The organism is Kangsaoukella pontilimi (assembly GCF_009830125.1).
GTDB classification, from domain to species: Bacteria; Pseudomonadota; Alphaproteobacteria; order Rhodobacterales; family Rhodobacteraceae; genus Kangsaoukella; species Kangsaoukella pontilimi.
In genome coordinates this window covers 164,816-275,222 of record NZ_WUPT01000001.1, presented here as the reverse complement: position 1 = coordinate 275,222, position 110,407 = coordinate 164,816, and the positions used below count along the sequence as shown (strand labels likewise).

Below are 110,407 nucleotides of genomic sequence, written 5' to 3'. Positions count from 1 at the left end.
GCGACGCCGTCGACCAGAAGGTTCGTCGATGTGCCGAGAAGGGTCAGCGTGCCCCCCAGGATTGCGCCGTAGCTGAGCGGGATCAGCAGTTTTGACGCGGCAAGGCCCAGCTTTTTCGCCAGTTGCACGAAGACCGGGATCATCACGACGACGACCGGCGTATTCGACACCACTGCCGAGGAGAGGACGACGAAGGCCATCAGTCCGCCAAGCGCCATGGCCGGGCGCACGCCGGCCTCGGCCTCGATCCGCCTCGTGAACCAGCTGAGCGCACCGGTCCTGACCAGCGCGCCCATGACGATGAACATGGCCGCGATGGTCCATGGCGCGGGGTTCGACAGCACGGCCAGCCCGGCGTCATAGGGCAGAAGCCCGAGCGCCAGCAAAAGCGCCACGCCGCCGATGGCCACAACCTCGGTCGGCCAGCGTTCCCAGAGAAACATCGCGAACATCGCCGCGACCACGCCCAGTGTCAGAAGCGCGGCAGTCTGGCTGGCGGGGTCCACAAGCTCGATCATGGGGTCGATGGTTGTCCGGTTTCGCCCGCGCGTTCAAGCGCTGTCCGTTGGCGCGGCTGCACCAGCAGGACGCCCGCGAGGATCACAGCCATCGCCGCCCAGACCCAGAGCGAATAGCGCTCGCCCAGGATCAGCAGGGCCCAGAACACACCGAAGCCGGTCACGAGGTAGCTGACCTGAACCGCGAAGACCGGCCCTGCCCGGCCCACCATCCAGACATAGGTGGTGTAGACGGCGGCGTGGATCAGCGAGGACGCCACCAGCGCCCATTCGGGGGCCCCGAAGCTCTCCATCGGGTCGATGAAGCTGTTGGTGCCCACCGCAATCGGCAGGGCGACGATCGCGCCCACGACGGAACCGCCGAAAAGCACTTCGATCGGGTCCAGCCCCGCCGTGCCCCAGCGGGCCACGACATTGCCTTCAAGCGCGTAGAAAAGGGGCGCGATCAGGGCCAGTGGCACGAAGACGATCATGGCGCGGTCGGGCAGGCTTGTCCCCGGCGCGACGATGATCAGGACGCCCGCAAGGCCGATGAGAAGCCCCATCAGGCGGACCGGCTGGAACTTTTCGTTCCGCAGGATAAGCGCGATGGGAAAGGCGAAGACCGGGACAAGCGACAGAAGAATCGAGATCAGGCCGGACGGCAGGTGGCGGATCGCCTCGAAACTGGCCGAGTTGGGGAGAACCGTGCCGATGAGCGCGATCAGGAGGTAGACGCGCATCGCCGGGCCGTCCCAGCGGATGCGCCGCCGCCTGAGCGCCATCACAAGGCCCAGCACCACAGCGCCGATGGCCAGTTGCCAGAACACGAGGCCGGGGGCCCGGTGCCCCTCGCTCACCGCGATCTTGCCGAGGGGCTGGGTGATGCCCCACCCCGCCCCCATGACCACGAGGGCCGCGAAAAGCGCGGCGCGGCTGGCAAGGTCTGAAGGCGCGGGCGCGGTCATTGGGGCAGATGAACGCGGACGCATCGCCGGGGCAAGCGAATTTGCGCAGCGTCAAAGACGACGGAGCGCGGAATGTCCAGAATCCGGGCATTACGCATGAGGAGGATGAGAAAATGAAAACCGGACTGACCCTGATACTGGCCGTTTTGGTGCTGTCGGCCTGTACGGCGGACGACACCTATCCGCTCTCGGGCGAGGAGTGCACGGCGGCCGATCCGGTCCAGACGCTCGACGCATCGGATTGCGCTTCGCTGCCGGCAGCGAGCGGCGGGACCTTCTGAACCGGGACTTGCAGAGCCGCGCGGGCGGGGTCGGGCGTCAGCCGTCCTCGCCCGCGTCGAGCATTCCGCCGTCCTTCACGATCCGGATGGATTTTGCCTTGCCAGTGCGGTCGTCGGTCTCGATCAGCGCGCCGCTCAGCGTCGCCTCGCCCAAGGCAGGCTGGAAGCGGCCCTTGCTCATGCCCGTGATGAAGCGTCGGAGCGGCTCTTCCTTGTCCATGCCGATGACCGAGTTGTAGTCGCCGCACATGCCGGCGTCGGTCTGGTACGCCGTGCCGCCGGGCAGGATCATCATGTCGGCGGTCGGAACGTGGGTATGAGTGCCCACGACCGCGCTGGCCCGACCGTCGCAGAAGTGACCCATCGCCATCTTCTCGGACGTCGCCTCGCAATGGATTTCGATGAGGCTCGCCTGAACGAGACCGCCCATCGGATGCGCGCGCAGGACGGCGTCCACCGCAGAGAACGGATCGTCGAAAGGCCGCTTCATAAAGACCTGCCCCAGCACCTGCGCCACCAGCACCTTGCGCCCGCCCGGCGCGTCGAAGACCCGCGCGCCCTTGCCCGGCGCGGCCTTCGAGAAGTTGAGCGGCCGGATGATGCGGGGCTCCCGCTCGATATGGGTCAGCATGTCCTTCTGGTCGAAGGCATGATCGCCCAGCGTGATGACGTCCGCGCCCGCGTCCAGAAGCGTCTTGGCGTGCTCGGTGTTCAGCCCGACGCCGGAGGTCGCGTTCTCGGCATTGACGATGGCGAAATCGACGCGCAGGCGCTCGCGCAGGCCCGCCAGTCGGTCACGGACCGCGTTCCGGCCTGCACGGCCCATGACATCGCCAAGAAAGAGAATGCGCATGGCCCTGCCCCTAGTGCGCGCGGGCCGATGACGCAAGCGGAAGCGGCGCGTTCGTCATGCGCCGAACCGCCTGATCCGCGCCTCGGTCACGATGGCGTCGAGCGGCTGATCTGTCGGCTCGGCCGGAAGGCGCTCGGTCCATTGCGCTTCGTAGGCAAGACCGATGGCCGTGACGGGACCGCTTGGTCTGAGCTTGGCGAGCGTTCTGTCGTAATGCCCCGCGCCATAGCCCAGCCGGTGGCCGGCATCGTCGAAGGCGAGCATCGGGACCACCAGCACCTCCGGCGTGACCGGGTCATCCACTGCGGGAATAGCGACGCCGAAGCCGTCGACCTCCATTGCCGCGCCGGGTTGCCAGCGTCGGAAGGCGAGCGGAGCGTATCCCGTGGTCACGGGAAGGCAGACGTCGCGCCGCCGGGCGAGGCCCTCCATCACGGGGCGGGGGTCGATCTCGGTCCGGATCGGCCAGAAGAAAGACACCGGCCCCGTCGTGGCGTCGATCTCGGCCAGAAGCTGCGCCAAGGCGGGCGCCGGATCGACCGTGCCATGGGCCGCCGCCCGCCGGGCGCGGGCCTCGGCCCGGAGCGCTGTTTTGTCGGTCACAGCAGGACCATGCTGGCAAGGCCGAGGAAGGCGAAGAAGCCGACTACGTCGGTGACCGTCGTGACGAAGGTGCCCGAGGCCAGCGCCGGGTCGATCTTGAACCGGTCGAGCACGATGGGGATCAAGACGCCGGCCAGCCCTGCGGCCAGAAGGTTGATGACCATGGCGACCGCGATGACGACGCCGATCATCGGCTGACCGAACCAGACAAGACCCACGATGCCCATGACCACGGCGAATATGAACCCGTTCAGAAGCCCCGCGCCCGCTTCCCGGCGGATAACGCGAAAAGCGTTGGCGGCGGTCAGGTCGCGGGTGGCGATGGAACGGACCGCGACGGTCATCGACTGCGTGCCCGCGTTCCCGCCCATCGACGCGACGATGGGCATGAGCACCGCCAGCGCAACGACGGCGGCGAGCACATCCTCGAAGATCGAGATCACGAGCGAGGCGAGGATCGCCGTGGCGAGGTTGACCGCCAGCCAGGGGAAGCGGCGCTTGACGATCTCGAGGGTCGAATTCGACAGGCTCTCGTCGCCGACGCCGCCGAGGCGCAGCACGTCCTCCTCGTGCTCTTCGTCGAGAATCGCCATGGCGTCGTCGATGGTGATGATGCCGACGAGGCGGCCTTCTTCATCCACGACCGGGGCCGAAATCAGGTGATACTGGTTGAAGGCGTAGGCCACGTCGCCCTCGTCCTCGGTCACGTCAAACGTGCGGAAACTTTCCTCGGTGATATCCGAGAGCTTCACCTCTCGGCGGGACGACATCAGCCGGCCAAGCGTCACGTAGGAGGTCGGGCGGTGGCGCGGGTCGACCAGGATGATGTGGTAGAATTGCTCGGGCAGGTCGTCCTGCGCGCGCATGTGATCGATGGCGTCGCCCACGTTCCAGTGCTCGGGCGCGATGACGACCTCGCGCTGCATGAGACGGCCGGCGGAGTATTCGGGATAGGACAGCGCCTGCTCGACCGCGATCCGGTCGACCACGTCCAGAACCTCGATGATCGCGCCCTGCTGCTCGGTATCGAGACCCTCGATCAGGTCGACGACGTCATCCGATTCGAGTTCGCGAACGGCGCCCGCGAGAACCTCCGGCTCCAGCGCTTCAATGACCGAATCGCGGATGTCCTCGTCGATTTCCGACAGGATCTCGCCGTCGATATAGTCGCCGGCGAGCTTCAGGATCGCGTTTCGGTCATCGATCTCGACCTGTTCGAGAAGGTCGGCGATGTCGGCGGGGTGGAGCGGCTCGAACACCTCTTCGAGCTGGGCGCGTTCGCCCGCGCGGGCCGCCTCGACGGCGGCGTTCACCACCCGGTCGCGAAGCGCGTAATCGTCCTCGGTTTCGTCCTCGGGCTTTTCCTCGAGTGCGGTCTGGTCGCTCATTCGCGGTACTCCCCCGTTAGTTGATGCGCACCCTAGTGCATTCAACGGGATGGACAACAGTAACAGGAGAGTCTTTAGACAGGCTATGAACACACGCGCGTCATCTGGCGAAATTCTGGTCGGTCAGACCATCGGCTTCTCGGGCAATCCCCTGACCGAGGGGCCGGGTACGGCGCGGCATGACGCGCGGGGCGCGGTTCTGATAAAGGACGGCAAGATCGCGGAGGTGGGCAACGCTGACGACCTGCGGCGCGCGCATCCCGAGGCCGATGTCACCGATTACGGGGACAGGCTGATCCTGCCCGGTTTCGTGGACGCGCATCTGCACTATCCGCAGACCGCCATCATCGCCAGTTGGGGCAAGCGGCTGATCGACTGGCTGAACAGCTATACGTTTCCGGAGGAAATCCGGCTGTCCGACCCCGCCTATGCGCGGCAGATCGCGGGCCGCTTCTTTGACCTGTCGCTCGGCCATGGCACGACCACGGTGGCGAGTTTCTGCACCGTCAGCCCGGTGAGCGTCACCGCCTTCTTCGAAGAGGCTGAGGCGCGCGGGCTTTGCGCGATCGGCGGGAAGACCTGCATGGACCGGAACGCCCCCGAGGCGCTCACCGACACGGCGCAATCGGCCTATGACGACAGCAAGGCGCTCTTGGAGACGTGGCACGGTCGCGGTCGGCTCAGCTATGCCGTCACGCCCCGCTTCGCGCCCACCTCGACCCGCGAGCAGCTGGAGGCGTTGGGCGCGCTCTGGGCCGAATTTCCCGACTGTCCGATGCAGACGCACCTGTCCGAGCAGACCGACGAGGTCACCTGGGTGGCGGAGCTGTTCCCCGAGGCACGCGACTATCTGGACGTCTACGAGCAGACGGGGCTTTTGGGCCGGGGCGGGCTTTACGGCCACGCGATCCACCTGACCGAGCGGGAACGGCGGCGGCTTCTGGAGGAAGGCGGCGCGCTGATCCACTGCCCGACGTCCAACACGTTTATCGGGTCGGGCCTGTTCGACATGGGCGGGCTCGCGGCGGAAGGCCAGATCATCGGACTGGCGACCGACACAGGCGGCGGCTCGTCCTTCTCGATGCTCAGGACCATGGCGGCGGCCTATGAGATCGGGCAGTTGCGGGGCACTCCGCTCCACCCCTCGGCGCTTCTCTGGCTGGCGACGGAGGGCTCGGCGCGGGCGCTGAGGCTGGAGCATCGGGTGGGTACGCTGGCCCCCGGGACGGACGCGGATATCGTCGTGTTGGATCTCGCCTCGACGCCTGCCATCGCGCAGCGCGCGGCAGAGGCGAACGACATCTGGGAAGCGGTCTTCCCGACCATCATGATGGGCGACGACCGGGCGGTGCATGACGTGCGCATCGCCGGCAAGCGGTGGCAGGCCGGCGCATGATCGCCTTCGCCGCCGCCGTCTTTTTTCTAATCGTCACGCCGGGACCGGGTGTTCTGTCCCTTGCCGGGGTCGGCGCGGCCTTCGGACGGCGGCCGGGGCTGGCCTATCTGGCGGGGCTGTTCGTCGGCACGAACCTTGTGGCGCTTCTGGTAGTCAGCGGTCTGGCCGCCGCAATGCTGGCCGACCCGCGGCTGAGGGTCGTGCTGATGGCCCTGTCGACGCTCTATCTGGCCTCGATCGCGCTTCGGGTCGGGCTGGCGGGGGCCAAGGTCGCGTTTATCGAGCGCGCCCGCCCGCCGGGGTTCACGGGCGGCCTTCTGCTGCAGCTCATCAACCCCAAGGCCTATGCCGTGAATACGGCCTTTTTCTCGGGCTTCGCCTTCATGCCCGAGGCACCGACGACCGAGATCGTCCTCAAGTTCCTGATCATGAATGCGATCTGGCTGCCCATCCACCTGGCGTGGCTGGAGGCCGGTCTGGCGCTGAAGCGGCTGGAGCTTCAGCCGCATGTCCAGCGGCGGATCAATATCGCCATGGCAGCGGCGATGCTGGCCGCCGTGGCGCTGGCGGCCTGGGCGGCGTTCTAGGCCATCAGCCGCGCGAGAGACGTGCGGCCGTCGCTCAACGCGCGGTCTGCGTCGATGGTGACGAGGTGCCTGTCACGGACCACCGCGCGGCCGTCCACGAAGAGATCCCGCACCGCGGACGGTCCGGCAAGGACCAGCGCTGCGGGGTCCCAGCTTCCGGCGCTTTCGATGCCGCTTACGTCCCAGATCGCAATATCCGCACGGAAGCCCTGCGCGATCACGCCGATATCGTCGCGGCCCAGCACCTCGGCCCCGCCCCGCGTGGCGAGCATCAACGCCTCGCCCGCGCTCATGGCGTCGGCTCCGTTCGCCACCCGCTGCAGCAGCATCGCCTGCCGCGCCTCGGCGATGAGGGACGCCTGATCGTTGGACGCCGAGCCATCCACACCCAGCCCCACCGGCACGCCCGCATCCCGCATGGCGCGGACCGGCGCGATGCCCGAGCCAAGGCGGCAGTTCGAACAGGGGCAATGCGCGACGCCGGTGCCGGTGCGGGCGAAGAGCGCGATCTCGGACGGGTCGAGTTTCACTGAATGGGCGTGCCAGACATCCGGCCCGACCCAGCCCAGATCCTCGGCATACTGACCGGGACGGCAGCCGAAGCGTTCGAGGCTGAAGCGCACGTCCTCGTCATTCTCGGCCAAATGGGTATGAAGCCGCACGCCTTTCTCGCGGGCGAGGATCGCGGCATCCCGCATCAGCTCGCGGCTGACCGAAAAGGGCGAACAGGGCGCGACACCGACCCGGACCATCGCGCCGGGGCCGGGATCGTGGAAGGCGTCGATGACGTCGGCGCAATCCTTCAGGATCGCGGCCTCATCCTCTACCAGACTATCGGGCGGCAGTCCGCCGTCCTTTTCCCCGATGGACATGGAGCCGCGGGTGGGATGAAACCTCAGCCCCACTTCGCGCGCCGCCTCGATCGTATCGGACAGGCGGACGCCGTTCGGGAACAGGTACAGGTGATCGGACGAGGTCGTGCAGCCCGAAAGCGCCAGTTCGGCGAGGCCGAGCGTGGTTGCCACGCGCACGTCCTTGGGCGTGAACCGCTCCCAGATAGGGTAAAGCGTTTTGAGCCACCCGAAAAGAAGCGCGTCCTGCCCCGCCGGCACCGCGCGGGTGAGCGTCTGATAGAAATGGTGATGCGTGTTGATGAGGCCCGGCGTGACCACCGTGCCGGTGGCGTTCACAACCTCGGCCCCGGGCGCGTCGAGCGCGTGACCCACCGCCACGATGACACCATGCGATACGTGGATATCCGCCCCGGTCAGCGCGCTCCCGTCCATTGTCAGGACGTGGTCCGCGCCACGGATCAGAAGCTCGGTCACAGGGCGCCCTGCAGGATGGCGAGCGCCGCGGCATGGAGTTCCGGCGTTGCGGCGGCAAGCGCCGTGCCGCCCCGATGCGCCGGTCCGCCCGCCCAGTCTGTGACGATGCCGCCCGCCGCCTCGATCACCGCGATGGGCGCCTGAATGTCGTAGGCCTGAAGCCCGGCCTCGATCACGAGGTCGATCTGGCCCGCCGCCAGGAGCGCGTAAGCGTAGCAGTCGCAGCCATAGCGGGTCAGGCGGGCCTTGGCTGCCACACGGGCGAATGCCGCGCCCTCGTCCGGCGTGCCGACCTCGGGGAAGGTGGTGAAGACCGTCGCTTCGCTGAGGGCCGTCGTCTCTCGGACGGCCAGCGCCCCGCTGCCATGGGGGCCGTCGAACGTGGCGCCGTCCGGGCCACCGTAGAACCGCTCGCCGATATAGGGCTGGTCGATGATGCCGAGACGCGGGCCGCCCTCGTCGGACAGGGCGATGAGTACGCCCCATGTGGGCGTCCCAGAGATATAGCCGCGCGTTCCGTCGATAGGGTCGAGCACCCAGGTCAGACCGCTGGTCCCGGCGCGCGAGCCATGCTCTTCGCCAAGGATCGCATCCTCGGGGCGGCGTTCGGCCAGAATGGCACGCATCGCGGCCTCGGCGGCGCGATCGGCCTCGGTCACCGGATCGAAAGCCTCGGACTTGGACCGCGTGACCAAATCGGCGCGCCGGAAAGACTTCAGCGTCTCGACGCGCGCGGCATCGGCCACCGCATGAGCGACGGCCTTAAGTTCGTCGAGATCATTTTGGGCGAGGGTCAATCAACGGCTCCGGTCCAGCGACGGCTTGGACCGGCGTACGCAGCGTGGACGAAGCGGTCAACCCGCCTCAGGCAACGTCGCTCAGCACGCGGGCCAGTTCGAAGAGGCGCCGTCTCTGCGTCTCAGGAATGGCGTAGTAGGACCTGACAAGCTCCAACGCTTCCTTGTCCGCGAGGATATCGGACGGAAGGGCCTGATCCGAGGTTTCGGCCTCGTTCGAAATTCCTTCGAAGAAAAAGGAGACGGGGACGCTCAGCGTCTCCGCAATATCCCAGAGGCGGGATGCGGAAACGCGGTTCATACCAGTTTCGTATTTCTGAATTTGCTGGAACTTGATGCCGACCTTCTCGGCCAGTTGCTGCTGGGTCATACCAACCATCCAGCGACGGTGCCTGATCCGCTTTCCCACGTGGACATCAACCGGATGTGTCATAGCGGCTCCTTTTACAACCTGCGCCTTACATGCGCCGAAAACATACAACTTGAAAAGCTGTCTTTTTGGTTAGGACCACGACATTTTCTGTCGCCAGCACGGAAGCCGCGCAATATCGTGGACCCTTCATAGCACTTCAGGTTGTATACTATCGTATTTTTGACCACTTGTGGTGGATTGATTTCACTTGTGGCGGAAAATGGCCCTCACCAAACATGGATGACCGAAAATTGAGCGAGAAAGCGGGTACTCGAAGCTGGGTCGTAGAGGCACCGAGCGGGGCAGCGCGGCTGGTCGACGGCCAGATGCCTGCGCCGGGAGAGGGTGAGATTCTCATCGAGGTCGCCGCGACGGGCCTGAATTTCGCCGATCTTCTGATCATGAAAGGCACGTACCAGGACACGCCTCCGTTTCCGCTGACACCCGGACTGGAAGTCGCCGGCCGAGTGATCGAGGTTGGCGGAGGCGTCGACCGGTTCACGCCCGGCACACGTGTTCTGGCCTATACCGGCAAGGACGGGCTTGGCACGCATCTGGTGACGGACGCACGGCGCGTGCTCGCCCTGCCCGATGAGATGGACGATGTGACCGCCGCCGGATTCCAAATTGCCTATGGAACGTCGCACCTTGCGTTGACCCGGCGGGCACGTCTCCAGCCCGGTGAAAGGCTTCTTGTTCTGGGCGCGGCCGGCGGCGTTGGCCTGACCGCAGTCGAGCTGGGGAAGGCCTTGGGCGCAAGGGTTGCCGCCGTTGCACGGGGCGCCGAGCGGCTAGAGGTTGCGCGGCGCGCTGGCGCTGATGAATTGATCGACCCGGACAACGAAGTCGATCTTGTTGACCGCTTCCGCGCCGCCGGTCCTTTCGATGTCGTCTACGACGCGGTCGGCGGCGCCATGGGGGAAGCCGCGCTTCGGGCGGTTGCGCCGGAGGCACGCTTCCTGCTGATCGGCTTTGCAGGCGGCGAGGTGACCCGGCTCAAGGCGAACCACATTCTGGTCAAGAACACCGACGTGATCGGCGTGCATTGGGGCGCCTATCTGAATTTCGCGCCCGAGGCGTTCCGGCAAAGCCTTTCCGAACTGCTCGGATTGTATACAGAAGGCCGGATTTCTCCGCATGTCAGCCATGTCCTTCCGCTCGAAAAGGCGGACGACGCGCTGGCGCTTCTGCGCGAGCGGAAGAGCACCGGCAAGATCGTGGTCACCGTCAGCCAGTAAGCGCGAGGCGCGGCGCCCCGTAGGCTCCGCGCACGATGTCGGCAAGGCTGTCGCGCACCGGATCGGACCCGACATTCGACACGTAAAGGTTGATTAGCTTCAGACCCATCTGCGGAAGCGCGCCGCCGTGAGGAACCTCCTCCAACTGGGGCGAAGCGGTGCCTTCGATTTGTGCGATAATCGCGAAATCGGCTGCGACGGTGGCCTCGACGGTGCGGGTCGAATCGGAATCGACCGCCATCTCCCACGCGATGCCGGCCGCATCGAGCGACTTGTGCATCGTCTTGCGGAACTGGCAATGCGGCTCGGACGCCAGAGGCAGGGGCCGCTTCTGCCAAGCCGTACCCGCCGGCGCACCGTACCAGAGCATCCGTTTTTCGCAGAGCGTCTCACCGCCGGGATCGACATGGTCTTCCGTTGTCAGGATCATGTCGCAGCGCCCCTCGTCGAACAGCTCTTTCAGCCTCAGCGTCCATGAGGACAGAAGCTGAACACGCATCCGCGGGAAATCGGCTGCGAAGGATTTCAGCACGCGCGGGATTGCCGGGTAGACGATGTCATGGGGAACGCCGATGGTCAGCACACCTTCGAACCCGCTGTCGGTCATCTCGGCGAAGACATCGTCATTCAGCTTCAGCATCCGCCGCGCATATCCCAGCAAACGCTCGCCCGAGGGTGTCAGACCGATGGTGCGCCCGCTTCGGTCGAGAAGCGGAAGGGCCAGCGATTCCTCCAGCCGCTTGAGCTGCATCGAGACCGCCGACTGCGTGAGGTTCAGCATCGTCGCGGCGCGGGTCACACCGCCCATATCGGCCACCGCGACGAAAGCACGAAGGGCGGTCAGGTCCAGATTTCTGGGCATATCACAATCCTTGATGGATCAATTCAAAAACATTCGTTTTCAAAATGTACAGCGATAGGGCAAATACATCAAGCGAGATGATGAAAGGACATCAAAGCATCACGCATTGGAAAGGATACGTTATGACCGTCAACACTTGCAATACCGCCCTCCCAGCCCCCCTCCGGCGCCGCCGCACGGGTGTGCTTCACATGATCGAAGCGATGATCGCGCTGTATCGACAGCGCGTGGCCCTGGCGAAGCTGGATGCACGCATGCTCGACGATATCGGCGTATCCGCTTCCGAGGCGCGCGTCGAAAGCCGGCGCGCGCCCTGGGATCCCCCCAGCTATTGGCACCTGTGACAATATTCCCGAGCGAAACACTTCGTTTTTGAGCGGCTTTACTTGAAAAGACGGCCATTCCTGCCAATATCGAACAGGAATGGCCGGTTTTTCGCCGGTCATCGATAGTTCAACCTTGGGAGATAGCTTTAATGGCTGAATATCAGACCGTCCGCACCGCACCCGGTGTCCGCACGGCCGAGATAGACGCGGGCCTTCGCGCGCACATGAACAAGGTCTACGGCACGATGTCCGTGGGCATGCTCATCACGGCGCTCGCCGCCTGGGCGATTTCGGGCCTTGCCGTCACTTCCGATCCTTCCGCCACCGGCATCATGATCCGGGAAGGCGAATATCTGTCCGGCCTCGGCGCCGCGATCTACACGTCGCCGCTCCGCTGGGTGGTCATGCTGGCGCCGTTGGCCTTCGTGTTCTTCGGCTGGGGCGCCATGATGCGCCGCGCGTCGTCGGGCGCCGTGCAGCTTGCGTTCTTCGCGTTCGCTGCCCTGATCGGCCTGTCGCTCAGCTCGATCTTCCTGGTCTTCACCGACTACTCGATCGTGCAGACCTTCCTCGTCACCGCAATCGCCTTCTCGGGCCTCAGCCTCTGGGGATACACCACGAAGAAGGACATTTCGGGCTGGGGTTCGTTCCTGATCATGGGCGTGATCGGCCTCTTGGTCGCGATGGTGATCAACATGTTCCTGGGTTCGCCCGCCATGATGTTCGCGATCTCCGCCATCGGCGTTCTGATTTTCGCGGGCCTGACGGCCTTCTACACGCAGGACATCAAGAACACTTACGTGGCCCACGCGGCCCATGGCGATCAGGAATGGCTGGACAAGGCCGCCTATGACGGCGCGCTGAGCCTCTACATCAGCTTCCTGAACATGTTCCAGTTCCTGCTGATGTTCATGGGCAACCAGGAATAACGGGACCTGATATCTCGACACAGAAGGCCGGTGGGAACACCGGCCTTTTTCATTTCAGTCGATACGAAGCCCGGCCGTCATTCGGTGAAGCCATGCGCGGTAGGCGTCGTATCCGATCTTGTTGGCCTTGGCCCTGAGCGACGGCTTCATACCTTCGTAGCGCTCGAGCGTGACGCCGTGCAGGAAGGACAGTTTGATCTTCAGGTAGGCCAGCGAACAGGCATCGAACTCGTCTTTCGAGAGGACCTTCTGCTCGGCAAGCCCCGCGCAACTTCTGTACCGGACGTAAAGCCTTGAGCGGTAGTCTTCGAGCGCCGCAGCATCCCGGAAGTCAGGTTTCAGCATCTCGCGCACCTCAATTACAGGAGATGCAGTAGCGAGTACCGGACCGGTCGTAACAAGCACCATACCAAGGAAAAGAGAGCGAAGCATGAGGCGGCTCCAGTTCTGGCGAAGGGACTTTGAAGTCTTCAGCCTGCGCGAAGACCACCCCCTGACGCAAGGGAAACCCAATCTCCGAAAATGCCGCCCGCGTTGCGCGGAACGGGGCTCAGACCTCGGTGCCGCCCATTTCGTCCCGCCAGCGGTAGACCGGCTCGTAGCCCAGAAGGCGTCGCGCCTTGGTGATGTCGTAGACCGTCTCGTGTTCACCAAGCTCGCGCTTCATCGGCACGCCATCGTAGTAGCGTGACACGATCTCAGACGTCGACAGCGCCACCGACGGATCGGCGTTCGCCACGTTGAACACCTCGTATCCCAGCCCGTCTGTGACCAGGCAACGCTGCACCATCAACCCCAGATCGCGCGCGTCGATATAGGCGAAGATGTTCCGGCGCCGAAGCGACGGGTCAGCAACATAGGCCGGGAAATTCTGAGCATATTCATGGGGCTCGATCACATTGTTGATCCGAAGCCCATAGATATCTGCCCCGCTCCGAAGCTGGAACGACCGTGCCGTCACCTCGTTCACGACCTTGGACATGGCATAGCTGTCCTCGGGGATCGTCGGATGCTCTTCGTCCACCGGCAGGTACTCGGGAAGGCGCTCGCCCCGGTTGAAGCAGATGCCGTAAGTGGTTTCGGAGGAAGCGAAAATGATCTTCTTCACGCCCGTCTTCAGCGCCGCGTCGATGACGTTGTAAGTGCCGAGCGTGTTGACCCGGTAACATTCCGCATCGCTGTTCAGAAGGATGCGGGGCACGGCGGCGAAATGGACGACCGCGTCAAAGCCCATGCGCCCCTCGTCCAGATCGTCGAAGTCGCGATAGCCGGACATGACATCGACCATCTGGCCAAGGTCGGTGATGTCCGCCAGCCGGTTGGCGACGCCATCAAGCTCGAGCGGCTTCAGATCGATGTTCAGGACGCTGTGGCCCTGATCCATGAGATAGGGGATGACATGGCGGCCAGCCTTGCCGGTGCCGCCGGTGAAGAGAATGCGCATGGGGCTCTCCCTTTTTCAGTTCGAGTGGTCTTTGGGCGTGTTCTGCCGTCAGCTAGCGCGACGAGGCGGACTAGCCAGCCGCGCGCGCCTTTTCCTCGGCCGCCTCGGCCAGCGCCTCGGCCCGTGCGGCCAGTTCCGCCAGGGTCTCGGACACCTCGTTCGGGATGACCGCCACCTCGACGCGTTGCGGCTCGGGCTGCGGACGGGTCTGAAGCTCTTCGATCCACGCCTCCTGCTGGGCGATCTTGTCCTCCAGCGCCTTGACCTTGTCGTCCACGCCGGCGGTCTTGTCGGCAAGCATGAGGCCCGCCATCAGCAGCATCCGCGCCTCGGGAAGGCGGCCGATCTGGTCCATCAGCGTCGAGGCCTCTTCGTCGAGAAGCCCGGCTGCGGCGCGCAGGTAATGCTCTTCGCCCTCCTGACAGGCCACGGTGAAAGGGCGTCCGCCAATGGTGATCTGAACTTCGGGCATTCTCAGGCCTCCTTCAGCGCGGGTTCGAGGGCGGCGAGGATCTCGTCGATTTCGGCACGGTCGGACGCACGCCGTTCGCGGAGCGCCTCAAGCTCGCTCATCATCGCGGAATTCACGAGATGCGGCTCGGCCAGACCTTCGGCATTCGCCTCGCGCAGCGCCTTGTTCGAAGCGCGGAGTTCGTCATTGACCGAGCGCATCCGCTGAACCTCGCCGTCGCGGGCGGCCAGCGCCTCGCGCAGCTTGGCCACCTCGGCTTCCAGCCCGGCGACATGGGTTTCCTGTTTCTCCTTGATGGCGCGCACCCGCTCTTCAAGCTGCGCGTTGGCCATCCGTTCGGCTTCCAGTTCCGCCGCAAGTGCCGCGCTGTCGCCGGTATCGGGCGCCGTCGCCCCCAGCCGGTCGAGCGCCTGCCCTGCCCGGTCCAATGCGCCGACGATGCGCCGCTGAAGCTCTTCGAGATCGCTCATCTGCCTGTTCACCCTTCTGACGGTCCGCCACGCGTGACCCGAATCGGGGCCGCATGACCCTGTTTCCCATGTCATACGAAGCCCGGACGGGGTTTTCACCCCTTTTCCGCGCCCAGAACGCCCGGCCAGCGCTTGAACTCAGCCCCCCGCCTGCTATCAACCGGGCGACCGAGCACCTTGACAGCAGAGGGACTGCCCAAGTGGACATCGCCACCCTGAAAGAGCTTCACCCCGACCATTTCGCCCGCGCAACAGCCGTCCGCACCCTTGCGATGGACGCTGTCGAGGCCGCGAATTCCGGACACCCGGGCATGCCGATGGGCATGGCCGACGTGGCAACGGTTCTTTTCGAAAAGCACCTCAAGTTCGACGCGGCTGCGCCGAACTGGCCGGACCGGGACCGTTTTATCCTGTCCGCAGGCCATGGCTCGATGCTGATCTACGCTCTGCTCTACCTGACCGGGTACGAGGACATGACGCTGGATCAGATCAAGAACTTCCGTCAGTTGGGCTCAATCACGGCGGGGCACCCCGAATACGGCCACGCAAGCGGCATCGAGACGACGACCGGCCCGCTGGGTCAGGGCATCACCAACGCCGTCGGTTTCGCGATGGCCGAGGAATCGCTCCGTGCGCGTTACGGCAAGAAGGTCGTCGACCACTACACCTATGTGATCGCGGGCGACGGCTGCCTGATGGAGGGCATCAGCCACGAGGCGATCGGCCTCGCGGGGATGCAGAAGCTGTCCAAGCTGATCGTCCTCTGGGACGACAACAACATCTCGATCGACGGCAAGATCTCGCTGTCCGACGTGACCGATCAGCGGATGCGCTTCAAGGCGGCGGGCTGGCATGTGCTGGAATGCGACGGCCATGACCCCGAGGATATCGACCGCGCGCTGACGCAGGCGAAATCGTCGAAGAAGCCGACCATGATCGCCTGCAAGACCCATATCGGCTTCGGCTCTCCCAACCGTCAGGACACGGCAAAGGCCCACGGCTCGCCTCTTGGCGCGGACGAGATGCAGGCCACCAAGGACGCCTATGGCTGGGCCCACGGCCCGTTCGAAGTGCCAGGCGACGTCCTGGACCAGTGGCGCGCCATCGGCACGCAGGGCCGTGCCGCCCGTGACGAGTGGTCCGAGCGCTTCGCGTCGCTGTCGCAGTCGCGCCAGAACGAGCTTGAGCGGATGTGGTCGGCCACGCCGCCGAAGAAACTCGCCAGCACGATCCGCGCGCTGAAAAAGCAGATTTCCGAAAGCGCCCCCAAGGTCGCCACGCGGAAGTCGTCGGAGATGGTGCTCGAGGTCGTGAACCCCGTCATGCCCGAGAATATCGGGGGATCGGCTGACCTGACCGGCTCGAACAATACGCTGACCGCTGATCTGGGCGTCTTTTCGCCCGACAACCGCAAGGGCCGTTACGTCCATTTCGGCATTCGCGAGCACGGCATGTCGGCGGCGATGAACGGGATGTATCTGCATGGCAGCGTCCGGCCCTATGGCGGCACCTTCCTGACCTTCACCGACTACGCCAAGGGCGCTATCCGCCTGTCCGCTCTCATGGGCATTCCGGTCACCTATGTCATGACCCATGACTCGATCGGCCTTGGCGAAGACGGCCCCACCCACCAGCCGGTGGAGCATCTGGCGGGTCTCCGCGCCACGCCCAACATCAACGTGTTCCGCCCCGCCGACACGGTCGAAACCGCCGAGGCCTGGGAAATCGCTCTGTCGTCGGAGAAGACGCCGTCGGTGCTGGCACTGTCGCGTCAGAACCTGCCGACCGTCCGCACCGAGCACAAGACCAAGAACCTGACGGCTCAGGGCGCTTATGTCCTTCGCGATGCCGAAGGCAAACGTCAGGCGATCCTGATGGCCACCGGCTCGGAGGTCGAGATCGCCATGGCGGCCCGCGACCTGCTTCAGGCCGAGGGGATCGGCACGCGCGTCGTCTCGATGCCGTGCTGGGAACTGTTCGAGGAACAGGACGAAGCCTATCGCCGCAAGGTTCTGCCCGCCGGGCCGGTCCGCGTCGCCATCGAGGCGGCGATCCGGTTCGGCTGGGACCGCTGGCTCTTTGGCGAGCGGGGCAAGCGCGAAAAGTCCGGCTTCATCGGGATGCACGGTTTCGGCGCCTCGGCCCCTGCCCCTGAGCTTTACAAGGATTTCGGCATCACCGCCGAGGCGACGGCCGCGAAGGTAAAAGACTTGTTGGAAGGCCGCTGGTCGCCCGACGCCCGCACCTGACCGCTGCGACAATTCTGGACAGGGGTCCCGGCTTGCCGGGGCCCTTTTTCGTTCCATGTTCACCGGTCAGACAAAGACTAGCGAACAGGAGAGGACGACATGAAAAAACTGTCAGTATTCAGCGCGATTGCGCTTGCCGCCGCTACGCCCGCACTGGCCGATGACGTGGCCTATACCGTGGATGGCGAGGCGTTCACCGGCTACTATGCGCAGGCCGAAAATCCCAAGGGTCTGGTCCTGATCATCCACGACTGGGACGGCATGACCGATTACGAGCGCCAGCGCGCCGACATGCTGGCCGAGATGGGCTATAATGCCTTCGCGCTCGACATGTTCGGGGACGAGACCCCGACCGAGACCATGGACCATCGCATGGCCGCCACCGGCGCGCTCTATCAGGACCGCGAGCGGATGCGCGCGCTGATCCAAGCCGGGATCGCACAGGCGACCGAAGCGTCGGACGTCGATACGATGGTCGTGCAGGGCTACTGCTTTGGCGGGGCCGTCGCGCTGGAGATGGCGCGGAGCGACATGGCCGACATGGCCGAGGGCTATGCCACATTCCACGGCGGCCTCGGCACGCCCGAGGGTCAGGGCTGGGACGGTGACGAGCCGCCGGTTCTGGTGCTGCATGGCGGCGCGGACACGTCGATCACCATGCACGACGTCGCCGGTTTCGCCGAGGAAATGGAAGCGGCCGGCAACGTCTACACGATCGAGGTCTACTCGAACGCGCCCCACGCCTTCACCGTCTTCGGCTCGAACCGCTATCAGGAGCGGGCCGACACCGAAAGCTGGGAAGCCTATTCCGAGTTCCTGGGCGAGCTGCTCGACAGCTAAGCCGCCGAACGAGGTTCCAGCGCCCGCCACCGGAGCCCCCGGTGGCGGGCGTTTCCTTGCCTAGCTCAGATGCTCGCCGAAAAAGGCCAGCGTCCGGTCCCAGGCCAGCGTCGCCGCCTCTTCGTCGTAGCGTGGCGTCGTGTCGTTGTGGAACCCGTGGTTCACATCCGGGTAGAAATGGACGCTGAACTCTTTCTGGTTCGCCCGGAGCGCCTCGGAATAGGCGGGCCAGCCCGCGTTGATCCGGTCGTCCAGCCCCGCGTAGTGGATCAGAAGTGGCGCCTCAATCGACGGCACGTCCTCGGCCGCCGCCTGACGCCCGTAAAACGGCACCGACGCCGCAAGGTCTGGATAGGCCACCGCCAGCGCGTTACAGACCCCGCCGCCATAGCAGAAGCCCACAGCCCCAACCTTGCCGGTGCTGTCCGGGTGGTCGCGGAGGTATTCGAACGCGGCGAAGAAATCGCTCATCAGCTTGCCGCCATCCACCGTGCGCTGCATCTCGCGGCCTTCCTCATCCGTGCCGGGATAGCCGCCGAGCGGCGTCAGCCCATCCGGCCCGAAGGCGAGATAGCCCGCCTTGGCGGCGCGGCGGACGACGTCCTCGATGTAGGGGTTCAGGCCCCGGTTCTCGTGCACGACAAGCACGGCGGGCAGAGGGCCGCTGGCATCGGCGGGACGCGCCATCAGGCCGCGGATGGTGCCGTGACCCTCGGGGCTGTCATATTCCGCGATCTCGGTCACGATGCCGGGGTCGTCCGGCGCGACCTGCTGCGCCCAGGCGTAATTCGGCTGAAGCTGTTCAAGGATCATCGCACCGGTCACGCCGGCGGCGGCATATTTCCCGGCGCGCGCGATGAAATCACGCTTGGTCATCTTGCCGTGCACGTAGCCGTCGAAGATTTCCAGAATGCGGGGATCGAAATCGCTGGCCTTGCGGCGCGGGGGCTGGGCGTTGGACATGAATGCTTCTCCTGAAAACGATGCTTCAGGATACGTCCCGCCCCCGATTCCTCCTAACGGAGTCTGAGCGCCCTAGCTGCAATCGAGCGTATAGACCGACGCATCCGACGACCTGAGCGGGTTCGACGCGACGAGGCATCCTGTCCGCGCCCGGATGACCGTAGGAAGCGACGCCACCGGCGAAGCGCCTTCGGCAATCGCGTAATTCTGCCCGTTCAACTCGATCTGGCGCATGCCATAGGTGCGGCTTTCGACCGTCACGGCCAGATTTGCCTCCGGCACGCGAAGTTCCGAATTGCGGTAGCTCAGCGCCTCGGCGGGCGACGGAGCTCCGGCGATGGCACCGCGGTAGATCGGCAGCGGCTCCAGCCCGTCCATCGAAAATTCGGCGCTGGTGGCCTGCGGCAGCACGCCCGGCTCGCCCCCCATGGGGCCGAAGCCTACGCCTTCCCGGTCGGAACATGCCGCTAGCACCAGACAAAATGCGCCCAGAAGACCTGTCTTGAAATACATGAGATCCCTCACTTTCGGCTTTCTCCGGCCAAGCGTTGCATACGGACCGCCGGAAAGTCGATACCCGGGCGGAGCGGCACCGTCACGGGGCCGAGCGACTGAAACCCCATTGCCGCATAGAACGGCACCGCGGTCAGCGTCGAGAGGCAGTCCAGACGTTCGATCCCGGCGTCTTCGGCCGACCGGAAGACATGGCTTATCAGCCGCCGCCCGATGCCTTCGCGGGTGCGGGCCGCGTCGGTGACCACGTGCCGGATGTGGCCGACGCCAGACGCGCCGGAAAATCCCGGCGGCGCGGCTCGGGTCCAGCCGCCTGCGCCGACGAGGACGCCCGCACCCTCCTGAACAACGTAGTAAGTCCCGCTCGCCAGCAAAGCGGGATTGGCGCGCGAAATCACCGGCACCGCGGTCACAAGGACCGAGGCCGGATAGTCCGCTTTCAGGAGGGCCGGATAGCTTCGTGCGAAGAGCGCGTCGAGCGCGGCCAGATCATCGGGCCGGGCGGTCCTGACGGTGAGCGTGTCGGCGGACATGAGAGGTCTCCAAAACGAAAAAGGCCGCAACCTTTCGGCGCGGCCCATTCGAGTGTCTGAAGCGGCGAAGATTACTTGATCTTGCCTTCCTTGTACTCGACGTGCTTCCGCGCAACCGGATCGTACTTACGTACGGTCATCTTCTCGGTCATCGTGCGCGCGTTCTTCTTGGTCACGTAGAAGTGGCCGGTGTCCGCGGTCGAGTTCAGACGAATCTTGATAGTCGTCGGCTTCGCCATGTCTCGTCTCCTGATAGGGGTCGCGATGGGCCACCCCGTGAAATCCTTGAAGCCCGCCTTCTAGCGACTGGACAGGGCCTGTCAACCGGAAATGCGGGGTTCCGCACCGCTTGGAAACAACACCGCCAGCAGCGATTCCACCTGACCGTCCTTGTTCATGATCGGGCTCATCAGCATGTCGAACTTGCCGCTTTTGGCCTGAAGCCCCGCGAGTCTGACGGCATCGCCTGACAGAACCCGCCTCATGCCCTCCGTAAGGGGTTCTTCGGCCTCTTCAGGCCAGAGCTCGGTCCATCGTCTTTGGACGACATCACCAAGGCCCTTGAGGCCGAGAGAAGAACAGGCCGCATCGTTGATGAACCCAACGCGGCCATCGGAATTCAGGATCACCGCACCATCGAGGCACCGCCTGAAAAAGGCGAGCGAGAACGTCGGTTCCAGCTTCGTCGGCATATTGCCCTCGCCGTCAGTCGGATCGAGGACCTCCATGTGTCTTGATTGATCACCCACAGCAATGACCTTCCTGTTCGCAAGTTGACACTACGCCTGACATGTCAGGTTTACAACACAGAAGACCCACCCAGCAGAACGCAACCATTTGAAACGGTTGAGTTTATCTTATGTTTAATTGCGCGGAAGGTGCATAAGCCGGATTCTGTACCGGCGCGGATGCGCCGGCGATGACCATTCATCTGGGCCCGCCGTCACCGGCGCGCTCTAGCTGCCAACCCGGACCCCGGAGCCGAAGCGCGCCCGTGTGAGGTCCCTATTTGGCATTGCTCCCGGTGGGGCTTGCCGTGCCGGTCCGGTTGCCCGTCCCGCGGTGGGCTCTTACCCCACCGTTTCACCCTTGCTCCGCGCGGACGCGGGGCGGTCTGTTCTCTGTGGCGCTTTCCCTCGGGTTTCCCCGGCCGGGCGTTACCCGGCACCGTTGCTTCGTGGAGTCCGGACTTTCCTCTCACCGCCCCCGAAAGAGCGGCAAGCGGCCATCCGACCTTCCGCGCAAGCGCGATCTAGGCGCTCGCCGCGCCTGGGTCAACGTGTCATGACATCGGGCGCAAGGGGCGCGACGGCACGCGGCGCGACATGCGCTCGCCCACGTCTGCCGGGAAATGACGGGCGAGGCCTGCCATCATGGCGTCGTCTGCGGGGCCGCGCGGCCCCGAGGCATCGGGCCTGAAGCGCTGCCGGAACGCGTCGAGGATCAGCGCCTCGCCCAGTTCCACCGGATAGCCGAACGAGGCGGCATTCCGCATGAAATCGCCCGGAAGGGAAGGCTCGGGCCAGATGGACAGCCCCTTCTCCGCCAGTCGCTTCCAGTCGAACTTCCGGCCCGGATCGGCCTTTCGGTCAGGCGCGAAATCGGAATGGCCGATGACGGCCTTGGGGTGCATGTCGTGGCGGCCAAGGATATCGGCCAGCAGCGTTTCGAGCGACCGCATGAGCGGTTCTGCGAACGGCGCCTGGCCGTCATTGTCCAGTTCGATCCCGACCGAGCGCGAGTTGACGTCCTCGCGCCCTGCCCAGCGCCCCTCGCCCGCGTGCCAGGCCCTTTTCGCCTCGTCCACCAGCCGAAAGACCTGGCCAGACCGGCAGATCAGGTAGTGGCTCGACACCTCGCAGTCGGGATCGCAGAGGCGGTCAAGCGCTGCCTCGGTGCTTTCCATGCCGGTGAAATGCAGGACGACGAGCGTCGGCCCGGCCTCGCCCCGCCGTGGACCGAAATTCGGGGACGGGCGGTCGAGGATGGTCATGGCGCTCAGCCTCCGCGCGCCGCGCGGAACGGGCTTGGGTCCCAGAAACAGGCGAAACCGTCACCGTCGGGGTCCAGCCCGCGCCGGTCACGCTCGGGTCCGCCAGCGGCAAGGAAATCCTCCTGCGCCTGATCGGCGGTCGAATAGCGCGCACAGTTCCGCTGGAAGCGCGATGCGCTGACGGTGCCCGAGCGACGGTAGACCTGCTCGCCAACGCGGTTCTGCGACGACAGAGCGAAGGCCACGACATTCGGGCGACCGCTCTCGGTTCGTTCGGGAACCGGGACCGGGGCGACTTCCTGTCGTTGTGCGCGGAGGCGCTCGAGACGCTCGGCATCGCTTTCGATGGTCTCCCGGCCGGCGACGGCATCGAAGCTCTGTTCGTCCGAGATGGTCGGGTTGTCGGTCCCCGCCACGACCGTGCCGCCTACAGGCGGCAGGGTGGACGTGAGCGGCGCCGTCCCTGCGGTTGGCGCGACATTGGGGCCGGTCGCCGTTGTGACGGGCGCGGTACCTGCAACGCTGCCGGGGCGCGTGGCCTCAAGCACCGCGAGCGTCTCCTGCCCGATCACCGCCTCGGACGGCACAGGGCGCGGGCGCATCGCCTGCAGTTCGGCGTCGCGTCGGGCGCGCTCGGTGGCGTAATAGTCGTAATCCGAGAAGCCGACACCGGGATTGCTGTCGGGAACGGGGGTCGAGCACGCCGCCAGAAGGCACAGCGCGCCGCCGATAAGAATGCGTGAGGTCATTGAACTGCCCGGCTTGTTTTGCTCGTTGCCGGGCAGTTTACCACCATTTGGCGGGCTTGGAAACAAAGCCCGCGCGGTCCTCGATCGCTTGCGCGACGTTCATCAGCGCACCCTCTTCCCAAGGCTTGCCGATAAGCTGAAGGCCGAGAGGCAGACCGTTCTGGTCGAGCCCCGCCGGCACAGCAATGCCCGGCAGCCCGGCAAGGTTGACGGTCACCGTGAAAACGTCGTTCAGGTACATCTGCACCGGATCGTCGAACTCCTGCCCCAGCGGAAAGGCTGCGGACGGCGTGGCGGGCGTCAGGATAGCGTCGACGCCTGCGGCGAAGGCATCGTCGAAGTCCTTCTTGATCAGCGCCCGCACCTTCCGCGCGCGGTTGTAATAGGCGTCGTAGAAACCGGCGGACAGCACATAGGTGCCAACCATCACGCGGCGCTTGACCTCGGCCCCAAAGCCCTCGGCGCGGGTTTTCTCGTACATCTCGGTCACACCGTCGCCTTGGCCCAGCTTGGCGCGGTGGCCGTAGCGCACCCCGTCGTAGCGGGCGAGGTTCGACGAAGCCTCAGCAGGAGCGATGACGTAATAGGCAGGCAGCGCGTATTTAGTGTGAGGCAGGCTGATATCGACGATCTTCGCGCCCGCATCTTCCAGCATGGCACGCCCCTCGGCCCAGAGCGCCTCGATCTCATCGGGCATCCCGTCCATGCGGTATTCGCGGGGGATCCCGATGGTCTGGCCCTTGATATCGCCGGTCAGCATGGCCTCGAAATCCGGCACGGGGATGTCGGCGCTGGTCGAGTCCATCGGGTCGTGCCCGGCCATGGCCTTGAGCATGATGGCGCTGTCGCGCACCGTCTTGGTCATCGGCCCGGCCTGATCCAGCGACGACGCGAAAGCGATGATGCCCCAGCGGCTGACGCGGCCATAGGTCGGCTTCAGCCCGGTGATGCCGACAAAAGCCGCAGGCTGGCGGATCGAGCCGCCGGTATCTGTGCCGGTCGCGGCAAGGCAGAGGTCCGCCGCCACGGCCGAGGCCGACCCGCCCGACGACCCGCCAGGGGTCAGAGGCGTGTCATCGGCGCCTCGCCACGGGTTCACGACATTGCCGTAGACGCTGGTCTCATTACTGCTGCCCATGGCGAATTCGTCCATGTTCAGCTTGCCGACCATGACCGCGCCCGCGTCAAAAAGCTGCCGTGTGACGGTCGATTCGTATTCCGGCTTGAACCCGTTCAGGATGCCCGACGCGGCCTGGCTGGCGACGCCTTCGGTGCAGAAGAGATCCTTGATGCCCAGAGGGATGCCGCACATGTCCGGCGCATCGCCCGCTTTCAGGCGCTGATCGGCTGCATCGGCCTGAGCCCGCGCGATCTCGGCGGTGGAATGCACAACGGCGTTCAGAGCTCCGGAGCCCTCGACAGCGGTCAGGCAGGCCTCGGTCAGATCGACGGAGGTGATGTCACCCGCGCGCAGCTTGTCGCGCGCCTCGGCGATGGTGAGTGCGTTCAGGTCGGTCATCGGCGTCACTCCACGACCTTGGGCACGGCGAAGAAGCCTTCGCGCGCGTCGGGCGCATTCGACAGGATCTTGTCCTGCATGCCCCCGGCGGTAACCCCGTCCTGACGCCGCTTCAGGCGCATCGGCGTGACGCTGGTCATCGGCTCGACGCCATCGACATCGACCTCGTTCAACTGCTCGACGAACCCGAGAATGCGGTTGAAATCCTGCGCGAGCGCGGGAAGGTCGGCATCTTCGACCTTGATCCGGGCAAGTTTCGCGACACGGCGGGCGGTTTCGACGTCGATCGACATGGGGCTGAGTGTCTCCATCACTATCGGGCACGCATCTAACCCGCACGCGCCCCCCTCGCAAGCACCCGTGGCCCGGCTTTGGCGCGCAAGGCGCTCCCCTGCCCATTATCGGCGCGAAAATATTCCGGCGGAAGCTCCGGAAGAAGCCGACTCGCCTTTCGATCACAATCGGAAGCGCCGATCGTTGCCTCGTGTCGATGGCACCAACGCGATTGGTACAACATTGTTCGCCGGGATATCGAAACGCTTCACGGAGCAGAGCCCCCTCTGCCCTCTGGTCTTTCCCCGCATTTGCGGAAACAGTCCCGAGCATGAGCGTTGCCCTCGTCATCCTGCCCATCGCGCTTGTCATCCTGACGGGCTGGGCCGCGCGCCGGTCGGGTTTCGTCCCGCGCGATGCGTGGCCGGGGATCGAGACGCTCAGCTTCCGCCTTCTTATTCCCGCAATCCTGATCGACGCCATCGGCGCCGCCGACCTCGATCCGGCGCGTATCGGGCCGCTTGCGATATCGCTCATCGGGACCGTTGCAATATTGGGCGGCATCGCGCTTGCCATGCGCGCCGTGCTGCCAAGATCGAAAGTTTCGAATGCGTCGCTGTCGAGCCTCGTTCAGACCTCGACCCGGTGGAACGCCTTCATCTCGCTGGCCGCAGCCGATCTTCTCTACGGCCCCGAGGGCGTTCTGCTGATCGCCGTGGCCATGGCCGTGCTGATCCCCTTCATCAACGTGGGCAACATCCTCATCATCGCATCGCTGGTGCGGGCCGAGGCCGGATGGCGCGGTGTTCTCAAAGCGGTCGCGACCAACCCGATCATCATCGGCTGCGCCATCGGCCTTGTGCTAAACCCGCTCGGCGGCCTGCCCGAGCCGCTTTCCAACGGCTTTCAGATCGTGGGCCGTGCCGCACTTGGCGTGGGCCTTCTGGCGGTGGGCGCAGGGATCGAGGTGAAGCGTTTTCTGGCTGTCTCGCGCACGGTGGTCCTCGCGGTGCTGATCCGGCCCGGCCTTGCGCCGCTCGTCTTCCTCGGCCTCGGCAGCCTCGCTGGCCTCGCCGGACCCGAGCTTGTGGCGGGTGTGCTGGCCACGGCGATCCCCGCGGCCTCGAACGGCTATATCGTGGCCCGGAAGATGGGCGGCGATGCCGAGCTCTTCGCCGATATCCTCGCCTGGCAGACGCTTGCGTCCCTTCTTGCCCTGCCCGCCTACCTTGCCCTTGCCGCCAGTCTCTGACGGCGCCAGGTCTCGATCATCCAGCCCAACATCACCGCGTTCAGACAATGCCAGACGAAATGGGTGCCGATCCGCGTGGTCTCGCAAAACATCTCATCGACCGACCGGAACGTGAGCGACACGCAGAGGATCGATGCCCCAAGCGCAAGGTTCCCGCCCAGCCGCCGGTCGCGCGTCGCCAGAAGCCCCGCGTAAAAGAAGATGATCAGCGGCAAGGGCCAGTAGCCCGACGAGATACGGAAGAAGGGCAGCGCGTCGAAGACCTGATTGGCCGCTGCGGAGAACGGGATGTAAAGCGCCGCGCCCAGTATCGCCGCCGGCACCGGCCAGCCCCAGAAGTCGCGATTGGCGAGGAAGATGTAGAAGAGCGAAAAGAGGATGATCGGAATCACATCGAGCGTCACCGCCCAGACCGTGGCATGAGTGTGAAACAGCCACGACCCGATCCCGATGGCGAAAAGGATCGCCGACAGAATGCGCCCGTCCCTCAGCCCGCCCGTCCGCCGCCACATCACCACGGCGGCGACGAGGAAGGCGATATTGGTCAGCGCATTCAGCGGCTCGGACCAATAGGTCAGGTCGGTCCGCTCGCAATAATTGTCGAAGGCTCTTGTCCAATCCATCCCGCCACCTGTTATGCTCACGCTCTGACCACCTAGGGAGGACCGCATGAAAATCACGTGGCTCGGACATGCCAGCTTTCGCATCGAAATCGAAGACCAGATCCTGCTTGTCGATCCCTGGTTCTCCGGGAACCCGGTCTTCCCCGAAGGCCGCGAGGCCGAGGCGACCGAAGGCGCGACCGCGATTCTTCTGACCCATGGCCACGGCGATCATACGACGAATGCCGTTGGTATCGCCAAAGCCAAGGACATTCCCATCGCCTGCATCCACGAATTGTCCAACATTCTCTCGGGTGACGGGGTCGAGACCATCGGCTTCGGCAAAGGCGGCACGATCAGCTTCAACTCGGTGCTGGTGAGTATGGTGAACGCGGTCCATTCCTCGTCCATCGATACAGGTGGCACAGCCGCCACCTATGCAGGCGGCGAGGCCGGGTTCATGATCCGGGGCGAAGGTCGCACGATCTATGTCTCGGGCGACACCGACATCATGGCCGACATGGCGTGGATGGGCGAGTATTACGCCCCCGATATCGGCATCCTCTGTGCGGGCGGACACTATACGATGGACATGAAGGCTGCTGCCTGGGCCGCGAAGAAATACTTCGACTTCAAGACGGTGATCCCCTGCCATTACAAGACCTTCCCGCTCTTGGCTCAGACGGCAGATGACCTTATCGCGGGCCTTCCGGGCGTCGACGTGAAAACGCCCGATGTCATGGAGACCATCGAGATTTGAGCCTCTTCCGGAAGCCCGGCGCCAGACGGCGCGGCGCCGGGAATTTCTATCAGCTCTGGATCACGGATTTCGGTCCGGACAAGACCGCCGTTGCCCGTGTCATCGCCGGGGAATGGGACAGCGAAACGGATGAGGGCTTCATGGCGGTTCTCGATAGAACCCCCTGGCTCTACCAGTCGCTCGATGCAGGCCCGGACACGTTCAGCCTGCTGAACATCCTCGCCCACCCCCTTGAGAATGCCGGCGCACGCACCGAGATCACGGCGGCGGACAGCCCGGACACGCCCTATCGCGGCTCCTGATCCCGGCGCGCGGCAAAGAACGCGCGCAACAGATCGGCGGCCTCTTCGGCCGCGATACCGTCATAGACCTCTGGCCGATGATGCGCCTGAGGGTGGGATAACACCCGCGCCCCATGGGCGACACCGCCCGACTTCGGGTCCGCCGCACCGTAGTAAAGCCGCGCGACCCGCGCCGCCGCTATGGCCGCCGCGCACATGGCGCAGGGTTCCAGAGTGACGTAAAGGTCCGCGCCCGTCACACGCTCACTGCCGAGCGCCGCTGCCGCCGCGCGAATGGCGAGAATCTCCGCATGTGCAGTCGGATCGGACAACTCCCGCGTACGGTTGCCCGCGGCCGCCAGAACCTCCCCGGTGGCACTCACCACAACGGCCCCCACCGGCACCTCGCCACGCGCGCCGGCCGCTCGCGCCTCCTCCAGCGCCCTGTCCATATGACTGCGGAAAACCATGCCCGGTGATCGCCCAAGGCCGTCCCTTCCGCAACTCCCTTCTTCTTGGTGCCAATACTCCGGGGTGCGCGAGGGGCAGCGCCCCTCGCAGAACGCGATCGCGGGGCAATCGCTGACCGCAATTGCCCCGCAATTGCGCCCACCGCGACGTGGCGAAGCCGCGGCGCAATCCCTTTCCGCCACCACGCGGATAGGGTAGAGGCGTCTCATGACGAAAACCCCACCAGACGGACAGCGCATCGCCAAGGTTCTTGCCCGGCGGGGCGTCGGCTCACGCCGCGCGGTCGAGGCGATGATCGAGGCGGGCCGCATCACAATGAACGGCAAGCCCGTGACCAGCCCTGCGCTGAACGTCACCGGCACCGAGACCTTCACGCTTGACGGCAAGCCCATCTCCGAGCCCGATCCGCCGCGCCTCTGGCTCTATCACAAACCCGCCGGCCTCGTGACGACCGAGCGCGACGAGAAGGGTCGTCCCACCGTCTTCGACAATCTGCCCGACGACATGCCGCGCGTGGTGTCGGTCGGTCGGCTCGACCTGACCTCCGAGGGGCTTCTGCTTCTGACCAATGACGGCGAGATCAAGCGGCGGCTGGAGCTTCCCTCCACCGGCTGGCTTCGGAAATACCGCGTCCGCGTCAACGGCACTCCCGAGGACGCCACATTCGAGCCGCTTCGGAAAGGCGTGACCGTCGACGGAGAGCGGTTCCAGCCGATGACGGTCACGCTCGACCGGCAGCAGGGGCGCAACGCGTGGGCCACGGTCGCGCTCCGCGAGGGGCGGAACCGGGAGATCCGGCGCGCGATGGAATCCATCGGCCTGACAGTGAACCGTCTGATCCGTGTCAGCTATGGTCCGTTCCGGCTGGGCGATCTCAAGCCGGGCGCGGCGGAAGAGGTCAAGGCGCGCGTGATGCGCGATCAGCTTGGCCTAGAGGCGCCGGAAAAGGACACCCGCGTCACCCGCACGCCTCGCAAGCCCCGCCGCCGCTAGAACGGACCGCATCCCGGAGTGTCCCTGCGGAAACAGCCCGATTTTCCGGCGGCCTATAGCGTCCCCCCAAGGCATCGCCTATGTTAAGCCCAGTAACGAAGGGACCACCCGCCCTGATGCAAAGGTTAGTGCTTGCTGCTTTGTTCGTCGTGGCCGTTGTCGCGATCGGTGCCGTTCTGGCCAGAGGCGCCGCGCGCCTGTTCGAGGCATCCGGTGACGACACCGCCAGGGCGACGGGCAATGCCATGCAGAGAACCGCCTTTTTCCTGCTCCTCGTCGTGATGATCTACGCCGTGATGACAGGAGCATCCTGATGGCCGAACGCTACGGCGGCAAATACAGCCCCGGTGCGGCCAAGGCCCCGCGCCGCCGCTCGAAAACGGGCGCGCGGGTGAATTTCCTGCACATCGTCCCTTTCGTGCTGGTGCTGACCGCGTTTCAGCAACCCCCGGTCGGCATGGCCATCGACCTTGTGGCGTTCGCCGTACTGCAGCTTGCGGCCTGGCTGACGCGTGAAGGGCTGCGGGCCGAAGAGGCCTATGAGGCGCGGAACGTCGCCAAGCGTCCGGCCATCCCGCGAAAGCTCTTCGGCAGTGCCATGATCGGCCTCGGCCTTGCCCTCGCCGGCCTGGACCCCGAGACCATGTCGCCCCTGAACCCCGCCATCTTCGCGATCCTTGGGGCCATCCTGCACGCCGTCTCCTTCGGCGCCGACCCGATGCGGGACAAGGGCGCCCCCGGCAGCGACAGTTTCCAGAACGAGCGTGTCGCGCGCGCCGTGGACGAGGCCGAGCGCCACCTCGCCGCCATGCGCGAGGCGATCGGTCGGGCCGGGGTGCCTGCGCTGTCCCGCCGGGTCGACGCGTTTGCCCGCACCGCGCAGGCCATGTTCCGCGCGGTCGAGGACGACCCCCGCGACCTGACGGGCGCGCGCCGCTATCTCGGCGTCTACCTTCTGGGGGCGCGCGACGCGACGATACAGTTCGCAGACCTCTACGCGAAATCGCGCAACGACGAGGCGCGACGCGATTACGAGGCCCTGCTCGATGATCTGGAGACCTCGTTTTCGGCGCGGACCGAGAAGATGATGCTCGACGACAAATCCAGCCTGGACGTTGAAATCGAAGTCCTTCGCGAACGGCTTGCCCGCGAAGGCGTCAGAACCAGATAACATGCAAAATCAATAACTCAGGGAACTTTACTCATGTCCGATACAGTTCGCCAGAAGGCCCAGGAAAGCGAGACGCTGGTCCGCGAGGTCAGCGAGGTTCATTTGCCCGTCCCCACCGAAGAGATCGTTTCCTACGAGGCCGCAGACCCCGGTGTCAGTGCCGAGATCGAAAAGCGCATCGGCGAGCTGGACATGACGAATACCGGCTCAATCGTCAGCTTCGGCTCGTCCGCACAGGTCGAACTGCAGGAGATCAGCCAGGCCATGCTGGCCGATGTCCGGAACAAGGATGTGGGACCGGCGGGCGACTCGCTCCGTGAAATCGTATCGACGATCCGGGGCTTTTCGGTGAGCGAACTTGACGTGCGCCGCAAGCGGTCATGGTGGGAACGGCTTCTCGGCCGCGCCGCGCCGATCTCGAATTTCGTGGCCCGCTTCGAAGAGGTGCAGGGCCAGATCGATAAGATCACCGACAACCTCCTGAACCACGAGCACAAGCTCCTGAAGGACATCAAGTCCCTCGATCAACTCTATGACAAGACGCTGAATTTCTACGACGAGCTTGCCCTCTACATCGCCGCTGGCGAGGAAAAGCTGAACCGTCTCGACACCACCGACATCCCTGCGAAGGAAGCCGAGGTTCAGGCCGCGCCGGAGGAAGAAGGCGTGATGAAGGCACAGGAGCTGCGCGATCTTCGCGCCGCGCGCGACGATCTGGAACGGCGGGTCCACGACCTCAAGCTGACCCGACAGGTCACCATGCAGTCGCTGCCGTCGATCCGGCTGGTGCAGGAAAATGACAAGAGCCTCGTCACCAAGATCAACTCGACCCTCGTAAACACTGTACCGCTCTGGGAAACCCAGCTTGCTCAGGCGGTTACGATCCAGCGCTCATCCGAGGCCGCCGAGGCCGTGCGGGACGCCAACGACCTGACCAACGAGCTCCTGACCGCCAATGCCAAGAACCTGCGCGAGGCCAACAAGACCATCCGCGAAGAGATGGAGCGGGGCGTCTTCGACATCGAGGCCGTCAAGGCCGCCAATGCCGACCTGATCGCCACCATTCAGGAAAGCCTGCAGATCGCCGACGAGGGCAAGGCCAAGCGCGCCGCCGCCGAGGAAGAGCTGCGGAAGATGGAAGCGGAGCTGAAGGATACGCTCGCCGCCGCGAAGGCTCGTGCCGATGGCACCGGCACCTCGACCGGCCAGAGCGTTCCCTCCGCCTGACCGACGGGCATGCGGCGCGCGGCACTAGCCTTTGCGATGGCGGCCCTGCTGGCGGGCTGCGTGGAACCGGGCGCGCTTCGGAACAGCCCCGTCCCTGACGCGCGCCCGTCGCAGCCGCCCCCGCAGGAACGGAGCAGTGAGAGCGCGGATATCGAGACGTTCTATTCCCGCGTCGAGCGCCGGCTTCTGACACAGGGGCTTTTGCGCACCGATGGCGGCGGGCCGGACGTGCCCTTCACGGACGAAATGCTGGCGCGAAACTTCCTCGCACTGGCCTTCACCGAAGAATATTCGGATATCGGCGGCCGCGTCACGGCCCGGCCCCGCGCCTCGACCCTGCACCGGTGGGACGGTCCGGTGCGCATCACGCCGGTTTTCGGCGCAACGGTTCCGGACGAGGTCGTCGCCGCCGACAGCGTCTTCGTCGACGGCTATGCGCGGCGTCTGTCACGGGCGACCGGGCATCCCGTGACGACAGCCAGCAGCGGCGGAAACTTCACCCTCTTCGTTCTTCACGATCAGGACCTGCGCCGGATCGGCCCGCGTCTCAAGGCGCGGCTTCCGGAAATCTCCCAGTCCGAGATCGCATTTGTCGAGGCCCTGCCGCTCGACGCTTATTGCATCGTTTTCACGTCGGATCCCGACAATTCCGGGCGGATCGCCGCCGCCGTCGCCATCGTGCGGGCCGAACTCCCCGACCCGCTTCGCCAGTCCTGCTATCACGAGGAACTGGCCCAGGGCCTTGGCATCGCCAATGACAGCGACCTCGCGCGACCGTCTATCTTCAAGGACGATGACGAATTCGGCCGCCTGACCACCCATGACGAATATGTCCTCAGGCTTCTCTACGACCCGCGCCTCACCCCCGGCATGTCCGAGGCCGAGGCAGCCCCCCTTGTGCGCGAGGCCGCACGCGCCATGATGGCCCCGGCCATCTAGCCAAGACAGGAGACCCCGATATGGGCATTTTCGACTTTCTCTCCGGCGAATTCATCGACGTCATTCACTGGACCGACGACACTCGCGACACGATGGTCTGGCGTTTCGAACGCGAGGGCCACGCGATCAAGTACGGCGCGAAACTGACCGTCCGCGAGGGTCAGGCCGCGGTCTTTGTCCACGAGGGGCAACTGGCCGATACGTTCATGCCGGGCCTCTACATGCTCGAGACGAACAACCTGCCCATCCTGACGACGCTTCAGCACTGGGACCACGGGTTCCGGTCGCCCTTCAAGTCAGAGGTCTATTTTATCTCGACCCGGCGCTTCACCGACCTCAAATGGGGCACGAAGAACCCGGTCATCCTGCGCGATCCCGAGTTCGGCCCGACCCGCGTGCGCGCCTTCGGTACATATACGGTAAAGGTCAGCGATCCGGGCCGGTTCCTCGTCGAGATCGTGGGAACCGATGGCGAATTCACGATGGATGAGATCAGCTTCCAGATCCGCAACATCATCGTGCAGGAGTTCAGCCGCGTGATCGCGACGGCGGGAATCCCGGTCCTCGATATGGCGGCCAATACAAAAGACCTCGGACGGATCCTGGCAGAAGCGATCTCGGGGACGATCTCGGCCTACGGGCTCGAGCTTCCCGAACTCTATATCGAGAACATCTCGCTGCCGCCGGCAGTGGAAAAGGCGCTCGACGAGCGCACGTCCCGTGGCGTCGTGGGGAGCCTTGACGAGCACCTCCGGTACAAGGCGGCAGAGTCGCTTTCAGAAGGCGGCGCGGCGGGCGCGGCCATGGGAACCGGCCTCGGCGCCGGAATGGGCATGCAGATGGGCGGGATGATGATGGGCGGACAGGGCCCCTGGGGCGCGCGCCCGGCTGCACCCGCTGCCCCGCCGCCACCCCCGGTCGAGCATATCTGGCACGTCGCGAAGGACGGTCAGACATCCGGTCCCTTCTCGAAGGCGGAGCTGGGGCAGATGGCTGCCAAAGGTGACCTCGCACGCGACAGCTGGGTCTGGACACAGGGACAGGATGGTTGGGAACGGGCCGAGGATACCGAGCTTGCCCAGCTCTTCACCGTCGCGCCGCCTCCACCTCCAGGGCCGGAGTGACCGGATGCGACGCACCTCCATTTTCTTCTTGGATGAAATACTCCGGGGGAGCGCGAGGGGGCAGCGCCCCCTCGCCTGCCGCGTTTCGTCCCGAAACGCGGAGCGCGATTTGCCTCAAATCGCGGTCGTCGCATGACCCGCAGGCGCCTCGTCATCTTCTGTCACTGGAGCACCGCCTTTCTTCTGGCGGTGCTCCTGATTGAAGGGCGTGGCGCTTCGTCGGGTCTGATCTGGGCCTTCTCTGCCCTCTGCCTTGTCTGGGCAGCCAGTTACGCCATCGGGCGTGGCCCGCTCGGGCGACCGGGACCGAAGCTCACCGGCTGGCTGCGCCCGGCCCACCGGATTCAGCACCACCTGCTCTACCTTGCCATGACGGCAGCCGCCGTGCTCGTGGTCTGGCAACTCGACGCCACCGCCACGGGCCGTGCGCTCAAGGTTCTGCTCTTCGCGGGCCTTCTCCACGGTGCTTTCCACCTCTGGCGCCACACGTCCCTCTTCGACGGCGCGCTCCGGACCATCACGCCCCGCGCGTTCCATCACCTGCTATGACGCCCGAAGACCACAGATTTCCCTGCGACAATTGCGGCTCGGACATGCGCTTCGATCCGGGGCGGTTCGAGCTTCATTGCGACCATTGCGGAAATACCGCTCCGATCTATTCCGATCCCGCCGCGCGCTCGGATGCCGTTCGCGAACACGACTTCCTGACCGCGCTCGACGCCACGACCGGCGCGACCGAGATGACCGAGTCGCGGGTCTCGCGCTGTCCCAACTGCGGCGCGGAGGTCGAGTTCGACCCGGATATCCACGCCACCGAATGCCCCTATTGCGCCACCCCCGTCGTCACCGGCACCGGCGCCGAGCGCCGGATCAAGCCTGCCGCCGTCCTGCCCTTCGTCCTCGACGAGGAGAGCGCGCGCGACCGGATGACCGACTGGCTGGGCTCGCTCTGGTTCGCGCCGAACGGGTTGACGCAATATGCCCGGAAGGGGCGTCGGCTGTCGGGCGTCTACACCCCCTGCTGGACCTTCGACGCGGACACGAAGACGGCCTATCGCGGACAGCGCGGCACGGTTCATACCAAAACCCGTACCGTCACCCGGAACGGCAAGCCCACCCGCGTCACCACGAGCCACGTCACCTGGCGCCCGGTCTCGGGCCGCGTCGCGCGGTTCTTCGACGATGTGCTTGTCCTCGCGTCCACCGCGCTGCCCGAGCGGTTCCGGGCCGGAATGACGCATTGGGATCTGACGCGGCTGGAGCCCTACATGCCCGAATATCTCGCGGGCTTCCGCGCCGAGGCCTATACCATCGCGCTCGATGAGGCCTGGCCGATGGCACGCGGCATCATGGACCGCCAGATCGCGCGCGACATCAAGTTCGACATCGGCGGCGACCGGCAGAAGATCGACGCGATGGACACCGCGATCAGCGACGTGACCTACAAGCATATCCTCGTGCCGCTCTGGCTGGCCGCGTACAAGTATCGAGGCAAAAGCTTCCGTTTCGTGGTGAACGGCCAGACCGGCGAGGTGCAGGGCGAGAGGCCATGGTCAGCGTGGAAACTGTTCTTTGCCTTCCTTCTGGCGGCCATCGTCGCAGGCGGGATCGGATATCTCTGGGCCAAGAGCGAAGGGCAAATCTGACCGCGTGGTGCTTGCGTCCCGCCGCCCGCCTTCCTAAACCCTGTCGTGACCTATCAGGAGACCACCCGCATGATCCTTTGTTCCGGTGAAGCGCTGATCGACATGCTGCCCCGCGAAACCACGGCGGGCGAAAACGCCTTCGCGCCCCACGCGGGCGGCTCGGTGTTCAACACGGCAATCGCGCTCGGACGGCTTGGTACGCCGGTGAGCTTCTTTTCCGGCCTCTCGACCGACCTGTTCGGCCAGGTTCTGGTCGACGCGCTCGCGGCGTCCGGGGTCTCGGCCGAGCTTGCGCACCGCGCGGACCGTCCGACCACGCTCGCCTTCGTCACCCTGACGAACGGTCAGGCAAGCTATGCCTTCTATGATGAGAACACGGCGGGGCGGATGCTGAGCGAGGACGAGCTGCCTGCCGTCCCGGACGACGTCACAGCGATGTTCTTCGGCGGCATCTCCCTTGCGGTCGAGCCCTGCGCCAGCACGTATGAGGCGCTCTGCCTGCGCGAAGCGCCCCGCCGGGTGACAATGGTCGATCCGAACATCCGGCCGAGGTTCATCCGCGACGAGGCCACCTATCGTGCCCGGATCGAGCGGATTGTCGGCGCGGCGGATGTCGTGAAGCTGTCGGACGAGGACCTCGCCTGGCTGACCGGCAACGACGACACCCATGACGGGGCCCGGCAGCTCTTGTCCAAGGGTCCGGCGGTGATCTGCGTGACGCGCGGCAGTGAGGGTGTGGAAGGTCATACGCCGGATGGGATCGTGACAGTGCCCGCCCGAAAGGTGCAGGTCGTCGACACCGTGGGTGCGGGCGATACCTTCAACGCCGGCTTTCTCGCGGCGCTCCACGACGCAGGGGCGCTGACCAAAACGAGCGTCCGGCAGCTGGACGAAGACACCCTTGAAGCCGCGCTGACCCTCGGTGTCCGCGCCGCCGCCGTCACCGTCAGCCGTGCGGGTGCCAACCCGCCTCGCCGGGACGAGTTGTGAGGGCGCTGGTTCAGCGGGTCACCGAGGCTCGGGTCACGGTCGAAGGCGCGGTCATCGGGGAAATCGGACCCGGTCTGGTGGTGCTGGTCTGTGCGATGGAGGGCGATGCGCCCGATGCTCCGGAAAAGCTTGCCGGCAAGGTCGCGAAGCTGCGTATCTTCCGCGACGACGAAGGCCGCATGAACCGCGCGCTGGCCGACACGGGCGGCGCGGCGCTGGTCGTCAGTCAGTTCACGCTGGCCGCCGACACGCGGCGCGGCAACCGGCCCGGCTTTTCCACCGCCATGGCGCCCGAGGCGGGCGAAGCGGCCTATCTGGCATTTGCGCGCGCATTGAGCGATCTGGGCATCCCCGTCGCCACGGGCCGGTTCGGCGCGGATATGCAGGTTTCGTTGATCAATGACGGGCCGGTGACGATCTGGCTGGACACCGAGGCCTGAGACTTACCGCGCGGCGTCGATGACCTGCCACGTCCGGTCCAGAACGGCGCGGCGCTCCTCGACGACCCGTTCGGCGGCGGCGAGGTACGGCGCGCGGACCTCCGGCGCGAACAGCCGCATGACTTCTGCCGCAAGCCCGCCCGCGCTCTCGACCAACAGGCTCGCGCCCGCCTCTTGCAGCGCGGCGTAGCTTTCCTCGAAATCGCCAAGACCCGGCCCGTGCAGCATGACCGAGCCGAGCGCCGCCGCCTCGTAGGGGTTCTTGCCGCCAAGTGCGACCCCCGCAGGCGGCAGGGAGTGGCCCACAAAGCTGATCGGGGCCAGCCGATACCAGAGGCCCATTTCACCGATCGTGTCCGCGACATAGACCTGCGTGTCAGGAAAAATCGCATCTCCTGCCCCGCGCCGCGCGACAGCCAGTCCAGTTGCGGCGATGGCCTCGGCCAGGGGCGGGCCGTCCGCGACGTGCCTTGGTGCGAGGATGGCCAGCGCTTCCCCGTGGTTGCGTGCAATCTCCTGCGCGGCCGCGACGATGGACGGATGCTCCGACCTTTCCGTAGCCGCCGCCAGCCAGACTGGACGCGTGCCGATGGCCGCGCGCAGTTCCGCAAGTTCCACTTCATCGGCAGGCAAAGGCCGCGCCGCCGCCTTGAGCGCGCCGACGACGCTGATCCGCTCCGGCGGAGCGCCGAGGGCGCGGAAGCGCGGGACGCTGGCGTCGTCCTGCAGGAGCAGCGCGTCGAACAGGCTCAGAATATCCCGCGTCATGCCCGCCATCCGCGACCGGCTTTCGACGTTCCGCTCGGACATGCGGCTGTTGACGAGGATCATCGGGATGCCGCGCCGGTGCGTGTCGGTCATCAGTCGCGGCCAGAAGTCGAGCTCGGCGAAGACCGCGACCGAGGGCCGCCAGTGATCGAGAAATCGCCGGACGGCCTGCGCCGTGTCCATGGGCAAGAGCACGTGATGCGCGCGATCCGGCAGCCCGGCCCGGTCGAGCGCGGCGACGGAAGTGGCCGTCGATGTGGTGAGAACGACCGAGAGACCGGGAACCGCCGCCAACGCCTTTTCGATGAGCGGGATCAGCGCGAGGCTTTCTCCGACACTCAGCGCATGAAACCAGAGCACCTCTCCTTCGGGGCGCGGGGTGGTGTACTCGCCGTATTTCTCGCCCACCCGCTCGGGCAGTTCCTTGCCCTTTTGCAACCTTCTCCGCAGCGCCAGCCGCCAAAGGGGGCCGGATACTTGTGAAAATGCAAGATATGCCCGTGTCGCGGGCGACATCGGCTCAGGCGGTCCCGCGATTGAGCAGCCGCAGCATCGTGACCAGCCCGACGGGGCGACCGTCGCTCAGGACGAAGGCCGCAGAGATGCGCTTCGATTGCAGGATACTCAGCGCCTCGCCCGCCATCATGTCGGGTCGGAGCGTCACCGAGCCCTCGGTCATGATCTCACCGGCTTCTGTCTCGTGGAGCGCGGCCTGCATCGTCGATGTCGCGTTCCGCTCGAGATAGCGCCGGATGTCGCCGTCAGTGATGACACCGGCCAGCGCACCGTCGCGGGTCAGCCCCACGATGCCGTGGCCCTTTGCCGACAGAACGCCAATCGCTTCGAGGACCGAAGCCGAGGCGGCGATCACGGGCAGCGCATCGCTCTCATGCATGATTTCGCGCACGTGCTTCAGCGCGGCGCCAAGTGACCCTCCCGGATGAAAGCGGTGGAAGCTCTCTTCGGTGAAACCGCGCGCTTCGAGAAGCGCGATGGCAAGAGCATCGCCCATCGCCATCTGCAAAAGGGTCGAGGTTGTAGGGGCAAGGTTGTGCGGGCAGGCTTCTCGCACGCGGGGCAGAACAAGGGCCACATCCGCTGCTGTTGCCAGCGTGCTGTCCTCTCGCGCGGTCACAGCGATCATCGGCACCGTGCGCCGCTTGGCGTAGCCGAGAACGTCGGAGAGCTCCCGCGTCTCACCCGACCACGAGAGCGCGAGGATCACGTCCGTGGGTTGCACCATCCCGAGATCGCCGTGGCTCGCCTCGGAAGGGTGGAGGAAATAGGCGGGCGTGCCGGTGGATGAGAAGGTGGCAGCCAGCTTGGCCCCGATGTGGCCGGATTTTCCAAGGCCGGTTATGATCAGGCGGCCCTCCATACCGAGCAGCAGACCGACGGCCTTTTCGATCCGGTCTTCCAGCCCGTCGAGCGCCGCGACAAGTGTCGCAACGCCTTCGGCGTCGATGTCGAGCGCGCGCCTGACGGCGCCGAGCGCCGAGATCGTTTTCCCATCACTCACCGTAACTCTCCCAATAGTCATCGAGCCAAGTCACCGGGCAACGCACCGAGTGGGGCGGTTCCGACCACAACCGCTTGCGCCCGACCAGATCGATGGGCCGCGGATTGCCGTGAAATGCCACGATTTTGGCCCCCGGAGGCGGGTCGTAGACCGGTTTGATCAGATCGGCACCGATGCTCCGCCTCAGGTGATATTTGAAGCTCAGCACCCATCCGTCGGGCCAAGGCTCCCATGAACTGATCGTCTGCTCGATGAAGTGCTGCTCATTCTCGGCGCGGTCGTATGCAGCCTCCTTGTCGGCCATGAAGGCATCGAGAACGTCGGGATGCGCGCCGAAGTCCATCGAGAAGACGCCCGACAAGAGACGCGGCGGATCGGTCCAGGCGGCCCCACGCCGCCAGCCGCTGCCGCCACCGATGGCCCTGAATGCGCCGCCGGCTTCGAAAAACGGATCGAGCCTGTCGACGATCACGCTGTCGAGGTCGATGAACAGAAGCCTGCCCTGAAGCCCGAAGAGATCGCGAGCGAAGACGGCCAGCTTGGGCCAGGCACCGTGGTTCCAGCGCTCCTGCGGCAGGCCGAGATCGGGGATCGGGTGGGTCTCGATTCCAGAGGCCAGTCCATCTGGCTCATCCGTCAGACAGACGAAGCGAAAGGGACCGTCGATATGATCGCGTACGGCGTTGTAGAGCACATTCACGTATCGGGCGTTGTAGAGCGTGCCCCATTTCATCGACAGGACGACACGCTCGCTCATGCTTTCACCACCCGGTCGAGCGCCTGAAGTTGGTCAAGAAGCGCGGCCATGTCGTCGAGACGGACCATGTTCGGCCCGTCCGAGGGCGAGCGGGATGGTTCCTCGTGGGTCTCGATGAAGACCGCCGAACACCCCGTTGCAATGGCGGCGCGGGCCAAGGGCGGCACGAATTCGGACTGCCCTCCGGAGGACGTCCCCTGCCCGCCCGGCAACTGCACGGAATGGGTCGCATCGAAGACGACGGGAAAGCCCGTCCGCGCCATGATCGGCAGGGACCGCATGTCCGAGACCAGCATGTTGTAGCCGAAGGACGCGCCACGCTCGGTCAGCAGGATGCGCTCGTTTCCGGTGGACGCGATCTTGTCGACGATGTTCTGGACATCCCATGGCGCAAGGAACTGCCCCTTCTTCACGTTGATTGCCGCGCCGGTTTCGCCGGCAGCGAGCAAGAGGTCCGTCTGACGGCAGAGGAAGGCCGGGATCTGGATGATGTCCACCTTGTCGGCGGCAATGGCGCATTGCTCGGCCGTGTGCACATCGGTCAGGACAGGGCAGCCGAGTTCGTCCCGGATCGCGGCAAGGATGTCCAGACCCGCCTCGATCCCGACGCCACGCTTGCCGACAAGGGACGAGCGGTTGGCCTTGTCGAAACTGGCCTTGAAAACGTAGGGGATTCCGCGTTCGGAGGTGACCTCGACCAGACGGCCCGCAAGCATCCGGGCGTGATCGAGGCTTTCCAACTGGCAGGGTCCCGAGATCAGCGCGAAGGGCAGATCGTTGCCGAAGCTGACGTTCCCGACGGTGACGGTTTTCATGCGATGCCCTCGCGCTTCATGATGTCTTCGATCAGTGGCACGTCCGAGGGGTTGTTCAACTCCCAGAAGGACCGCCCGCGCGCCTCGACCTCGACGCAGCGCACCGGCACGCCATGCTCCAGAAAACGCAGTTGCTCCAGTCCCTCGCGCCGTTCAAGCCGGCCTTCCGGAAGGGCCGCGTATTGCCGAAGCGCCGAGGGACGATAGGCGTAGCAGCCCACATGGTGGAACACCGGAACGGCATCGTCTGGCGCATTGTCGTAGAAGGGCAGAACCTCCTTCGAGAAATAGAGCGCATCGCGCGAGGCCGCGAAAACGGCCGTTGTACCACCGACGCGATTGGCCTTCCGGTCAGCGCGGAGTTTTTCCAGGTGATCCCGGTCTGTCCGCAGAACCGGCGTTGCCATGACGATATCGGGATCCGCCGTCATCGCGGCGACAAGCGCCTCGACATAATGCGGCGGGGTGAGCGGCGCGTCGCCCTGAAGGTTGACGACGATGTCGGGTTCTTCGTCCAGAAGCGGCACGGCTGCGGCACAGCGCTCGGTCCCGTTCCGGCATGTGTCGGGCGTCATCAGAACCTCGGCACCGAAGGCCCGGCACGGTTCCGCGATGCGCTCGTCATCGGTCAGGACATAGACACCATCCACACCCGAGACCGCACGCGCGGCCAGCCAGCTGCGTTCGATCAGGCTTTTGGTCACGCCGGTGGCGCCGGTCAGTGCCTGTAGCGGCTTGCCCGGAAAGCGCTGCGAGGCATAGCGCGCGGGAATGAAAATCACGTGGCTCATGGGGATCGCCCCTTTCGTCTTCCTGAGCCATACGCATAATTGAGAGCGACGGCAAATATCCACACAAACCGGACGACCGCCACGCGATGAGACAGCCACGCATCCGCGACCATGCGATCCTGATTGCCGGGACGCTTCTGATGACGGCGCCTCTGGTGATCGTCTTTCTGGGCGCGGGCAACCGGGGCGGGCTGAACGGCGACTGGCGGCCCACGGCGGATTACATGGACGGTATCGTCGGCAACACCGAGGCGCTGGCCCGCCTGACCGGCGGCGAGACGACGCTGACGGGGATGGTGGGCGTGTCGCTCGCCATCGCCGTGGGTGTCGCGCTGATTACGACCCTGATATCGATGCTCGCCGCGTTCGTTCTGGTCTTCATGGAAAACCGGCTGGCCAGATGGGTCTTCGCGGCGACGATCCTGACACTCTATTTTCCGATCGAAGCGCGGATGCTGCCAACGTTCGACACGGTGCTGGCGCTCGGGCTGATCAACTCGCTGCCGGGGCTGATCCTGCCGATCCTGCCGATCGCGGTCGCCACCTTTCTTTTTCGTCAGCATTTCCGGGGCCTGCCGCCCGAGATCATGGAGGCCGCACGGCTCGACGGGACGGGGCCTGTCAAATACCTGTTCCATTTTGTCGTGCCGCTTTCGTGGCCGCCCATTCTGGCGGTTTTCCTCGTCACCTTCATGGTGGGCTGGAACCAGTATCTCTGGCCTCTGATGATCTCGACCGACAACAGCCTTTTCCCGATCATGCGGGGGTTGAACCTGGCCGGAACCGGCTCGGGGCCGAGTCTGATCCTGGGTGCGGTGTCCCTGTTGCCGCCTCTGGTGCTGGTCCTGCTGTTCACCCGCGCACTGAGCCGGGTGGCGGGGCTACGCGTCTGAGCGGGCGAGATAGGCGGCCAGATCGCGCGGACGGTCCGTCATCAGGATCGTCGCACCTGCGTGCAACAGCCTGCCCCAGACCGCATCAGGGTCCTGGAGTGCCTTGGCGTCGGACAGGCCACAGCAATGAACCGGGTCGAGCGTGTAGGTCGAAAGCGCAAGCCTATCGCCTGAAGCATCCGCAGCATCTCGAAGCTGTGCCAGATCGTCGAAATAGACCTCGGCGGCCGCGACGCCCGCCTCGACCAGAGCGGGAACAATTGCGCCCTGCCCTTTGGCGAGGTTGAGCTTGGCCATGACCATCAAACCATCGCGCTCTTCCAGAGATCTAAGCGCATCGATATCGGCCGCGTTCGCCACGTCGACCTTGACCGACCCGCGACCGGCCAGTCCCTCGGCGGCGAGAAATGCAGCGACCCGGTCGATTTCGGCGGGGAATTTCACGTCGAAGTCGAAGAACGCGTCAGCAGGTGCGCCCGTGACCGCCTCTTTCAGAAGGGGGACGGTCTCGTCCGACAGCCCCACCCCGTCACCGCCGCCGCCCGACCTCAGGGTCAGTGCCGCGATGTCGACCGACGGGACCGTTCCGACCTTGCGGGGATCGCCCGTCATGCGCGCAAGGCTCTCGTCATGCATCACCACCGGCACACCGTCGGCGGCCAGTTGCACGTCGATCTCTACGATCCCGATGGCCGCGCCGTCCGAGATGGCCCGGCGCGAGTTCTCGGGCGCCGGGCCCCAGGCGCCCCGGTGAACCGAGATCAGAGCAGGCGCAGGGCGCGCCTGCCAGCGCTGGCGGAACGCGTCGCGCGGGTGCATGGGCGTCAGATCCGGCGACCGGAAGAGGCGTCGAAGAAATGCGCGTCGTCGTGGCGGAAGGTGATAAGAGCCTCGGACGACGGCTCGGGCAGTTCGGAATCCTGAGCGATGGTCAGGTCCTGATCACCGAGGCGCGCATGGATGAGACGGGTCGCGCCGAGGTCTTCCAGCACGCCCACCTCGACGCGGAAGCCCTCGCCGCCCGACGCCACCTGAAGCCGTTCGGGGCGGAGGCCCAGCTTGATCGGTCCCGCCTTCTGGGTCTGCTGCACGGCAAAGCTCTGGCCGCCGATCTCGATCCGGCCATCCGAGAGCGTCGCATCGAGAAGATTCATCGGCGGCGCGCCGATAAAGCTCGCCACGAAGGTCGACGCGGGCTGCGAATAGACCTCGTGGGGCTTGCCCACCTGTTCGATCAGACCGTTGTTCAGAACGACGATCCGGTCGGCCAGTGTCATCGCCTCGACCTGGTCATGGGTGACGTAGATGGCCGCCGTGCCCAGCGAGCGCTGGAGCTTCTTGATTTCCAGTCGCATCTGGTTCCGGAGCTTGGCGTCTAGGTTCGATAGCGGCTCATCGAAAAGGAAGATCGCCGGATCACGCACGATGGCGCGGCCCATGGCGACGCGCTGGCGCTGACCGCCGGACAACTGGCTGGGCTTGCGGTCGAGAAACTCGCCGATTTGCAGGAGCTTCGCCGCCTCATCCACCTTGCGGTCGATCTCGGCCTGGGGGGTCCCGCGGTTCTTCAGACCGTAGGCCAGGTTCTTGCGGACCGACATATGCGGGTAAAGCGCGTAGTTCTGGAAGACCATGGCGATGTTGCGCTCGGCCGGCTCCAGATCGTTGACGACGCGACCGGCAAGTTCGATTTCGCCCTCCGTAACGCTTTCCAGCCCTGCCACCATCCGCAGCATGGTGGATTTGCCGCAGCCCGAAGGTCCGACGAAGACGACAAGCTCGCCATCCTCGACATCGACCGACACGCCTTTCACGGCCTCGGCTCCGTTGGGATAGCGCTTGAAGACGTCCTTGATGCGTAGTGTTGTCATTTTTCTTGTTCCACCAGACCTTTGATAAACATGCGCTGGAAGATCATGATGACCAGCGCCGGCGGCAGCATGGCCAGAACGGCCATGGCAAGCGCCTCGTTATACTCGGGGATATCCGCGCCGATCATCTGCTGCATGATGTTGCGGATACCGCGCACGAGCGTGAAGTAGCCTTCCTCGGTCGTCATCAGGGTGGGCCAGAGATACTGGTTCCAGCCGACGACGAACATGATGATGAAGATGGCCGCGATCATGGTTTTCGACAGCGGCACAAGGATGTCCCAGAAGAACTGGACCGGCCCCGCGCCATCGATCCGCGCCGCCTCGATCATCTCGTTGGGGATCGACTTGAAGAACTGCCGGAAGAAGAACGTCCCCGTCGCAGAAGCGATCAGCGGGATGATCAGGCCGGAGTAACTGTTCAGCATCCCCAGTTGCTGCACGACCTCGTAAGACGGCAGGATGCGCACTTCGAGCGGCAGAAGCAGCGTCGTGAAGATGATCCAGAAGGACAGCGTGGCGAAGGGAAAGCGGAAGTAGACGATGGCGTAGGCGGCCAGCATGGACACAACGATCTTGCCCACCGCGAAACCGATGCCAAGGATCAGGCTGTTCTGCGTCATCAGAAGGCCCGTCACCTCGCCGGTGAAGCCGCCTTTCTGGTAAAGCACGTTCTTGTAGGTCTCCAGGAAGTTTCCGCCCCAGGTGATCTGCATCCCCTCACGGTGGATCGTGACGTAGTCATGGGTCGAGGTCAGGAAAGCCACGACAAGCGGGCCCATCATGATGAAGACCCCGATGGCGAGCACGATGTGGTCGTAAAGCCGGATATTCGATCTCGGCTTCTGCGGTTTGGTCTTCGTTTTTGCCTTGTCGCTCGTGGCGGGCGGAAGGCGGTCGGTATCGGCGATGGCCATGGCGTCTTCCTCCTCAGGTATAATGGATCCGGCGTTCGATCAGCCGGAATTGCACGATTGTCAGCAACAGCACGAAGATCATCAGGATGACCGATTGTGCCGAAGACCCGCCGATATCGTTGCCGCGGAAGCCGTCGCGGAAGACCTTGTAGACCAGCGTGACGGGGCTGTTGCCCGGCTGGTCCTTTACGATCTGGTCGATGGTGCCGAAGGTCTCGAACATCGCGTAGGTGATGTTCAGGATCAGCAGGAAGAAAGTCGTGGGCGCCAGAAGCGGGAAGGTGATCGTCCAGAAGCGGCGCGTCTCGGACTGGCAGTCGATGGCCGAGGCCTCTTTCACCGAGGTCGGGATCGACTGGAGGCCCGAGAGGAAGAAGATGAAGCAATACGGCACCTGCTTCCATGTCGAGACGACGATCATGGCAAAGCCGGTATCCCAGTAGTCCACGCCGATCTGCAGGTGCCAGCCGAACATGGCGGCGAAATCGACGAGCGGGCCGATATGCTGGTCGAAGAGCATGACGCCGATCAGGCCAGCCACCGGCGGGGCGATGGCGTAGACCCACATCAGCAGCGTCTTGTACGTGGACTGCCCGCGAAGCACCCGGTCGGCGGAGACGGCCAGCATCATGCCCAATGCCAGCGACAGCAGCGACACGAGGACGGTGAACACGACCGTGAACCATGCCGTCCGCTTGTAGTCGGACGCCGAAAGCGCGTCGGTGTAATTTTGAAGCCCGACGAAGGTGGAGTTCCCGAAAAACGGGTCTTCCAGAAAGAACGAAGCGCGGATCGCCTCTGCGGCGGGCCAGATGAAGAAGATTGCGATGATGACCATCTGCGGCGCAAGCAGCAGGTACGGCATCCATCGGCTTTGGAATTGCGCTTTCTCCACGAAGCCCCTCCCCTTTCGGAATTATTGGTGGTCAGGGGCGCGTGGGGCGCCCCTGACGGTGGTCACGAGGACCTATCAGTTATTCGTCTGCGCGAAGCGGTCGAGAAGGCGGTTGCCCTCTTCCTCGATCACGGCAAAGGCGCTGTCGACATCCGTCTCGCCCGCGAAGATGCGGCCGTATTCACGGTTCATGACGTCGCGGATCTGGACGTAGAAGCCCATCCGGTAGCCCTTGGAGTTGTCGCCCGACGCCAGCGAGAGCTGCTGGATACCGACTTCGGCCTGCGGCGATTCCTCATAGTAGCCTTCCGCCTTGGCAGCCTCGTAGGCGGCCTCCGTGATCGGCACGTAACCGGTTTCCTGGTGCCAGAACTTCTGGATGTCGGTCGAGGACAGAAACTTGAAGAATTCCGCCGATGCGCGGTTTTCTTCGTCCGAATGCCCGCTCAGCGCGAACAGTGCAGCGCCACCGATGAAGGTCTGGGTCGGCTCGCTCGTGATCGCCTCCCAATAGGGCAGATAGGTCGCGTCGAATTCGAAGCTGGCCGAATTCTTCAGGCCGCCGAAGGAGCCGGAAGAGCCAAGCCACATTGCGACGTCGCCGTTCTCGAAGGGGGCTTGGTTGTCACCCCAGCCGGCGCCGTAGTAGCCGTACCAGCCTTTGTCGAGCCACTCCTTCACCTTGGTGAAGTGCGTCTTGATGGCATCGTTGTTCACGAGGATTTTCGTGCCCTCCGAACCGTCAAAGCCGTTGTTGTTCGTGGCGAACGGGATGTTGTGGCGCGAATGGAAGTTCTCGGTGAAGATCCACGGGCTGTGCGACTGAGCAAGCGGGATGTAACCCGCATCGACCAGCGCCGGAGCGATGGCTTCGAACTCTTCCCAGGTCTTCGGAGGCTCGACGCCGGCTTTGTTCAGCGCCTCGATGTTGTAGTACATGATCGGGGTCGACGAGTTGAACGGCATGCCGACCATCTTGCCGTCGCTGTCGGCGTAGAAGTAGCGAACGCCCGAGATGTAGGCTTCGGGGTCGAACTCCAGACCGGCTTCCTGAATCAGGTCAGCGGCAGGGATAACGGCACCGGTCGCACCGATGATGGTCGCCGCGCCCGCGTCGAAGACCTGAACGATGTTCGGCTGCTCGCCGGCACGGAAGGCCGCGATGGTGGCGGTCAGCGTGTCCTCGTAGCCGCCCTTGTAGACCGGCGTGATGACGTAATCGTCCTGCGACGCGTTGAACCGTGTAGCGATTTCGTTGGTGGTTTCACCCAACTGGCCGCCCATGGCGTGCCACCAGGTGATTTCCACCTGGGCGACGGCCTGTGACGCACCAAACGTCATCGCGGCCGCGAGTGCTATGGAGGTATATTTCATGGATTTCTCTCCCTTGGATTATCCGTTTCACCTTCTATCGGGTGCGCATGGAGTTTTTTTGACAGCGCGCCCCTTGTCCAGCGGTTTTTCGACCATTTGGACAAACAATTGATATCGCTCACGTGAGCGCTGTCAGAGAACCGCCTCAAACAGTGGCCTCGTGTTCTCCTTCGTCATCTCGACGGGGTTGCCACCGACCGACGGGTCCTTAAGCGCCGCTTCGGTGAGAACATCGAGATCCGGATCCTTGACGCCCAGTTCGGTCAGCGTCTTCGGGATGCCGAGACTGGCGTTGAACTCGTCCACGAACGCCCGGAAGCCTTCGAAACCGCCCTCGATCCCCAGATACCCTGCCGCCCGGTCGAAGCGCTCGCGGATGGCGTCCGCGTTGAAGCCGAGCACCACGGGCATGAAGAGCGCGTTGGTCGTACCATGGTGTGTATGATGCCAAGCGCCGATGGGGTGGCTGAGTGCATGGATCGCGCCCAAACCCTTCTGGAAGGCCACCGCACCCATGGCGGCGGCGCTCATCATATGGCCCCGCGCCTCGATATCCGACCCGTCCGCATAGGCGCGCGGCAGATAGTCGATGACAAGCCGCATGCCCTCAAGCGCTATGCCCTGGCTCATAGGGTGGTAATGCGGGCTGGAAAACGCCTCGACGCAATGGGCGAAGGCATCGAGCCCGGTACCCGCCGTGATGTGCCTGGGCATTCCCACGGTCAGTTCGGGGTCGCAGATGACCACCGACGGCAGCATCTTCGGGTGGAAGATGATCTTTTTCTCATGAGTCTCGCTGTTGGTGATGACCGACGCGCGACCCACCTCCGAGCCGGTCCCCGCCGTGGTCGGCACTGCAACGATGGGGTGGATCCCATCAGGGTCGGCCCGCGTCCACCAGTCGCCTATATCCTCGAAATCCCAGATCGGCCGCGCCTGCCCCGCCATGAAGGCGAGCGTCTTGGCAAGGTCGAGACCCGAGCCGCCGCCGAAGGCGATCACTCCGTCGAAGCCGCCCTCGCGATAGACCTTCAGCCCCGCTTCGACATTGGCGTCGGACGGGTTTGGGTCCACCTCCGAGAAGATCGCGCGGCCAAGCCCGCCGGCCTCGACCAGGTCCAGCGTGCGGGCGGTGATCTCCATGCCCGCCAACCCACGGTCCGTGACCAGAAGCGGCTTGGTGATGCCGGCGGCCATGCAGGCCTCGACGATTTCCGAAATGCGTCCCGCGCCGAAGCGCACCGATGTCGGATAGGACCAGTTCCCTGTCAGCCCCATGTCAGCCCTTTCTCAGGTGATAGGATTTCGGCCGCGTCAGCGCGTGAAATCCGAGGATCGAAAGACCGGCGCCCCGGCCGGTATCCTTGCAGCCCGTCCAGCAGAGCGCCGGATCGAGATAGTCGCAGCGGTTCTGGAAGACCGTGCCGGTTTCCAGCCGGTCACCGATCATCTCGGCGGCCTCGGCGTCGGCGGTCCAGACGCTGGCGGTCAGGCCGAAGCAGCAGTCGTTCATCAGCCGGATCGCCTCTCCGTCGTCCTCGACCGGCATGATGCCCACGACGGGGCCGAAACTTTCATCGCGCATCACCCGCATGTCGTGGCTGACATTCGTCAGGATCTGCGGGGTGACGTACGGCCCCTCGCCGTCATCGGCCTCCATCCGGTCGATATGGGCCACCGCGCCATCGGCCAGCGCCTCGTCGATCTGAGCGCGCACCTCGCGGGCAAAGCGGACATTGGCCATCGGTCCGAGCGTCGTCTCGGGGTCGAGCGGGTTGCCGAGCTTCTGCGCCTTGACCCATGCGATGGATTTTTCAAGAAACTCGTCGTAGAGCGCCTCGTTCACGTAGATGCGCTCGATCCCGCAGCAGCACTGGCCCGCGTTGAAGAAGGCGCCGTCCATCAGCGTCTCGACCGCGGCATCCACGTCAGCATCGGCGCGGACATAGCCGGGGTCCTTGCCGCCCAGCTCGGTCGATACGGGGATGAAGGTGCCCGCGGCGGCGCGCTCGATCGCCTGACCTCCGCCGACGGAACCGGTGAAGTTGACGAAGTCCACCGCACGCTCGCCGATGAGTGCCGATGTCGTGTCGTGATCGAGCACCACGTTCTGGATCACGTCCTCGGGCACGCCCGCCTCGTGGAAGGCCTCGACCAGACGCTCGCCCACCTGAAGGGTCTGGGCGGCGTGTTTCAGGATCACGGTGTTTCCCGCGATGAGCGCCGGTGCGATTGTGTTGATCGCCGTCATATAGGGGTAGTTCCAGGGCGCGATGACAAGGACGACGCCCCAGGGCACGCGCTTGATCTGGCGTTTGAAGCTGTCCGAATCCTCGATGACATAGGGGGCTAGACCCTCTTCCGCGATGGAGGCCATGTATCGGACACGCTCGTTGAAGCCGCCGTATTCGCCGCCGTAGCGGATCGGACGGCCCATCTGATGGGCCAGTTCATTGGCCATGCGGTCGGTTGTCTGGCCGACGATCTCGTTGGCCTTCATGACGAGGTCGATCCGCTCCTGCAGCGGGCGGTCGCGCCAGAGCATCTGTGCCAGCCGCGCCTTCTTGGCGGCGGCGAAGGCGGCGTCGCGGGACAGAACCTCGCGGCTCAGGTAGACCGAGCCGTCGATGGGGGAAATCAGGTCGATTGTCTTTGTCATGGGGTGTCCTCCGAAAGGGGAACGGGGGTGAGGTTGGAACAGAAGAGCCGCCAGCCCTCTCCCTCGGTATGGCTGAGCGGATGTAGGTCTTTTCCAGCGGACCGGGAAGAGGCGTCGCGCTGCTGCAGGGGCCGCGCCTCGGAATAGAGCATCGCAAGGGGGCGCTGCCCCCTCGCGGCCTTCGGCCGCTTCACCCCCGGGATATTTGGAAACAGGCGAAGGACAATTTTACTCAAATTGCCAGGGTTCCCCGGGACCGGGGCGGGCCGGATGCAGTTCGGATGGGCGGTGTTCATGTCAGGCGCGCTCGAAGCCCCGGGCGATCTCCCAGTCGGTGACGACCGCGTCGAAGGCTTCCTGCTCAACTTCCGCCGCGCGGGCGTAGTGATCGACGACCCAGTCGCCCATCTGCGCGCGAAGCATCTTCGATTCCCGAAGTGTTTCGGTCGCGGCGCGGAGCGTGTGCGGGATCGATGCAACGTCCTCCATTCCATACACGTCGCCGGTCACGGGATCGTCCAGCGTCAGCCCTTCCTCGATGCCCGAGAGGCCTGCAGCGAGTTGCGCCGCGCAGGCGAGGTAGGGGTTGATGTCCGACCCGGGTATCCGGCATTCGATCCGGACGCCCTTGGTACCGTCGCCCACGAGGCGGTAGCCCGCGGTCCGGTTGTCGATCGACCAAGCGATCTTGGTCGGCGCGAAGGTGCCCGGCAGGAAGCGTTTGTAGCTGTTCACATAAGGCGCGAGGAACGCGGTGATGTCGGGCGAGTATTTCAGAAGGCCCGCCACGTAGGATTTCATCGTGTCCGACATGGTGAGCTTGGCCTCGGCGTTGTAGAACACGTTCCCGTCTTCCGAAAAGAGCGACTGGTGAATATGCGCGGCCGAGCCCACCTTCTTGTGGTGCCATTTCGGAAGGAAGGTCGCGGAATGGCCGTGCGCCAGAGCGATCTCCTTGATCGCCTGCTTTGCTATGGTGTGGTGATCGGCGCAAAGAAGCGCGCCCGCGTATCTGACGTTCAGCTCTTCCTGCCCTGTCTCGGCCTCGCCCTTGGAGTTCTCGACCGGCACGCCGGCGGCCACCAGCATGTTCCGGATCGGTCGCATGACGTATTCTTCCTTGGTGGTCAGGAAGATGCTGTAATCGGCATTGTAGCCTGCAAGCGGGTCGAGGTTTATGAAACCGCTTTTCCGGGCCTCGTCATAGCTTTGCCGGAAGAGGAAGAATTCCAGTTCGGTCGCCATCATCGGCGTAAAGCCCATCGCCTCGGCGCGGGCGATCTGGGCCTTGAGCACCTGGCGGGGCGCATGGGGCACGGGTTCGTGGGTGTGATGGTCGATCAGGTCGCAAAGGACCATCGCCGTCCCTTCCAGCCACGGCACGCGGCGGAGGGTCGAGAGATCGGGCTTCATCACGTAGTCGCCATAGCCCTTTTCCCAAGAGGTCGCGGCATAGCCGTCCGGCGTGGCCATCTCGATATCGGTGGCGAGCAGGTAATTGCAGCAGTGGGTCTCGTGATACCCGGCTTCAAGGAAGGACGAGACGTGGAAACGCTTGCCCATCAGACGGCCCTGCATATCCACCATGCAGACGAGCACGGTGTCGATCTGGCCGGTTGCGGCTTCTTCCTTGAGCGTGTCGAAAGACAGGTTGGCAGTCATTTCGGTCCTTCCTCGCGGCATTCTGTGGCCGCTTCATATCTATCGGATCGTGGCAGGCGACCCCTCGGAAGAGGTCGCCTGTTTCTTGGGTTCGGGCCGTGGCCCGCAAAATGGATCAGGTATAGCGGTACGGACGTCCCGCTTTTTCCATGACGGCGTTGTAGGTTTTGAAGATCTCCACGACCTTTGCCTTGGTCTCGCTCTCGGCCGCGATTTCGTCCCAGAACACGCGGGCGGCGGCTTCGACCTGGGCCCATTCGCTGTCGGGGATCGAGGTCAGCTCCATCTTGGGACCGTTGACGCGGAGGTCCGCCTCGCCGCCCCAGTACCAGTGCTGACGATAGTAGTGCGACTGCTCGCAGCAGACCTTGAACAGCGTCTGGAGGTCTTCGGGAAGCTCGTTCCAGCGCTCCATATTGGCGAAGAAATGGCCGATCCAGGCGCCCGAGATGTTGTTGGTCAGGAAGTAGTTGGTCACATCCGCCCAGCCGACTGTGTAGTCCTCGGTGATGCCCGACCACGCGATGCCGTCAAGCTCGCCGGTCTGCACCGCCACCTCGATATCTTCCCAGGGCAGCGTCACCGGAACGACGCCGAACTGGGCAAGGAAGCGGCCCGCCGTCGGGAAGGTGAAGACGCGCTTGCCCTTGAGATCTTCCAGCGAACGGATCGGGTCCTTGGTGGCGAAGTGGCAGGGGTCCCATGCGCCGGCGCTGATGTGCTTGACGCCGACCTTCGAATACTCGGCGTCCCAGATTTCGTTCAGGCCGTACTGGTTGAATAGTACCGGCACGTCGAGCGAGTAGCGCGATGCGAAGGGGAAATAGCCGCCGAAAACGGTGACTTCGGTGGGCGAGGCCATCGAGTCGTCGTCGGACTGCACGGCGTCGATCGTGCCGCGCTGCATCGCCTGGAACAGTTCGCCCGTGGGGACGAGCTGGTCGGCGTAGAACACCTCGATCTGCATCCGGTCGCCGGCGATCTTGTTGAACATCTCGATGGCCGGATCGAGCACGTGCTCGGCCAGCGCGGGGCCGGCATAGGTCTGCATCCGCCAGCGGATCGTAGACTGGGCGAGTGCCGGTGCGGCAAGTGCGGTTGCGGGTGCGGCCGCGGCGGCACCTTTCAGGAAAGTACGTCTGGACGTCATGGGTCTATCCTCTCTCTGTTGAAATTGGCCCCGTTTGGACAGGGGTTCTGATTGTTGTCGGGTCGCGCGCGTCAGAAGCCATAGACATATCCCGGCAGCCAGAGCGCGATTTGGGGGAAGGCCATCACCACCGTCAGCGCCAGCACCATCACCAGCACGAAGGGCAGTATCGAGCCGTAGATATCGCGGAGCGTGATCTCGGGCGGCGCCATGGCGCGCATCAGGAACAGGTTATAGCCGAAGGGCGGCGTCATGTAGGCGATCTGGGTCGTGATCGTGTAAAGCACTCCATACCAGATCAGGTCGAAGCCGAGCGCGTCGACCAGCGGCACATAGAGCGGCGCGACGATCACCAGCATTGCGGTGTCATCGAGGAATGTACCCATCAGGATGAAGCTGAGCTGCATCAAGATCAGGATCGTCCACGGCCCGAAGCCGAGCTGTTCGGTGAAGAGGGACTCGATGGCCCGCACCGCTCCCAGCCCATCGAAGACGGCGCCGAAGGCAAGCGCGGCGAGGATGATCCACATGAACATGCAGGTGATGCCAAGCGTGTTCCGGACCGAGTTCTCGAAGACCTCGCGCGTCATCCGCCCCTTGAGGACGGCGGCGGCGAAAGCGGCAAGCGCGCCGATGGCCGAGCTTTCGACCAGCGAGGTCCAGCCGTTCACGAAAGGCACCATCATCGCGAAGAAGATGAAAAGCGGCAGAAGACCGGCGCGGAGGAGCCGCAGCTTTTCGGCCATGGGAAGGTCGCGGTCCTCTTTCGGCAGTACAGGGCCGAGGGACGGTGTGATCCGGCAGCGGATCACGATGTAGAGGACGAACATCGCGGCCATCATCAACCCTGGCAGGATACCGGCGAGCCAGAGTTGCCCCACCGGCTGACGCGCGATCATCGCGTATAGGACAAGCACGACTGAAGGCGGCACGAGAATGCCCAGACTGGAGCCCGCCTGTATCACCCCCGTCACCATGCGCTTGTCGTAGCCGCGCCGGAGAAGCTCGGGCAGCGCGATGGTCGCACCGATCGCCATGCCCGCGACCGAGAGGCCGTTCATCGCCGAGATCAGCACCATCAGGCCGATTGTCCCCACGGCAAGGCCGCCCGACAGGCCGCCCATCCAGACGTGGAACATCTTGTAGAGGTCGTCGGCGATCCGGCTTTCCGAAAGGACGTAGCCCATGAAGATGAACATCGGGAGCGTCAGAAGCGGGTACCACTTCATCAGCTTCATCGCGGCCGAGAAACCCAGGTCATAGCCGCCCCGGTCGCCCCATAGGAAGAGCGCCGCAACTACGGCGACGAAGCCGATGGCGCCGAAGACGCGCTGGCCCGTCAGCAGCATCAGCATCATCGACGAGAACATGAGAATGGCGATCCACTCGTAGGCCATCAGAGCTTGACCCCCACGTCATGGCCCTTGAGCCTCAGAATATCCTTGAAGAGCTCGCTTATCGCCTGAAGCAGCATCAGGAAAATGCCCGTCACCATGATCGTCTTGATCGGCCAGAGATAGGGCCGCCATGCGGTCGGGCTGCGCTCGCCACCGTACTGGAAGGAGTACATCAGGCTGTCCCACCCGCCCCAGAGCAGGATGCCGAGGTAGAAGATCAGGAAGAGGACCGTGATCGCGTCGATCTGCGCCTTCCGCCTGTCGGTCCAGGACCCGTAAAGCAGGTCCATTCGCACGTTGGAGCCAAGCTGGATCGAATACGGACCGCCAAGAATGTAATAGGCGACCATGGCGAACTGCGCCATTTCCAGCGTCCAGAGCGACGGCAGGAAGAAGGTCTTCGAGATGGACGACCAGAGCAGAATCCCCATCATCACGAAGATGCCGTACATGACGATGCGTCCGATCCAGCGGTTCAGCGGATCGACGAGGCCAACATATTTCAGCATCAGGCCGGTCATGCCGCCACCTCTTCAAGGGCGGCCGTCAGCGCCCCGGCGAGAGCGGTGGCCACGACGTCGATAGCGGCATCATCCGACAAAAGGTCGTTCCGCACCTCGATCATCACGTTTCTCAGCCCGCGCGCCGTCGCGTGCCGGGCAAGCGTGTGAGTGACGCCGTCCTTCGCGGAATAGGGCTCGTTCAATGCGGTGCGGTGCGGGCCGTCATAGGCGGCGAGCATGGCCTCCGCGAGGGTCGGGTCGGCATCATGCAGAAAGCCGATTTCTACGGCGCGAGGGGCGCCGTTCCAGACGGGCGTGAAGGAATGGATGGTGACGAGCGTCGGCGCTGTATCGAATGCATCGAGCGTGTCGGAGACGACCTTGTGGAAAGGGTAGTACAGCGCCTCTGCCCGCGCCTCTCGGTCGGCGGCGCTGAGGCTCCTGTTGCCGGGGATATCGATGGTCTCGACCCGCGCCGGTATCGCGTCGGGCGCCTCGGGCGGGCGGTTCAGATCGTAGATCAGGCGCGACCAGTTCGCGATTACAAGCGGAACGCCCAGCGCATCCGACAAACGTTCGGCTAGATGCGCCGCGCCAATATCGAAGACCGCGTGGGAATACCGATCCGCATCGGCAAGGCCAAGGTTCTCCAGATGCGCCGGGATTGCATCGGAGGCATGCTCGCAGACGAGAAGCAGCGGAAATGACCGTGTCTGGCCGATGACGGTGGCGACGTCAGCGGAAGACTCAGGTAGGATCGAGAGGGGTTCGGCAGCAACAGTCACGCCCGCATAGCACCGTCGCGCAGGCCGCCTGTCAAGCGAATTTCGTAGACTTGGCTTCTGATGGCGTCTAGCTTGTAACGATAGCTTCAGGATTGAGCACACAGGTGAAGCGGAGCACGATCGTCAAGGACAGGCTGGCCGATATGGCCGCCGATCTGACCCCGGCGGAGCGTCAGGTCTCGGACGTACTGCTGCGCGACTACCCCGTGGCGGGGCTGACGTCGATCACACGCCTGGCCGAGGCGGCGGGGGTGTCGACGCCCACCGTCATCCGACTTGCGCGGAAGCTCGGCTATGGCGGTTTTCCCGATCTTCAGGCCGCACTCAGGGACGAGGCGTCCGCACAGATCAGAACGCCCATCCTCAAACGCGACGGCTGGCCCGAGAACCGCTCGGACAGCCCGGCCTTTCAGGATTTCGCCCAAGCCGTCTTCGCCAATCTCGAAGGCACGATCGACCGGCTGGACCCGGCCTCCTTCGACCGGATCGCGGCCTGTCTGGCCGACCCGGCGCGGCACGTGGTTCTGTCTGGCGGCCGGATCACGCGGTCCAACGCAGATTACCTCTTCAACCACCTGCAGATCATTCGGCCGGGCGTGACGCTGCTGTCGCCCTCGGCCAACGTCTGGCCGCAGTACCTGCTGGACATGGGGCCCGAAACCGTCCTCGTGATCTTCGATATCCGCCGCTACGAGCGCGACCTGTTCCGGCTGGCCGAGATCGCCAAGGCGCAGAAGGCCGAGATCGTCCTTTTCACCGACCAGTGGGGGTCGCCCGTCACCAAGCTGTCTGATCACGTGGTGAATGCCCTGATCGAGGTGCCGTCGAGCTGGGACTCGACGCTCGCGATCAACCTGATCGCGGAAGCGCTCATCGCCGAGGTTCAGACCCGCCGGTGGGAGGATGCGAAAACCCGGATCGAGCGGCTGGAAGACATGTTCAAGACAACAAAGCTTTTTCGGAAGCAGAACTGACCGCCCCAGCCTCCCGAGCGGCGCATATCCGGTATGCCCAAGAATACCGTGTCTTTTGGCCCGGAATGCGTTAGGAGCACCCCCTTCAGAACAAGAAACGAGACGAGGTGGTCCATGGCGCGGGCTTTGATGGCGGTTTTCGGTGATGCATTGGCGGGTGAACGGCAAGGGCCGGACCTGAATGCCACCCAGCTCAGGATCGAACTTCTGGCCGGTCTGACCGTCGCGCTTGCCCTTGTCCCCGAGGCCGTCGCGTTCGCCTTCGTGGCGGGCGTGCATCCTCTTGTGGGCCTCTATGCCGCCTTCATCGTCGGCCTCATCACCGCGCTGTTCGGCGGACGGCCCGGCATGATCTCGGGCGCGACGGGCGCGCTGGCCGTGGTCATGGTCAGCCTCGTGGCGACCCACGGGGTCGAGTACCTCTTCGCCACGGTCGTCCTGATGGGCCTGATCCAGATCGCGGTGGGCCTGCTCAGATGGGGCAAATTCATCCGACTGGTCCCGCATCCGGTTATGCTGGGCTTCGTCAACGGGCTGGCCATCGTGATTTTCCTCGCACAGCTCAGTCAGTTCCAGGTGCCCGGCAGCGCGGAAAGCGCGGGCCACGGCATGGCGAACGGCGAATGGCTGTCGGGTACGCCGCTTGTCATGATGCTGGCCCTTGTTGCACTGACAATGGCGGTGATCTGGGCGATGCCGAAACTCACCAACGCCATCCCTGCCCCGCTTGCGGGTATCGCGATCACGGCGCTGGTGGTCATCGTCTTCGGCATCGACGTGCCGCGCGTGGGCGACATGGCCGGGATCGAGGGCGGGCTGCCCGCGTTCCATATTCCCATGGTTCCGCTCAACTGGGAAACATTCGAGATCATCCTGCCCTATGCGGTCATCCTCGCCGCCATCGGCCTGATCGAGAGCCTTCTGACGCTGAACCTTGTGGGCGAGATGACGAACCAGCGGGGCGGCGCCAGCCGCGAATGCGTGGCGCAGGGCGCCGCCAACACCGTGACCGGCTTTTTCGGCGGCATGGGCGGCTGCGCGATGATCGGTCAGTCCATGATCAACGTGAAATCCGGCGGACGCACCCGCGTGGCCGGAATCGCGGCGGCACTGTTCCTGTTGTCCTTCATTCTTTTCGCCGCGCCCCTGATCGAGCAGATCCCGCTGGCCGCGCTTGTGGGCGTGATGTTCATGGTCGTGATCGGCACCTTCGCGTGGAACTCGCTTCGCATCCTGACCAAGGTGCCGCGTGCCGATGCCTTCGTGACGATCCTCGTGACCATCGTCACGGTCGCCACCGACCTTGCCACGGCCGTGGTCGTGGGCGTCATCGTCAGCGCGCTGGCCTATGCCTGGCAGAACGCGACGCGCATCCACGCGATGACCTACGAGACGCCGGAAAGCGCCAAGGTCTACAAGGTGCAGGGCCCGCTGTTCTTCGGCTCGTCGGACGGCTTTACCGAGATGTTCCGCGTGGAAACCGACCCGCAGGTCGTCATCGTCGATTTCGAAGGCTCGCGCGTCGTGGACCAGTCGGCGCTTCAGGCCATCGAGGCGGTTGCGGCCAAGTACGAAGCGGCCGGCAAGCGCCTGCAGCTTCGCCACCTCTCGCGTGACTGCCACCGGCTCTTGTCGAAGGCGGGTCACCTGATGGTCGATAGCGACGACGATCCGGATTACGAACTGGCCGTGGACTACTCGGTCAGGACGGGCATCATCGGCGGGCACTAAGCCCCGCGGCGTCAGCCCGGCGGCAGCGCCGCGCTTTCGGACAGGACGAGGTCGGCAGGCAAACGGTGTTGCGCGATGAGGCGCGCGTTGGCGAGGTCGTTGCCCTCGGCCCGTGCCCGCGCCGCGTCGGCGTCATGGCCATGGTCGAGCCAGCGCTGAATGAGCCGCTCGCGCAGCACGTCCTCGGGCGTGTCGATCCAGACGGACATGGTCCAGAAGTCCGAGAGCCCTCGCCACGGCTCGGCATCGTAAAGAAGGTAGTTGCCCTCGACCACGACGATGTCGCAGTCCGGGCCGACGCGCCCTGCCCCGGCGATCGCCTGGTCCTGACTGCGGTCGAAGATCGGGTAGACCACTTCGTCTTCTTGCGACAGGCGGCGGATCATGTGCAGGAACCCGGCTGCGTCGAAGGTCTCGGGCGCGCCTTTCCGCGGTCGCAGACCAGCAGGATCGAGAAGCCGGTTATCCAGATGGAATCCGTCCATGGGCACGTTACGGGCCTGGCGCCCGGCCGCGACAAGCGCATGGGTCAGCGTGTCCGCCAAAGTCGACTTTCCGCTAGCAGGGGCGCCGGCGATGCCGACAAGACAGCGCCTTCCAGTGCTTTCAAGCGCCAGAACGCGGTCGCGCAGGTCCGCGACCAGATTGTCCAATGCTCTGTTCGGGCCAGCGGTCATCTGTCTTGCCGTATATCCTTTGCGGTTGGCCGCCCGTCGCGGGATCAGTTCCGAGCGTAGTCCTGCAAGGCCGCCATCGCACCCTTGGTCCAGATGAGATCGAGCCAGCGCGCGAAACTCGCGCTGAAGGCGGCGTTTTCGGACAGGTCTGCATAGATCTGACGCTGCTCGAGCCATGCCGCCGGACGCTTGCGCGCCGCTTCGGCGGCGGCGACGAGACTGTCCCAGATCGGATCGTTCGGCGCTATCTTTGTGCCGTTCTCGCGGGTGCCCTCGCACATCCGCGCCCAGAGGGCCTCGACCAGTGCCAGCCCCTCGATCGATGTTCCCGAGGCCAGACCGTCCCGGATGATCGGTAGGACAAAGCCCGGATGGCGCGACGACCCGTCGAACGCCACACGGCGCGTGGTGTCGACGATGGACGGATTGGAAAAGCGTCGCACGATCAGGTCGATATAGCTTTCAGGGGTCATACCCGGCACGGGCTTCACATGAGGCGCGATTTCCTCGTGCTGGACCTTGCGGAAGAAAGCCGCGATGGCCTCGTTTTCCATGCAGCCGGAAATCGTGTCGATCCCCGCGATCTCGCCTACATTGGCAATGATCTGGTGGCCGGCATTCAGGATGCGCAGCTTCATCAGCTCGTAATCGTGGACATCGTTCGAGAAGGTCGCGCCCACGCGATCCCAGTCGGGACGGCCAGCGCAGAAATCATCCTCGATCACCCACTGGCGGAAGTTCTCGTGCGTAACGGGTGCAGCGTCATCTATGCCCAAAGCCCGGACGAGCGCGCGCTCTTTGTCGCCGGTGGCCGGAACGATGCAGTCCACCATCGAATTCGGGAAGCTGCAGTTGGCTTCGATCCACTCGGCCAGTTCGGCATCGGACAGCCGGGCCAGCCCGACCACGGCCTGCCGCAGAATACGCCCATTCCCCATAAGGTTGTCGCAGCTTTGCGCGGTGAAGGGACCGTGCCCCGCATCGCGACGCCGGCGAAGCGCCGCGACCATCGCACCGAAGGCCGTGCGGGGACGGTCGGGGTTGGTCGCGTCATGCTGAATGTCCGGGTGAGAGGTATCGAGACCGCCCGTCGCAGGGTCCAGATAATAGCCGCCCTCGGTCACGGTCATCGCGACGATCCGGATCTCCGGCGCGGCCATCGCCGCGATCAGGGGGCCGTTGCCCTCCTCGATGGGTACGTAGTCGATCATGCCGCCGGTGACTTCGGCCGTGGTGCCGGATGGATCAAGCTCGATCAGAGTCGTCAGACAGTCCTGAGACAGAAGACGCTGACGCATCTCGCTGTCATAGGGCCGGACGCCCGCACCGATGATCGCCCAGTCAAGCGCCTCGCCCTGCTGCATGAGCCGGTGCAGGTACCACGCCTGATGCGCACGGTGGAAGTTGCCCAATCCGATATGAACGATGCCGGGCGTCAGCGCCGCGCGGTCGTAGGACGGACCTTCGATACCTGCGGGCAAGCGGTCGAGCGTTGCATTGGACAACGTGACCAGATCGCCGGCGCGGCGCGTATCGGTCTTCAGCTCATCCATTGTCCCCCATCCACGTTGTAACATTGTGCCACGATGTAATCCGCCTCGCTGCTCGCCAGAAAGACGGCCATTCCGGTCAGGTCCTCGGCGCGGCCCATTCTGCCGTAGGGCACGGCCTCGCCGACCTCTTTCTTCTTCTGGCCGGGCGCCTTGCCCTCGTACTTGGCAAAAAAGGCGTCGACGCCGTCCCAGTGCTCGCCATCGACCACACCGGGCGCAATAGCGTTCACATTGATACCATGCTGGATCAGGTTCAACCCGGCGGACTGGGTCAGGCTGATCACTGCGGCCTTGGTCGCACAGTAGACGGCGACCAGAGGCTCGCCCCGGCGGCCGGCCTGACTGGCCATGTTGATGATCTTGCCGCCCTGCGCCCGCTCGATCATGTGGCGCGCCACGGCCTGCATGGTGAAAAGCGTGCCCGCCACGTTGATGTCGAAGGTGCGCGCATAGTCAGCGCGTTCGATTTCGACGATGGGCGCCGCGGTGAAGATGGCCGCGTTGTTGATCAGGATGTCGATCCCGCCGAACGCGTCCGCGGTCGCGGCCACGGCAGCGTCGATACTGGCCTGATCGGTGACGTCCATTCTGACCGCGATGGCTGACGAGCCGATCTCGTCAGCCGTGGCGCGCGCGCGCTCGATGTCGATATCGGCAATTGCCACCCGCGCGCCCTCGCGGACGTAAGCCTCGGCAAAGGCGCGCCCTATGCCGCGCGCCGAGCCCGTGATCAGGGCTGTCTTGCCGTCGAGCCGGCTCATTCGATTCTCAGACCCTGCGCGTCGAAGCGGTGCAGGAATTCCGGGCGCGGCGTCAGGTACACGTCGGCACCATAGCCGAGCGACATCTCGCCTGTTGCACGCACGGTGAGCGGCTCTTCCGAGATAGGCGTCTGAACGTGGAAAAAGGTGTCGGAGCCCAGATGCTCAGATACGCCGACGGTGCCTTTCCACATGCCTTCGGTCGTGGAGATCTCGATATGCTCGGGGCGGATGCCGATGGTCTGAGCGTTGTGTTTCTGCGCCTCGGCACCGCCGATCAGGTTCATCTTGGGCGACCCGATGAAGCCGGCGACGAAAGTGTTCCGCGGACGGCTGTACAGTTCCAGAGGGCTGCCCACCTGTTCGATCACACCGGCCTGAAGGACCACGATCTTGTCGGCCATGGTCATGGCTTCCACCTGGTCGTGGGTCACGTAGATCATGGTGGTCTTGAGGCGCTTGTGCAGCTCGGAGATTTCCAGCCGCATCCCAACACGAAGCGCGGCGTCGAGGTTCGACAGCGGCTCGTCGAAGAGGAACGCCGCAGGCTCGCGCACAATGGCGCGGCCGATGGCGACACGCTGGCGCTGGCCGCCCGAGAGCTGACCTGGGCGCCGTTCCAGATAGTCGGTCAGGTTCAGAACCGCCGCTGCCTGTTCGACTCGCTTGTTCTGTTCCGCCTGATCGAGGCCCGCCATGCGAAGCGGGAACGCGATGTTCTTGCGCACCGTCATATGCGGGTAGAGCGCGTAGGACTGGAACACCATGGCCAGGCCGCGCTTGGCGGGCGGCACGTCCGTGGCGTCCTTGCCGTCGATCTGGATCACGCCGTCAGAGACGTCTTCCAGGCCGGCGATCAGCCGCAGAAGCGTGGACTTGCCGCAGCCCGAGGGGCCGACGAAGACGACGAATTCGCCGTCGTTGATTTCGAGGTCAAGCGGCGGGATGACCGTCACTTCACCGAAGCTCTTTTTCACCTTGTCGAGTACGATGCGTCCCATGAGTCTTTTCCTTACTTCACCGCGCCGAAAGTCAGGCCGCGGACGAGTTGTTTCTGACTGAACCAGCCAAGGATCAGGATCGGCGCAATCGCCATGGTGGAAGCTGCGCTGAGTTTGGCGAAGAATAGGCCTTCGGGGCTGGAATAGCTGGCGATGAAGGCCGTGAGCGGACCGGCATTGGCCGCCGTCAGGTTGAGGGTCCAGAAGGCCTCGTTCCATGCCAGGATGAAGTTGAGAAGAATGGTCGAGGCGATGCCCGGCACCGCCATGGGCGTCAGGACGTAGAGGATTTCTTCCTTGAGCCCGGCACCGTCCATCCGCGCCGCCTCAAGGATATCGACGGGGATTTCCTTGAAGTAGGTATAAAGCATCCAGACGATGATCGGCAGGTTGATCAGCATCAGGACGATGATCAGACCGAAGCGCGTGTCGAGCAGGTTGAACTGCACGAACAGAAGCGAGATCGGATAGAGCACGCCGACAGCGGGCAGCATCTTGGTGGACAGCATCCAGAGCAGGATGTCCTTGGTCCGCTTCGACGGCACGAAGGCCATGGACCATGCCGCAGGCACAGCCACGATGATGCCGAGCAGCGTCGAGCCGCCTGCGATGATGACCGAGTTCCAGAGGAACCGCATGTAGTCCGACCGCTGCTGGACGAGCGTGTAGTTCTCGAGCGTCCAGTCGAAGTTGAAGAACAGCGGCGGGTCGTTGATCGCCTGAGCTTCGGTTTTGAAACTGGTCAGGATCGTCCAGTAGATCGGGAAGAAGATCAGCAACCCGACTGCCCATGCGGCGGCGGTGGTGATGACCTTACGGCGGGTGGTGACTGCACGTGCCATCGGTGCCTCCTATCGGTCCAGGTTGCTGCCGACGATGCGCATCAGGAAGATGGCAACGATGTTGGCAAGAATGATCGCGTAGACGCCGCCAGCCGAGCCGAGCCCGATGTTCTGACTGTCCACCACACGCTGGAAGATCAGGTAGGTGAGCGTCCGGGTGCCGAAGGCGCCGCCGGTGGTCACGAAGATCTCGGCGAAGATCGACAGAAGGAAGATCGTCTGGATCAGCACAACGATGGTGATGGCGCGCGACAGGTGCGGCAGGATGATGAACCAGAACCGCTTCACAGGCGGCGCTCCGTCCATCTCGGCAGCTTCAAGCTGTTCGCTGTCCAGAGACTGGATCGCCGTCAGAAGGATGAGCGTCGCGAATGGAAGCCACTGCCAGGACACGATCAGAATGATCGACTGGACCGAGGCGTCAGATAGCCATGAAACGGGTTCCGCTCCGAAAAAGCGCCAGAGATGCGCCAGAATGCCGTTCACGGGGTCCATGAACATGTTCTTCCAGACCAGCGCAGAAACGGTCGGCATAACGAAGAATGGCGCGATGACCAGAAGCCGGACGATACCTTGCCCCCAGAAAGGCTGATCGAGAAGGATCGCCAGGAAGATGCCGAAGACGACAGTGATTAGAAGGACGCCACCCACGATGACGAGTGTCGCCTGAACCGAGGGCCAGAAGGCGCTCGAACCGATGAAGCGGGCGTAGTTCTCAAGGCCGACCCACTGAAGGCCGTTTTCGAGAGAGTCGCCGCGGAGCGGCAGGTAACGTTTGAAGCTGAAATACAGCGTCATCGTCAGGGGGACGAGCATCCAGCCGAGAAGCAGAATGACAGCTGGCGCCATCATCAACCGGGCGGCAGAACGGGAATGCTTCGTGGCCATGATAGATCTCCTCCGATGGTGGACGCGCCACCTCAAGACGAAAAATCAGCGAAGTCGTAACGAAATCGGCGTAAACCAGGGGGCGGGCGTTTCCGCCCCCCGGTTCGGGAGGACGCTTAGCGGTAGCCGGCGGCTTCCATTGCGTCGTTGGTGATCGCCTGAGCTTTTTCCAAGGCCTCGTCGATCGACTGCTGGCCTGCATAGACAGCCGAGAACTCCTGGCTGACTTCCGTCGCGATACCCGCGAATTCCGGGATGGCGACGAACTGGATGCCGACATAGGGCACCGGCTTCACGGTCGGATCCTGCGGGTTGGCCGCATTGATCGAGTCGAGTGTCTTCTGAGCGAAGGCGACTTCCTGGTATTCGGGCGTCTCATAGAGAGAGGTCCGCGCACCCGGGGGAACGTTGGCCCAACCTTCGTTCTCGGCGACGAGCTCGATATACTCTTTCGAAGTCGCCCACTCGATGAACTCCTTGGCGGCGTCGGCTTTCTGCGTACCGGCAGGTACTGCCAAAGCCCATGCCCAGAGCCAGTTCGAGCGCTTGTCGACACCCTCGGCGTTCGGAGCGAGAGCGAAGCCCACGCTGTCGGCAACGGTCGAGTCGTTCGGGTTGGTCACGAAGGACGCCGCCACGGTGGCGTCGATCCACATGCCGCACTTGCCCTGCTGGAAGAGCGACAGGTTTTCGTTGAAGCCGTTCGTGGCATAGCCTTCGGGGCCATAGTCGTTCATCAGGCTGACGTAGAACTCGAGAGCCTCTTTCCACTCGGGCTGGTCGAACTGGGCATTCCAGTCCTCGTCGAACCAGCGCGCGCCGAAGGAGTTGGCGGTGACGGTGATGAAGGCGCCGCCTTCACCCCAGCCGGCCTTGCCGCGGAGGCAGATGCCGTTGATGTCGTTCGCCGGGTCATCCATGGCGGCCGCCGCTTCGCGGATGAACTGCCAGGTGGGCGCGTCGGGCATCTCAAGCCCCGCCGCTTCCATCAGGTCGGTCCGATACATGACCATGGAGCTTTCGCCGTAGAACGGCGCAGCATAGAGCGTGCCGTCATGGCTGAGGCCCGAGCGCATGGCGGGCAGGATGTCGTCAACGTCGTACTCGGCCGACAGATCGTCCAGCGGCACGAGCCAGCCATTGGCGCCCCAGATCGGGGTTTCGTACATGCCGATGGTCATGATGTCGAAGGCACCGCCCTTGGTCGTGATGTCGGTGGTGACGCGCTGACGAAGGACGTTCTCTTCCAGCGTGACCCACTCGACCGTGTGACCGGTCTTGGCGGTGAAGTCGTCGGTATAGCCCTGCATGCGGATCATGTCGCCGTTGTTCACGGTGGCGATCACGAGATTTTCTGCATAGGCGGCGGTGGCGGAAACAAGCGCGAGCGCAGTACCCGCACAAAGTGCGTTCTTAAGATGCATCCTACTCCTCCCTGATTCTGGATGTCGTAGTAAAAGGTCTCATATTGTTTCCGCGCCGTCAATTTAATTTTTACGCGCGTAAACTTTTACTGCTGTCAGGCAGACTCCCGCAAGACCAGCCTTGCCGGGAACAACTCTTCGCTGCGGCTGGAAAATCGCCCGCCCGCCTCGACCAGTTCACCCAGCCGTTCGACGCTGCGGCTGGACACGGCTTCGTAATCGTGAGCCGCCGTGGTCAGTGACGGACAGGTGAACCGCGAGAACGGGTGATCGTCGTTCGACGCCACACGCAGCGCGCACCCATCGCCGCGCCCCACGCGCAAGCCCTTCTCGTAGCAGGCCGACAAAAGCCCGATGGCAAGTCGGTCGTTGCTGCAGAGAATCGTATCGCTTGGGAAGCCGCCTTCAGACAGGATTTTCAGGGCGCCGCGCTGACCGATTTCTTCGAAAGCCCAGCCCTCGCCTTCGATCTTGACCACATGGGGCTCGAACCCGAGCCGTTCGGCCATTTCCAGATAAGCCAAGCGGCGCTTGTTCGCGTTGGGGTTGGCGGGTGTCGCCATCTCGAAGAAGCAGGGCGCGTCGCCGGAGCGACACAAATACTCCACCGTTTGGGAAACAAAGCTGAAATTGTCTGATCCGACAAAGGCTTCGCCCATGCCTTCGAGGTTGCTGTCGAAAAGGACGGTCGGAATGTCGGCACAAAAACTCTCGATCGCCGAGCGATCCGAGGCGCGGCCGAGAGGCGCCAGAAGAACGCCCGCAGGCTTGATCGACCGCAGCGCTTCAAGAATGTCGACCTCGACACTGGGCACGCCGTAGGAGCTGAACAACGTGGGCCGAAAGCCTGCCTGCACGCAGCGCTGCTCGATCTGTCGCGCGATCTCCGAGAAGAACGGATCGGCCAGGAACGGAACGACGATCCCAACATTCTTGGTCAACTTCCGGTTCTGGTTGATGGCGTAGATATTCGGGCGGTACTCGTAGCGCTCGAGCGCTTTCTCGATCTTCTCGCGCGTTGTACGGCGCACGCTGTCGGGATCGTTGAAATACTTCGAGACGGTCGGACGGGAGATCCCGCTGACCGCTGCGAACTCTTCCATATTTCTAATTCTAGAAACCGACACCTTCGACCATGACCTCTTGGTTCACCCGAAAGCGGGCGCTGCGAATATTTGACCTTAGACTAGCAAAAAATATTTTCGCGCGCAAAATTTCTGAAAATAGACGTGCCCCTACTCATCAGGACGCACCCGGGCGGCAGATTTGTCGGCGAAGGCGGCAAGGCGGGCGCGGGCGTCGGGCTGGGTGTTGACGACACCTGCCACCACGGCCTCGGCATAGGCCGCATCGAGCGCGGACATGTTGGTCATGTGGCTGACCGCCGAGCAGATGGCGAAGTTGGAGAGGGGTAGGTTCTCGGCTGCCCGTCGCGCCAGACGCAGCGCCATATCGTAGCTATCGCCCTCGGCCAGGTATTGCGCGAAGCCGAGATCGACGGCTTCCGCCGCCTTATAGACGCGCCCCGTCAGCATCATGTCGATCATCCGGGACTTGCCCACCAGATCACTGACGCGGATCGTGGCGCCACCGCCTGTGAAGAGGCCCCGCTGCCCCTCCGGCAGGGCGACATAGGCGCTGTCGTCCATCACGCGGATATGCGCCGCGCTCGCCAGTTCCAGCCCGCCCCCCACGACCGCGCCCTTCAGCGCGGCGATGATCGGGACGCCGCCATATTCCATCTTGTTGAACGCCTCATGCCAGCGCAGGCACACATGCATGAAATCGGCCGGGCTTCGGTCGGCATCGTGATGCTCGATCAGGTCGAGCCCGGCGCAGAAGTGATCCCCTGCTCCGGCCAGCACGACGGCGCGGACGCCTGCGCGGGGCGCGGCCGAAAAGAAGGTGATCAGTTCCTCGATGGTCGCGATATCCAGAGCATTGCGCTTCGCGGGCCGGTTGAGCGTGACGATCCAGACGCCGTCCTCGCCCGCCTGAATGTCGAGATTGCGAAAGGCTGTCGGGTCGAGTTTCGCCGTCATTTCGGTTTTTCCATCTGGTTGAGCGGGGATGAGTCTGGCGATGCGGCGCGCGCCGCCTTCCGCGCGGCGCGCTCAGTCATCACGAGATGCGCGAGATCGCTGGTATAGTTCTGCAGCCGGTCGAGGCCTGCGTCGATTCCGTCGCCGTCCCGCGCTTCGGCAGCGGACAGGATCGCCTCGTGACAGTCGATGATCCGCGAGCGGGACCGCGCGCTGTAGGTGATCATGTTCATCAGGGGCTGCATGGCCTCGATCGCCCCGGCGAGGTGATAGGACAGGATCGGGTTCTCCGCCCCGTCGGTCAGCGCCAGGTGAAATGCGACGTCCGAGGCGCAGAAGGCTTCATCGCTCAGCCCCGGCGAGCGCTGCCGCGCGATTTCGCTCCGCATGACGCCGAGATGGCTGTCCTGCCGACGCGCAGCCACCATGGGCGCGCAGGCCCGCTCCAAAGCGAAACGCGCCTCGCAGGCTGTGTCGAAGTCCACTTCGTTCATGGTCAGAAGCAGTGTCGAGGTGGTGACAAGCTGCGCCCGCGCCTCGCCATAGGACATGCGGTTGACGAAGGCGCCGCCAAAGGCGCCCCGCTCGGTCCGGATCAGCGACTGTGCGGCAAGCCGCTTCAGCGCCTCGCGGATCGTCGGGCGCGACACGTCGAACTGCTCGGCAAGTTCGGCTTCGGACGGCAGCCGCGCGTCGACGATCAGGGCACCCGAGACGATGAGGTCGCGAAGCTCCGAGGCGATCTGCGCGGACAGGTCCGCCGGGGTGTCAGGGGCAGTTTTCATTTGTCAGACATTTAAAAGTCTGACATTTAAAAATGCAACAGAAGCGTGGGAGGAGCGTTCGGTCGCAGCGCAGATCGGGTTCGGGCCGGTTCGGGAATAAAGGCCGGACTGTCGCCGCCACCTCCAACGCCGCCGACCGACCACCGCCCTCTTGGTTCGGGAGGGACGGAATGCCCAGCCAGTTCGACACGAGTGGGCCATCTGCGGCCAACCATGTCCCCTTGTCGCCGGTCTCCTTTCTAAACCGGGCCGCCGCCGTTCACGGACCGCGCCCCGCCGTCGTCTATGGCGCCATCCGACGCAACTGGCGGGATTTCGAAGAGCGGGTGCGCCGCGTGGCCGGAGGCCTAAGGGCGCGGGGCGTCGGCAAAGGCGATATCGTCTCGGTGATCTGCCCGAACATCCCGCAGCTTTACGAGCTGCATTACGCCGTCCCGATGATCGGCGCGGTTCTGAACACGATCAACACGCGGCTTGAACCGGACACTGTGGCCTACATACTCGATCACGCCGAAAGCCGGATGATCATTGCCGACAGCGCCTATCTCGGGCTGGTGCAGGATGCGCTCTCCCGCCGTGACGGGTCGGGTGCCGAGCTTGTCACCATCGTCGATGCCGAGGGTCAGGATGCCGGTCACACCGCCGCGCTGGAATACGAGACGCTGGCTGCGTCAGCACTCTTCGACGGAACCGGACTGCCCGAGGACGAATGGCAGCCGCTGGCGCTGAACTATACGTCCGGTACGTCCGGGCGTCCCAAGGGCGTGGTCTATCACCACCGGGGCGCGGCGCTGATGGCAATGGGCACGGTCAACGCTTGGGCGGTGCCGCATTTCATTTCGTACCTGTCGATTGTGCCGATGTTTCACTGCAACGGCTGGTGCCATCCCTGGATGCTGCCGCTTGTCGGCGGAAAAATGGTGTTCACCCGCGATCCCGTCCCGGCCCGCCTCTTCGAGGCTATCGAGACCGAGAAAGTGACCCATTTCGGGGCCGCACCCATCGTCCTGCAGATGCTGGCGGAAAGCTCAGACGCGCCCGCCGCGCCGTTCTCGCCCCGCATCCGGGTGATGACCGCGGGTGCGCCCCCTCCGCCCGCCATTCTGGAGAAGACCGGGGCGATGGGCCTTGATGTGATGCAGGTCTATGGGCTGACCGAAACCTACGGCCATATCCTGCAATGCCTCTGGCAAGATGAGTGGGACGCGCTCAGCCCCGCTGAACAGGCAGAGCTGCAGGCGCATCAGGGTATCGCATTCCCGATGGTCGAAGAGGTGGCCGTCATCGACCGCGCGACGGGCGCGCGTGTTCCGAAGGACGGCCAGACACAGGGCGAAATCGCCATCCGTTCGAACACCGTCATGCGCGAGTATTACAAGGACCCCGCCGCCACGGCCGAGGCCTTTGCCGATGGCTGGTTCTGGTCGGGCGACGCCGCCGTGGTCCACGAGAACGGCTATATCCAGATCCGAGACCGCCTGAAGGACGTGATCATTTCGGGTGGCGAGAACATCTCATCGGTCGAGGTCGAGGCGGTACTCTATCGTCACCCGGACGTGCAGGCCGCCGCCGTCGTCGCCAAGCCGGACGCAAAATGGGGAGAAGTCCCGTGCGCCTTCGTCGAGCCGCGCCCGGGTGCCGCACCCGACGCCGACGCCATCATCGCCTTTTGCCGCGCGCGGCTTGCCGGTTTCAAAACGCCAAAGTCTGTCGTTTTCGGAACGCTGCCCAAAACCGCGACCGGTAAGATCAGAAAATTCGAATTGCGTCAGCAGGCCCGCGAAGAAGGATAACCCGCCATGGCCATCATCTCTCCCTCGCGCCGGCTGCGCCGGACGCCCTTTTCCGATGCGGTCGAAGCGGCGGGCGTCGGCGGGTACACCGTCTACAACCACATGCTTTTGCCGACCTTTTTCGAAAGTCCCGAGGCGGATTACCACCATCTGAAGCGCCATGTTCAGGTTTGGGACGTGGCCTGCGAGCGGCAGGTGGAACTGCGGGGGCCGGATGCGGCGCGGCTGATGCAGACGCTGACGCCCCGCGACCTGCGGGGAATGCTGCCAGGGCAGTGCTTTTATGTGCCCGTGGTGGATGAAACGGGCGGCATGCTGAACGACCCCGTCGCGGTGAAGGTGGCCGAGGACCGCTTCTGGATTTCCATCGCGGATTCCGACCTTCTGCTCTGGGTGAAGGGCATCGCGCTGGCCTACCGGATGGAGGTGCTGGTGGATGAGCCGGACATCAGCCCGCTTGCCGTGCAGGGACCGAAATCCGACGATCTGATGGCGCGAGTTTTCGGCGAGGACGTCCGCAACCTGCGCTTCTTCCGATACAGCGTTTTCGATTTCGAAGGCACCGATATCATCATCGCGCGGTCCGGCTATTCCAAGCAGGGCGGCTTCGAGATCTACGTGCCCGGCTTCGATCTTGGCCGTCCGATCTGGGACGCCCTTTTCAAGGCGGGAGAGGATTTGAACGTGCGCGCCGGATGCCCCTCTGCCGCCGAGCGGATCGAGGGCGGGCTGTTGAGCTATGGCAACGACATGACACGGGACAACACGCCCCACGAATGCGGGCTGGGGCGCTTCTGCAATACCGAGACGGCCATCGGCTGTATCGGGCGCGACGCGCTTCTGCGCGTGGCCAAGGACGGGCCGATCCGGCAGATCAGGGCCATCGAGATCAAAGAGCGCGTGCCCGCCTGCGACCGGGCCTGGCCGATCATGGCAAAGGGCAAACAGATCGGTCAGGTCACGTCAGCGGCGTGGTCGCCCGATTTCGACTGCACCGTCGCCATCGGCATGGTCCTGATGACCCACTGGGACCCCGGCACGGTGCTTCATATCGAGACACCCGAAGGCCCATTCGAGGGCACCGTGCGCGAGGCGTTCTGGGCCTGATCTGGCCCAGATGGTCAGCAGTCCGCGATACCGTCCGCGATGGCAAGAAGCATCGCGGGGTAAAGCTCCGGTCCCGGCTCGAACGCGCTGCCGATCGGGTCCAGCACCGCGATGGACGCGTCGCCCGCCACCGAGCGGAGCGCGGCGTCTGCGAATTGGGGTTCCGCGAAGACGCATGTGATCGCACCGCTTTCGATCCCGTCCCGGAACGCCGCCGCGCGCGCCGCAGAGGGCTGTGCCCCGTCCGTCTCGGACAGCGCCTGCCCTGCCTGAAGTCCGAACGACGTCTCGAAATACTGGAAGGCGTCGTGGTAGACGGCATAGCCCCGCGAAGCACTGTCGCCCAGACGGCTTGCGATCTCGCCCTTGAGGGCTTCGATCCGGGCCCCGGCTGACGCCGCGTTTTCGCGATAGGTGGCCGCATTTTCGGGATCGATTTCGCTCAGTTCGTCCGTGATGTGGTCAAGCCAGACAAGCGCGTTGGCGGGGGAAAGCCAGGTGTGGGGATCCGTCGACCCGCCATGCGCGTGGCCGTGATCGTCATGGCCGTGGTCGTCATGCATCGCGTCCTTTTCCGCGTGCTCGTCATGGCCGTGGTCATCATGCCCGTCTTCGTCGTGGCCATGATCATCGTGGCCATGTGCGTCCTCGGCGTGGTCGTCATGCGCGTGCTCATCTTTCGCATGCTCGTCATGTCCATGGTCTTCGTCATGGCCATGGTCTTCATGCTCCTCGTCGTGACCATGGTCGCCATGATCCTCGCCCATCGACAGGTCGAGAACCTCGCCGTCCCGTATCGGCAGCAGAATTGTGTCCGGCATGCCCGACAGGGCGAGGCTGTGTGCGTCCGGCCCGATCGAGGCCAGCGAGTCGGCCAGCCACGGCGTCAGATCGGGGCCGACCCAGACGAGGATATCCGCCTGTTGCAACGCCCGCGCATCCGACGGGCGGAAGGCATAACCATGCGGAGAGACCGCTGCCGGGATCAGCAAATCGGGCGTCCCCACCCCGTCCATCACCATGGATACAAGCGAATGTACCGGCGCGATATCGGTCACGACGTTCGGAACATCGGCCACGGCGGCGGCGGGGACAGCGAGGAAGACGGCACTGGCAGCAAGGGGCTTCATAAGGCGGCCTCATGTTATGTTATTACAAAACGGCGCCTTGTTATTCCGTATGGTATAACATATCAATCCCCAAAATGAGCACCGATCTGGAGACCGGATGACCGCGAAGGGATTTCACCGCCACGACCATGCAAGCTGCATCGCAGACGCGATTGAGCAGGCGGAAAGCTATTGCGCGGCGAAGGGGCTGAAGTTCACTGACCAGCGGCGGCGCGTTCTGCGCTACCTTCTGGAAGATCATCGCGCGCTCGGAGCGTATGACATCCTTGACCGCCTTCGTGCCGATGGCCTGAACGCGCAGCCGCCCGTGGCCTATCGGGCGCTCGAATTCCTCGTGACCAACGGCTTCGCGCACCGGATCGAGCGGCTGAACGCCTTCATCGCCTGCGCACATCCCGAGGCGCCTCACGCCCCCGCCTTCCTGATTTGCCGCAAGTGCCACGCCGTGGCCGAGACCGAGACAGACCCCGTAGACGGCCGCCTCGGCGCATTGGCCGAAACCGAGGGCTTTACCATCGAGGCCACCGTGCTCGAAGCCGAGGGCGTCTGCCCCAACTGCGCCGGGACGTCCGGCGCATGAGCTTGATCGACATCCGGGGCCTGTCGGTCCGTTTTGGCAACGAAACGGTGCTTCAGAACGTCTCGTTCCACGTGGACGCCGGCGAGATCGTCACGATCGTAGGTCCGAACGGTTCGGGCAAATCGACGCTACTCAGGGCGATGATCGGGGCGGTGGACACGGGCGGCGCGCAGATCGAACGGTCCAAGGGGCTGCGCATCGGATATGTGCCGCAGAAGCTTCATCTCGACCCCACCATGCCAATCACGGTACGCCGGTTTCTCGACCTGCCCACCCGCACCGATGACGCAACCGCCAACGAAGCTCTCGCCGAAGCGGGCGTGCCCGAGTTGTCGGGTCGGCAGATGTCGGCCCTGTCGGGGGGGCAGTTGCAGCGCGTACTTCTGGCGCGCGCGATCCTGCACCGTCCGCAGCTTCTGCTTCTGGACGAGGCGACGCAGGGATTGGACCAGCCGGGGTCGGCAGCATTCTATCGCCAGATCGAAACCGTGCGGCAGACACTCGGCGCAGGCGTGGTCATGGTCAGCCACGAATTGCATGTGGTGATGGCCGCCTCGGACCGGGTGATCTGCCTCAACGGCCATGTCTGCTGCGAGGGTGCGCCCGAGCATGTGGCCTCGGCGCCGGAATACCGCGCGCTGTTCGGGACCGGCACGCAAGGGGCGCTGGCGCTTTACCGGCACGAGCACGACCATGCGCATGACCATGCCCACGACCACCATCACCACCACCACCACCACCACGGAGAGCACCGGCATTGATCGCGCTTCTCGATGACTTTCTCGTGCGCGCGGCACTGGCGGGTGTCGGCGTGGCGCTGGCCGCCGGGCCGCTTGGCTGTTTCGTCGTCTGGCGGCGCATGGCGTATTTCGGGGATGCGACGGCGCACGCGTCGATCCTTGGCGTGGCACTGGCGCTGGCTTTGTCCACCTCTGTCTTTCTGGGCGCTCTGGCGGTCGCCTTCCTGATGGCGACGGCGGTGTCGGCACTCAGCGGGCGGGGCTTCGCGGTCGATACGCTTCTGGGCGTGATGGCTCATTCCTCGCTGGCCTTCGGGCTGGTGGCAGTGTCGCTTCTGTCCGGGGTCCGGATCGACCTGATGGCGTATCTCTTCGGAGACATCCTGTCGGTCAGCAAAACCGACCTTGCCGTGATCGCGATCGGGGCGGCGATGGTGCTGTCGCTTCTGGTCTGGCGGTGGGGACCGCTTCTGACCGCGACGCTCAGCCCCGATCTGGCGCGCGCGTCCGGCATCGACCCAAGGCGCGAACAGATGGTCCTGACTATTGCGCTGGCCCTCGTCGTGGCGGTGGCGATCAAGGTCGTGGGCGTCATCCTGATCGCGGCGCTTCTGATCATCCCGGCCGCCACCGCGCGGGGGCTGGTGGCAACGCCCGAGCGCATGGCGGTGCTTGCAGCACTCATCGGCGGGGCGTCGGCCCTTGGCGGGCTGGGTCTGTCCTATCTGGCCGACACGCCGACCGGCCCCACCATCGTCTCGCTTGCCGCTGTCTTCTTCATCCTGAGCACCGTCGCCGCAACGGCAACAGCGCGCCGCTGATGCCCGATGTGTTTCCGCATCGCCTCGACTGCACAACTTCTCGACGCGAGTTAGGTGACGATTAACCATCCTCCTGTTAACCGGTGAGCAACCAAGACTGGACAGGGCTTTCATGGATATTCGCGAAACCAAGCTGCCGGGCGTTTTCGTGCTGAAACCGCAGCGTTTCGGAGACGACCGCGGCTTCTTTTCGGAAAGCTGGAGCCATCGCCGGTTGGCCGACGCAGGCATCGAGGTGGAATTCGTGCAGGACAACCACTCGATGTCGTCCGAGGTGGGAACGCTGCGCGGACTTCACTTTCAGGCCCCGCCCCACGCGCAGGCCAAGCTGGTCCGCTGTGGGCGCGGGCGTCTCTTCGATGTCGCCGTGGATATCCGCAAGGGATCGCCCACATACGGCCAGTGGGTCGGTGAGGAACTGAGCTTCGAAAACGGGCTGCAACTCTATATTCCCGAAGGATTTCTGCACGGCTTTGTCACGCGCGAACCGATGACCGAGATCGTCTACAAATGCACCGACTACTACGCGCCCGAGGCGGACGGCGCGGTGCATTGGGACAGCGCGGGCATCGACTGGGCGCTGGACCGCGCGCCGATCCTTTCGGCCAAGGACGCCTCCGCGCCCCGGCTGGAGGCATTCGACAGTCCGTTCACATGGGAGGCGGCATGAAAATCCTTGTCACGGGCGGCGCGGGCTTCATCGGCTCGGCCGTCGTGCGGCACGCGGTCCGCGCGGGCCACGAGGTCGTCAATCTAGACGCGCTGACCTATGCCGCCAACCTCGCCAACGTGGCGCAGGTGTCGAACGCGCCCGGCTACGCTTTGGAGAAGGCCGATATCCGCGACCGCGCGCGGCTGGACGACATCTTCGCGCGGCACCGGCCCGATGCGGTTCTGCACCTGGCGGCGGAAAGCCACGTGGACCGCTCGATCGACGGGCCTGCCGCCTTTATCGAGACGAACATCAGCGGCACATACACGCTTCTGGAAGCCGCCCGCGCCTATTGGGTGGCCGAAGGTTCGCCCGAGACCTTCCGCTTTCACCATGTTTCGACAGACGAGGTCTTCGGCTCACTCGGCGCGGAAGGCCAGTTCACCGAGACGACACCCTACGACCCCCGCAGCCCCTATTCCGCATCGAAGGCCGCGTCTGACCATCTGGTCCGCGCCTGGGGCGAGACCTATGGGCTCCCTGTCATCCTGACGAATTGCTCGAACAATTACGGGCCTTTCCACTTCCCCGAAAAGCTGATCCCTGTGGTCATCCTGAACGCGCTCCATGGCCGGCCGATTCCGGTCTATGGCGCGGGCGAGAACGTGCGCGACTGGCTTTATGTCGAGGATCACGCAGACGCGCTTCTGACCGTTCTTGAGAACGGGAAAGTGGGGCGGAGCTACAATATCGGCGGCGAGAACGAGGCGCGGAACATCGACCTCGTCCGCACCATCTGCCGCCTTCTGGACGAGCGCCGCCCCGATGGCGCGCCCCATGACCGGCTGATTACCTTCGTCACCGACCGCCCGGGCCACGACCTGCGCTATGCCATCGACCCCACCCGTATCCGCGAGGAACTGGGCTGGCGGCCTTCGGTCACACTGGAGGAAGGCCTCGCGAAGACTGTGGACTGGTATCTGGCGAACGAGGACTGGTGGCGGCCGCTTCTGGATGTCGCGCAGGAACGCCGGGGCACAGGGGCATGAAGATCGCCGTCTTCGGCACTACGGGCCAGGTCGCGACCGAGCTTGCCCGCCGCGCGCCGGAGGGCGTGACCCTGACCGCCATCGGCCGCGACCGTGCCGATTTCAGTGACCCGGCCGCGCCGGTCCGGGCGCTGGACGGTCTGGACGCGGACGCGGTCATCAACGCCGTGGCCTATACCGCCGTCGACAAGGCCGAAAGCGAGGCCGAGCTGGCCCAGACGGTCAACGGCGACGCGGTGGGCGCTCTGGCACGCGCGCTGGCCGAACGGGCAACGCCGTTCCTCCATGTCTCGACCGACTACGTTTTCTCCGGCGCTGGCACCCTCCCCCACAAGCCGGATGACCCCACGGGCCCGCTCGGCGTCTATGGTGCGAGCAAGCTGGCTGGCGAACAGATGATCCGGCAGGCGGGCGGTCCCCATGCGATCCTTCGCACGTCCTGGGTGTTCAGCGCCCATGGAGCGAACTTCGTGAAGACAATGCTTCGCCTCGGGGCCGAGCGGGACCGCCTGACCATCGTTGCCGATCAGGTCGGCGGCCCGACCCCGGCGGCGGCCATTGCGGACGCCCTGTTCACGATGGCCCGCGCCATGGCAGGCGGCGCCAAGGGCGGCACGTTCCACTTTTCCGGTGCGCCGGACACGACTTGGGCCGATTTCGCACGCGCGATCTTCGAGGACGCGGACCTTTCGCCCGAGGTGGCCGACATCCCCACCGCCGACTATCCGACCCCCGCCCGGCGTCCCTTGAATTCGCGGCTCGACTGCGGAACCCTGAAGGAAGCATTCGGGATCGAGCGCCCGGACTGGCGGCAAGGCCTGAGAGATGTTCTGAAGGAGATCACATGACCAACCGCAAGGGCATCATCCTCGCCGGCGGCTCGGGAACGCGGCTTTATCCGCTGACCATCGGGGTCTCGAAGCAGCTTCTGCCGATCTATGACAAGCCGATGATCTACTACCCGCTGTCCGTGCTTATGCTGTCGGGCATTCGCGAAATCGCGGTCATCACGACGCCCGAGGATCAGTCGCAATTCCAGAGGCTCATGGGCGATGGCAGCCAGTGGGGCCTGTCTTTCGAGTGGATCATTCAACCCTCGCCCGATGGGCTTGCACAGGCCTATCTGCTGGCGCGCGACTTTCTCGACGGCGCGCCGAGCGCAATGGTTTTGGGTGACAACATCTTTTTCGGGCACGGCCTTCCCAACCTGCTCGCCCGCGCCGACGCCATCGGCGAAGGCGGCACGGTCTTCGGCTACCGTGTGGCCGACCCCGAGCGCTATGGTGTGCTCGACTATGACGGCGACCGGGTGACGCGGATCATCGAGAAACCCGCTGACCCACCATCGAACTATGCTGTGACCGGGCTCTATTTTCTCGATGGCACCGCGCCCGAGCGTGCTGCGCAAGTCAGCCCCTCGCCTCGTGGCGAGTTGGAGATCGTCGACCTGCTCGCGTCCTATCTCGAAGACGGCAGCCTCACGGTCGAGCGGATGGGGCGCGGCTATGCTTGGCTCGACACCGGGACCCACGGATCGCTTCTGGATGCGGGCAACTTCGTCCGAACGCTGTCGGCACGGCAAGGCCTGCAGACCGGCTCGCCCGAAGAAATCGCCTTCGAGGCAGGCTGGATAAGCCGCGACGACCTGCTCGCAGCAGCCGAGCCGTTGGGCAAGAACGCCTATGGCGCCTATCTGCGCATGATCGCGGGGAAGGACCAGTGACAACAGCCCTTGTCACCGGCGCCGCGGGTTTCGTCGGCTTTCACGCCGCGAAACGGTGGCTGGACGAAGGCTTTCGCGTCGTCGGGCTCGATTCCGTGTCGGATTACTACGATCCCGCGCTTAAGGAGGCGCGGCTCGACATCCTGAACGGGTACGAGGGTTTCAGCCTTGTACGCGACCGGGTCGAAGCGCCTGGCGTTCTCAATGACCTCATGGCCGAGCACGCGCCGCGTCACGTTATCCATCTGGCGGCGCAGGCGGGGGTGCGACACTCGATCGACGCGCCGCGAGACTATATGTCTGCCAATATTCAAGGCACCTTCGAGCTTCTTGAAGCTGCACGCGCCCATCCCGGCGCGCATCTTCTGATCGCGTCCACCTCGTCCGTCTACGGCGCGAATACCAAAATGCCCTATGGCGAAACCGACAAGGCGGACACGCAGATGTCCTTCTACGCGGCGACGAAGAAGGCGACCGAGGCGATGGCCCATTCCTATGCGCATCTTTACGACCTGCCGGTCACCATGTTCCGCTTCTTCACGGTTTACGGCCCCTGGGGGCGCCCTGACATGGCGTATTTCAAGTTCGTGAAGGCGATCCTCGAAGGGCAGCCTATCGAGATCTACAATCACGGTAACATGGCGCGTGACTTCACCTTCATTGACGATCTGATCGAAGCGGTATGGCGCCTGTCGGAAGTGCGCCCCATGCGTCCGGGGTCAGACGACCGGGTCGCCGCGCATGACAGCCTGTCCGCAGTCGCCCCGTTCCGCGTTGTGAACATCGGCAAGGCCGCGCCCGATCGGCTGGGCGATTTCATTGCCGCGATCGAAGAGGCGCTCGGGATGAACGCGGAGAAGGTCTACAAAGAGATGCAACCCGGCGACGTGCCCGCGACCCATAGCGACACGACACTTCTGCGCGACCTTACCGGTTATGCCTGCAAAACCCCTATTTCAGAGGGTATTCCGCGCTTCGTGACGTGGTACCGCGCGCATTACGGGGTCTGACCCCGCACGCACGGCGCCGCCGATCAGTACGAGTAGCCGTAGCCTTCGCTCAGGTGCCGGCACTTGTTCAGAACAATCCCGGCCACGTTGGTATAGCCCGCGACCTCGCGCTCGCATTCGTCAATCTGAGAGACCGTCGACTGCTCGGCGGCGGCCACGATAATGGCGGCGTCCATCAACTTGAGGAAGGCACGCGCCTCGTCACTGACCAGTACCGGCGGCAGATCGAAAAGCATGATATCCGGCATATATTCGGCCTGAATTTCATCCAGCGCCTCGGCAGTACGCGCGCGGGTGACCAGCTGCGCCGGGTCGCGCACCGGGCGCGATTGGCCGCAGACTATGGTGTTCTGGTCGAGGCGAAGCGCCTGATCCTCAAAAGAGACTTTTTCTTCGAGAAAATCCGCGAAGTTGGAATTTGGCGAGAGGCCGAAAAACTTGGCGACCGACGGGCGCCGGAAATCCATGTCGAAAAGCATGCCCCGAACTTCGGGCTGGCGACCGAGACCTGCGATCAGATTGCAGGCCATGGTTGTCTTTCCCGAACCGGCGGTCGCAGAGGTCACGGCGATACGGGTCCAGTCGTTGCGCCGCATCTCGAGCAGCAGCTTTGTACGAAGGATGTCGAAAGACGCCGCTTCGGCGCTGGCGCTTGCCGCGAAGATGCGGGACTGCTGCATCCGCCGCGTGGACGGCTCTGCCGCCGGAACGCCCTGCCAGACCGAGGACAGCGCTTCAGAGCGCTGTAGCTGGCGCGACTTGACCCGCGTGTGCGCCTGGCCCTGCGCCGGGCGCGAGGGCGAACCGCCCTCTCTTTTTTCCCGCGCGCGGGCCAGTGCTGCCTGTAGCTTTTCCATCTTGCGGCCTTTTGCTGTCCTCGTCAGGGTCTGAGACGATCCATGATCTTGCTGAAGATCAGGTCGAGCGGCAGGTACTGCGTGTGCACCCACCAGAGTATCGCCGGGATACCGATGGCGATCGCCAGAATAACCAGCGTCGACAGAAGGCGCTTGCGACGGCGTCCGCCGGTGGTTTCGAGATACGGAATCGTGGCCAGCGGCTGAACCCCGAGGGCCTTGGTCAGCTCGACCGGGCGCCGGATGGCGCGGTTCAGGAGCTCGGCCAGAATGAAGAACGCACCGGCCAGTCCCGTGCCGAGCATGACGCCGCCACCGGCGATCAGGGGCCGGTTGGGCGAGGTTGGCTCCGTCGGCGGAACGGCCTGTTCCAGAACCGTGATCCGCTGCCCCTTGGAGAGAACCTCGATCCGTTCTCCGGTCTGCGCGCGGGCGAGGTTGTTCAAGGCCCGGTTATGCTGCGCTTGGATATTCGCATAATCCCGCTCGAGCGCTTCAAGCCGGATGGCATTCTGAGGCGTGCGGTTGATCGCCTCTTCCAGCGCTTCGAGTTCGGCTTCGGCGCGGGCGATGTCCTCGTTGATGGCGGCCTCACGCTGGCTCAGTTCCGAAAGCTGCAAGTTCAAAACCGTTCGGGCCGGGTCTTCGGACGAGGCATCGACGCCGGTCTCGGCCGCAACCTGCGCGCGGAGCGACTGAACGCGCGCTTCCAGTACGCGGATACGCGGGTTGCTGTCGGAATAGATCAGCCGCGCCTCGGAGAGTTCGGCCTCGGCAGCGGTCAGCTGGCTCTGGTTCGCCGTAACACGCTGCGGGGCCGAATTGACTGCGGCAGTACCCAGTTCGACAAGCCGATTGCGCTGCAAGAGTATTTGCCCCAGTTCCGACCTGGCGCGGGCGATGCCGTCGCGCAGGCTGTTCTGACGCTCCAGCTTGAACCCGAGGCTTTCCGGAAGCGCATCGGAGTTCGCTTCCTTGAATTCGAGGATCTCGACACTTTTCTGAGACAGATCTGCGTCCAGCCGCTCGACCTCCTGCTCAAAAAAGTCGAGAGTTTGCTCGGCCAGCGCCTGCCGGCGGACCGAATCCTCGTTCAGGATCAGAGAGGTCAGCTGATTGACGACGCTCGCCGCGGACTGCGGTTCGTCATGCGTGAAGCTGATGTTCATCAGCGTCGCGCGGTCCCGGCCGGCCGAGGTACGGATGTTGATCTTCTCGCGCATCTGCTGAACGACTTCGTCGGGGTTCAGGCGCGGCCCGTTCTCGAAGATGCGGAATTCGTTGGCCAGGTCGATCATATTGGCCCGGCGCATCAGCCGTTGCTCGATGATTTCGAGCTGTTCCTGCGACGGCAGCTGAACGGTCGATGCGGCGAGTTCGTCGGGGATTTGCGGGCTTTCCACCAGAAGGCTCGTTGTCGCGCGATAGCTCGGCGGAAGCGTTAGCGACAGACCGACGCCGACCGCCGAGCAAATGACGAAAACCACCAGCATGACAGGCAGTCGCTGAAGGAAGACGCTCCAGTAGAATTTGACGTCGGAGTTCATTCGGCAGCCTCTCCGGCATTCGTGATGACTGGCAGGAAGATGCCGTCTTCCAGAACCTCTTCGATGATCGCCGCATCGACGACACGGCGCTCTTCGGTGGCGGTGTAGACCATGGCAAAATCGCAGAGTTTGTTCACAAGGCGCGGAATGCCGCGCGAATGTTCCGAGACCATATCGATGGCCTCGGGCGAGAATTCGTTGCCGCTGCCGCCCACATGGGTCAGGCGGTGCTGGATGTAGCCTGCCACACCCGCCCGATCGAGGGCACCGATGTGATAGGTCGCGGTGACCCGCTGCGCGAACTGGCGCAGGTCCGGGCGCAGGATCATCTGCCGAAGCTCGGGCTGACCGACCAGAATGAGCTGCAGAAGCTCGTCCTTGTTCGAATTGATGTTGGTCAGCATCCGAAGCTCTTCCAACCCCTCGACCGACAGGTTCTGCGCCTCGTCGATCAGAAGAATGACGCGCCGTCCGGCGGCGTATTCCTCGATCACGAAGTCCTGCAACTGCTGGAACATGGCGACATAGGCGCCGGTCAGATCGGCTTCGATGGACAGCGCATTAAGCGCCCATTGCAACAGCTCGCCACGTCCGCCCTGGGCGTTCGAGATCAGACCGAGGGTGATGTCGTCATCGAGGTTCTGAAGCAGCTTCTGGATCAGGGTCGTCTTGCCGACTCCGACCTCGCCCGTGATCACCGTGATAGGAGCGCGGGTGATGACGCCGTACTCGAGCACCGAGAAGGCACGCCGATGTGCGCGCGACCAGAAGAGGAAATCGGGATCTGGAAGCAGCGTGAACGGGCGTTCGGCAAACCCGAAATAATCAACGTATAGATCGTTACTCGTCATCGCCTCTTAGCCTTCGCGCGTTATGCCCGCCGCAGAAGTCCGGGAACTGGTACAATAGTCTTGTCGCAGACGACAATATGACCTTCTCGGCACGCGTCCGCAATGCAACCTCGGACTTTTCATCACGTCACCGGCGAATCGGCAACGACATTCCGATCTAGGCACCCTGTTCGTTCTCGTTTGCGCAACAGTCGTGCAGTCTTACGTCAACCGTGTTCGATTTGCGAATTGTTAACCACGACACATTTATGACGGCAGGGACGCGAAGTTCGGCAAAAAGATGGCAAAAAACGATGAAAATCCGGGCGTTCGGCTGGGTCCCGCCGCAAAGATCGACAGCGCCCCACCCGTTAAAGCCCGCTAGGCGTGGAAAAACTTTGAAGAAATGCTGCGAAATGCTAAACCTACACTGAGCCCGCAATCAAAGCGTCTGCTGCGTAAGATTGTGTCGTTAGTGTGGCTCGGTGTGTTTTTGGGGGGCCGGACTCGGTTCGGTAGTCAGTATGACGGTACACGTTACCAATGTGAGTGATCGGATCGCGGCGAATGTCGACTCGATCCCGATTGAATCTGTTTCTCCTACCCGTGGCATCTATCGCGCGGCGCTGAAGCGCGTCTTTGACGTGACGCTTGTTCTTCTGGCGCTGCCGTTCGTGCTGCCTTTCCTTGCCCTCGTGGCGCTTGCGGTCGCCACGGACGGCCATTCCCCGATCTTCGCGCAGGAGCGCGTCGGCAAGGATGGCCGCCGCTTCACCCTCTGGAAATTCCGGACCATGGTTCCCGATGCCGAGGAAAAGCTCGACCGCTACCTGGCCGAGAATGAGGCCGCGCGCCGCGAGTGGACCGTCAAGCAGAAGCTGACCAACGATCCCCGCTGCACCCGGTTTGGCCTGGCGCTGCGCCGCACCTCAATTGACGAGCTGCCCCAGATTTTCAACGTCCTTGTGGGGGACATGTCGCTTGTCGGGCCGCGTCCGATGATGCCCTCGCAGCAATCGATGTATCCGGGCCGCGCCTATTACAAACTTCGCCCGGGAATTACGGGCCTGTGGCAGGTCTCGCCCCGCAATCAGTCGGATTTCGCGGACCGCGCGCACTATGATGACGTTTACCATGCGCGGCTGTCGTTCCCGGCGGACGCCATGATCCTGGCGAAAACGCTGGTCGCGGTTGTCCGCGGAACCGGCTGCTGAGACAAAAACGCCGCTAGCGGGAGTTTGATCTTCTACCCACTGGCTGGACTTCGTGTGTGTTGTTAGTATTTCCCCGCCGTTTTGAGGGAGCTTGTGTGAAATGACGATTGCCCGAAATTTGAGATTTGCGGTGCTTGCCGCATCTGTCCTCGCCCTTTCTGCCTGCGACACTGCCGAAGAGCGCGCGCAGAAGCATTTCGAAAGCGGGCTTGAGTTGATCCAGGCCGGTGATGTCGAACGCGGCCTTGTCGAGCTTCGCAACGTGCTCACGCTGGACGAATTCCACACCGAAGGACGCAAGCTCTATGCGCGCACCCTGCGCGAGATGGGCAATGTGGCGGAGAGTTATCAGCAATACCGCTCTCTCGTCGAAACGTCTCCGGATGATTACGAGTCCCGCCTCGCGCTGGCCGAAATGGCGATCTCGGCTCAGAACTGGGAAGAGGTAAGCCGCCATGGGTCGGTTCTGGTCAATGCCAATGTAGACCTCGAAGGGACCGACATCGTCGATCTGACGCTGCGGTTCCGCGACGCACTCCTCGCCGAAGACGAGCCTGCGGTCCGGGAACTGACCCGCGAGGCCATTGCCCTGATCGACCGGCATCCCGACGACGTCACGCTGCGTCAGATCGTGGTCGAGGGCCTCGTGCGCGAGGGCGACCTCGAAGGCGCGGCCGACCAGCTTGATGCCGCGATCCGGATCACGCCCGACGACCGCCGTCTCTATATCGCCAAGGCCCGCCTTCTGGCCCAGCTTCAGGACGGTGATGCGCTTGAAGAGCTGCTGCGCCAGACCGTCGCCCGCTTCCCTGACGACAACGAAAGCAAGATGGCGCTGATCCGCCTCTATTCGAGCCAGGGCCGGACTGACGAGGCCGAGGCATTTCTTCGCGTCAACGCGGATGCCACCGGCAAAGAAGGCGACCTTGTCACGCTGATCTCGTACCTTCGTCAGTCACGCGGCAACGATGCCGCGCTTGAAGAGATCGAGACGCGCCTCGCCGCTGGCTCCGAGACCGGGCTTCTGACCGCGCTGAAAGCGGCCATCCTTTTCGAGACGGACGACCGGCAGACCGCGATCGCGCTGCTTGAAGCGGAGGTCGATGGCGCCGAACCGTCGGAACAGAACGACCGCTTCAAGGTCTCTCTTGCCAAGATGCTGCTTGCCGAAGGCAACGAGGTCGGCGCGCGGCAACTGGTCGAAGAGGTTCTTGCCCATGATGGTGCGCAGGTCGAAGCGCTCAAGATGTCGGCCACCTGGCTGATCGAGGACGATCAGCCCGAAGTCGCCATCGACCGGCTACGGGTGGTTCTGGATCAGGAACCCGACGATGCCGCCGCCATGACCCTGATGGCTGACGCACATCTGCGTATGGGCGACACCGAGCTTGCGCAGGATCTTCTCTCGCTGGCGGTCGAAGCGTCGAACAACGCGCCTGCCGAAAGCATCCGTTTTGCCCGCGTTCTGTTGAATGACGAACGCTTCCGTCCTGCCGAGGACGTTCTGATCTCGGCGCTGCGAAACGATCCGGGCAACTTGCAGATGCTGTCGATGCTGGGCGACGTCTACGTCGAGACCGAGGACTGGGGCCGCGCAAACCACGTCGAGACCACACTACGCCGTGACACAGCGGAAGCGGCGCAGGCGGCCGCGGACCGGCTTCGCCTCAGCATACTGTCCCGACGCGAGGGCCGCGATCAGGCCATCTCCTATCTGGAAAGCCTGGCCGAGGGCGAGGAAGGCGCGGAGCGCGCGCAGCTTCAGCTGATCCGCGCCCGGCTGGCTTCCGGCAATGTCGACGAAGCGGTCGAGATCGCCAAAGCGCTCCGTGCAGACCTGCCTGACAGTGCTGCTGCCGGTCTTGTTCTGGGCAACACCTATATGGCGGCAGGCGATTACGAGAACGCCGAGGGCGTCTTTAACGAGGTGGTCGACGCCGCGCCCCAGATCGAACGCGCCTGGATACAACTGTCGCGCGTTCAAAGCGCCCTTGGCCGCCGCGACGATGCGCGGGCCACGGTCGACCGTGCGCTTGCCGCCCGTCCGGATGCGCCGAACCTGCTTTGGGCAAAAGCGTCTTTCCTTGAGCGCGCCAACGACATCGACGGAGCCATTGCGATCTACGAGCAGCTCTACGAGACCAATTCGAATTCGCTTGTCGTCGCCAATAACCTGGCCAGCCTTCTGGCAACCTATCGGGAAGACGAAGCCAGCAAGCAACGCGCCTTCGCAGTGGGTCGTCGCCTGCGCGGCACCGACGTTCCGCCGTTCCAGGACACCTATGGCTGGCTTCTCTACCGCCAGGGCGAATTTGCCGAAGCTCTCACCTATCTGGAGCCGGCGGCTCAAGCGCTGGCCAGCGATCCGATCGTTCAATACCACCTGGCAATGACCTATCTCGCGGTCGAGCGAGAGGCCGATGCGCTGGCACAATTCCGCCTTGCCGTCGAACTTGCCGACGAAAACGACCCCCGCCCGCAGATGCAACGTGCAAGAGAAGAAATCGACCGCCTGGCAGATGCCAGCGTCGCTCAGTAAGGCAAACGGCGGCTGTCGCGGTCGGATCACAGTCCAGACCGCGGCCGTGTGATTGTAAAATTGCCACTTTAAATGCGGTATCCGCCTGCCGCATAGTGCTAGAAAGGCCTGGGTTATGGGTGTTCAGATGAAAACGATCGTTCTTGCTATCGTCGCGATGCTTTTTGCGACCACGGCGTTCGCGCAGGGAAACTATGCAATCCGGTCCGGTGACCGGCTGGCTGTCGAAGTGCTCGAAGACCCGTCCCTGAACAGGTCGGTTCTGGTTCTTCCGGACGGGACCATCAATTTCCCCTTCGCCGGCACGATCCGAGCTGGCGGACAGACCGCAGCACAGGTGGCGAATGCGATCACCTCGGGCATCGCGTCCAACTTCAACAGCGCGCCCAATGTCTTCGTGACCGTGACGTCGCTGCGCCCGCGCGAACCCGTCATTCCCGGCAGCGGCCCGACCGGCCCGACCGTAGACGTCTTCATGATGGGTGAGATCGGCGCACCGGGCGCCAAGGCCCTGCCCCGCGGAACCACGCTGATCCAGGCACTGGCCACCACCGGCGGCTTCACCCGCTTTGCAGCAACCAAACGCATCATCCTTCGGCGGACGGACCCGGCAACGGGGCGTCAGACCGTTTCCAGAATAAACTATAAGGCAATCGCGGACGGAACGGCCGTCGGGCAGGATATCATCCTGGCGGATGGCGATGTGATCATCGTGCCGGAACGCCGCCTCTTCGAGTAAGTAGAGCAGATGAAAATAGCGCGACCGGGACCACTTCTCCTTCTCGCGACACTGACGCTGACCACGGCGTTGCCGGCTGGCCTCCTCGCGCAGGAGGCCACAGGCATTCGTGGCACCCTGTCGGTGACGCAGGGCCTTGAATGGAGCGATAACCGCCGGCTCGACATCGTGTCCCCGGGCAGCACCCTGACCAGCGTCACCCGCCTGGGCTTTGGGGCAATCAGCGAGACGCGGACGCAACAGCTCAATTTCAACGTGGACGGCAGTATCGAAGGCAGTTTCGGTGACGGCGCGACCGATCAGGAAGATTTCCGCATCGTCAGCGACAGCATCCGCCTCGGCTATAGCAGAAGCGGGGCGAATTCGCGGCTGAGCTTCGACGCGAGCACAACCACGCGCGAGATCGACGACGATGTGATCGGCTTCTTCGTGAACGGCGAATTCGACCCGAATGCGCTGGTGCTCGACGGTGGTGAAGTCGAGCGGACACGCCTGAGCGCGCGGATCGAAACCGGTCTTGAAGGGCCCTTCGGACTGGACGTTTCGGCACGGAGTTCGACGCGCGACTATGTCGACACGACCGACCCCGAACTGGTGGATCAGGAAACCGTCTCGCTCGATGCGACGGCACGGTTCCGCATCCGGCCCAGCCTTGCGCTTCGGGCGCGCGCCGGGATGTCCGAGACCGACGAGACCGAACTCGGTGTCGTTCAGACGACCTCGCGGCGCTATCTGGGCTTCGGTGTCGAGGCCGAAAGCGCGGGCGGTTTGGCATTCACCGGGGACCTCATTCTCGACAAGTCCCAGACCGATCAGGACGGCGTAGAGGTCAGTGACGATGACGGTGTCGGCTTCGAAGTGACCCTGGAACAGGCGCGGCCGAACGGATCGGTCGGCTTCGAGGTGACGAGCCGTGTGGACAACTCGGGACGCCGCTCCTCGGCCCGCGTCCTCCGCTCGATCGACATGCCGACCGGCGCGCTCAGCTTCTCGCTGGGCCTCGTCGATCAGGAAAACGCGGATATCGAGTTTACCAGCAGCCTCGCCTACGCGCGCGAGACGCCGGCGGGCCGCGTCACCGCAAACCTGCAGCAATCGCCGTCTACCGACGCGGGCGAGGCCTTCCTGAACACGTCGTTCAGCCTTGGCCTGACGCGGGAACTGAGCCAGATTTCAGAACTGGGCGCATCGATCGAGTACGGCTCTGCACGCGCGTTCACCGAGGACGACGCGGATCGGCGGGCTACATTCGGCGTGACCTATCAACGCGAGCTGACCCGCGACTGGGACCTGACGGCGGGCCTTGAGCACACCCGCGTCGATGACGCCGACGACGAGGACCGGTCCTCCAACACCGTCTTCATCAATATCGGCCGCGACTTCGACTTCGGCTTCTGAGCCCGGCCTTGTCCGGACCGAGCGACACGACATCCCCGATCAGCAGCGGCGGCTCCATGGCCGTTGTCGTTGCGCTGATCGTCATCTGCACCGGTATCGAGGCGGTTCTGATCGCGGGAGATCTGAACCTTTTCCCGTCGTTCCGGCTCAGGCAGTCGGTCTACGAGAACCTCGGCTTCTGGCCCGGTCTTCTGGAAGACTGGCGCCCCAACTATCGCTTTCAGCCGGCGCTGATGTTTCTGACCTACGGCTTCCTCCACAGCGGGATCGTTCACCTCGCGGTCAACATGATCACGCTGGTGTCTCTGGGGCGGGCGCTTCTGGCGCGGATTTCGACGTGGCAGTTTCTGATCCTCTACGCGGCGTCGATCCTGGGCGGCGCGGCAGGCTTTGCCCTTCTGTCAGACAGCTATCGCCCGATGGTGGGGGCCTCCGGCGCGCTTTTCGGTCTCGCCGGGGCGATCCTCGCCTGGGAGTATGTCGACCGCTTCACCTTCCGCGAGCGGCTCTGGCCGGTTCTGCGGGCCGCGCTGATCCTGATTGTCCTGAATGTGGTGCTCTATTTCGCGATGGACCGCCTGCTGGCGTGGGAAGCGCATCTGGGCGGCTTCGTCGCGGGGTGGATCACCGCGCTTCTGATCGATCCGCGCGGGCGGCCTACGGCCTGAGCAGCGTCTCAATCCGCTCGAGATCTTCCATCGTGTCGATGTCATGTGACCGTTCGGGCGGCATGACATGGGCGGCTGTCCGCTCGGTCGCGAAACCACCGTTCCGCAGAAACCACTCGGCGTCGAAGACATAGACCGCGCCGTTCGGGCGATAGACCGGAGGCAGCGCCTGACGGTTGGTAAAGGGATGCGACGGGTCCGACAGTGCATGGAACCGGCCATCGCTCAGAAGGCCGTATTTCAGCACACCCCTGTCCGCTTCGGTCACGCTCATCACGAGGTCAGAGTCACCTTTGCCATAGAGCGCGACGGCGTTGCGGATGTCGTCGACGGTCCTGAGCGGCGACGTCACCTGCAGGAGGACAACAGGCCCCGTGATCCCCTGCCCCTCAACCGCGTCGGCGATCACAGGGGCCATGGGCGTGTCGTCACGGGCCAGCGCCTCGGGGCGCGGGTGCAGCGTGACGGGGGCGGTGTGCTCCATCGACAGTAGTTCGGGAATATCGGTGGACAGGATCACCCGCGCCGCGCCCGCCTCGACCGCCTGATCGACGGCGCGTTGCCAGAGGGGAACGCCGGCCAGCGGACGCAGGTTCTTGCCCGGTAACCCCTTGGACCCTGCCCGTACGGGAACGATGGCGGTAAAGCTCATGCGGCCCCCTGCCCCAGCACGGCCCGCGCGATCCGCTCGGACGCGCCCGCATGGGCGGCGTGAAAGGCGCGGTAGCGCGCGGGGTCGTCTTCAAGAGCGGCGATCAGCATGTCGGCAAGATGTCCCGGACTGTCACACACCGTCAACACGCCTGCCGCGCGGGCCTCTTCGCCGGGGAATTCGATGGTCCAGATATGCGGTCCGGTGACGACGGGCTTTCCAAGAGCCAAGGGCTCGATGATGTTATGCGCACCCTTCTCGACAAATCCGCCGCCGACGCTGACGGCGCCCGCGAGAGCGAGGTAGAAGAACATCTCGCCGAAACTGTCCCCCAACAGCACGTCCTTATCCTCCAGCGAGCCTGTGAGACTCAGATCAGCGTCGAAGACTTCGCTCCGCTGAGCAAGAGACAGTCCCGCCCCACCGATCCGGCTTGCCGTGGCATCGAAGAACTCCGGGGCGCGCGGCACCCAGATGACCAGCGGACGTGCCTCATGGGCTGCAAGCGCACGGGCGGCTTCAAGGTAGACCGCCTCCTCGCCCGCAACGACAGAGGCGAAGGTCACCACCGGGCGACCTTGCAACCGGTCGGTCAACGCCCGGGCGGCCTCCAGATGGGTGGCAGGGGGCGGGATGTCGAAGCGCGTTTCCCCCATCGCGTCGACCCGCTCCGCCCCCAGCGCGCGGAACCGCTCTGCCATTCGGTCGGATTTGGCGAAGACGCCATGGGCCAGCGCCGCCGGGTGCGTCCCGAGAAGACGCTTCAGACGCAGGGCACGGGGGAAGCTTTTGCCGGGCACCTGCGAATTGGCGAGCCAGAGGTCGACGCCAGACGCGGCCGCCGCGCTGATCATGCCGGGCCAGAACTCCATCTCCATTACCAGTCCTGTCCGGGGACGGTGGAGGGCAAAGAACCGCTTCCAGTACGGCGTCCGGTCAATGGGCGCGAACCGAATGGCGACGCGGCCATCCGCGATCTCGTCCGCGAGCGCCTTTTCCGATGCGCGGCGCCCGGCAGGCGTGGCATGGGTCAGGATCACGCTTTGACCTGCAAGCAGCAGCCGGCGGATCAGCGGCTCGGCCGAGCGGTATTCACCAAGCGACACCGCGTGAACCCAGATGTCGGCCTCGAACGGCGCACCCTCACCACGGCGTTCATCCCAATGGTCGAGATACATCGGGTCCCCGCCGCCCCGGCGGCGGAAATAGCGCCAGATCTGCGGCTCGGCGGCGGCGAGCGCGGCCTGATAGCCGGCCATGGCGAGGCGATATCTGAGGGTTGCGGGCATCTGGCCGATCAAGGCCATGCCCGTCCGGCCAAGGCAAGCCTTCTTGTGAGCAAACCCCGATTGAGGCTAGACCCATGGCAACAGTCAGGAGAGCACCCCCATGCAGATCGCCCACCGTAAAATCGGCCCCGACCAGCCGCCCCTCGTTATCGCGGAAATCGGGATCAACCATGGCGGCGACCTGGACGTGGCGCGCCACATGGTGACGCTGGCCGCGCGGTCGGGCTGCGAGATCGTCAAGCACCAGACCCATTTCGTCTGGGACGAGATGACGGAAGAGGCCAAGGAGATCCTGCCTCCCAATGCGGGCGGCAAGTCGATCTGGCAGGTGATGGAGGAATGCGCTCTCTCCGCCAAGGACGAGATCGCGCTCAAGAAACACGCCGAGGACCTTGGTCTGATCTATATCTCGACGCCGTTTTCGCGCGCGGCGGCAGATTTCCTCGACGAGCAGAACGTGCCGGCCTTCAAGATCGGCTCGGGCGAGGCGGATCACCTTCCGCTCATCCGACACATCGCGTCCAAGGGCAAGCCGGTGATCATGTCGACGGGCATGCAGACGATCGAGACGCTTCGGCGTTCGGTGGCTATCCTCGACGAGGCGGGGATCGATTACGCACTTCTGGAATGTACGAACCTCTACCCGTCGCCGCCCGAGATCGTGTCGCTGAAGGGCGTCACCGAGTTGCAGAAGGCGTTTCCCCGCGCGGTGGTGGGCTTTTCCGATCATTCGATCGGGCCCGAGATGGCGCTGGCGTCGGTTGCCCTCGGAGCCTGCATCCTGGAGCGGCACTATACCGACACGCGGTATCGGGCGGGCCCGGATATCATCAATTCAATGGACCCGTCCGAGCTGCGGCACCTGATCGACCGAAGCCGGGAGATCTGGATCGCGCTTCGGAACGAGAAGCAGCGGACGGGGCCGGAAGAGGCAGTCTATCGCTTTGCGCGGACGAGCGTCGTCGCGGATCGCGATCTGCCCGAGGGTCATCTGATCGAAGAGGCCGACATCTGGGGCCGCCGCCCCGGCTCGGGCGAGATTGCGGGATACGAGTTCGACAAGGTGATCGGTCGGCGGCTTACCCGCGCGGTCAGCCGGAACACTCAGCTTCGCTGGACCGACCTCTCGGACTAGAGGGGTTGCGCCGGGGCTGCGCCCCGTCGCGGTGGTCGGAGGGGCGCTGCCCCTCCGAACCTCCCCGGAGTATTTCCCAACAGAAGAAGACGGATCAGCGGAGCGGGTACTGGGCCAGAACCTCGTAGTCGGGCCCGCGCCTCCCGAGATGGGAGCGCATAAGGTTCAGCGCAATCGGCCGAAATGCGGGTCGGCTGAAACTGCCGTGGCGAAGGAGGAGATGCGCGAGGTCGTTCGCCGCCTCCAGGTCGCCTTCGGAATAGCGGGCCAGCGTCACGTGAGGAACGTAGCGGCGGCGCGGCAGATCGAGCCCCGCCTCGCGGGCAAGGCGCGCGGTGCGCTGATGGAGCGCGTCGAGCGGGGCCACAGGCGCGACGCCGACCCATATCGCGGTTGGCGCGGAATGTCCGAAATGGCCGATACCCTTGAGGGCGATCTCTCCTCTGCTAAAGGGCGCGGCACCGAGGAGGTCGTGCAGATCGCTCGCGGTTTCGTCCCGTACCCCGTCGCCAAGATAAGCGATGGTGATGTGAAAGAGGTCCGGCTCGACCTGACGCCCGCCGCTCATACCGGACTGAAGCCCCGCGAGCGCGTCGCGATCGTCGTCGGGGATGTCGAGGGCGAGGAAGAGGCGCATCAGACCCAGACCGCCTGGCGTTCGGTGAGGGTTGCGACGCGGGTCCGAACCTCGTCGCTGATTGCGCCGTTTCGGGGTGCGTCCCGAAGCGTTGTGAACCAGTGTTCCGGCGGATTTCGGCCCGCGCGGCGGCCCGGCCAGACGAGACCGCGGAGCACCGCCTCGGCTTCGGGCGGCAGACGCTCGGGGATCTCGGCGCCTGTCAGCGTGGCCCAGACGCCCGTCCAGAGGCGCCCGACGCTCCACGGATTGTAGCCGCCGCCGCCGAGCACGAGAGTGCGTGGCGACAGGGACGCGAGGCTTCTTGCGATCTGCCAATGGGCGTTGTTCGAGAGGGTAAGCCGCGAGAGCGGGTCTTCGGACACCGCGTCGGCACCGCATTGGAGGACGACCGCGTCCGGCCGAAAGTCAGCCACCAGGGGAAGGATGATCCGGTCCCGTATCAGCGCCATATCGTCATCGTGAAGCCCCCTCGGCACCGGCAGGTTCCAGACCTGCCCCGCGCCGCGATCTTCGAGCGCGCCGGTGAAGGGCCAGCGGCGTTCCTCGTGCACCGAGATGAGAAGGGTCTCTGTGTCATGGGCGAAGGCGTGTTCGACCCCGTCGGCGTGATGCGCGTCGATATCGACATAGGCGACACGCCGCGCGCCGTGATGCCGGAGCGACAGGATCGCAAGGACCGGATCGTTGAAATAGCAGAACCCGTTCGCCCGGTCGGGCAGTCCGTGATGGGTGCCGCCCGCAGGGGAATAGACCACGCCGCCCGTCTTCAGGAGTTCCCCGGCGAGGATCGACGCGCCCGCCGCCGTGGCGGGACGGCGGTACATCTCGGGGAAGACCGGATTGGCATGCGTGCCGAGGTGATAGCGCGCCCGGACCTCCTGTGTGACCTGTCCGGTCTCTTCCGCGTGGCGGACCGCCGCGATGTAATCCGGGTGGTGCCAGGCGGCGAGCGCGGCGGGCGTGGCGCGCGGGCTGCGGATGAAGCGGTCATCGGGCAGCCAGCCTAGGGCCCGGGACAGGTCCATCACTGTCGAGACGCGCGGGATCGCCAACGGATGCCAGCTTCCGTAGCTGGACGTCCGGTAGATCTCGTGCCCGATGAAGAGTGGAATGGCCTGCCCCGTCATGCGCCCACTTGTGCCACAGCGCCACGCCCCGAACCATGCGGCACTTCCCATCCTCCCAATAAAGTGTTAACTTTTCTCGATAAAAATTCGGGATAAGTGCCAGAAGGCATATGAGGCAACCGCAGAAGAAGATGTCAGTCGGGAAGATCAAACAGCGCCCCCTGAAGCTTGGGGGGGATGACAAGCGTAATGTCCGGACGCAATTCGGCGCCGTTTGCTGGCGCCAGCATCGGGACGAGGTGCAGGTTCTTCTTGTCACGTCGAAACGCTCGAAACGCTGGATCATCCCCAAGGGCTGGCCGCAGGACGGGGCGACCCCGGCGGAAGCGGCGATGACCGAAGCCTGGGAAGAGGGCGGCGTCGAAGGCAAAGTGCGGCCGGTCTGCCTTGGCATCTACAGCTATTCGAAGGAACGCAGCGACAACGAGAACATGCCCTGCGTGGTCGCGATCTTTCCGATCAAGGTGGCCAACCTTGCCAAAAGCTGGCCCGAGGAACGGCGGCGGAAGCGGCGCTGGTTCTCGTTGAAGAAAGCCGCGGGTCTTGTGGAAGAACCCGAGCTGTCATCCATTCTGCGCAAGTTCGATCCTTCGGCGTTCTGAGGGGTCTGCACGGTTTTTGCGCAGTCGCACGCCCGCGGCCCGACCGCGAGCGCAAACATTTCTATCGCCCTTTCCTTCCCCGCAACTATTTGATTGATTTGCACGGACCCTGATGGGTTACCGAATACGGGAGGAAAAAAATGTCTTACATGAAGACGGTGGCCGCTGCGGCCGCCATTTCGCTGAGCCTTGGCGGTGCTGCCCAGGCCGAAGAAGCAAGCTACGTGCTGGCGACGGCCTCGACCGGGGGCACCTATTACCCCGTCGGCGTTGCGCTTTCGACGCTGGTGAAGGTCAAGCTGGAACCGGGCGAGAAGATCGGCATGTCCGCGATCTCGTCCGCCGGCTCGGGCGAGAACGTGCGCCTTCTCCGCGAAAACGAAGCCCAGTTCGCGATTATGCAGGGCCTTTTCGGCAGCTATGCCGCGACGGGCACCGGCCCTGTCACCGAGGCTGGCCCGCAGGAAAACCTGCGCTCGGTCACCATGCTCTGGCAGAACGTCGAGCAATTCGTGATCGCCAGCGACTCCGTGGTCAACGGCACCCTGTCCGACCTTGTCGAGCTCAAGGGTCAGGCGATGGCGCTCGGCGCGCAGAACTCGGGCACCATCGGCTCGAACCGCGCGCTTCTGAGCGGCATGGGCATCGACATCGAGGCCGATTACGAGTTGGTCTACGGCGGCTACGGCCCCTCGGCCGAGGCGCTGCAAAACGGTCAGGTCGTGGGCATCTCCACGCCTGCAGGCGTGCCGACCGGTGCGATCTCGCAGCTTTTCGCCTCTGCCGGTGACAGCGTCACGCCGCTGAACGTGACCGAGGAAGAACTGGCCATGGCCGATGCCGGGCGGAACCTCTGGACGCCTTTCCTGATCCCTGCCGGCACCTATCCCGGTCAGGACGAGGACTGGAACACCATCGCCCAGCCGAACTTCCTGGCCACCAATGCCGATGTCTCGGAAGAGAATGTCTACATGATCACCAAGACGATCTACGAGAACCTTCCCTTCCTTCAGGCGATCCACCCGGCCACCAAGGCGATGTCGCTTGAAGCGGCGATTGCCGGCCTGCCTGTTCCGCTGCATCCCGGTGCCGCGCGCTTCTATCAGGAGCAGGGCATCGAGATCCCTGCGCGCCTGATCGCGAACTAAGCCTACGGGCATTGAACAACGCTCCGGCGCGGCCGTCCGCCGCGCCGGAGTCAAAACGGACGCGTGACAAGCGCGCCTCAGCCGGGAAATACTCCGGCGACAGGGAGGGACAGCCATGAGCGACGAGCCGCAGACGGAACTGATCTCGGACGACGCGAGGCGCGACTATTCCGGCTGGGCCGAGACGGCGCTTCACCTTCTGGCTTTCCTGATCGCTGTCGGACATATCTATGTCGCCTTCGATCCGGTCATTTCCGAGCTTCAGAGAAACGCCTACCATTTCGCGGGCTTCGCCTTTCTTGCCGCCGCCTATTATCCGCTGATTTCCGGGCAGACCCGATCAACGGGCATGAGAGCATTCGACCTGACCTTCGGCGCGCTGATCGCCGCTGCCGCCATCTATCTGCCTGCTGCCGAAACGCCGATCTATGACAGGGGTGTGAACCTGATTGCGCTCGACTGGATCGCCATCGCCATCTGCATCATCGGCGCGATCGAGCTGACCCGGCGCATGACGGGCTTTATCATCCCCGTCCTTATCATTCTGGCGCTGACCTATGTGGGCCTCTGGGGCGCCTGGATCGGTGGCATATTCAGCTTTCCGGGCCTTTCGTGGGAGACGATCGCCTTCCGTGCCATCTATGGCGACGACGCGATGTTCGGCACGATTGCGCGTATCTCGTCCACTTATGTGTTCCTCTTCATCATCTTCGGCGCGTTTCTTCTGCGCTCGGGTGCGGGCGATTTCGTCATCAACCTTGCCCGCGCGGTGGCGGGTCGGATGGTGGGCGGACCGGGCATCGTCGCCGTTATCGCATCCGGACTGACCGGCACGATCTCGGGTTCCGCCGTCGCCAACACGGCCTCCACCGGAGTGATCACCATCCCGCTGATGAAGAAGGCCGGCTTCAGGCCGCAGTTCGCGGGCGGGGTCGAAGCCGCGTCCTCGACCGGCGGCCAGCTCATGCCGCCCATCATGGGCGCAGGGGCCTTCGTCATGTCGACCTTCACCCAGATCAGCTACGAAAAGATCGTGGCGGTCGCGGCGCTTCCCGCCCTTCTCTATTTCCTCTCCGTGGCCTTCTTCGTCCGAATCGAGGCACGCCGGCTGAACCTTCAGCCCATGGAGAACGACGGTGAGACGCTCGGCTCGGCCTTCCGCAAGGGCGGCGCGAGTTTCGTCATCCCGATTGCGGGCCTGATCACGCTTCTGGTCATTGGCTTCACCCCCACCTACGCGGCGGTCTTCGGCATTTTGGCGGTTATCGCCTCGTCCTGGCTGACGGAGAACCGGATGGGACCGCGGGCCGTTTTCGAGGCTCTGATCATGGGCACGAAGGGCATGATCATGACCGCCGTCCTGCTCTGCTCGGTGGGTATCGTGGTCAACGTAATCTCGACCGCCGGTGTCGGCAACACGTTCAGCCTGATGATCGCGGACTGGGCGGGCGGCAACCTGTTCATCGCGCTCATCCTTGTGGCGCTTGCGAGCCTTGTCCTGGGCATGGGCCTGCCGGTGACCGCAGCCTATATCGTGGTCGCCACGCTCAGCGCGCCCGCCATCGCGGGCATGATCCAGGACCGGGAAGTCATCGCGGCGCTGGTGGCGGGCACGCTCGATCCGGGCGCGCAGGCCGTGCTGATGCTGGGTGCGCCCGAGACCATGGGTCTTCTCGCAGGCCCGATCCCCCATGCACAGGCTGCCGAGATTGTCCGCGCCCTACCGCTTGAAGTCGCCGCGCCTCTCCGTGACCTCGTCGTCCAGCCCGAGGCAGCGCTGGCTGCCGTGCTCTCGGCCCACATGATCATCTTCTGGCTGAGCCAGGACTCGAACGTGACACCGCCCGTGGCGCTTGCGTCCTTTACGGCTGCGGCGATTGCGAAAGCGCCCGCCATGGCGACTGGCGTTGCAAGCTGGAAGCTGGCCAAGGGGCTGTACATCGTTCCCATGATCATGGCCTACACACCGTTCCTCTCCGGGAACTGGGGCATTGCCTTCACGATCTTCGCCTTCGCGGTCTTCGGCATCTACGGGCTGGCGGCGGCGCTTCAGGGCTGTATGGAGCGGCCCATCGGCATCGTCATGCGCGCCCTCATAGGTGTGGCGGGCGTGGCCTGCCTCTGGCCCGGCGATCTTCTGATCAACGCAGCCGGTGCGGCTGCGGTGGTGGCGCTTCTGATCTTCAACATCAAGATGGGCAAACCCCGCCCGGCCCCCGCGAACGCATGAGGTCGCCCCTCCTGCGACATCGTCGGAATTGAATGGCGAGGCTGAACGCACTACTTCACGGATAGGAAACTTCGCTCTGCTATCGTGACCAGATGATCCGCTACACGCTGAAATGCGACAACGACCATCGCTTCGAAAGCTGGTTCCAGTCCGCCGAAGCCTTCGAGACCGTGCGCGCGCAGGGCTTTGCCACCTGCCCTGACTGTGGCTCCGCGAAGGTTGAAAAGACCTTGATGGCCCCGACGGTCAGACCGGCGCGCAAGGCGGCCCAACCCGTCGCGTCAGCGAATGCCGAGCCCCCGGCGCAACCGATGTCGGCCAATGCCGATGCGGATGTCGCCGAAGCGGTAAAGAAACTGAAAGAGCATATCGAGAAGAACTCGGAATATGTCGGCGACCGCTTCGCCAGAGAGGCGCGCGCCATGCACGAAGGCGAAAGCCCCCAACGCGCCATCTATGGCGAGGCGCGGCCCGAGGAGGCACGCAAGCTGGCCGAGGACGGTATCCCCGCCCTGCCGCTTCCCTTCATCCCGCGACAAAAGACCAACTGATCCGCCTTCCTCTTGCGGGCGCCGCGCCTTGCCGCTAAGCCGTCCGCGATTTGAGGGACAGGTCAAGATGCCCACGCTCGTGATGAAATTCGGCGGCACCTCCGTCGCCACGCTCGACCGTATTCGCCGCGCCGCCAAGCGCGTGGGCCGCGAAGTGGCCAATGGCTATGACGTGATCGTCATCGTCTCCGCCATGGCCGGGAAGACCAACGAACTGGTCGGCTGGGTCGAGGAGACCTCGCCCATTTTCGACGCACGCGAATATGACGCGGTGGTGTCCTCGGGCGAGCAGGTGACAGCGGGCCTGATGGCGCTGACGCTGCAGGAAATGGACATCCCCGCCCGGTCATGGGCCGGCTGGCAGGTGCCGCTGAAGACCAACAGCGCGCATTCGCAGGCCCGGATCGAGGAGATCCCGCCGGACAACATCAACGCGAAATTCGCCGAAGGCATGCGGGTTGCTGTCGTCGCGGGCTTCCAGGGGATCAGCCCCGAAGGCCGGATCACGACCCTTGGCCGCGGCGGGTCGGACACGACCGCGGTGGCCTTTGCCGCCGCCTTCGGGGCCGAGCGCTGCGACATCTACACGGATGTGGACGGTGTCTACACCACCGACCCCCGCATCACGTCGAAAGCGCGCAAGCTTGACCGGATCGCCTTCGAAGAGATGCTGGAGCTTGCCTCGCTCGGCGCGAAGGTGCTGCAGACGCGCTCGGTCGAACTGGCGATGCGCTACAAGGTGAAGCTGCGGGTGCTGTCCAGCTTCGACGACAATGACGAAACCGCGGGCACTCTGGTCTGCGACGAGGAGGATATCGTGGAAAGCAATGTTGTTGCCGGCGTCGCCTTCAGCCGCGACGAAGCGAAGATGACCCTTCTGTCGGTGGCCGACCGCCCCGGCATCGCCGCCGCGATCTTCGGGCCCCTGGCGGAAGCGGGCGTGAACGTGGACATGATCGTCCAGAACATCTCGGAAGACGGGCGCACTGACATGACATGGTCGCTTCCCGTGAACCAGATCGCGCGGGCGGAAAAGGCGATGGCCGCGGCCAAGTCTTCGGGCGAGGTGAATTTCGCGGAACTGGTCACCGATGACGGGGTGGCCAAAGTCTCGGTCGTGGGCATCGGGATGCGCAGCCATGCCGGCGTCGCCAGCCAGATGTTCAAGGCGCTCCGCGACGAAGGCATCAACATCAAGGTCATCACGACCTCGGAGATCAAGATCTCCGTCCTGATCGACAGGAAATACATGGAACTGGCGGTGCAGGCGCTGCACGACACTTTCGGCCTCGATAAACCCGCCTGAGGCGGTTGCGCCGGCCTATCGGCCGTCGCCCGGGCAAGGGGGCTTTGCCCCCCTCGGTCCGTTCCGGACCTCACCCCCCAGGATATTTCAGGGCCGATAATGAGCGCGGCCCGCCTCCTTCTTGGAAACGGGCCGCCCGGTCATTACCGGCCACGGTCATCGGCATCCCTGCCTGTACCGTAGGGCGACCCTGTCCGATCAGCGTAAACAAAGCGTTATTATTGGCCCTCAAATATCCCGGGGGAGGCACCGAAGGTGCCGGGGGCAGAGCCCCCTGTCCGGCCAGTCATCTTTGGGACGTTTGCCAGTCCGGGTGCATCCATGGCTCGGAGGAATCCTGCGGGAGCGTTTTCCCGAGGATATGGTCGCTCGCCTTTTCTCCCACCATGATCGAAGGCGCATTCAGGTTGCCGTTGGTGATTTGCGGGAAGATCGAACTGTCGGCGACACGAAGCCCGTTCACTCCGATCACGCGGCATTCGGCATCGACCACGGCCTGCCCGTCGCTCGCGTCGCCCATCCTGCAGGTGCCGCAGGGGTGATAGGCGCTTTCGGCATGTTCCCGGATGAAGTCGTCAAGTGCGTCGTCCGTGGTGACCGCGGTGCCGGGCGAGATCTCGGATTTCACGAAGGGCTGGAACACATCCTGTGAAAAGATCTCGCGGGTGAGGCGAAGCGCCTTCCGGAAATCCACCCAGTCCTCTTCGGTCGACATGTAGTTGAAGCGGATGCGTGGCGCCGCCGCCGGGTCAGCAGACGAAAGCCGCACATCGCCACGCGAGGGAGAGCGCATCGGGCCGACATGGGCCTGAAACCCGTGTCCCTCCGACGCCGCGCGCCCGTCATAGCGAACGGCGAAGGGCAGGAAGTGGAACTGGATGTCGGGATAGTCCACGCCCGCATCCGAGCGGATGAAGCCGCAACTCTCGAAGTTGTTCGAGGCCGCGAGCCCCTTTCCCGTAAGGAGCCATTGCGCCCCGAGGATCCCTTTTGCAAGCGGGTTCCAGTAGCGATAAAGCGTGATCGGCTGTTTCGAGGCCATCTGGAAATAGACCTCCAGATGGTCCTGAAGATTGCCGCCGACGCCTGGAAGGTCGGCCAGAACCGGGATTCCGTGCTCGGCCAGATGCTCTGCCGGGCCGATGCCGGAGAGCATCAGGAGCTTGGGCGAATTGATCGAAGACGCGGCGAGAATGACCTCGCGCCCTGCCATGACATCCACCTGACCGCGCGCCGTGGCGATCCGGACGCCCTCGGCCTGCCCGTCACGGATGATGACGTTCTCTGCCAGTCCGCGCACCACGTGGCAGCGACCCGTCGCAATCGCGGGTTTCAGATAGGCGTTGGCGGCAGACCAGCGGCGGCCTTGCCAGACCGTCTGCTCCATCGGGCCAAAACCTTCCTGTTGCGCGCCGTTATAATCATCGGTTACCGGGTAGCCCGCCTGTCGCCCGGCCTCGACAAAGGCCTTGTAGAGCGGATTCCGGCGAGGGCCGCGGGTCACGTGCAGCGGTCCGTCAGTGCCCCGCCATGCGGGATCGCCGCCGTGGCCGCCGTCGTGCCATGTCTCCATGCGCTTGAAATAGGGCAGCACGTCAGCAAAGGACCAACCCGTCGCGCCCATTTCGGCCCATGTATCGAAGTCACGGGCGTGGCCGCGCACATAGACCATACCGTTGATCGAGGACGAGCCGCCGATGACCTTGCCGCGCGGGCAGACAAGGCGGCGGTTGTTCAGATGGGGTTCCGGCTCGCTGGAAAAGCCCCAGTCATAGCGGCGCATGTTCATCGGATAGCTGAGCGCCGCAGGCATCTGGATGAAGGGGCCGGCATCCGATCCGCCATATTCGATGACGATCACAGAATGGCCGGCTTCGGTCAGCCGGTACGCCATTGCACAGCCCGCCGACCCTGCGCCGACGATGACAAAATCCGCCTGCATGGGTCAGCTCCCGGAGAGTTCGGCCCCGAGGGCCTGAAGAACATGGCGCGCCGCCGCCTCGCCGTCCGGCGCACCGGGTGCCAGCCCCTGATTCAGATAGGCGCCATCGATCAGAAACGCCGCCCGCTCGGCGAGCGCCAAGGCGCGGTCGCCCGCCAGGGGCCGGAGCGCGGACAGAAGGTTCGAGCGAAGACGCCCGGCATAGACGCGGTGGAGCCGCGCCGCCTCGGGAGAGGACAGGGCGAGCACGTAGAAATTGAGCCAGGCCGAGACGACATCCGACCGAAAGTTCGACGGCGCGAACGAGCCTTCGACGATTGCCTCCAGTCGTGCCCAGGGCGCCGTCTGGCGGCCAAGGCGGCGGGTGACCTCTCGTCCATAGTCGCGGAGCACATGACGCATCGCGGCCAGAAGGATATCGTCCTTGCCTCCGAAATAGTGATGCGCCAGCGCGCTCGACACGCCTGCGCGGCGCGCGATCCGGCTGACGGTCACGTCAAGCGTCCCCGCGGCGCCGATTTCGGCGATCGTCGCGTCGATCAGGGCGGCACGTCTTATCGGTTCCATTCCGAGCTTGGGCATGTTCATACTCTTGTCAGATGTCAGGGCCGGATAGCCGGTCTTTAATTGACTCGTCAATCAATAAACAGGGGGATGCCCATGAAACTGAAAACAACCTTGTCCGCACTCGCCATCGTCGCGGCCGCGCCGGCGCTTGCCGATTGCGATACCGTCACATTCTCGGATGTGGGCTGGACCGACATCACGGCGACCACTGCGGCGACGACGCTGGTGCTGGAAGCGCTCGGCTACGAGACCGACGTCAAGGTGCTGTCCGTGCCGGTGACCTATACGTCGCTCGCCAACAAGGATGTCGACGTCTTTCTCGGCAACTGGATGCCGACCATGGAGGCCGACATCGCGCCCTACCGCGAGGCCGGGACTGTCGACACGGTGCGCGCGAACCTCGAAGGGACCAAGTACACGCTGGCCACAAATGCCGCCGGCGCCGCCCTCGGTATCGCCGATTTCGCGGACATCGCCGAGCATGCGGAGGCGCTGGACGGCAAGATCTTCGGGATCGAGGCGGGCAATGACGGCAACCGCCTGATCCTGGATCTGATCGCGGCCGATACCTACGGGCTTGGCGCGATGGAGCTGGTCGAAAGCTCGGAGCAGGGCATGCTGGCGCAGGCCAAGCGTCTGGATTCGCGCGGCGAACCGGTGATCTTCCTTGGCTGGGAACCGCATCCGATGAACGCCAATATCGAGATGACCTATCTCACCGGCGGCGAGGAATGGTTCGGCGCGGAAGGTCAGGTCTATACCAACACCTCCGCCGGTTACGTGGACGAATGCCCGAATGTCGGGGCTCTTCTGAAGAATCTCGAATTCACGCTCGCGATGGAGAACGAGATCATGGGTGCGATCCTCGACGACGGGCAGGACCCGGATGAGGCGGCGTCCGCATGGCTGGCGGCCAATCCCGGCGTTCTGGAAGGCTGGCTCGACGGTGTGACCACGAAGGATGGCGGCGACGCGATGGCTGCCGTCAAAGGCGCGCTCGGCCTCTGACGAAGTGTTTCGCCGCGTGCCGCGGCGACCGGCCGGGGGGCTTACGTCCCCCGGACCCCCGAGAGTATTTCACCAAGAAGAAAACAGACGGCGCCGGGACAGACATGCGCCGCGCACAAGGGATAGGGACAGGTGCTGGACTGGCTGACGGATAACAAGATTCCGGTGGGGGACGCAGCGGCTGCCGTCTTCGACTGGCTCCAGGTCAACGGGGCGTTTTTCTTCGATGCCCTCTCTGACGGGCTCGATGCGATGATCGACGGCATTCTCTGGGTGCTGCAAACTCCGCATCCGATCCTAGTCGTACTGGTCTTCGCAGGGCTGACCTATCTGCTGCAGCGAAGCTGGAAGGCGGCGGCGTTTACTCTTGTCGGGTTTCTCTTCATCCTGAACCAGGGCTATTGGGAGGAGACGACCGAGAGCCTGACGCTGGTTCTTTCGGCCTGCGTGGTCTGCATGGGGCTGGGCGTGCCCATCGGGATCGCGGTGGCGCACCGTCCCCGGCTTTATGCCTGGATGCGGCCTGTCCTGGACCTGATGCAGACGCTGCCCACCTTTGTCTACCTGATCCCCGCCATCGTGTTTTTCGGGATCGGCATGGTGCCGGGCCTGATCGCCACGGTGATCTTCGTCCTGCCCGCGCCGATCCGCCTGACCCATCTGGGTGTGTCGAAAACGCCGATGCCGCTGCTGGAAGCCGCGCGCGCCTTCGGTGCGACGGGCTGGCAAACGCTGGTCAAGGTCGAACTGCCTTATGCGTTCCCGCAGATCATGGCCGGGCTGAACCAGACGATCATGCTGTCGCTGTCGATGGTCGTGATCGCGGCGCTCGTGGGCGCAGACGGCCTCGGCGTGCCGGTGGTCAGAGCCCTGAACCAGGTCAACACCTCGCTCGGCTTCGAGTCGGGCTTCATTATCGTCGTCGTGGCCATCATGCTCGACCGGATGCTCAGGGTGGACCGGTCATGAGCGCGGTCACCTTCGACAACGTCTCGATCGTCTTCGGAGACACCCCGGACAGCGCCCTGCCCCTGATGGACAAGGGACAGGAGCGCGCCGAGATCCAGAAAGAGACCGGTCAGGTCCTTGGCGTGCACAACTGCTCGCTTGCGGTCGAGCATGGAGAAATCCTCGTGCTGATGGGGCTGTCGGGATCGGGCAAATCGACGCTTCTGAGGGCAGTGAACGGGCTGAACCCGGTGATCCGGGGGCGCGTTTTGGTCGAGGATGGCAAGGGACAGGTGGATATCACCCATGCCGACGCCAAGACGCTCCGACGGATGCGGCTGACGAGTATTGCGATGGTGTTCCAGCAATTCGGCCTGCTGCCCTGGCGCACTGTCCGGGACAATGTGGGGCTGGGCCTGGAACTGGGCGGCCTTTCGCGCGCCGAGCGGCGCGAGCGCGTCGACCGGCAGCTTGAGCTTGTGGGCCTCGGCGGCTGGGGCGACCGGAAGGTGGGCGAGTTGTCGGGCGGCATGCAGCAGCGTGTGGGCCTTGCCCGCGCCTTCGCGACCGAGGCGCCGATCCTTCTGATGGACGAGCCTTTCTCGGCGCTCGACCCGCTGATCCGCACACGGCTTCAGGACGAGTTGCTGGAACTGCAGGAGCGTCTGAACCGCACCATCATCTTCGTCAGCCACGATCTCGACGAGGCGTTCAAGCTGGGCGACAAGATCGCCATCATGGAGGGCGGGCGTATCGTACAATGGGGAACGCCGCGCGACATCTATTCCAACCCGTCCAACGAGTATGTGGCGGACTTCGTCGCCCATATGAGCCCGCTTGGCGTGCTTTGCGCGCGGGACGTGATGGAGCCGGCCACGGGCGGGACAACGACGACGGTTGGTGCAGACGACGAGATCGCGGATGTGATCCGTTCGGTTCTGGCGGGCGATGCGCCGGTCGCTGTCGCGGAAGACGGTGTCACAATAGGGCAAATATCCCGTGCCAGTGTGCTGAAGCGGCTTCTGAACGAGAGCTGAGGCAGCGTTTGGCAATTCCGCCCTGCGCTTGATAGAGTGATGCGAATACCGTCCGATCCGGGCGGAGAGGCATGTGGAGCGGGTCGCCCAACGGCATGACAAACGACGTCGATACCGAAAGCCGCAAGCTGCTTGGTCGCCTGCGGGAGGCCTTGGCTGAGGACAGCGCGGGTCAGGCCCGGCTGGACCGGATCACGCATATCATCGCCAGTTCGATGCAGACCGAGGTGTGCTCGATCTACCTGTTCCGGGACCCGGAGACGCTGGAGCTTTGCGCGACCGAAGGTCTGAAGGCGGAGGCCGTCCACCAGACGCGGATGCGCCTTGGCGAGGGTCTTGTGGGGCGTGTCGCCCGTGACGGGCGCGTGGTGAACGAGGCGGATGCGCCTGCGGCGCGCGGGTTCCGCTATATGCCGGAGACAGGGGAAGAGGTGTTCTCGTCCTTCTGCGGCGTGCCGATCCAGCGGTTAGGGGAAAAGCTCGGCGTGCTGGTCGTTCAGTCACGCGAAGCGCGCGCCTTTTCCGAGGACGAGGTCTACGCGCTGGAAGTCGTCGCGATGGTGCTGGCCGAGATGACCGAGCTTGGCGCCTTCGTCGGAGAGGGCGAGGCGCTTCGGGCACGCCACACGCTGCCGGCGATGTTCCGGGGCGGCGTCGCGCAGGAAGGCGTGGCCGAGGGGCAGATCTGGTTGCATGAGCCGCGCGTCGTCGTGACGAACCCCATCGCCGAGGACCCCGAACAGGAAAAGCAGCGCCTGCGCGACGCGGTTCAAACGCTTCGGATTTCGGTCGATGACATGCTCATGCAGGTGGGCTCTGAACCCGCTGACGAGGACCAGCGCGAGGTGCTTGAGGCCTATCGCATGTTCGCCCATTCGCGCGGCTGGCTCCGGCGGATGGAAGAAGATATCGACGCGGGTCTCTCGGCGGAGGCGGCAGTCGAAAAGGAACAATCGCAGGCGCGGCAGCGTCTGAACCAGGCGGCGGACGCCTATCTTCGCGACCGGCTGCACGACCTGGACGACCTCTCGAACCGGCTTTTGCGTATTCTTACCGGTCAGGGTCGCGACACGGGCGCCGAGATGCCCGAGAACCCTATCCTTGTGGCGCGCAACATCGGTCCGGCCGAGCTTTTGGACTACGGTCGCGGCAAGCTCAGGGGCATCGTGCTGGAACAAGGCTCTGTCGGCAGCCACGCCACCGTGGTCGCGCGGGCCTGGGCCATCCCGCTGATCGTCCACGCCGAGGGTGTCATCAACGAGGCGCTCAATGGCGATCACGCCATGATCGACGGGGATCAGGGCATTCTGCACCTTCGCCCCGATGACAGTGTGGTCAGCGCCTTTCGCGACAAGATCGCGATGCAGGCCAAGGCGCAGGAGCGCTATGCTGGCCTGATCGGGCAGCCAGCGCAGGCGAAGTGCGGGACGACCATTGCGCTCCACATGAACGCGGGCCTGATTGCCGACCTTCCCTCGTTGGAAAGCTCGGGCGCCGAGGGCGTGGGCCTGTTCCGGACCGAGCTTCAGTTCCTCGCACGCTCGAATGTCCCCCGCCGGGGCGAGCTGGCGGCGATCTATGCGCGGGTGATGGATGCGGCCGGCGACAAGCCGGTGGTCTTCCGCACGCTCGACATCGGGTCCGACAAGGTCCTGCCCTATATGAAACGCGAGGAAGAACCGAACCCCGCGCTTGGCTGGCGGGCGATCCGCGTGGGATTGGACAAGCCCGGTGTCATGCGGATGCAGCTTCAGGCACTCATCCGTGCCGCCAATGGACGCCCGCTGACGCTGATGTTCCCTTTCATCGCGCAGTTCGACGAGTTCCGTGCCGCGCGGCAACACGTGCTGGACGAGATCGAACGCGAGGGCAAGCTGGGCCATGACTTGCCCGAGAATATCCGCATCGGCGCGATGCTCGAGACGCCCAGCCTCGCTTTCGCACCGCGTCAGTTCTTCGAGATGGCGGACTTCATCTCGATCGGCGGGAACGACCTGAAGCAGTTCTTCTTCGCCGCCGACCGCGAGAACGAACGTGTGCGGCGGCGCTATGACACCTTGAACGTCAGTTACCTGAGCTTCATCGAGCAGATCGTGCGACGCTGCGCCGAGACCGACACGCCGGTCAGTTTCTGTGGCGAGGATGCGGGCCGTCCCATTGAAGCGATGTGCTTCGCTGCGATGGGGCTGCGCACGCTCTCGATGCGCCCGGCGTCCATCGGACCGGTCAAACACCTGCTCCGCCGTGTGAACCTTGACGATGTGCGCGCGGTCATCGACCGGTCGCGCGGGTCGGGCGTGCAATCCGTCCGGGGTGACGTGATGGAGTGGCTGAGGACAATGGGCGACTAGCCCGCCGGAAGAGCCCCAACCGCGAGCTGTCGCCGCCAGAAGCGGCCTTGCAGCAGAATGCCGGCCAGTGCCAGACCGATGGTCAGCCCCAGCCAGACCCCCGTGCCCCCAAGCGGCGTGTGAAGGCCCAGCACATAGCTCGCCGGCACCCCCACCACCCAGTAGCTGAAGGCGGCATAGAGCATCGGCACCCGCGTGTCCTGCACACCCCGCAACATGCCAAGCGCCAGCACCTGAAGCGCGTCCACCGTCTGAAACAGCGCCGCCACCGCGAGGAGCGCCGCGCCCGCGATCAGGATCGCGGGGCGGTCGGGGTCGTCGGGATCGACGAAGACGCCCACAAGGACCTCCGGCACCGTCAGGAAGAGAATCATGGTCAGCGTCACGGCACCAGCCGACAGCATGAGCCCCGCAAGGCCGGTGACGCGGACGCGGTCGGGCTCTCCCCTGCCCCAGGCACGGCCCACGCGCACGGTCAGCGCCTGACTGACGCCGAGATGCACCATGAAGGTGAGCGATGCGATCTGAAGCGCGATGCCGTGCGCCGCGAGCGCGATGGTACCGACCCAGCCCATCATGACCGAACTTGCGGCAAAGAGCCCGACCTCGGCCAGATTGGTCAGACCGATGGGCCAGCCAAGCTGGAACACCCGGCCGATCGCTTCCCAGTCCGGTCGCCAGAAATTGCGGAAGAGGTCGTATTGCGGCGTTTTCCAAAGCGCATAGGCGCAAAGCGCCACCATGCTGATCACATGGCCGACGATCGACGCCAGCGCGGCCCCGACGACGCCCAGCTCCGGCGCGCCGAAATTTCCGAAAATCAGTGCATAGTTCAGCAGGACGTTCAGAACTGCCGCGCCGATGGTGACCAGCAGGATGATACGCGTCATTTCTAGCGCGGACAGGTAGCTTTTCATCACCATGACGATCAGCGCCGGTGTGAGCCCGACACCAGCCACCGCCATGTAAAGCCCGGCGATGCGGCTGACCTCGGGGTCCTGTCCGATGGACAGGAACAACTCCTCGAAGAACAGCAGTGGGAATGTCGCGACGATACCGAAGATAACCGACAGCCAAAGGCCCATCCGTGTGGCCCGCCGCACCTGCCGGTGGTCGTCGACACTGGCCGCGCTCGCCACCATGGGCATCACCGCCCAGGCGAAACCCGACCCAACGATGAACAGGCAGAAATAGACCGGCCCCGCCAGCGACACGCCCGCCAGCGCTGTGACGTCATACCAGCCGAGCATGAGAGCGTCCGAGGTCGTGATCGCCATCTGCGCCAAGTGACTGCCGACCAGCGGCAGCCCCAGCGAGACGAGCGCACGCGCCTCGGCGCCAAGACCACGGCCTGGCGCGATCTGTTGGTCATTGATCGCCATGAGACGCCTATAGACCCGCGCCGCGGGTCTGGGCAATCAAAAGCTGACGCGATCCCGCGATCCTGTCTCAGGGGTGTTCCTGTCTGGGTGAGGCGACCTCATATCGTTTCTGAAAGGCTCGCCACCTCGGCATTCAGCCGTTCGAGATTGGCGGCCAGTTCCAGAAATCCTGGCCGCTTCGAAAGGGTAGCTTCATCCATGTAAAGCGCGCGGTTCACCTCGATCTGGATCGAATGGCGCCCTTCGTCCGGTCTGCCGTGGCGGCGGACCAGCTCGAACCCCTTGTAGGGATCGTTGATGGCAACGCTGTACCCCATGGCGCGCAGCGTCTCGACCACACAATCGGTCAGCGCGGGTGCGCAAGTGGTCCCGTCCCGGTCGCCGATCACGAAGTCGGGGCGCGCGACCTCGCCGTCCTCGGTCGTGCGGTCGCCCATGCTGGCCATGGAATGGCAATCGACGTGCACCACGCGCCCGACGCGCCCGTGCGCGGCGTCGATCTCTGCCGCGAGTGCATCGTGATAGGGTCGCCAATAGTCTTCGATCCGGGTCCTGATATCGGCGGCGGTCAGAGGGCCGTCATAGATCGGGCCGAAGGCTTTCATGTCCTTCCAGATCAGACCGATCCCCCGGCTGAGCGTCTTGGACGTTGGGTTGACCGGTCCGTCCCACCCGTCCGCGATCATGGACAGATCAAGATCATCCTCGTTCCGGTTCGGGTCGATATAGCAGCGCGGGAACAGCGCGTGGACCAGAACCGCGCCCAGCCCGGTGACGTGGCCGAACAGTTCCTCGATATGCGCATCCTCGGACCGGCGGAGCGTCATACGATCCACCACATGAGTGAAGTTCGCCGGATAGATCGACCCCGAATGCGGGCTGTCGAAGACAAGCGGACGGGTGTCCCCGATGGGGCGCTCGACACGGACGAATGCGCTCACGCGTCCCTCCAGTGATGGCAGGAAACAATGCCCGCATCGCCGGAGGGTTCCAGCATGGGACGGGTCTCACGACAAAGATCGGTCGCACGCGGGCAGCGCGGGTTGAAGTGACAGCCGGGCGGCGGGTCGAGCGGCGACGGGATCTCCCCTTCGATCGGCGCGAAATCGCGTTTGCGCTGATCGAGACGCGGCGCCTCGGCCAGAAGCGCCTGTGTGTAGGGGTGGCGCGGATTGGCGAAGATGTCCTCGGTGGGCGCGGCCTCGACGATCCGGCCGAGATACATGATCGCCACCCGGTCCGCGATATGTTCGACCACGGACAGGTCGTGGCTGATGAAGAGATAGGTCAGACCCAGTTCCTCGCGGAGGTCCATGAACAGGTTGATGACCTGCGCCTGGATAGACACGTCGAGCGCGGCAATCGCCTCGTCGCAGACAAGGAAACGCGGTTTGACGGCAAGCGCCCGCGCAATCCCGATCCGCTGGCGCTGACCGCCCGAGAACTGGTGCGCGTAGCGTTTCTTGAGGCTCGGATCGAGGCCCACCTTCCGCATCACATCGTCGACGTAGTCGGACACCTCGTTCGCCGCGACCAGACCATGCACGCGGGGCGCCTCGCCGATGATGTCCTCGACCCGCATCCGGGGATTGAGGCTGGCGAAAGGGTCCTGAAAGATCATCTGGATCGCCAGCGTGGCGGCCCGCGTCTCGGCCCCGGACATCTTCGCCACGTCCTTGCCTTCGAACAGGATGCTGCCCTCGCTCGCGGCATGGATGCCGGCCACGACACGGCCCAGCGTGGACTTGCCGCAGCCGGACTCGCCCACGAGGCCCAGAACCTCGCCGGGCTTGATCGCAAGGTCGACGCCGTCCACCGCGTGGACGGTTTCCTCTTTCACCGACGAGCCGAGCTTCGCCGCGATGCGGCCCGCCATGTCGAGCCGCTTGGTGAAGCGCTTGGAGACCCCCCGGATTTCGAGAATGGGATCGTTCATGCCGTCACCCCTTCCCGGCGGGGATGGACGCAGCGGATCTGGCGGCCATCCACCGTCTGAACGCCGGGCGGCGGGGTGCAGGCGTCGGTCGCCCACCGGCAGCGGGGCGCGAAGGCGCAGCCTTCGGGCAGGTCAAGCATGTTGGGCGTCATCCCCTCGATCTGATACAGCCGCTCGCCCCGCTTGTTGGCGGACGGCACCGAGCCGAGAAGGCCCACGGTATAGGGATGAAGCGGGTGGTCGATGACGAGGTCGGTCTCGCCCTGCTCAACGATGCGGCCCGCATACATGACCGAAATCCGATCCGCGAGGCCCGCGACCACGGCAAGATCATGGGTGATCCAGA

At 64.4% G+C, this 110,407-nt stretch carries 114 protein-coding genes and 1 other RNA gene (2 of these 115 cut by a window edge); 49 read left to right on the top strand and 66 right to left on the bottom strand.

Annotation, left to right across the window (positions count from 1 at the left end):
* Both GQ651_RS01470 and GQ651_RS01465 read right to left on the bottom strand, forming a co-directional pair.
* On the bottom strand, window positions 1–518 hold the 5' portion of the coding sequence (locus tag GQ651_RS01470) for an SLC13 family permease (protein WP_160762441.1). Its footprint begins 1,270 nt before the window's first position; 518 of the gene's 1,788 nt are visible here — the first part of the coding sequence; the start codon lies at window positions 516–518; the stop codon falls past the left edge of the window.
* Window positions 515–1,465, bottom strand: coding sequence for a DMT family transporter (locus GQ651_RS01465; protein WP_160762440.1), 951 nt, complete (start codon window positions 1,463–1,465; stop codon window positions 515–517). The genes GQ651_RS01470 and GQ651_RS01465 overlap by 4 nt, the downstream gene beginning before the upstream one ends.
* A gap of 113 nt (window positions 1,466–1,578) precedes the next feature.
* Here GQ651_RS01465 and GQ651_RS18590 point away from each other — a divergent pair, with 113 nt between their 5' ends.
* On the top strand, window positions 1,579–1,746 hold the full coding sequence (locus GQ651_RS18590; RefSeq protein ID WP_227257927.1) for a hypothetical protein: 168 nt from the start codon (window positions 1,579–1,581) through the stop codon (window positions 1,744–1,746).
* 37 nt (window positions 1,747–1,783) lie between these two features.
* On the opposite strand, the gene GQ651_RS01460 is transcribed toward GQ651_RS18590, so the two are convergent.
* From GQ651_RS01460 to mgtE, 3 genes are read right to left on the bottom strand one after another with little or no spacing between them, the layout of a single operon-like run.
* Window positions 1,784–2,599, bottom strand: coding sequence for a TIGR00282 family metallophosphoesterase (locus GQ651_RS01460; RefSeq protein WP_160762439.1), 816 nt, complete (start codon window positions 2,597–2,599; stop codon window positions 1,784–1,786).
* A 54-nt stretch (window positions 2,600–2,653) separates the two neighbouring features.
* Window positions 2,654–3,202: a 5-formyltetrahydrofolate cyclo-ligase gene (locus tag GQ651_RS01455; protein ID WP_160762438.1), complete on the bottom strand. Its 549-nt coding sequence runs from the start codon at window positions 3,200–3,202 to the stop codon at window positions 2,654–2,656.
* Window positions 3,199–4,590 carry a magnesium transporter gene (gene mgtE / locus GQ651_RS01450; RefSeq protein WP_160762437.1) on the bottom strand — a complete coding sequence of 464 codons (1,392 nt, stop codon included), beginning with the start codon at window positions 4,588–4,590 and terminating at the stop codon, window positions 3,199–3,201. Before mgtE ends, GQ651_RS01455 begins: the two co-directional genes overlap by 4 nt.
* A gap of 85 nt (window positions 4,591–4,675) precedes the next feature.
* Between mgtE and guaD the strand changes: the two genes are divergently transcribed.
* Both guaD and GQ651_RS01440 read left to right on the top strand, forming a co-directional pair.
* Window positions 4,676–5,986, top strand: a complete 1,311-nt coding sequence (guaD, locus tag GQ651_RS01445; RefSeq protein ID WP_160762436.1) for a guanine deaminase — start codon at window positions 4,676–4,678, stop codon at window positions 5,984–5,986.
* Window positions 5,983–6,573 carry a LysE family translocator gene (locus GQ651_RS01440; protein WP_160762435.1) on the top strand — a complete coding sequence of 197 codons (591 nt, stop codon included), beginning with the start codon at window positions 5,983–5,985 and terminating at the stop codon, window positions 6,571–6,573. Before guaD ends, GQ651_RS01440 begins: the two co-directional genes overlap by 4 nt.
* Here GQ651_RS01440 and GQ651_RS01435 read toward each other — a convergent pair.
* The 3 genes from GQ651_RS01435 to GQ651_RS01425 all read right to left on the bottom strand — a co-directional run bounded on the left by GQ651_RS01435 (window position 6,570) and on the right by GQ651_RS01425 (window position 9,131).
* On the bottom strand, window positions 6,570–7,901 hold the full coding sequence (locus tag GQ651_RS01435; protein ID WP_160762434.1) for an 8-oxoguanine deaminase: 1,332 nt from the start codon (window positions 7,899–7,901) through the stop codon (window positions 6,570–6,572). The genes GQ651_RS01440 and GQ651_RS01435 overlap by 4 nt on opposite strands.
* On the bottom strand, window positions 7,898–8,698 hold the full coding sequence (gene hisN, locus GQ651_RS01430; protein ID WP_160762433.1) for a histidinol-phosphatase: 801 nt from the start codon (window positions 8,696–8,698) through the stop codon (window positions 7,898–7,900). Before hisN ends, GQ651_RS01435 begins: the two co-directional genes overlap by 4 nt.
* A 67-nt stretch (window positions 8,699–8,765) precedes the next feature.
* On the bottom strand, window positions 8,766–9,131 hold the full coding sequence (locus GQ651_RS01425; RefSeq protein WP_160762432.1) for a helix-turn-helix domain-containing protein: 366 nt from the start codon (window positions 9,129–9,131) through the stop codon (window positions 8,766–8,768).
* 215 nt (window positions 9,132–9,346) lie between these two features.
* On the opposite strand from GQ651_RS01425, the gene GQ651_RS01420 reads away from it, so the two are divergent.
* Window positions 9,347–10,348: an NADPH:quinone oxidoreductase family protein gene (locus tag GQ651_RS01420; protein ID WP_160762431.1), complete on the top strand. Its 1,002-nt coding sequence runs from the start codon at window positions 9,347–9,349 to the stop codon at window positions 10,346–10,348.
* On the opposite strand, the gene GQ651_RS01415 is transcribed toward GQ651_RS01420, so the two are convergent.
* A complete protein-coding gene (locus GQ651_RS01415; RefSeq protein WP_160762430.1) occupies window positions 10,338–11,210 on the bottom strand; it encodes a LysR family transcriptional regulator in 873 nt (290 codons plus the stop codon). The two genes, GQ651_RS01420 and GQ651_RS01415, sit on opposite strands and share 11 nt — an antisense overlap.
* 191 nt (window positions 11,211–11,401) lie before the next feature.
* Between GQ651_RS01415 and GQ651_RS01410 the strand changes: the two genes are divergently transcribed.
* The gene (locus GQ651_RS01410; RefSeq protein WP_227257926.1) at window positions 11,402–11,554 is read left to right on the top strand and encodes a DUF1127 domain-containing protein; all 153 of its coding nucleotides are present in this window, start codon (window positions 11,402–11,404) and stop codon (window positions 11,552–11,554) included.
* Window positions 11,555–11,685: 131 nt separating this feature from the next.
* Window positions 11,686–12,465, top strand: a complete 780-nt coding sequence (locus GQ651_RS01405) for a Bax inhibitor-1/YccA family protein (protein ID WP_160762428.1) — start codon at window positions 11,686–11,688, stop codon at window positions 12,463–12,465.
* 54 nt (window positions 12,466–12,519) lie between these two features.
* Here GQ651_RS01405 and GQ651_RS01400 read toward each other — a convergent pair whose 3' ends face one another.
* From GQ651_RS01400 to GQ651_RS01385, 4 genes are all read right to left on the bottom strand, one after another.
* Entirely contained in the window at window positions 12,520–12,897 is a 378-nt protein-coding gene (locus GQ651_RS01400; RefSeq protein WP_160762427.1) for a hypothetical protein, read from the bottom strand.
* Between the two features lie 118 nt (window positions 12,898–13,015).
* Entirely contained in the window at window positions 13,016–13,909 is an 894-nt protein-coding gene (locus GQ651_RS01395; RefSeq protein ID WP_160762426.1) for an NAD-dependent epimerase/dehydratase family protein, read from the bottom strand.
* A 70-nt stretch (window positions 13,910–13,979) separates the two neighbouring features.
* Entirely contained in the window at window positions 13,980–14,381 is a 402-nt protein-coding gene (locus GQ651_RS01390) for a cell division protein ZapA (protein WP_160762425.1), read from the bottom strand.
* Between the two features lie 2 nt (window positions 14,382–14,383).
* Window positions 14,384–14,851, bottom strand: coding sequence for a hypothetical protein (locus GQ651_RS01385; RefSeq protein WP_160762424.1), 468 nt, complete (start codon window positions 14,849–14,851; stop codon window positions 14,384–14,386).
* 200 nt (window positions 14,852–15,051) lie between these two features.
* Between GQ651_RS01385 and tkt the strand changes: the two genes are divergently transcribed.
* Both tkt and GQ651_RS01375 read left to right on the top strand, forming a co-directional pair.
* A complete protein-coding gene (tkt, locus tag GQ651_RS01380) occupies window positions 15,052–17,100 on the top strand; it encodes a transketolase (RefSeq protein WP_160762423.1) in 2,049 nt (682 codons plus the stop codon).
* A 99-nt stretch (window positions 17,101–17,199) separates the two neighbouring features.
* A complete protein-coding gene (locus tag GQ651_RS01375) occupies window positions 17,200–17,940 on the top strand; it encodes a dienelactone hydrolase family protein (protein WP_160762422.1) in 741 nt (246 codons plus the stop codon).
* Between the two features lie 60 nt (window positions 17,941–18,000).
* On the opposite strand, the gene yghX is transcribed toward GQ651_RS01375, so the two are convergent.
* From yghX to gatC, 10 genes are all read right to left on the bottom strand, one after another.
* On the bottom strand, window positions 18,001–18,903 hold the full coding sequence (yghX, locus tag GQ651_RS01370) for a YghX family hydrolase (protein ID WP_160762421.1): 903 nt from the start codon (window positions 18,901–18,903) through the stop codon (window positions 18,001–18,003).
* Window positions 18,904–18,975: 72 nt separating this feature from the next.
* Window positions 18,976–19,416, bottom strand: a complete 441-nt coding sequence (locus tag GQ651_RS01365; protein WP_160762420.1) for a hypothetical protein — start codon at window positions 19,414–19,416, stop codon at window positions 18,976–18,978.
* A gap of 8 nt (window positions 19,417–19,424) precedes the next feature.
* Complete coding sequence (locus GQ651_RS01360) at window positions 19,425–19,949, bottom strand: GNAT family N-acetyltransferase (RefSeq protein ID WP_160762419.1); 525 nt, start codon at window positions 19,947–19,949, stop codon at window positions 19,425–19,427.
* A gap of 71 nt (window positions 19,950–20,020) precedes the next feature.
* Window positions 20,021–20,188, bottom strand: a complete 168-nt coding sequence (gene rpmG / locus GQ651_RS01355) for a 50S ribosomal protein L33 (protein ID WP_008330537.1) — start codon at window positions 20,186–20,188, stop codon at window positions 20,021–20,023.
* 81 nt (window positions 20,189–20,269) lie between these two features.
* Window positions 20,270–20,677: a PAS domain-containing protein gene (locus GQ651_RS01350; RefSeq protein WP_160762418.1), complete on the bottom strand. Its 408-nt coding sequence runs from the start codon at window positions 20,675–20,677 to the stop codon at window positions 20,270–20,272.
* Window positions 20,678–20,816: 139 nt separating this feature from the next.
* Window positions 20,817–21,190, bottom strand: an RNA gene (rnpB, locus tag GQ651_RS01345) — RNase P RNA component class A.
* Between the two features lie 41 nt (window positions 21,191–21,231).
* Window positions 21,232–21,942 (bottom strand): N-acetylmuramoyl-L-alanine amidase, encoded by a 711-nt coding sequence (locus GQ651_RS01340; protein ID WP_160762417.1) that lies wholly within the window; start codon window positions 21,940–21,942, stop codon window positions 21,232–21,234.
* 5 nt (window positions 21,943–21,947) lie between these two features.
* Window positions 21,948–22,691, bottom strand: a complete 744-nt coding sequence (locus tag GQ651_RS01335; RefSeq protein WP_160762416.1) for a hypothetical protein — start codon at window positions 22,689–22,691, stop codon at window positions 21,948–21,950.
* A 37-nt stretch (window positions 22,692–22,728) separates the two neighbouring features.
* Window positions 22,729–24,210, bottom strand: coding sequence for an Asp-tRNA(Asn)/Glu-tRNA(Gln) amidotransferase subunit GatA (gatA, locus tag GQ651_RS01330; RefSeq protein ID WP_160762415.1), 1,482 nt, complete (start codon window positions 24,208–24,210; stop codon window positions 22,729–22,731).
* Window positions 24,211–24,215: 5 nt separating this feature from the next.
* A complete protein-coding gene (gene gatC, locus GQ651_RS01325) occupies window positions 24,216–24,503 on the bottom strand; it encodes an Asp-tRNA(Asn)/Glu-tRNA(Gln) amidotransferase subunit GatC (RefSeq protein WP_160762414.1) in 288 nt (95 codons plus the stop codon).
* Between the two features lie 311 nt (window positions 24,504–24,814).
* Here gatC and GQ651_RS01320 point away from each other — a divergent pair, with 311 nt between their 5' ends.
* Window positions 24,815–25,735, top strand: a complete 921-nt coding sequence (locus tag GQ651_RS01320) for an AEC family transporter (protein ID WP_160762413.1) — start codon at window positions 24,815–24,817, stop codon at window positions 25,733–25,735.
* Here the strand turns inward: GQ651_RS01320 and GQ651_RS01315 are convergent.
* Window positions 25,708–26,358: a ceramidase domain-containing protein gene (locus tag GQ651_RS01315; RefSeq protein ID WP_160762412.1), complete on the bottom strand. Its 651-nt coding sequence runs from the start codon at window positions 26,356–26,358 to the stop codon at window positions 25,708–25,710. The two genes, GQ651_RS01320 and GQ651_RS01315, sit on opposite strands and share 28 nt — an antisense overlap.
* Before the next feature lie 46 nt (window positions 26,359–26,404).
* On the opposite strand from GQ651_RS01315, the gene GQ651_RS01310 reads away from it, so the two are divergent.
* Both GQ651_RS01310 and GQ651_RS01305 read left to right on the top strand, forming a co-directional pair.
* A complete protein-coding gene (locus GQ651_RS01310) occupies window positions 26,405–27,097 on the top strand; it encodes a metal-dependent hydrolase (RefSeq protein WP_160762411.1) in 693 nt (230 codons plus the stop codon).
* The gene (locus GQ651_RS01305) at window positions 27,094–27,399 is read left to right on the top strand and encodes a hypothetical protein (protein ID WP_160762410.1); all 306 of its coding nucleotides are present in this window, start codon (window positions 27,094–27,096) and stop codon (window positions 27,397–27,399) included. Before GQ651_RS01310 ends, GQ651_RS01305 begins: the two co-directional genes overlap by 4 nt.
* Here GQ651_RS01305 and GQ651_RS01300 read toward each other — a convergent pair.
* Complete coding sequence (locus tag GQ651_RS01300; RefSeq protein ID WP_160762409.1) at window positions 27,384–27,848, bottom strand: nucleoside deaminase; 465 nt, start codon at window positions 27,846–27,848, stop codon at window positions 27,384–27,386. The two genes, GQ651_RS01305 and GQ651_RS01300, sit on opposite strands and share 16 nt — an antisense overlap.
* 208 nt (window positions 27,849–28,056) lie before the next feature.
* On the opposite strand from GQ651_RS01300, the gene GQ651_RS01295 reads away from it, so the two are divergent.
* From GQ651_RS01295 to dtd, 10 genes are all read left to right on the top strand, one after another.
* The gene (locus GQ651_RS01295; RefSeq protein WP_160762408.1) at window positions 28,057–28,842 is read left to right on the top strand and encodes a pseudouridine synthase; all 786 of its coding nucleotides are present in this window, start codon (window positions 28,057–28,059) and stop codon (window positions 28,840–28,842) included.
* A gap of 116 nt (window positions 28,843–28,958) precedes the next feature.
* The gene (locus GQ651_RS01290) at window positions 28,959–29,156 is read left to right on the top strand and encodes a hypothetical protein (RefSeq protein ID WP_160762407.1); all 198 of its coding nucleotides are present in this window, start codon (window positions 28,959–28,961) and stop codon (window positions 29,154–29,156) included.
* Entirely contained in the window at window positions 29,156–30,013 is an 858-nt protein-coding gene (locus tag GQ651_RS01285; protein ID WP_160762406.1) for a 5-bromo-4-chloroindolyl phosphate hydrolysis family protein, read from the top strand. The genes GQ651_RS01290 and GQ651_RS01285 overlap by 1 nt, the downstream gene beginning before the upstream one ends.
* A 33-nt stretch (window positions 30,014–30,046) precedes the next feature.
* Window positions 30,047–31,240 carry a toxic anion resistance protein gene (locus GQ651_RS01280; protein WP_160762405.1) on the top strand — a complete coding sequence of 398 codons (1,194 nt, stop codon included), beginning with the start codon at window positions 30,047–30,049 and terminating at the stop codon, window positions 31,238–31,240.
* A gap of 9 nt (window positions 31,241–31,249) precedes the next feature.
* Entirely contained in the window at window positions 31,250–32,179 is a 930-nt protein-coding gene (locus GQ651_RS01275; protein WP_160762404.1) for a DUF2927 domain-containing protein, read from the top strand.
* 20 nt (window positions 32,180–32,199) lie between these two features.
* The gene (locus GQ651_RS01270) at window positions 32,200–33,303 is read left to right on the top strand and encodes an SPFH domain-containing protein (RefSeq protein WP_160762403.1); all 1,104 of its coding nucleotides are present in this window, start codon (window positions 32,200–32,202) and stop codon (window positions 33,301–33,303) included.
* Between the two features lie 132 nt (window positions 33,304–33,435).
* A complete protein-coding gene (locus tag GQ651_RS01265) occupies window positions 33,436–33,852 on the top strand; it encodes a hypothetical protein (protein WP_160762402.1) in 417 nt (138 codons plus the stop codon).
* The gene (locus GQ651_RS01260; protein WP_160762401.1) at window positions 33,849–34,949 is read left to right on the top strand and encodes a zinc ribbon domain-containing protein; all 1,101 of its coding nucleotides are present in this window, start codon (window positions 33,849–33,851) and stop codon (window positions 34,947–34,949) included. The genes GQ651_RS01265 and GQ651_RS01260 overlap by 4 nt, the downstream gene beginning before the upstream one ends.
* 69 nt (window positions 34,950–35,018) lie before the next feature.
* Window positions 35,019–35,939, top strand: a complete 921-nt coding sequence (locus tag GQ651_RS01255) for a carbohydrate kinase family protein (RefSeq protein ID WP_160763909.1) — start codon at window positions 35,019–35,021, stop codon at window positions 35,937–35,939.
* Window positions 35,936–36,379 (top strand): D-aminoacyl-tRNA deacylase, encoded by a 444-nt coding sequence (gene dtd, locus GQ651_RS01250; RefSeq protein WP_160762400.1) that lies wholly within the window; start codon window positions 35,936–35,938, stop codon window positions 36,377–36,379. The genes GQ651_RS01255 and dtd overlap by 4 nt, the downstream gene beginning before the upstream one ends.
* A gap of 3 nt (window positions 36,380–36,382) precedes the next feature.
* Here dtd and GQ651_RS01245 read toward each other — a convergent pair whose 3' ends face one another.
* The 5 genes from GQ651_RS01245 to GQ651_RS01225 form a co-directional block, all read right to left on the bottom strand.
* Window positions 36,383–37,585 carry a 3-deoxy-D-manno-octulosonic acid transferase gene (locus GQ651_RS01245; RefSeq protein ID WP_160762399.1) on the bottom strand — a complete coding sequence of 401 codons (1,203 nt, stop codon included), beginning with the start codon at window positions 37,583–37,585 and terminating at the stop codon, window positions 36,383–36,385.
* Window positions 37,586–37,667: 82 nt separating this feature from the next.
* Window positions 37,668–38,666, bottom strand: coding sequence for a KpsF/GutQ family sugar-phosphate isomerase (locus GQ651_RS01240; protein ID WP_319637281.1), 999 nt, complete (start codon window positions 38,664–38,666; stop codon window positions 37,668–37,670).
* Window positions 38,659–39,423, bottom strand: a complete 765-nt coding sequence (locus GQ651_RS01235) for a glycosyltransferase (RefSeq protein ID WP_160762397.1) — start codon at window positions 39,421–39,423, stop codon at window positions 38,659–38,661. Before GQ651_RS01235 ends, GQ651_RS01240 begins: the two co-directional genes overlap by 8 nt.
* A complete protein-coding gene (kdsA, locus tag GQ651_RS01230) occupies window positions 39,420–40,238 on the bottom strand; it encodes a 3-deoxy-8-phosphooctulonate synthase (protein WP_160762396.1) in 819 nt (272 codons plus the stop codon). Before kdsA ends, GQ651_RS01235 begins: the two co-directional genes overlap by 4 nt.
* Window positions 40,235–41,029, bottom strand: a complete 795-nt coding sequence (locus GQ651_RS01225) for a 3-deoxy-manno-octulosonate cytidylyltransferase (protein WP_160762395.1) — start codon at window positions 41,027–41,029, stop codon at window positions 40,235–40,237. Before GQ651_RS01225 ends, kdsA begins: the two co-directional genes overlap by 4 nt.
* Before the next feature lie 86 nt (window positions 41,030–41,115).
* Here GQ651_RS01225 and GQ651_RS01220 point away from each other — a divergent pair, with 86 nt between their 5' ends.
* Entirely contained in the window at window positions 41,116–41,922 is an 807-nt protein-coding gene (locus GQ651_RS01220; protein ID WP_160762394.1) for a carbohydrate ABC transporter permease, read from the top strand.
* On the opposite strand, the gene GQ651_RS01215 is transcribed toward GQ651_RS01220, so the two are convergent.
* The 12 genes from GQ651_RS01215 to GQ651_RS01160 form a co-directional block, all read right to left on the bottom strand.
* Entirely contained in the window at window positions 41,911–42,741 is an 831-nt protein-coding gene (locus GQ651_RS01215) for a glycerophosphodiester phosphodiesterase family protein (protein WP_160762393.1), read from the bottom strand. The two genes, GQ651_RS01220 and GQ651_RS01215, sit on opposite strands and share 12 nt — an antisense overlap.
* 5 nt (window positions 42,742–42,746) lie before the next feature.
* On the bottom strand, window positions 42,747–43,793 hold the full coding sequence (gene ugpC / locus GQ651_RS01210) for a sn-glycerol-3-phosphate ABC transporter ATP-binding protein UgpC (protein ID WP_160762392.1): 1,047 nt from the start codon (window positions 43,791–43,793) through the stop codon (window positions 42,747–42,749).
* The gene (ugpE, locus tag GQ651_RS01205; protein ID WP_160762391.1) at window positions 43,790–44,710 is read right to left on the bottom strand and encodes a sn-glycerol-3-phosphate ABC transporter permease UgpE; all 921 of its coding nucleotides are present in this window, start codon (window positions 44,708–44,710) and stop codon (window positions 43,790–43,792) included. Before ugpE ends, ugpC begins: the two co-directional genes overlap by 4 nt.
* 13 nt (window positions 44,711–44,723) lie before the next feature.
* Window positions 44,724–45,605 (bottom strand): ABC transporter permease subunit, encoded by an 882-nt coding sequence (locus GQ651_RS01200; protein ID WP_160762390.1) that lies wholly within the window; start codon window positions 45,603–45,605, stop codon window positions 44,724–44,726.
* 75 nt (window positions 45,606–45,680) lie between these two features.
* Window positions 45,681–46,979 (bottom strand): extracellular solute-binding protein, encoded by a 1,299-nt coding sequence (locus tag GQ651_RS01195; protein ID WP_160762389.1) that lies wholly within the window; start codon window positions 46,977–46,979, stop codon window positions 45,681–45,683.
* A gap of 132 nt (window positions 46,980–47,111) precedes the next feature.
* The gene (locus GQ651_RS01190; protein WP_160762388.1) at window positions 47,112–48,257 is read right to left on the bottom strand and encodes an iron-containing alcohol dehydrogenase; all 1,146 of its coding nucleotides are present in this window, start codon (window positions 48,255–48,257) and stop codon (window positions 47,112–47,114) included.
* 1 nt (window position 48,258) lies between these two features.
* On the bottom strand, window positions 48,259–49,638 hold the full coding sequence (locus GQ651_RS01185; RefSeq protein ID WP_160762387.1) for an aldehyde dehydrogenase family protein: 1,380 nt from the start codon (window positions 49,636–49,638) through the stop codon (window positions 48,259–48,261).
* Window positions 49,639–49,935: 297 nt separating this feature from the next.
* Complete coding sequence (locus tag GQ651_RS01180; RefSeq protein WP_160762386.1) at window positions 49,936–51,300, bottom strand: glutamine synthetase family protein; 1,365 nt, start codon at window positions 51,298–51,300, stop codon at window positions 49,936–49,938.
* A gap of 115 nt (window positions 51,301–51,415) precedes the next feature.
* Window positions 51,416–52,450 (bottom strand): TRAP transporter substrate-binding protein, encoded by a 1,035-nt coding sequence (locus tag GQ651_RS01175; protein WP_160762385.1) that lies wholly within the window; start codon window positions 52,448–52,450, stop codon window positions 51,416–51,418.
* A gap of 71 nt (window positions 52,451–52,521) precedes the next feature.
* Window positions 52,522–53,847: a TRAP transporter large permease gene (locus GQ651_RS01170; RefSeq protein ID WP_160762384.1), complete on the bottom strand. Its 1,326-nt coding sequence runs from the start codon at window positions 53,845–53,847 to the stop codon at window positions 52,522–52,524.
* Window positions 53,847–54,368, bottom strand: coding sequence for a TRAP transporter small permease subunit (locus GQ651_RS01165; RefSeq protein WP_160762383.1), 522 nt, complete (start codon window positions 54,366–54,368; stop codon window positions 53,847–53,849). Before GQ651_RS01165 ends, GQ651_RS01170 begins: the two co-directional genes overlap by 1 nt.
* Window positions 54,365–55,135, bottom strand: a complete 771-nt coding sequence (locus tag GQ651_RS01160; protein ID WP_319637278.1) for an N-formylglutamate amidohydrolase — start codon at window positions 55,133–55,135, stop codon at window positions 54,365–54,367. The genes GQ651_RS01165 and GQ651_RS01160 overlap by 4 nt, the downstream gene beginning before the upstream one ends.
* A 92-nt stretch (window positions 55,136–55,227) precedes the next feature.
* On the opposite strand from GQ651_RS01160, the gene GQ651_RS01155 reads away from it, so the two are divergent.
* On the top strand, window positions 55,228–56,109 hold the full coding sequence (locus GQ651_RS01155; RefSeq protein WP_227257924.1) for a MurR/RpiR family transcriptional regulator: 882 nt from the start codon (window positions 55,228–55,230) through the stop codon (window positions 56,107–56,109).
* A 114-nt stretch (window positions 56,110–56,223) separates the two neighbouring features.
* Window positions 56,224–57,840 carry a SulP family inorganic anion transporter gene (locus GQ651_RS01150; RefSeq protein WP_160762382.1) on the top strand — a complete coding sequence of 539 codons (1,617 nt, stop codon included), beginning with the start codon at window positions 56,224–56,226 and terminating at the stop codon, window positions 57,838–57,840.
* An 11-nt stretch (window positions 57,841–57,851) separates the two neighbouring features.
* Here the strand turns inward: GQ651_RS01150 and GQ651_RS01145 are convergent, their stop codons facing one another.
* The 10 genes from GQ651_RS01145 to GQ651_RS01100 all read right to left on the bottom strand — a co-directional run bounded on the left by GQ651_RS01145 (window position 57,852) and on the right by GQ651_RS01100 (window position 67,813).
* On the bottom strand, window positions 57,852–58,517 hold the full coding sequence (locus tag GQ651_RS01145; RefSeq protein ID WP_160762381.1) for a nucleoside/nucleotide kinase family protein: 666 nt from the start codon (window positions 58,515–58,517) through the stop codon (window positions 57,852–57,854).
* A 44-nt stretch (window positions 58,518–58,561) separates the two neighbouring features.
* Window positions 58,562–60,070 carry a mannitol dehydrogenase family protein gene (locus GQ651_RS01140; protein ID WP_227257923.1) on the bottom strand — a complete coding sequence of 503 codons (1,509 nt, stop codon included), beginning with the start codon at window positions 60,068–60,070 and terminating at the stop codon, window positions 58,562–58,564.
* Complete coding sequence (locus GQ651_RS01135) at window positions 60,058–60,831, bottom strand: L-iditol 2-dehydrogenase (RefSeq protein WP_160762379.1); 774 nt, start codon at window positions 60,829–60,831, stop codon at window positions 60,058–60,060. Before GQ651_RS01135 ends, GQ651_RS01140 begins: the two co-directional genes overlap by 13 nt.
* On the bottom strand, window positions 60,828–61,832 hold the full coding sequence (locus GQ651_RS01130) for an ABC transporter ATP-binding protein (protein ID WP_160762378.1): 1,005 nt from the start codon (window positions 61,830–61,832) through the stop codon (window positions 60,828–60,830). The genes GQ651_RS01135 and GQ651_RS01130 overlap by 4 nt, the downstream gene beginning before the upstream one ends.
* Window positions 61,833–61,843: 11 nt before the next feature.
* A complete protein-coding gene (locus tag GQ651_RS01125; RefSeq protein ID WP_160762377.1) occupies window positions 61,844–62,674 on the bottom strand; it encodes a carbohydrate ABC transporter permease in 831 nt (276 codons plus the stop codon).
* A gap of 9 nt (window positions 62,675–62,683) precedes the next feature.
* Window positions 62,684–63,562: a carbohydrate ABC transporter permease gene (locus GQ651_RS01120; RefSeq protein ID WP_160762376.1), complete on the bottom strand. Its 879-nt coding sequence runs from the start codon at window positions 63,560–63,562 to the stop codon at window positions 62,684–62,686.
* 116 nt (window positions 63,563–63,678) lie between these two features.
* On the bottom strand, window positions 63,679–64,986 hold the full coding sequence (locus GQ651_RS01115) for an ABC transporter substrate-binding protein (RefSeq protein WP_160762375.1): 1,308 nt from the start codon (window positions 64,984–64,986) through the stop codon (window positions 63,679–63,681).
* 95 nt (window positions 64,987–65,081) lie between these two features.
* Window positions 65,082–66,089, bottom strand: a complete 1,008-nt coding sequence (locus GQ651_RS01110) for a LacI family DNA-binding transcriptional regulator (protein WP_160762374.1) — start codon at window positions 66,087–66,089, stop codon at window positions 65,082–65,084.
* A 132-nt stretch (window positions 66,090–66,221) separates the two neighbouring features.
* Window positions 66,222–67,028: a crotonase/enoyl-CoA hydratase family protein gene (locus GQ651_RS01105; protein WP_160762373.1), complete on the bottom strand. Its 807-nt coding sequence runs from the start codon at window positions 67,026–67,028 to the stop codon at window positions 66,222–66,224.
* Window positions 67,025–67,813, bottom strand: coding sequence for a FadR/GntR family transcriptional regulator (locus GQ651_RS01100; RefSeq protein ID WP_160762372.1), 789 nt, complete (start codon window positions 67,811–67,813; stop codon window positions 67,025–67,027). Before GQ651_RS01100 ends, GQ651_RS01105 begins: the two co-directional genes overlap by 4 nt.
* Window positions 67,814–67,983: 170 nt before the next feature.
* Here GQ651_RS01100 and GQ651_RS01095 point away from each other — a divergent pair, with 170 nt between their 5' ends.
* On the top strand, window positions 67,984–69,606 hold the full coding sequence (locus tag GQ651_RS01095; protein WP_160762371.1) for an AMP-binding protein: 1,623 nt from the start codon (window positions 67,984–67,986) through the stop codon (window positions 69,604–69,606).
* Window positions 69,607–69,612: 6 nt separating this feature from the next.
* Complete coding sequence (locus GQ651_RS01090; RefSeq protein WP_160762370.1) at window positions 69,613–70,713, top strand: dimethylsulfoniopropionate demethylase; 1,101 nt, start codon at window positions 69,613–69,615, stop codon at window positions 70,711–70,713.
* Between the two features lie 14 nt (window positions 70,714–70,727).
* Here GQ651_RS01090 and GQ651_RS01085 read toward each other — a convergent pair whose 3' ends face one another.
* A complete protein-coding gene (locus GQ651_RS01085; RefSeq protein ID WP_160762369.1) occupies window positions 70,728–71,843 on the bottom strand; it encodes a zinc ABC transporter substrate-binding protein in 1,116 nt (371 codons plus the stop codon).
* Between the two features lie 97 nt (window positions 71,844–71,940).
* Between GQ651_RS01085 and GQ651_RS01080 the strand changes: the two genes are divergently transcribed.
* The 8 genes from GQ651_RS01080 (at window position 71,941) to GQ651_RS01045 (ending at window position 78,418) form a co-directional block, all read left to right on the top strand.
* Window positions 71,941–72,423: a transcriptional repressor gene (locus tag GQ651_RS01080; RefSeq protein ID WP_160762368.1), complete on the top strand. Its 483-nt coding sequence runs from the start codon at window positions 71,941–71,943 to the stop codon at window positions 72,421–72,423.
* A complete protein-coding gene (locus GQ651_RS01075; RefSeq protein WP_160762367.1) occupies window positions 72,420–73,184 on the top strand; it encodes a metal ABC transporter ATP-binding protein in 765 nt (254 codons plus the stop codon). The genes GQ651_RS01080 and GQ651_RS01075 overlap by 4 nt, the downstream gene beginning before the upstream one ends.
* Window positions 73,184–73,984 (top strand): metal ABC transporter permease, encoded by an 801-nt coding sequence (locus tag GQ651_RS01070; protein ID WP_160763906.1) that lies wholly within the window; start codon window positions 73,184–73,186, stop codon window positions 73,982–73,984. Before GQ651_RS01075 ends, GQ651_RS01070 begins: the two co-directional genes overlap by 1 nt.
* 112 nt (window positions 73,985–74,096) lie before the next feature.
* Entirely contained in the window at window positions 74,097–74,654 is a 558-nt protein-coding gene (gene rfbC / locus GQ651_RS01065) for a dTDP-4-dehydrorhamnose 3,5-epimerase (RefSeq protein ID WP_160762366.1), read from the top strand.
* On the top strand, window positions 74,651–75,685 hold the full coding sequence (gene rfbB / locus GQ651_RS01060) for a dTDP-glucose 4,6-dehydratase (protein WP_160762365.1): 1,035 nt from the start codon (window positions 74,651–74,653) through the stop codon (window positions 75,683–75,685). Before rfbC ends, rfbB begins: the two co-directional genes overlap by 4 nt.
* Entirely contained in the window at window positions 75,682–76,533 is an 852-nt protein-coding gene (rfbD, locus tag GQ651_RS01055) for a dTDP-4-dehydrorhamnose reductase (protein ID WP_160762364.1), read from the top strand. Before rfbB ends, rfbD begins: the two co-directional genes overlap by 4 nt.
* On the top strand, window positions 76,530–77,408 hold the full coding sequence (rfbA, locus tag GQ651_RS01050) for a glucose-1-phosphate thymidylyltransferase RfbA (protein ID WP_160762363.1): 879 nt from the start codon (window positions 76,530–76,532) through the stop codon (window positions 77,406–77,408). Before rfbD ends, rfbA begins: the two co-directional genes overlap by 4 nt.
* Window positions 77,405–78,418, top strand: a complete 1,014-nt coding sequence (locus GQ651_RS01045) for an SDR family NAD(P)-dependent oxidoreductase (protein ID WP_160762362.1) — start codon at window positions 77,405–77,407, stop codon at window positions 78,416–78,418. The genes rfbA and GQ651_RS01045 overlap by 4 nt, the downstream gene beginning before the upstream one ends.
* Before the next feature lie 23 nt (window positions 78,419–78,441).
* Here GQ651_RS01045 and GQ651_RS01040 read toward each other — a convergent pair whose 3' ends face one another.
* The 3 genes from GQ651_RS01040 to GQ651_RS01030 are packed head-to-tail and all read right to left on the bottom strand — an operon-like array spanning window position 78,442 to window position 81,673.
* Window positions 78,442–79,275, bottom strand: a complete 834-nt coding sequence (locus GQ651_RS01040; RefSeq protein WP_160762361.1) for a tyrosine-protein kinase family protein — start codon at window positions 79,273–79,275, stop codon at window positions 78,442–78,444.
* A 23-nt stretch (window positions 79,276–79,298) separates the two neighbouring features.
* Window positions 79,299–80,822: a GumC family protein gene (locus tag GQ651_RS01035; protein WP_160762360.1), complete on the bottom strand. Its 1,524-nt coding sequence runs from the start codon at window positions 80,820–80,822 to the stop codon at window positions 79,299–79,301.
* Window positions 80,819–81,673 carry an ExeA family protein gene (locus GQ651_RS01030; protein WP_160762359.1) on the bottom strand — a complete coding sequence of 285 codons (855 nt, stop codon included), beginning with the start codon at window positions 81,671–81,673 and terminating at the stop codon, window positions 80,819–80,821. The genes GQ651_RS01035 and GQ651_RS01030 overlap by 4 nt, the downstream gene beginning before the upstream one ends.
* Window positions 81,674–82,176: 503 nt before the next feature.
* Between GQ651_RS01030 and GQ651_RS01025 the strand changes: the two genes are divergently transcribed.
* The 5 genes from GQ651_RS01025 to GQ651_RS01005 all read left to right on the top strand — a co-directional run bounded on the left by GQ651_RS01025 (window position 82,177) and on the right by GQ651_RS01005 (window position 88,210).
* Window positions 82,177–82,866 carry a sugar transferase gene (locus GQ651_RS01025; protein WP_160762358.1) on the top strand — a complete coding sequence of 230 codons (690 nt, stop codon included), beginning with the start codon at window positions 82,177–82,179 and terminating at the stop codon, window positions 82,864–82,866.
* A 130-nt stretch (window positions 82,867–82,996) separates the two neighbouring features.
* Window positions 82,997–85,405 carry a tetratricopeptide repeat protein gene (locus GQ651_RS01020; RefSeq protein ID WP_160762357.1) on the top strand — a complete coding sequence of 803 codons (2,409 nt, stop codon included), beginning with the start codon at window positions 82,997–82,999 and terminating at the stop codon, window positions 85,403–85,405.
* A gap of 127 nt (window positions 85,406–85,532) precedes the next feature.
* Complete coding sequence (locus GQ651_RS01015) at window positions 85,533–86,144, top strand: polysaccharide biosynthesis/export family protein (protein WP_160762356.1); 612 nt, start codon at window positions 85,533–85,535, stop codon at window positions 86,142–86,144.
* A 9-nt stretch (window positions 86,145–86,153) separates the two neighbouring features.
* Window positions 86,154–87,542: a hypothetical protein gene (locus tag GQ651_RS01010; protein ID WP_160762355.1), complete on the top strand. Its 1,389-nt coding sequence runs from the start codon at window positions 86,154–86,156 to the stop codon at window positions 87,540–87,542.
* Window positions 87,543–87,598: 56 nt separating this feature from the next.
* Window positions 87,599–88,210, top strand: coding sequence for a rhomboid family intramembrane serine protease (locus tag GQ651_RS01005; protein ID WP_160762354.1), 612 nt, complete (start codon window positions 87,599–87,601; stop codon window positions 88,208–88,210).
* Here the strand turns inward: GQ651_RS01005 and GQ651_RS01000 are convergent.
* Window positions 88,200–88,862: an acylneuraminate cytidylyltransferase family protein gene (locus GQ651_RS01000; protein ID WP_160762353.1), complete on the bottom strand. Its 663-nt coding sequence runs from the start codon at window positions 88,860–88,862 to the stop codon at window positions 88,200–88,202. The two genes, GQ651_RS01005 and GQ651_RS01000, sit on opposite strands and share 11 nt — an antisense overlap.
* Complete coding sequence (locus GQ651_RS00995; RefSeq protein WP_160762352.1) at window positions 88,859–90,169, bottom strand: 3-deoxy-D-manno-octulosonic acid transferase; 1,311 nt, start codon at window positions 90,167–90,169, stop codon at window positions 88,859–88,861. The genes GQ651_RS01000 and GQ651_RS00995 overlap by 4 nt, the downstream gene beginning before the upstream one ends.
* An 82-nt stretch (window positions 90,170–90,251) precedes the next feature.
* Here GQ651_RS00995 and GQ651_RS00990 point away from each other — a divergent pair, with 82 nt between their 5' ends.
* A complete protein-coding gene (locus GQ651_RS00990) occupies window positions 90,252–91,286 on the top strand; it encodes an N-acetylneuraminate synthase family protein (protein ID WP_160762351.1) in 1,035 nt (344 codons plus the stop codon).
* A gap of 94 nt (window positions 91,287–91,380) precedes the next feature.
* On the opposite strand, the gene thpR is transcribed toward GQ651_RS00990, so the two are convergent.
* Together thpR and GQ651_RS00980 are read right to left on the bottom strand one after the other, a co-directional pair.
* A complete protein-coding gene (gene thpR / locus GQ651_RS00985) occupies window positions 91,381–91,923 on the bottom strand; it encodes an RNA 2',3'-cyclic phosphodiesterase (protein ID WP_160762350.1) in 543 nt (180 codons plus the stop codon).
* A complete protein-coding gene (locus GQ651_RS00980) occupies window positions 91,923–93,053 on the bottom strand; it encodes an acetoin utilization protein AcuC (protein ID WP_227258034.1) in 1,131 nt (376 codons plus the stop codon). The genes thpR and GQ651_RS00980 overlap by 1 nt, the downstream gene beginning before the upstream one ends.
* Before the next feature lie 131 nt (window positions 93,054–93,184).
* Here GQ651_RS00980 and GQ651_RS00975 point away from each other — a divergent pair, with 131 nt between their 5' ends.
* From GQ651_RS00975 to GQ651_RS00955, 5 genes are all read left to right on the top strand, one after another.
* Entirely contained in the window at window positions 93,185–93,655 is a 471-nt protein-coding gene (locus GQ651_RS00975; RefSeq protein WP_160762348.1) for an NUDIX hydrolase, read from the top strand.
* Window positions 93,656–93,795: 140 nt separating this feature from the next.
* Window positions 93,796–94,803, top strand: coding sequence for a TAXI family TRAP transporter solute-binding subunit (locus GQ651_RS00970; RefSeq protein WP_160762347.1), 1,008 nt, complete (start codon window positions 93,796–93,798; stop codon window positions 94,801–94,803).
* A gap of 115 nt (window positions 94,804–94,918) precedes the next feature.
* Window positions 94,919–97,033: a TRAP transporter permease gene (locus GQ651_RS00965; protein ID WP_160762346.1), complete on the top strand. Its 2,115-nt coding sequence runs from the start codon at window positions 94,919–94,921 to the stop codon at window positions 97,031–97,033.
* A 92-nt stretch (window positions 97,034–97,125) separates the two neighbouring features.
* Window positions 97,126–97,584, top strand: a complete 459-nt coding sequence (locus GQ651_RS00960) for a DUF1178 family protein (protein ID WP_160762345.1) — start codon at window positions 97,126–97,128, stop codon at window positions 97,582–97,584.
* Between the two features lie 67 nt (window positions 97,585–97,651).
* Window positions 97,652–98,890, top strand: a complete 1,239-nt coding sequence (locus GQ651_RS00955; RefSeq protein ID WP_160762344.1) for an aspartate kinase — start codon at window positions 97,652–97,654, stop codon at window positions 98,888–98,890.
* Window positions 98,891–99,176: 286 nt separating this feature from the next.
* On the opposite strand, the gene betA is transcribed toward GQ651_RS00955, so the two are convergent.
* Together betA and betI are read right to left on the bottom strand one after the other, a co-directional pair.
* On the bottom strand, window positions 99,177–100,832 hold the full coding sequence (gene betA, locus GQ651_RS00950; RefSeq protein WP_160762343.1) for a choline dehydrogenase: 1,656 nt from the start codon (window positions 100,830–100,832) through the stop codon (window positions 99,177–99,179).
* A gap of 3 nt (window positions 100,833–100,835) precedes the next feature.
* Window positions 100,836–101,414, bottom strand: a complete 579-nt coding sequence (gene betI / locus GQ651_RS00945; RefSeq protein ID WP_227257921.1) for a choline-binding transcriptional repressor BetI — start codon at window positions 101,412–101,414, stop codon at window positions 100,836–100,838.
* Window positions 101,415–101,492: 78 nt separating this feature from the next.
* Between betI and choX the strand changes: the two genes are divergently transcribed.
* The 4 genes from choX to ptsP all read left to right on the top strand — a co-directional run bounded on the left by choX (window position 101,493) and on the right by ptsP (window position 106,743).
* A complete protein-coding gene (gene choX / locus GQ651_RS00940) occupies window positions 101,493–102,407 on the top strand; it encodes a choline ABC transporter substrate-binding protein (RefSeq protein ID WP_160762342.1) in 915 nt (304 codons plus the stop codon).
* Between the two features lie 135 nt (window positions 102,408–102,542).
* Window positions 102,543–103,376, top strand: coding sequence for a choline ABC transporter permease subunit (choW, locus tag GQ651_RS00935; protein WP_160763904.1), 834 nt, complete (start codon window positions 102,543–102,545; stop codon window positions 103,374–103,376).
* On the top strand, window positions 103,373–104,392 hold the full coding sequence (gene choV / locus GQ651_RS00930; RefSeq protein ID WP_160762341.1) for a choline ABC transporter ATP-binding protein: 1,020 nt from the start codon (window positions 103,373–103,375) through the stop codon (window positions 104,390–104,392). Before choW ends, choV begins: the two co-directional genes overlap by 4 nt.
* Before the next feature lie 95 nt (window positions 104,393–104,487).
* Complete coding sequence (ptsP, locus tag GQ651_RS00925) at window positions 104,488–106,743, top strand: phosphoenolpyruvate--protein phosphotransferase (protein WP_160762340.1); 2,256 nt, start codon at window positions 104,488–104,490, stop codon at window positions 106,741–106,743.
* Here the strand turns inward: ptsP and GQ651_RS00920 are convergent.
* The 4 genes from GQ651_RS00920 to GQ651_RS00905 form a co-directional block, all read right to left on the bottom strand.
* Entirely contained in the window at window positions 106,740–108,125 is a 1,386-nt protein-coding gene (locus GQ651_RS00920) for an MATE family efflux transporter (RefSeq protein WP_160762339.1), read from the bottom strand. The two genes, ptsP and GQ651_RS00920, sit on opposite strands and share 4 nt — an antisense overlap.
* A 98-nt stretch (window positions 108,126–108,223) precedes the next feature.
* Window positions 108,224–109,066 carry an N-formylglutamate amidohydrolase gene (locus tag GQ651_RS00915; RefSeq protein WP_160762338.1) on the bottom strand — a complete coding sequence of 281 codons (843 nt, stop codon included), beginning with the start codon at window positions 109,064–109,066 and terminating at the stop codon, window positions 108,224–108,226.
* A complete protein-coding gene (locus GQ651_RS00910; protein WP_160762337.1) occupies window positions 109,063–110,061 on the bottom strand; it encodes an ABC transporter ATP-binding protein in 999 nt (332 codons plus the stop codon). Before GQ651_RS00910 ends, GQ651_RS00915 begins: the two co-directional genes overlap by 4 nt.
* Window positions 110,058–110,407, bottom strand: partial view of an ABC transporter ATP-binding protein gene (locus GQ651_RS00905; protein ID WP_160762336.1) — the end only. 625 nt of this gene lie beyond the right edge of the window; 350 of the gene's 975 nt are visible here — the last part of the coding sequence; the start codon falls outside the window, past its right edge; its stop codon occupies window positions 110,058–110,060. Before GQ651_RS00905 ends, GQ651_RS00910 begins: the two co-directional genes overlap by 4 nt.

What these genes read in the sequence shown, in the direction of transcription:
- GQ651_RS01185 (WP_160762387.1), bottom strand. Translation starts at nt 49,638, where the DNA reads ATGACAAAGACAATCGACCTGATTTCCCCCATCGACGGCTCGGTCTAC.
- guaD (WP_160762436.1), top strand. Translation starts at nt 4,676, where the DNA reads ATGAACACACGCGCGTCATCTGGCGAAATTCTGGTCGGTCAGACCATC.
- GQ651_RS01195 (WP_160762389.1), bottom strand. Translation starts at nt 46,979, where the DNA reads ATGAAATATACCTCCATAGCACTCGCGGCCGCGATGACGTTTGGTGCG.
- betA (WP_160762343.1), bottom strand. Translation starts at nt 100,832, where the DNA reads ATGCAGGCGGATTTTGTCATCGTCGGCGCAGGGTCGGCGGGCTGTGCA.
- GQ651_RS01145 (WP_160762381.1), bottom strand. Translation starts at nt 58,517, where the DNA reads ATGACCGCTGGCCCGAACAGAGCATTGGACAATCTGGTCGCGGACCTG.
- GQ651_RS01110 (WP_160762374.1), bottom strand. Translation starts at nt 66,089, where the DNA reads ATGGAAGAGTTCGCAGCGGTCAGCGGGATCTCCCGTCCGACCGTCTCG.
- GQ651_RS01265 (WP_160762402.1), top strand. Translation starts at nt 33,436, where the DNA reads ATGACCCGCAGGCGCCTCGTCATCTTCTGTCACTGGAGCACCGCCTTT.
- GQ651_RS01100 (WP_160762372.1), bottom strand. Translation starts at nt 67,813, where the DNA reads ATGAAAACTGCCCCTGACACCCCGGCGGACCTGTCCGCGCAGATCGCC.
- GQ651_RS01335 (WP_160762416.1), bottom strand. Translation starts at nt 22,691, where the DNA reads ATGACCTCACGCATTCTTATCGGCGGCGCGCTGTGCCTTCTGGCGGCG.
- GQ651_RS01000 (WP_160762353.1), bottom strand. Translation starts at nt 88,862, where the DNA reads ATGAGCTTTACCGCCATCGTTCCCGTACGGGCAGGGTCCAAGGGGTTA.
- GQ651_RS01125 (WP_160762377.1), bottom strand. Translation starts at nt 62,674, where the DNA reads ATGGCACGTGCAGTCACCACCCGCCGTAAGGTCATCACCACCGCCGCC.
- GQ651_RS01260 (WP_160762401.1), top strand. Translation starts at nt 33,849, where the DNA reads ATGACGCCCGAAGACCACAGATTTCCCTGCGACAATTGCGGCTCGGAC.
- GQ651_RS00920 (WP_160762339.1), bottom strand. Translation starts at nt 108,125, where the DNA reads ATGGCGATCAATGACCAACAGATCGCGCCAGGCCGTGGTCTTGGCGCC.
- GQ651_RS01190 (WP_160762388.1), bottom strand. Translation starts at nt 48,257, where the DNA reads ATGGGGCTGACAGGGAACTGGTCCTATCCGACATCGGTGCGCTTCGGC.
- gatA (WP_160762415.1), bottom strand. Translation starts at nt 24,210, where the DNA reads ATGACCGACCTGAACGCACTCACCATCGCCGAGGCGCGCGACAAGCTG.
- GQ651_RS01255 (WP_160763909.1), top strand. Translation starts at nt 35,019, where the DNA reads ATGATCCTTTGTTCCGGTGAAGCGCTGATCGACATGCTGCCCCGCGAA.
- GQ651_RS01220 (WP_160762394.1), top strand. Translation starts at nt 41,116, where the DNA reads ATGAGACAGCCACGCATCCGCGACCATGCGATCCTGATTGCCGGGACG.
- GQ651_RS01310 (WP_160762411.1), top strand. Translation starts at nt 26,405, where the DNA reads ATGAAAATCACGTGGCTCGGACATGCCAGCTTTCGCATCGAAATCGAA.
- yghX (WP_160762421.1), bottom strand. Translation starts at nt 18,903, where the DNA reads ATGTCCAACGCCCAGCCCCCGCGCCGCAAGGCCAGCGATTTCGATCCC.
- rpmG (WP_008330537.1), bottom strand. Translation starts at nt 20,188, where the DNA reads ATGGCGAAGCCGACGACTATCAAGATTCGTCTGAACTCGACCGCGGAC.
- ugpC (WP_160762392.1), bottom strand. Translation starts at nt 43,793, where the DNA reads ATGACAACACTACGCATCAAGGACGTCTTCAAGCGCTATCCCAACGGA.
- mgtE (WP_160762437.1), bottom strand. Translation starts at nt 4,590, where the DNA reads ATGAGCGACCAGACCGCACTCGAGGAAAAGCCCGAGGACGAAACCGAG.
- GQ651_RS01040 (WP_160762361.1), bottom strand. Translation starts at nt 79,275, where the DNA reads ATGGAAAAGCTACAGGCAGCACTGGCCCGCGCGCGGGAAAAAAGAGAG.
- GQ651_RS01005 (WP_160762354.1), top strand. Translation starts at nt 87,599, where the DNA reads ATGGCCGTTGTCGTTGCGCTGATCGTCATCTGCACCGGTATCGAGGCG.
- GQ651_RS01035 (WP_160762360.1), bottom strand. Translation starts at nt 80,822, where the DNA reads ATGAACTCCGACGTCAAATTCTACTGGAGCGTCTTCCTTCAGCGACTG.
- GQ651_RS01275 (WP_160762404.1), top strand. Translation starts at nt 31,250, where the DNA reads ATGCGGCGCGCGGCACTAGCCTTTGCGATGGCGGCCCTGCTGGCGGGC.
- GQ651_RS01215 (WP_160762393.1), bottom strand. Translation starts at nt 42,741, where the DNA reads ATGCACCCGCGCGACGCGTTCCGCCAGCGCTGGCAGGCGCGCCCTGCG.
- rfbD (WP_160762364.1), top strand. Translation starts at nt 75,682, where the DNA reads ATGAAGATCGCCGTCTTCGGCACTACGGGCCAGGTCGCGACCGAGCTT.
- choV (WP_160762341.1), top strand. Translation starts at nt 103,373, where the DNA reads ATGAGCGCGGTCACCTTCGACAACGTCTCGATCGTCTTCGGAGACACC.
- GQ651_RS01410 (WP_227257926.1), top strand. Translation starts at nt 11,402, where the DNA reads ATGATCGAAGCGATGATCGCGCTGTATCGACAGCGCGTGGCCCTGGCG.
- GQ651_RS00970 (WP_160762347.1), top strand. Translation starts at nt 93,796, where the DNA reads ATGTCTTACATGAAGACGGTGGCCGCTGCGGCCGCCATTTCGCTGAGC.
- GQ651_RS00980 (WP_227258034.1), bottom strand. Translation starts at nt 93,053, where the DNA reads ATGACGGGGCAGGCCATTCCACTCTTCATCGGGCACGAGATCTACCGG.
- GQ651_RS01425 (WP_160762432.1), bottom strand. Translation starts at nt 9,131, where the DNA reads ATGACACATCCGGTTGATGTCCACGTGGGAAAGCGGATCAGGCACCGT.
- GQ651_RS01135 (WP_160762379.1), bottom strand. Translation starts at nt 60,831, where the DNA reads ATGAGCCGGCTCGACGGCAAGACAGCCCTGATCACGGGCTCGGCGCGC.
- GQ651_RS01280 (WP_160762405.1), top strand. Translation starts at nt 30,047, where the DNA reads ATGTCCGATACAGTTCGCCAGAAGGCCCAGGAAAGCGAGACGCTGGTC.
- GQ651_RS01095 (WP_160762371.1), top strand. Translation starts at nt 67,984, where the DNA reads ATGCCCAGCCAGTTCGACACGAGTGGGCCATCTGCGGCCAACCATGTC.
- GQ651_RS01360 (WP_160762419.1), bottom strand. Translation starts at nt 19,949, where the DNA reads ATGTCCGCCGACACGCTCACCGTCAGGACCGCCCGGCCCGATGATCTG.
- gatC (WP_160762414.1), bottom strand. Translation starts at nt 24,503, where the DNA reads ATGTCGATCGACGTCGAAACCGCCCGCCGTGTCGCGAAACTTGCCCGG.
- GQ651_RS01170 (WP_160762384.1), bottom strand. Translation starts at nt 53,847, where the DNA reads ATGGCCTACGAGTGGATCGCCATTCTCATGTTCTCGTCGATGATGCTG.
- GQ651_RS01105 (WP_160762373.1), bottom strand. Translation starts at nt 67,028, where the DNA reads ATGACGGCGAAACTCGACCCGACAGCCTTTCGCAATCTCGACATTCAG.
- GQ651_RS01395 (WP_160762426.1), bottom strand. Translation starts at nt 13,909, where the DNA reads ATGCGCATTCTCTTCACCGGCGGCACCGGCAAGGCTGGCCGCCATGTC.
- GQ651_RS01290 (WP_160762407.1), top strand. Translation starts at nt 28,959, where the DNA reads ATGCAAAGGTTAGTGCTTGCTGCTTTGTTCGTCGTGGCCGTTGTCGCG.
- ugpE (WP_160762391.1), bottom strand. Translation starts at nt 44,710, where the DNA reads ATGGCCATCGCCGATACCGACCGCCTTCCGCCCGCCACGAGCGACAAG.
- GQ651_RS01365 (WP_160762420.1), bottom strand. Translation starts at nt 19,416, where the DNA reads ATGTATTTCAAGACAGGTCTTCTGGGCGCATTTTGTCTGGTGCTAGCG.
- GQ651_RS01175 (WP_160762385.1), bottom strand. Translation starts at nt 52,450, where the DNA reads ATGACGTCCAGACGTACTTTCCTGAAAGGTGCCGCCGCGGCCGCACCC.
- GQ651_RS00975 (WP_160762348.1), top strand. Translation starts at nt 93,185, where the DNA reads ATGTCAGTCGGGAAGATCAAACAGCGCCCCCTGAAGCTTGGGGGGGAT.
- GQ651_RS00965 (WP_160762346.1), top strand. Translation starts at nt 94,919, where the DNA reads ATGAGCGACGAGCCGCAGACGGAACTGATCTCGGACGACGCGAGGCGC.
- GQ651_RS18590 (WP_227257927.1), top strand. Translation starts at nt 1,579, where the DNA reads ATGAAAACCGGACTGACCCTGATACTGGCCGTTTTGGTGCTGTCGGCC.
- GQ651_RS01295 (WP_160762408.1), top strand. Translation starts at nt 28,057, where the DNA reads ATGACGAAAACCCCACCAGACGGACAGCGCATCGCCAAGGTTCTTGCC.
- GQ651_RS00990 (WP_160762351.1), top strand. Translation starts at nt 90,252, where the DNA reads ATGCAGATCGCCCACCGTAAAATCGGCCCCGACCAGCCGCCCCTCGTT.
- GQ651_RS01385 (WP_160762424.1), bottom strand. Translation starts at nt 14,851, where the DNA reads ATGAGCGATCTCGAAGAGCTTCAGCGGCGCATCGTCGGCGCATTGGAC.
- GQ651_RS01085 (WP_160762369.1), bottom strand. Translation starts at nt 71,843, where the DNA reads ATGAAGCCCCTTGCTGCCAGTGCCGTCTTCCTCGCTGTCCCCGCCGCC.
- GQ651_RS01075 (WP_160762367.1), top strand. Translation starts at nt 72,420, where the DNA reads ATGAGCTTGATCGACATCCGGGGCCTGTCGGTCCGTTTTGGCAACGAA.
- GQ651_RS01270 (WP_160762403.1), top strand. Translation starts at nt 32,200, where the DNA reads ATGGGCATTTTCGACTTTCTCTCCGGCGAATTCATCGACGTCATTCAC.
- GQ651_RS00910 (WP_160762337.1), bottom strand. Translation starts at nt 110,061, where the DNA reads ATGAACGATCCCATTCTCGAAATCCGGGGGGTCTCCAAGCGCTTCACC.
- rfbC (WP_160762366.1), top strand. Translation starts at nt 74,097, where the DNA reads ATGGATATTCGCGAAACCAAGCTGCCGGGCGTTTTCGTGCTGAAACCG.
- thpR (WP_160762350.1), bottom strand. Translation starts at nt 91,923, where the DNA reads ATGCGCCTCTTCCTCGCCCTCGACATCCCCGACGACGATCGCGACGCG.
- GQ651_RS01010 (WP_160762355.1), top strand. Translation starts at nt 86,154, where the DNA reads ATGAAAATAGCGCGACCGGGACCACTTCTCCTTCTCGCGACACTGACG.
- GQ651_RS01390 (WP_160762425.1), bottom strand. Translation starts at nt 14,381, where the DNA reads ATGCCCGAAGTTCAGATCACCATTGGCGGACGCCCTTTCACCGTGGCC.
- choX (WP_160762342.1), top strand. Translation starts at nt 101,493, where the DNA reads ATGAAACTGAAAACAACCTTGTCCGCACTCGCCATCGTCGCGGCCGCG.
- GQ651_RS00995 (WP_160762352.1), bottom strand. Translation starts at nt 90,169, where the DNA reads ATGGCCTTGATCGGCCAGATGCCCGCAACCCTCAGATATCGCCTCGCC.
- GQ651_RS01080 (WP_160762368.1), top strand. Translation starts at nt 71,941, where the DNA reads ATGACCGCGAAGGGATTTCACCGCCACGACCATGCAAGCTGCATCGCA.
- GQ651_RS01090 (WP_160762370.1), top strand. Translation starts at nt 69,613, where the DNA reads ATGGCCATCATCTCTCCCTCGCGCCGGCTGCGCCGGACGCCCTTTTCC.
- GQ651_RS01285 (WP_160762406.1), top strand. Translation starts at nt 29,156, where the DNA reads ATGGCCGAACGCTACGGCGGCAAATACAGCCCCGGTGCGGCCAAGGCC.
- GQ651_RS01405 (WP_160762428.1), top strand. Translation starts at nt 11,686, where the DNA reads ATGGCTGAATATCAGACCGTCCGCACCGCACCCGGTGTCCGCACGGCC.
- GQ651_RS01465 (WP_160762440.1), bottom strand. Translation starts at nt 1,465, where the DNA reads ATGACCGCGCCCGCGCCTTCAGACCTTGCCAGCCGCGCCGCGCTTTTC.
- betI (WP_227257921.1), bottom strand. Translation starts at nt 101,414, where the DNA reads ATGCCCAAGCTCGGAATGGAACCGATAAGACGTGCCGCCCTGATCGAC.
- GQ651_RS01320 (WP_160762413.1), top strand. Translation starts at nt 24,815, where the DNA reads ATGAGCGTTGCCCTCGTCATCCTGCCCATCGCGCTTGTCATCCTGACG.
- rfbA (WP_160762363.1), top strand. Translation starts at nt 76,530, where the DNA reads ATGACCAACCGCAAGGGCATCATCCTCGCCGGCGGCTCGGGAACGCGG.
- GQ651_RS01460 (WP_160762439.1), bottom strand. Translation starts at nt 2,599, where the DNA reads ATGCGCATTCTCTTTCTTGGCGATGTCATGGGCCGTGCAGGCCGGAAC.
- GQ651_RS01315 (WP_160762412.1), bottom strand. Translation starts at nt 26,358, where the DNA reads ATGGATTGGACAAGAGCCTTCGACAATTATTGCGAGCGGACCGACCTG.
- GQ651_RS01140 (WP_227257923.1), bottom strand. Translation starts at nt 60,070, where the DNA reads ATGGATGAGCTGAAGACCGATACGCGCCGCGCCGGCGATCTGGTCACG.
- GQ651_RS01030 (WP_160762359.1), bottom strand. Translation starts at nt 81,673, where the DNA reads ATGACGAGTAACGATCTATACGTTGATTATTTCGGGTTTGCCGAACGC.
- GQ651_RS01400 (WP_160762427.1), bottom strand. Translation starts at nt 12,897, where the DNA reads ATGCTTCGCTCTCTTTTCCTTGGTATGGTGCTTGTTACGACCGGTCCG.
- GQ651_RS01440 (WP_160762435.1), top strand. Translation starts at nt 5,983, where the DNA reads ATGATCGCCTTCGCCGCCGCCGTCTTTTTTCTAATCGTCACGCCGGGA.
- ptsP (WP_160762340.1), top strand. Translation starts at nt 104,488, where the DNA reads ATGACAAACGACGTCGATACCGAAAGCCGCAAGCTGCTTGGTCGCCTG.
- GQ651_RS01120 (WP_160762376.1), bottom strand. Translation starts at nt 63,562, where the DNA reads ATGGCCACGAAGCATTCCCGTTCTGCCGCCCGGTTGATGATGGCGCCA.
- GQ651_RS01350 (WP_160762418.1), bottom strand. Translation starts at nt 20,677, where the DNA reads ATGGAGGTCCTCGATCCGACTGACGGCGAGGGCAATATGCCGACGAAG.
- GQ651_RS01375 (WP_160762422.1), top strand. Translation starts at nt 17,200, where the DNA reads ATGAAAAAACTGTCAGTATTCAGCGCGATTGCGCTTGCCGCCGCTACG.
- GQ651_RS01225 (WP_160762395.1), bottom strand. Translation starts at nt 41,029, where the DNA reads ATGAGCCACGTGATTTTCATTCCCGCGCGCTATGCCTCGCAGCGCTTT.
- GQ651_RS01415 (WP_160762430.1), bottom strand. Translation starts at nt 11,210, where the DNA reads ATGCCCAGAAATCTGGACCTGACCGCCCTTCGTGCTTTCGTCGCGGTG.
- GQ651_RS01420 (WP_160762431.1), top strand. Translation starts at nt 9,347, where the DNA reads ATGGATGACCGAAAATTGAGCGAGAAAGCGGGTACTCGAAGCTGGGTC.
- GQ651_RS01115 (WP_160762375.1), bottom strand. Translation starts at nt 64,986, where the DNA reads ATGCATCTTAAGAACGCACTTTGTGCGGGTACTGCGCTCGCGCTTGTT.
- GQ651_RS01235 (WP_160762397.1), bottom strand. Translation starts at nt 39,423, where the DNA reads ATGAGCGAGCGTGTCGTCCTGTCGATGAAATGGGGCACGCTCTACAAC.
- GQ651_RS01015 (WP_160762356.1), top strand. Translation starts at nt 85,533, where the DNA reads ATGAAAACGATCGTTCTTGCTATCGTCGCGATGCTTTTTGCGACCACG.
- GQ651_RS01025 (WP_160762358.1), top strand. Translation starts at nt 82,177, where the DNA reads ATGACGGTACACGTTACCAATGTGAGTGATCGGATCGCGGCGAATGTC.
- GQ651_RS00960 (WP_160762345.1), top strand. Translation starts at nt 97,126, where the DNA reads ATGATCCGCTACACGCTGAAATGCGACAACGACCATCGCTTCGAAAGC.
- GQ651_RS00955 (WP_160762344.1), top strand. Translation starts at nt 97,652, where the DNA reads ATGCCCACGCTCGTGATGAAATTCGGCGGCACCTCCGTCGCCACGCTC.
- GQ651_RS01150 (WP_160762382.1), top strand. Translation starts at nt 56,224, where the DNA reads ATGGCGCGGGCTTTGATGGCGGTTTTCGGTGATGCATTGGCGGGTGAA.
- GQ651_RS01340 (WP_160762417.1), bottom strand. Translation starts at nt 21,942, where the DNA reads ATGACCATCCTCGACCGCCCGTCCCCGAATTTCGGTCCACGGCGGGGC.
- GQ651_RS01300 (WP_160762409.1), bottom strand. Translation starts at nt 27,848, where the DNA reads ATGGTTTTCCGCAGTCATATGGACAGGGCGCTGGAGGAGGCGCGAGCG.
- GQ651_RS01130 (WP_160762378.1), bottom strand. Translation starts at nt 61,832, where the DNA reads ATGGGACGCATCGTACTCGACAAGGTGAAAAAGAGCTTCGGTGAAGTG.
- rfbB (WP_160762365.1), top strand. Translation starts at nt 74,651, where the DNA reads ATGAAAATCCTTGTCACGGGCGGCGCGGGCTTCATCGGCTCGGCCGTC.
- GQ651_RS01180 (WP_160762386.1), bottom strand. Translation starts at nt 51,300, where the DNA reads ATGACTGCCAACCTGTCTTTCGACACGCTCAAGGAAGAAGCCGCAACC.
- GQ651_RS01165 (WP_160762383.1), bottom strand. Translation starts at nt 54,368, where the DNA reads ATGACCGGCCTGATGCTGAAATATGTTGGCCTCGTCGATCCGCTGAAC.
- kdsA (WP_160762396.1), bottom strand. Translation starts at nt 40,238, where the DNA reads ATGAAAACCGTCACCGTCGGGAACGTCAGCTTCGGCAACGATCTGCCC.